At 62.0% G+C, this 114,260-nt stretch carries 106 protein-coding genes and 2 pseudogenes (1 of these 108 running past the window's edge); 66 read left to right on the top strand and 42 right to left on the bottom strand.

Translation table 11 applies throughout. The features are described 5' to 3' along the window. Positions 1–238, top strand: a 238-nt coding sequence (locus DW2_RS20190) for a hypothetical protein (protein WP_238321330.1), incomplete at its 5' end; no start/stop codon positions are given. A 19-nt stretch (positions 239–257) separates the two neighbouring features. On the opposite strand, the gene DW2_RS13165 is transcribed toward DW2_RS20190, so the two are convergent. From DW2_RS13165 to DW2_RS13180, 4 genes are read right to left on the bottom strand one after another with little or no spacing between them, the layout of a single operon-like run. Continuing rightward, positions 258–1,376 carry an ABC transporter permease gene (locus tag DW2_RS13165; RefSeq protein WP_038147375.1) on the bottom strand — a complete coding sequence of 373 codons (1,119 nt, stop codon included), beginning with the start codon at positions 1,374–1,376 and terminating at the stop codon, positions 258–260. Further along, a complete protein-coding gene (locus DW2_RS13170; RefSeq protein ID WP_038147376.1) occupies positions 1,373–2,554 on the bottom strand; it encodes an ABC transporter permease in 1,182 nt (393 codons plus the stop codon). The genes DW2_RS13165 and DW2_RS13170 overlap by 4 nt, the downstream gene beginning before the upstream one ends. 4 nt (positions 2,555–2,558) lie before the next feature. Continuing rightward, positions 2,559–3,548: an HlyD family secretion protein gene (locus tag DW2_RS13175; protein WP_038147379.1), complete on the bottom strand. Its 990-nt coding sequence runs from the start codon at positions 3,546–3,548 to the stop codon at positions 2,559–2,561. Between the two features lie 9 nt (positions 3,549–3,557). After that, positions 3,558–4,406, bottom strand: coding sequence for a 3-hydroxyacyl-CoA dehydrogenase (locus DW2_RS13180; protein ID WP_038147381.1), 849 nt, complete (start codon positions 4,404–4,406; stop codon positions 3,558–3,560). Positions 4,407–4,523: 117 nt separating this feature from the next. Between DW2_RS13180 and DW2_RS13185 the strand changes: the two genes are divergently transcribed. Next, positions 4,524–6,509, top strand: coding sequence for an oleate hydratase (locus DW2_RS13185; protein ID WP_038147383.1), 1,986 nt, complete (start codon positions 4,524–4,526; stop codon positions 6,507–6,509). A gap of 4 nt (positions 6,510–6,513) precedes the next feature. Then, positions 6,514–7,119: a TetR/AcrR family transcriptional regulator gene (locus DW2_RS13190; RefSeq protein WP_038147385.1), complete on the top strand. Its 606-nt coding sequence runs from the start codon at positions 6,514–6,516 to the stop codon at positions 7,117–7,119. Between the two features lie 36 nt (positions 7,120–7,155). On the opposite strand, the gene DW2_RS13195 is transcribed toward DW2_RS13190, so the two are convergent. Further along, positions 7,156–8,058: a LysR family transcriptional regulator gene (locus DW2_RS13195; RefSeq protein ID WP_038147387.1), complete on the bottom strand. Its 903-nt coding sequence runs from the start codon at positions 8,056–8,058 to the stop codon at positions 7,156–7,158. 132 nt (positions 8,059–8,190) lie between these two features. On the opposite strand from DW2_RS13195, the gene DW2_RS13200 reads away from it, so the two are divergent. From DW2_RS13200 to DW2_RS13235, 8 genes and pseudogenes are all read left to right on the top strand, one after another. Beyond that, a complete protein-coding gene (locus DW2_RS13200; RefSeq protein ID WP_038147390.1) occupies positions 8,191–9,858 on the top strand; it encodes an AMP-binding protein in 1,668 nt (555 codons plus the stop codon). Between the two features lie 17 nt (positions 9,859–9,875). Beyond that, positions 9,876–11,108: an acyl-CoA dehydrogenase family protein gene (locus DW2_RS13205; RefSeq protein ID WP_038147392.1), complete on the top strand. Its 1,233-nt coding sequence runs from the start codon at positions 9,876–9,878 to the stop codon at positions 11,106–11,108. Then, positions 11,105–12,169, top strand: coding sequence for a phosphotransferase family protein (locus DW2_RS13210; RefSeq protein WP_038147394.1), 1,065 nt, complete (start codon positions 11,105–11,107; stop codon positions 12,167–12,169). The genes DW2_RS13205 and DW2_RS13210 overlap by 4 nt, the downstream gene beginning before the upstream one ends. Beyond that, positions 12,169–12,813 carry a histidine phosphatase family protein gene (locus tag DW2_RS13215; RefSeq protein ID WP_038147396.1) on the top strand — a complete coding sequence of 215 codons (645 nt, stop codon included), beginning with the start codon at positions 12,169–12,171 and terminating at the stop codon, positions 12,811–12,813. The genes DW2_RS13210 and DW2_RS13215 overlap by 1 nt, the downstream gene beginning before the upstream one ends. Beyond that, positions 12,797–13,567, top strand: coding sequence for an SDR family oxidoreductase (locus DW2_RS13220; RefSeq protein ID WP_038147399.1), 771 nt, complete (start codon positions 12,797–12,799; stop codon positions 13,565–13,567). Before DW2_RS13215 ends, DW2_RS13220 begins: the two co-directional genes overlap by 17 nt. A gap of 23 nt (positions 13,568–13,590) precedes the next feature. Then, on the top strand, positions 13,591–13,887 hold the full coding sequence (locus DW2_RS13225; protein WP_038147400.1) for an SMP-30/gluconolactonase/LRE family protein: 297 nt from the start codon (positions 13,591–13,593) through the stop codon (positions 13,885–13,887). 9 nt (positions 13,888–13,896) lie between these two features. Then, a pseudogene (locus DW2_RS13230) lies at positions 13,897–14,828 on the top strand (IS5 family transposase). Positions 14,829–14,988: 160 nt separating this feature from the next. Next, a complete protein-coding gene (locus tag DW2_RS13235) occupies positions 14,989–17,613 on the top strand; it encodes a PD-(D/E)XK nuclease family protein (RefSeq protein ID WP_238321331.1) in 2,625 nt (874 codons plus the stop codon). 82 nt (positions 17,614–17,695) lie between these two features. On the opposite strand, the gene DW2_RS19415 is transcribed toward DW2_RS13235, so the two are convergent. From DW2_RS19415 to DW2_RS13245, 3 genes are read right to left on the bottom strand one after another with little or no spacing between them, the layout of a single operon-like run. Beyond that, complete coding sequence (locus tag DW2_RS19415) at positions 17,696–18,487, bottom strand: TniQ family protein (RefSeq protein WP_081874989.1); 792 nt, start codon at positions 18,485–18,487, stop codon at positions 17,696–17,698. After that, on the bottom strand, positions 18,484–19,482 hold the full coding sequence (locus DW2_RS13240) for a TniB family NTP-binding protein (protein ID WP_337588244.1): 999 nt from the start codon (positions 19,480–19,482) through the stop codon (positions 18,484–18,486). Before DW2_RS13240 ends, DW2_RS19415 begins: the two co-directional genes overlap by 4 nt. Further along, complete coding sequence (locus DW2_RS13245) at positions 19,367–21,001, bottom strand: Mu transposase C-terminal domain-containing protein (protein WP_156102975.1); 1,635 nt, start codon at positions 20,999–21,001, stop codon at positions 19,367–19,369. The genes DW2_RS13240 and DW2_RS13245 overlap by 116 nt, the downstream gene beginning before the upstream one ends. A gap of 363 nt (positions 21,002–21,364) precedes the next feature. On the opposite strand from DW2_RS13245, the gene DW2_RS20195 reads away from it, so the two are divergent. Beyond that, positions 21,365–21,820 (top strand): IS5/IS1182 family transposase, encoded by a 456-nt coding sequence (locus DW2_RS20195; protein ID WP_009573552.1) that lies wholly within the window; start codon positions 21,365–21,367, stop codon positions 21,818–21,820. Positions 21,821–22,377: 557 nt separating this feature from the next. On the opposite strand, the gene phnE is transcribed toward DW2_RS20195, so the two are convergent. Genes phnE through phnC form a run of 3 tightly spaced genes read right to left on the bottom strand, consistent with a single transcriptional unit; the run spans position 22,378 to position 24,893 of the window. Further along, complete coding sequence (phnE, locus tag DW2_RS13255) at positions 22,378–23,202, bottom strand: phosphonate ABC transporter, permease protein PhnE (RefSeq protein ID WP_009573551.1); 825 nt, start codon at positions 23,200–23,202, stop codon at positions 22,378–22,380. 24 nt (positions 23,203–23,226) lie between these two features. After that, entirely contained in the window at positions 23,227–24,102 is an 876-nt protein-coding gene (phnD, locus tag DW2_RS13260; protein ID WP_009573550.1) for a phosphate/phosphite/phosphonate ABC transporter substrate-binding protein, read from the bottom strand. A 23-nt stretch (positions 24,103–24,125) separates the two neighbouring features. Then, positions 24,126–24,893, bottom strand: coding sequence for a phosphonate ABC transporter ATP-binding protein (gene phnC / locus DW2_RS13265; RefSeq protein ID WP_231886304.1), 768 nt, complete (start codon positions 24,891–24,893; stop codon positions 24,126–24,128). 133 nt (positions 24,894–25,026) lie between these two features. Between phnC and DW2_RS13270 the strand changes: the two genes are divergently transcribed. Together DW2_RS13270 and DW2_RS13275 are read left to right on the top strand one after the other, a co-directional pair. Further along, positions 25,027–26,022 carry an NAD(P)-dependent oxidoreductase gene (locus tag DW2_RS13270; RefSeq protein ID WP_038147407.1) on the top strand — a complete coding sequence of 332 codons (996 nt, stop codon included), beginning with the start codon at positions 25,027–25,029 and terminating at the stop codon, positions 26,020–26,022. Next, positions 26,019–26,885 (top strand): LysR family transcriptional regulator, encoded by an 867-nt coding sequence (locus DW2_RS13275; protein ID WP_009573532.1) that lies wholly within the window; start codon positions 26,019–26,021, stop codon positions 26,883–26,885. The genes DW2_RS13270 and DW2_RS13275 overlap by 4 nt, the downstream gene beginning before the upstream one ends. Positions 26,886–26,983: 98 nt before the next feature. Here the strand turns inward: DW2_RS13275 and DW2_RS19420 are convergent. Continuing rightward, positions 26,984–27,163, bottom strand: a pseudogene (locus DW2_RS19420) (DDE-type integrase/transposase/recombinase); the annotation flags it as partial. A 249-nt stretch (positions 27,164–27,412) separates the two neighbouring features. On the opposite strand from DW2_RS19420, the gene DW2_RS13280 reads away from it, so the two are divergent. Genes DW2_RS13280 through DW2_RS13290 form a run of 3 tightly spaced genes read left to right on the top strand, consistent with a single transcriptional unit; the run spans position 27,413 to position 29,545 of the window. Continuing rightward, positions 27,413–27,646 carry a hypothetical protein gene (locus tag DW2_RS13280; protein WP_009573530.1) on the top strand — a complete coding sequence of 78 codons (234 nt, stop codon included), beginning with the start codon at positions 27,413–27,415 and terminating at the stop codon, positions 27,644–27,646. A gap of 17 nt (positions 27,647–27,663) precedes the next feature. Next, complete coding sequence (locus DW2_RS13285; protein ID WP_238321333.1) at positions 27,664–29,013, top strand: Mu transposase C-terminal domain-containing protein; 1,350 nt, start codon at positions 27,664–27,666, stop codon at positions 29,011–29,013. A 16-nt stretch (positions 29,014–29,029) separates the two neighbouring features. Continuing rightward, on the top strand, positions 29,030–29,545 hold the full coding sequence (locus DW2_RS13290) for a TniB family NTP-binding protein (RefSeq protein ID WP_238321334.1): 516 nt from the start codon (positions 29,030–29,032) through the stop codon (positions 29,543–29,545). Here the strand turns inward: DW2_RS13290 and DW2_RS13295 are convergent. From DW2_RS13295 to DW2_RS13330, 8 genes are all read right to left on the bottom strand, one after another. Continuing rightward, positions 29,542–30,333 carry a TniQ family protein gene (locus DW2_RS13295; protein ID WP_038147409.1) on the bottom strand — a complete coding sequence of 264 codons (792 nt, stop codon included), beginning with the start codon at positions 30,331–30,333 and terminating at the stop codon, positions 29,542–29,544. The two genes, DW2_RS13290 and DW2_RS13295, sit on opposite strands and share 4 nt — an antisense overlap. Next, positions 30,330–31,211 carry a TniB family NTP-binding protein gene (locus DW2_RS13300; protein ID WP_038147410.1) on the bottom strand — a complete coding sequence of 294 codons (882 nt, stop codon included), beginning with the start codon at positions 31,209–31,211 and terminating at the stop codon, positions 30,330–30,332. The genes DW2_RS13295 and DW2_RS13300 overlap by 4 nt, the downstream gene beginning before the upstream one ends. A gap of 1 nt (position 31,212) precedes the next feature. Further along, positions 31,213–32,847, bottom strand: a complete 1,635-nt coding sequence (locus DW2_RS13305; protein ID WP_156102976.1) for a Mu transposase C-terminal domain-containing protein — start codon at positions 32,845–32,847, stop codon at positions 31,213–31,215. Positions 32,848–33,257: 410 nt separating this feature from the next. After that, a complete protein-coding gene (locus DW2_RS13310; RefSeq protein ID WP_234988885.1) occupies positions 33,258–33,536 on the bottom strand; it encodes a SpoIIAA family protein in 279 nt (92 codons plus the stop codon). Positions 33,537–33,591: 55 nt separating this feature from the next. Further along, positions 33,592–34,557: a cation diffusion facilitator family transporter gene (locus tag DW2_RS13315; RefSeq protein ID WP_010138164.1), complete on the bottom strand. Its 966-nt coding sequence runs from the start codon at positions 34,555–34,557 to the stop codon at positions 33,592–33,594. Continuing rightward, entirely contained in the window at positions 34,547–35,302 is a 756-nt protein-coding gene (locus tag DW2_RS13320) for a transglutaminase-like domain-containing protein (protein WP_026155634.1), read from the bottom strand. Before DW2_RS13320 ends, DW2_RS13315 begins: the two co-directional genes overlap by 11 nt. A gap of 95 nt (positions 35,303–35,397) precedes the next feature. Further along, positions 35,398–35,976 carry a cation efflux transmembrane domain-containing protein gene (locus DW2_RS13325; protein ID WP_009573601.1) on the bottom strand — a complete coding sequence of 193 codons (579 nt, stop codon included), beginning with the start codon at positions 35,974–35,976 and terminating at the stop codon, positions 35,398–35,400. Positions 35,977–36,079: 103 nt separating this feature from the next. After that, entirely contained in the window at positions 36,080–36,508 is a 429-nt protein-coding gene (locus DW2_RS13330) for a MerR family transcriptional regulator (RefSeq protein WP_013959865.1), read from the bottom strand. A gap of 171 nt (positions 36,509–36,679) precedes the next feature. On the opposite strand from DW2_RS13330, the gene DW2_RS13335 reads away from it, so the two are divergent. From DW2_RS13335 to lnt, 10 genes are read left to right on the top strand one after another with little or no spacing between them, the layout of a single operon-like run. Further along, entirely contained in the window at positions 36,680–37,282 is a 603-nt protein-coding gene (locus tag DW2_RS13335; protein WP_018001723.1) for an SCO family protein, read from the top strand. Positions 37,283–37,287: 5 nt separating this feature from the next. After that, entirely contained in the window at positions 37,288–37,710 is a 423-nt protein-coding gene (locus DW2_RS13340) for a disulfide bond formation protein B (RefSeq protein WP_018001722.1), read from the top strand. Next, on the top strand, positions 37,707–38,366 hold the full coding sequence (locus DW2_RS13345; protein WP_018001721.1) for a DsbA family protein: 660 nt from the start codon (positions 37,707–37,709) through the stop codon (positions 38,364–38,366). Before DW2_RS13340 ends, DW2_RS13345 begins: the two co-directional genes overlap by 4 nt. 23 nt (positions 38,367–38,389) lie before the next feature. Next, positions 38,390–38,857 (top strand): copper chaperone PCu(A)C, encoded by a 468-nt coding sequence (locus tag DW2_RS13350; RefSeq protein ID WP_018001720.1) that lies wholly within the window; start codon positions 38,390–38,392, stop codon positions 38,855–38,857. After that, positions 38,857–39,483: an SCO family protein gene (locus DW2_RS13355; RefSeq protein WP_026155632.1), complete on the top strand. Its 627-nt coding sequence runs from the start codon at positions 38,857–38,859 to the stop codon at positions 39,481–39,483. Before DW2_RS13350 ends, DW2_RS13355 begins: the two co-directional genes overlap by 1 nt. Beyond that, positions 39,480–40,853 carry a M23 family metallopeptidase gene (locus DW2_RS13360; protein WP_026155631.1) on the top strand — a complete coding sequence of 458 codons (1,374 nt, stop codon included), beginning with the start codon at positions 39,480–39,482 and terminating at the stop codon, positions 40,851–40,853. Before DW2_RS13355 ends, DW2_RS13360 begins: the two co-directional genes overlap by 4 nt. A 3-nt stretch (positions 40,854–40,856) precedes the next feature. Then, on the top strand, positions 40,857–41,312 hold the full coding sequence (locus DW2_RS13365) for a DUF411 domain-containing protein (protein ID WP_018001717.1): 456 nt from the start codon (positions 40,857–40,859) through the stop codon (positions 41,310–41,312). A gap of 12 nt (positions 41,313–41,324) precedes the next feature. Next, the gene (locus DW2_RS13370; protein WP_026155630.1) at positions 41,325–42,107 is read left to right on the top strand and encodes a ZIP family metal transporter; all 783 of its coding nucleotides are present in this window, start codon (positions 41,325–41,327) and stop codon (positions 42,105–42,107) included. 28 nt (positions 42,108–42,135) lie between these two features. After that, positions 42,136–42,594: a signal peptidase II gene (lspA, locus tag DW2_RS13375; protein WP_018001715.1), complete on the top strand. Its 459-nt coding sequence runs from the start codon at positions 42,136–42,138 to the stop codon at positions 42,592–42,594. Continuing rightward, the gene (gene lnt / locus DW2_RS13380) at positions 42,561–44,138 is read left to right on the top strand and encodes an apolipoprotein N-acyltransferase (RefSeq protein WP_018001714.1); all 1,578 of its coding nucleotides are present in this window, start codon (positions 42,561–42,563) and stop codon (positions 44,136–44,138) included. Before lspA ends, lnt begins: the two co-directional genes overlap by 34 nt. A 9-nt stretch (positions 44,139–44,147) precedes the next feature. Here the strand turns inward: lnt and DW2_RS13385 are convergent, their stop codons facing one another. Further along, the gene (locus DW2_RS13385; RefSeq protein WP_018001713.1) at positions 44,148–44,660 is read right to left on the bottom strand and encodes a L,D-transpeptidase family protein; all 513 of its coding nucleotides are present in this window, start codon (positions 44,658–44,660) and stop codon (positions 44,148–44,150) included. A gap of 63 nt (positions 44,661–44,723) precedes the next feature. Further along, complete coding sequence (locus DW2_RS13390; protein WP_018001712.1) at positions 44,724–47,078, bottom strand: heavy metal translocating P-type ATPase; 2,355 nt, start codon at positions 47,076–47,078, stop codon at positions 44,724–44,726. Positions 47,079–47,260: 182 nt separating this feature from the next. Between DW2_RS13390 and DW2_RS13395 the strand changes: the two genes are divergently transcribed. Further along, positions 47,261–47,545: a hypothetical protein gene (locus DW2_RS13395; protein ID WP_038068706.1), complete on the top strand. Its 285-nt coding sequence runs from the start codon at positions 47,261–47,263 to the stop codon at positions 47,543–47,545. 25 nt (positions 47,546–47,570) lie between these two features. Here the strand turns inward: DW2_RS13395 and DW2_RS13400 are convergent, their stop codons facing one another. Then, the gene (locus DW2_RS13400) at positions 47,571–48,236 is read right to left on the bottom strand and encodes a L,D-transpeptidase (RefSeq protein WP_026155629.1); all 666 of its coding nucleotides are present in this window, start codon (positions 48,234–48,236) and stop codon (positions 47,571–47,573) included. A 531-nt stretch (positions 48,237–48,767) separates the two neighbouring features. Beyond that, the gene (locus DW2_RS13405) at positions 48,768–49,838 is read right to left on the bottom strand and encodes a hypothetical protein (RefSeq protein WP_038068700.1); all 1,071 of its coding nucleotides are present in this window, start codon (positions 49,836–49,838) and stop codon (positions 48,768–48,770) included. A 226-nt stretch (positions 49,839–50,064) separates the two neighbouring features. Here DW2_RS13405 and DW2_RS13410 point away from each other — a divergent pair, with 226 nt between their 5' ends. From DW2_RS13410 to DW2_RS20085, 7 genes are all read left to right on the top strand, one after another. Further along, positions 50,065–50,946 (top strand): recombinase family protein, encoded by an 882-nt coding sequence (locus tag DW2_RS13410; protein WP_038147529.1) that lies wholly within the window; start codon positions 50,065–50,067, stop codon positions 50,944–50,946. A gap of 134 nt (positions 50,947–51,080) precedes the next feature. Continuing rightward, complete coding sequence (gene repA, locus DW2_RS13415) at positions 51,081–52,274, top strand: plasmid partitioning protein RepA (protein WP_038147418.1); 1,194 nt, start codon at positions 51,081–51,083, stop codon at positions 52,272–52,274. Continuing rightward, the gene (repB, locus tag DW2_RS19425) at positions 52,258–53,187 is read left to right on the top strand and encodes a plasmid partitioning protein RepB (RefSeq protein ID WP_078542900.1); all 930 of its coding nucleotides are present in this window, start codon (positions 52,258–52,260) and stop codon (positions 53,185–53,187) included. Before repA ends, repB begins: the two co-directional genes overlap by 17 nt. A 214-nt stretch (positions 53,188–53,401) precedes the next feature. Further along, a complete protein-coding gene (gene repC, locus DW2_RS13425) occupies positions 53,402–54,613 on the top strand; it encodes a plasmid replication protein RepC (protein ID WP_038147420.1) in 1,212 nt (403 codons plus the stop codon). Between the two features lie 180 nt (positions 54,614–54,793). Next, a complete protein-coding gene (locus DW2_RS13430; protein ID WP_038147423.1) occupies positions 54,794–56,962 on the top strand; it encodes a ParB/RepB/Spo0J family partition protein in 2,169 nt (722 codons plus the stop codon). Between the two features lie 99 nt (positions 56,963–57,061). Beyond that, positions 57,062–57,535 (top strand): hypothetical protein, encoded by a 474-nt coding sequence (locus DW2_RS13435; protein WP_038147424.1) that lies wholly within the window; start codon positions 57,062–57,064, stop codon positions 57,533–57,535. Between the two features lie 403 nt (positions 57,536–57,938). Beyond that, the gene (locus tag DW2_RS20085) at positions 57,939–58,103 is read left to right on the top strand and encodes a hypothetical protein (protein ID WP_009574204.1); all 165 of its coding nucleotides are present in this window, start codon (positions 57,939–57,941) and stop codon (positions 58,101–58,103) included. A gap of 366 nt (positions 58,104–58,469) precedes the next feature. Here DW2_RS20085 and DW2_RS13440 read toward each other — a convergent pair whose 3' ends face one another. Both DW2_RS13440 and DW2_RS13445 read right to left on the bottom strand, forming a co-directional pair. Further along, on the bottom strand, positions 58,470–59,807 hold the full coding sequence (locus tag DW2_RS13440; RefSeq protein WP_038147426.1) for an ATP-binding protein: 1,338 nt from the start codon (positions 59,805–59,807) through the stop codon (positions 58,470–58,472). Next, on the bottom strand, positions 59,804–60,463 hold the full coding sequence (locus tag DW2_RS13445) for a response regulator transcription factor (protein WP_038147429.1): 660 nt from the start codon (positions 60,461–60,463) through the stop codon (positions 59,804–59,806). Before DW2_RS13445 ends, DW2_RS13440 begins: the two co-directional genes overlap by 4 nt. Before the next feature lie 145 nt (positions 60,464–60,608). On the opposite strand from DW2_RS13445, the gene DW2_RS13450 reads away from it, so the two are divergent. From DW2_RS13450 to DW2_RS13490, 9 genes are all read left to right on the top strand, one after another. Beyond that, positions 60,609–60,926 (top strand): PepSY domain-containing protein, encoded by a 318-nt coding sequence (locus DW2_RS13450; protein WP_038068680.1) that lies wholly within the window; start codon positions 60,609–60,611, stop codon positions 60,924–60,926. Next, the gene (locus tag DW2_RS13455) at positions 60,883–62,268 is read left to right on the top strand and encodes a ferredoxin reductase family protein (protein WP_038147432.1); all 1,386 of its coding nucleotides are present in this window, start codon (positions 60,883–60,885) and stop codon (positions 62,266–62,268) included. The genes DW2_RS13450 and DW2_RS13455 overlap by 44 nt, the downstream gene beginning before the upstream one ends. A 183-nt stretch (positions 62,269–62,451) precedes the next feature. Beyond that, positions 62,452–62,808 carry a hypothetical protein gene (locus tag DW2_RS13460; RefSeq protein ID WP_038147435.1) on the top strand — a complete coding sequence of 119 codons (357 nt, stop codon included), beginning with the start codon at positions 62,452–62,454 and terminating at the stop codon, positions 62,806–62,808. Between the two features lie 38 nt (positions 62,809–62,846). Next, positions 62,847–63,317, top strand: coding sequence for a DUF2271 domain-containing protein (locus DW2_RS13465; protein WP_038147438.1), 471 nt, complete (start codon positions 62,847–62,849; stop codon positions 63,315–63,317). An 11-nt stretch (positions 63,318–63,328) separates the two neighbouring features. Further along, on the top strand, positions 63,329–65,536 hold the full coding sequence (locus DW2_RS13470; protein WP_038147440.1) for a PepSY domain-containing protein: 2,208 nt from the start codon (positions 63,329–63,331) through the stop codon (positions 65,534–65,536). After that, positions 65,517–66,497 carry an FAD:protein FMN transferase gene (locus DW2_RS13475; protein WP_038147442.1) on the top strand — a complete coding sequence of 327 codons (981 nt, stop codon included), beginning with the start codon at positions 65,517–65,519 and terminating at the stop codon, positions 66,495–66,497. Before DW2_RS13470 ends, DW2_RS13475 begins: the two co-directional genes overlap by 20 nt. Positions 66,498–66,502: 5 nt before the next feature. Then, positions 66,503–68,410 carry a heavy metal translocating P-type ATPase gene (locus tag DW2_RS13480; RefSeq protein WP_038147445.1) on the top strand — a complete coding sequence of 636 codons (1,908 nt, stop codon included), beginning with the start codon at positions 66,503–66,505 and terminating at the stop codon, positions 68,408–68,410. Next, a complete protein-coding gene (locus DW2_RS13485; protein ID WP_038070015.1) occupies positions 68,407–69,108 on the top strand; it encodes a VIT1/CCC1 transporter family protein in 702 nt (233 codons plus the stop codon). The genes DW2_RS13480 and DW2_RS13485 overlap by 4 nt, the downstream gene beginning before the upstream one ends. 578 nt (positions 69,109–69,686) lie before the next feature. Continuing rightward, on the top strand, positions 69,687–70,091 hold the full coding sequence (locus DW2_RS13490) for a single-stranded DNA-binding protein (RefSeq protein WP_008335991.1): 405 nt from the start codon (positions 69,687–69,689) through the stop codon (positions 70,089–70,091). A gap of 139 nt (positions 70,092–70,230) precedes the next feature. Here DW2_RS13490 and DW2_RS13495 read toward each other — a convergent pair whose 3' ends face one another. Beyond that, on the bottom strand, positions 70,231–71,370 hold the full coding sequence (locus DW2_RS13495) for a hypothetical protein (protein ID WP_038147450.1): 1,140 nt from the start codon (positions 71,368–71,370) through the stop codon (positions 70,231–70,233). 303 nt (positions 71,371–71,673) lie between these two features. Here DW2_RS13495 and DW2_RS13500 point away from each other — a divergent pair, with 303 nt between their 5' ends. The 10 genes from DW2_RS13500 to DW2_RS19815 all read left to right on the top strand — a co-directional run bounded on the left by DW2_RS13500 (position 71,674) and on the right by DW2_RS19815 (position 77,768). Then, positions 71,674–72,873, top strand: a complete 1,200-nt coding sequence (locus DW2_RS13500; protein WP_038147531.1) for a hypothetical protein — start codon at positions 71,674–71,676, stop codon at positions 72,871–72,873. 93 nt (positions 72,874–72,966) lie between these two features. After that, positions 72,967–73,467, top strand: coding sequence for a hypothetical protein (locus tag DW2_RS13505; RefSeq protein ID WP_038147453.1), 501 nt, complete (start codon positions 72,967–72,969; stop codon positions 73,465–73,467). 96 nt (positions 73,468–73,563) lie between these two features. Then, positions 73,564–74,082, top strand: a complete 519-nt coding sequence (locus DW2_RS13510; protein ID WP_038147455.1) for a hypothetical protein — start codon at positions 73,564–73,566, stop codon at positions 74,080–74,082. A 97-nt stretch (positions 74,083–74,179) separates the two neighbouring features. Continuing rightward, a complete protein-coding gene (locus DW2_RS13515; RefSeq protein WP_038147456.1) occupies positions 74,180–74,671 on the top strand; it encodes a DUF6878 family protein in 492 nt (163 codons plus the stop codon). 10 nt (positions 74,672–74,681) lie between these two features. Beyond that, complete coding sequence (locus DW2_RS13520) at positions 74,682–75,059, top strand: DUF6915 family protein (protein WP_038147458.1); 378 nt, start codon at positions 74,682–74,684, stop codon at positions 75,057–75,059. 274 nt (positions 75,060–75,333) lie between these two features. Continuing rightward, positions 75,334–75,753 (top strand): hypothetical protein, encoded by a 420-nt coding sequence (locus tag DW2_RS13525; RefSeq protein WP_038147460.1) that lies wholly within the window; start codon positions 75,334–75,336, stop codon positions 75,751–75,753. Next, positions 75,746–76,390 carry a hypothetical protein gene (locus DW2_RS13530; protein ID WP_038147462.1) on the top strand — a complete coding sequence of 215 codons (645 nt, stop codon included), beginning with the start codon at positions 75,746–75,748 and terminating at the stop codon, positions 76,388–76,390. Before DW2_RS13525 ends, DW2_RS13530 begins: the two co-directional genes overlap by 8 nt. A 65-nt stretch (positions 76,391–76,455) precedes the next feature. After that, the gene (locus tag DW2_RS13535) at positions 76,456–76,857 is read left to right on the top strand and encodes an MbcA/ParS/Xre antitoxin family protein (protein WP_038147464.1); all 402 of its coding nucleotides are present in this window, start codon (positions 76,456–76,458) and stop codon (positions 76,855–76,857) included. After that, complete coding sequence (locus tag DW2_RS13540; RefSeq protein WP_018065914.1) at positions 76,854–77,555, top strand: RES family NAD+ phosphorylase; 702 nt, start codon at positions 76,854–76,856, stop codon at positions 77,553–77,555. The genes DW2_RS13535 and DW2_RS13540 overlap by 4 nt, the downstream gene beginning before the upstream one ends. Positions 77,556–77,591: 36 nt before the next feature. Beyond that, on the top strand, positions 77,592–77,768 hold the full coding sequence (locus tag DW2_RS19815; RefSeq protein ID WP_156102977.1) for a type II toxin-antitoxin system TacA family antitoxin: 177 nt from the start codon (positions 77,592–77,594) through the stop codon (positions 77,766–77,768). A gap of 82 nt (positions 77,769–77,850) precedes the next feature. Here the strand turns inward: DW2_RS19815 and DW2_RS13545 are convergent, their stop codons facing one another. The 3 genes from DW2_RS13545 to DW2_RS13555 form a co-directional block, all read right to left on the bottom strand. Beyond that, positions 77,851–78,768 carry a nucleotidyl transferase AbiEii/AbiGii toxin family protein gene (locus tag DW2_RS13545; RefSeq protein WP_038147466.1) on the bottom strand — a complete coding sequence of 306 codons (918 nt, stop codon included), beginning with the start codon at positions 78,766–78,768 and terminating at the stop codon, positions 77,851–77,853. Continuing rightward, a complete protein-coding gene (locus DW2_RS13550) occupies positions 78,758–79,570 on the bottom strand; it encodes a type IV toxin-antitoxin system AbiEi family antitoxin domain-containing protein (RefSeq protein WP_038147469.1) in 813 nt (270 codons plus the stop codon). The genes DW2_RS13545 and DW2_RS13550 overlap by 11 nt, the downstream gene beginning before the upstream one ends. Positions 79,571–79,935: 365 nt before the next feature. Next, positions 79,936–80,232: a hypothetical protein gene (locus DW2_RS13555; RefSeq protein ID WP_038147533.1), complete on the bottom strand. Its 297-nt coding sequence runs from the start codon at positions 80,230–80,232 to the stop codon at positions 79,936–79,938. A 176-nt stretch (positions 80,233–80,408) separates the two neighbouring features. Between DW2_RS13555 and DW2_RS13560 the strand changes: the two genes are divergently transcribed. From DW2_RS13560 to DW2_RS19125, 7 genes are all read left to right on the top strand, one after another. Next, a complete protein-coding gene (locus DW2_RS13560) occupies positions 80,409–84,803 on the top strand; it encodes a strawberry notch family protein (RefSeq protein WP_038147472.1) in 4,395 nt (1,464 codons plus the stop codon). 3 nt (positions 84,804–84,806) lie between these two features. Then, positions 84,807–85,838 (top strand): DUF7146 domain-containing protein, encoded by a 1,032-nt coding sequence (locus DW2_RS13565; protein ID WP_038147475.1) that lies wholly within the window; start codon positions 84,807–84,809, stop codon positions 85,836–85,838. A 365-nt stretch (positions 85,839–86,203) separates the two neighbouring features. After that, on the top strand, positions 86,204–87,136 hold the full coding sequence (locus DW2_RS13570; protein WP_038147477.1) for a DUF2493 domain-containing protein: 933 nt from the start codon (positions 86,204–86,206) through the stop codon (positions 87,134–87,136). 124 nt (positions 87,137–87,260) lie between these two features. Further along, a complete protein-coding gene (locus DW2_RS19990) occupies positions 87,261–87,890 on the top strand; it encodes a hypothetical protein (RefSeq protein ID WP_038147478.1) in 630 nt (209 codons plus the stop codon). Continuing rightward, positions 87,829–88,383, top strand: a complete 555-nt coding sequence (locus DW2_RS19440) for a very short patch repair endonuclease (RefSeq protein ID WP_081874992.1) — start codon at positions 87,829–87,831, stop codon at positions 88,381–88,383. The genes DW2_RS19990 and DW2_RS19440 overlap by 62 nt, the downstream gene beginning before the upstream one ends. Positions 88,384–88,470: 87 nt before the next feature. Next, on the top strand, positions 88,471–89,688 hold the full coding sequence (locus DW2_RS13580; protein ID WP_051856066.1) for a DNA cytosine methyltransferase: 1,218 nt from the start codon (positions 88,471–88,473) through the stop codon (positions 89,686–89,688). A gap of 2 nt (positions 89,689–89,690) precedes the next feature. After that, positions 89,691–90,566 carry an Eco29kI family restriction endonuclease gene (locus tag DW2_RS19125; protein WP_081874993.1) on the top strand — a complete coding sequence of 292 codons (876 nt, stop codon included), beginning with the start codon at positions 89,691–89,693 and terminating at the stop codon, positions 90,564–90,566. Positions 90,567–90,629: 63 nt separating this feature from the next. On the opposite strand, the gene DW2_RS13590 is transcribed toward DW2_RS19125, so the two are convergent. The 4 genes from DW2_RS13590 to DW2_RS13605 all read right to left on the bottom strand — a co-directional run bounded on the left by DW2_RS13590 (position 90,630) and on the right by DW2_RS13605 (position 93,635). Beyond that, positions 90,630–91,751 carry a Fic family protein gene (locus tag DW2_RS13590; protein WP_038147480.1) on the bottom strand — a complete coding sequence of 374 codons (1,122 nt, stop codon included), beginning with the start codon at positions 91,749–91,751 and terminating at the stop codon, positions 90,630–90,632. 120 nt (positions 91,752–91,871) lie between these two features. After that, positions 91,872–92,111 carry a hypothetical protein gene (locus DW2_RS13595; RefSeq protein ID WP_038147482.1) on the bottom strand — a complete coding sequence of 80 codons (240 nt, stop codon included), beginning with the start codon at positions 92,109–92,111 and terminating at the stop codon, positions 91,872–91,874. Positions 92,112–92,272: 161 nt separating this feature from the next. Beyond that, positions 92,273–92,905: a hypothetical protein gene (locus DW2_RS13600; RefSeq protein ID WP_038147540.1), complete on the bottom strand. Its 633-nt coding sequence runs from the start codon at positions 92,903–92,905 to the stop codon at positions 92,273–92,275. Between the two features lie 10 nt (positions 92,906–92,915). Continuing rightward, positions 92,916–93,635 (bottom strand): nucleotide-binding protein, encoded by a 720-nt coding sequence (locus DW2_RS13605; protein WP_009574174.1) that lies wholly within the window; start codon positions 93,633–93,635, stop codon positions 92,916–92,918. A gap of 588 nt (positions 93,636–94,223) precedes the next feature. On the opposite strand from DW2_RS13605, the gene mobC reads away from it, so the two are divergent. Genes mobC through DW2_RS13620 form a run of 3 tightly spaced genes read left to right on the top strand, consistent with a single transcriptional unit; the run spans position 94,224 to position 99,103 of the window. Then, positions 94,224–94,775 carry a plasmid mobilization relaxosome protein MobC gene (gene mobC, locus DW2_RS13610; protein WP_232616951.1) on the top strand — a complete coding sequence of 184 codons (552 nt, stop codon included), beginning with the start codon at positions 94,224–94,226 and terminating at the stop codon, positions 94,773–94,775. Beyond that, positions 94,762–97,110, top strand: coding sequence for a relaxase/mobilization nuclease domain-containing protein (locus DW2_RS13615; protein WP_038147486.1), 2,349 nt, complete (start codon positions 94,762–94,764; stop codon positions 97,108–97,110). Before mobC ends, DW2_RS13615 begins: the two co-directional genes overlap by 14 nt. Then, on the top strand, positions 97,103–99,103 hold the full coding sequence (locus DW2_RS13620; RefSeq protein ID WP_051856068.1) for a type IV secretory system conjugative DNA transfer family protein: 2,001 nt from the start codon (positions 97,103–97,105) through the stop codon (positions 99,101–99,103). Before DW2_RS13615 ends, DW2_RS13620 begins: the two co-directional genes overlap by 8 nt. Here the strand turns inward: DW2_RS13620 and DW2_RS13625 are convergent. Further along, positions 99,081–99,407: a helix-turn-helix domain-containing protein gene (locus DW2_RS13625; protein ID WP_038147489.1), complete on the bottom strand. Its 327-nt coding sequence runs from the start codon at positions 99,405–99,407 to the stop codon at positions 99,081–99,083. The genes DW2_RS13620 and DW2_RS13625 overlap by 23 nt on opposite strands. 292 nt (positions 99,408–99,699) lie before the next feature. Between DW2_RS13625 and DW2_RS19825 the strand changes: the two genes are divergently transcribed. Next, a complete protein-coding gene (locus DW2_RS19825; protein WP_156102980.1) occupies positions 99,700–102,819 on the top strand; it encodes a hypothetical protein in 3,120 nt (1,039 codons plus the stop codon). Next, positions 102,816–108,752 (top strand): DEAD/DEAH box helicase, encoded by a 5,937-nt coding sequence (locus DW2_RS13635; RefSeq protein WP_038147495.1) that lies wholly within the window; start codon positions 102,816–102,818, stop codon positions 108,750–108,752. Before DW2_RS19825 ends, DW2_RS13635 begins: the two co-directional genes overlap by 4 nt. Positions 108,753–108,926: 174 nt before the next feature. Here DW2_RS13635 and DW2_RS13640 read toward each other — a convergent pair whose 3' ends face one another. The 7 genes in view from DW2_RS13640 to DW2_RS13670 are tightly spaced (at most 16 nt apart) and all read right to left on the bottom strand, a layout consistent with a single transcriptional unit that may run on beyond the window. Beyond that, complete coding sequence (locus tag DW2_RS13640) at positions 108,927–109,952, bottom strand: TrbL/VirB6 family protein (protein ID WP_038147497.1); 1,026 nt, start codon at positions 109,950–109,952, stop codon at positions 108,927–108,929. Further along, complete coding sequence (locus tag DW2_RS13645) at positions 109,952–110,371, bottom strand: hypothetical protein (RefSeq protein ID WP_038147500.1); 420 nt, start codon at positions 110,369–110,371, stop codon at positions 109,952–109,954. Before DW2_RS13645 ends, DW2_RS13640 begins: the two co-directional genes overlap by 1 nt. A gap of 16 nt (positions 110,372–110,387) precedes the next feature. Next, positions 110,388–111,422 (bottom strand): ATPase, T2SS/T4P/T4SS family, encoded by a 1,035-nt coding sequence (locus DW2_RS13650; RefSeq protein ID WP_009574167.1) that lies wholly within the window; start codon positions 111,420–111,422, stop codon positions 110,388–110,390. A 1-nt stretch (position 111,423) separates the two neighbouring features. Beyond that, positions 111,424–112,749 carry a TraB/TrbI/VirB10 family type IV secretion system protein gene (locus tag DW2_RS13655; RefSeq protein ID WP_009574165.1) on the bottom strand — a complete coding sequence of 442 codons (1,326 nt, stop codon included), beginning with the start codon at positions 112,747–112,749 and terminating at the stop codon, positions 111,424–111,426. Next, the gene (locus DW2_RS13660; RefSeq protein ID WP_009574160.1) at positions 112,746–113,447 is read right to left on the bottom strand and encodes a TrbG/VirB9 family P-type conjugative transfer protein; all 702 of its coding nucleotides are present in this window, start codon (positions 113,445–113,447) and stop codon (positions 112,746–112,748) included. Before DW2_RS13660 ends, DW2_RS13655 begins: the two co-directional genes overlap by 4 nt. Beyond that, positions 113,444–114,091: a VirB8 family type IV secretion system protein gene (locus tag DW2_RS13665; protein WP_038147503.1), complete on the bottom strand. Its 648-nt coding sequence runs from the start codon at positions 114,089–114,091 to the stop codon at positions 113,444–113,446. Before DW2_RS13665 ends, DW2_RS13660 begins: the two co-directional genes overlap by 4 nt. A 14-nt stretch (positions 114,092–114,105) precedes the next feature. Next, positions 114,106–114,260, bottom strand: the end of a protein-coding gene (locus tag DW2_RS13670) for a type IV secretion system protein (protein WP_038147504.1). The gene runs 643 nt beyond the window's last position; only the last 155 of its 798 coding nucleotides appear in the window; its start codon lies off the right edge, out of view — the gene reads right to left on this strand; it ends in the stop codon at positions 114,106–114,108.

The following is a 114,260-nucleotide window of genomic DNA, read 5'->3' on the forward strand; positions in this document are numbered from 1 at the left end:
ATGCTGCCCAGCTAGCATGCCGGATTCACAACATGAATCCTCCCGGATTTGCGCAACAACGCCGTCGAACGCCGCCAAGGTGAAATCCGTGGTCGCACCTCCGAAGGCCAGCACTTCCCAGGCGCAGGAATTAGCGCCCTCGGAAACGCTGTTCCGCACACCGCAGGCCGAATATACCCGCAAGCTGATCGCCGCGATGCCGCGCATGGATCGTCTTGGCGACGGGATGCCGGGATAAGACGCGCTGGCAGTGCGGCTCAGCCCTGTGAGGGCCGGGCCGACCGCGCGGCCAGCGCCGCGCCCAGTCCGAACAGCGCCGCTAGAATCCACAAATGCCGGATCGCGGTCGCCAGCTCTGGCCCGGTGGCGCCCATGCTGGCCAGCTGGGTATAGGCGTCGATCATCGGCGTGGCGGGAATGGCCGCCGCGATCGCTTGCAGCGCCGGGGGGATCGCCTCGATCGGCCAGGAAAAGCCCGAAAGGAAGAAAAGCGGCAGGCCCATGGCCAGCAGCACGGGCTGGATCACCTCGGTCCGTTTCAGCAGCGCGGCGATCAGTTGCGCCATCAGCCCCGTGGCCAGCACAAAGGGCAGGCCAAGTGCCGCCACCAGCCGCAGATCGCCCAGCCATGGCAGGCCGTAGGCGCGCGGCAGCGCCACGAGGAACAGCGGCAGCAGCGCCGCGTAGATCACCAGCCAGGCCAGCCCGCGCCCGGCCAGTTGCCGCGCGACCGGTGCAGGCGAGGGGCGGCGGCGCACCGCCACCAGCGCCAGCCCCATCGCCATGGTCTGGTGCAGGATCAGCACGAAGGCAGCGGGCAGGACATAGGTCGCGTAACCACCCGAAGGGTTGAACAGCGGCACCTCGACCAGTTGCGCCGGGCTGGCCAGCGCCGTGGCGGTTTCGGCGTCAAGCTGCTGGCCCGCCATCAGACGCCCGGCGGCGATGGTCGCACCCATCTGCCGGACGGGAATGGCCATGCCGGACAGCACCTTTTGATAGACCAGAAAATAGCTGGCATCGCCATAGACAGCGATGGGACTGGGCCGGCCCGACAGCAGGTCCCGCTCGAACCCCTGCGGGATCAGCACGATGCCGTAGGCGTCGCGCGATTGCACCGCGCGGTCGGCGGCGGCCATGTCGGTCAGCCGGGCGGCCAGCGTCACGCTTTCGCTGGCGTCGATCCTGCGCAGCACCTCGCGCGCGCTTTCTCCGCCATCCAGATCGACGGCCACGACCGGCACGACGCGCAGCAATTCGGGGCGGTAGGGCGCGGGGTAGATCAGCCCATAGATCGCCAGCGCCAGCACCACGATCATCAGCACCTGACGATCACGGAAGATGCCGGCCATCTCGGCCCGAAAGGCACGGATCATGGCGCACCCCCGTCCAGTGCGCGGCGCTGCATCAGCGCCAGCCGCACCAGCACCAGCACGGCCAGCCCGGCGGTGATCGCCAGCAGCGCCAGCAGCGGCGGCAGCGACAGGTCGCGCGGCGTGGCGCGCAGGGTCTGGTCGATGCGCAATTGCAGATACCATGTGCCGGGCAGCAGATCGCTCCACCACCTGGCCAGCGCGGGCATCGCCTCGCGCGGGAAGCCGATGCCCATATAGCCAAAGGCCGGGGCCAGCATTATCGCAACCCCGCTGATGGCCAGCCCGAAATCGCGCATCAGCAGATAGGCCAGCCCGCCGATCAGCGCCGCCGCGACGACGAACAGCACCGCGCCAATCAGCAGCAGCGCGACCGACCCGCGCAGCGGCACCTCCAGCACGCCGAACAGCACCAGATCGGCCAGCCCGATCACCGCCAGAAAGATCAGCGTATAAGGGATCAGTTTGCCCAGCATCGCGGGCAGTACACCCCCCGCCTGCCGCGACAGGGCCAGCATCGGCGGCGCGCCGCCGGTGGCCGGGCGGGCGAAATCCAGCGCCAGCGCATAGGTGACGGCGGCGGCGGCCATGATCTGCACCACCGCGGGCACCACCGCCGACAGCAGAAAGTCGATATAGCTGAAGGCCGGGTTGAACAGCGCATGGATCTGCATCGGGATCGGCTGCACCAGCGCGGCAACGGCGGTCGCATCGGTGCCCTGCGCGCGCAGCATCCCCATCTGCGCGCCGGCGATGAAGCTGTTGATCGCGCCCCGCGCGCCCCGCGCGGCGATGGCCCCGGCGGTCATGTGCTGATTGTCATAGAACAGCACGATTTCCGGCCGACGGCGATCCAGCAAGTCACGCTCGAAGCCCTGCGCGATCAGCACCGCCCCGCGCGCCCGCCCGGCGCGGATATCGTCGCTGGCCGCGGGCAGGCTCAGCGCCGGGTGGGTGGTCAGTTCGGGCGTTGCCTCCAGCATCCGCGACAGCGAGCGGCTGGTCTCGGTCCGGTCCAGATCGACGACGGCAAAGGGCAGGTCGGTCGGGATACCGCGCAGAAACACCGCCGCCAGCACCGCCAGCAGCAGCAGGGGCAGGATCAGCGTCAGCCAGATCAGCGCCGGATGCCCGGCGATCAGCGACAGCTCGCGCCGTGCGACATGGGCGATGCCGCGCATGGCGTCACAGACCGTCCGGCAGCAGCGCCGACATGCCGGGGCGCAGGCCCTCGACCGGGGCGTCGGGGGTCGCGCGCAGCTCGAAGCTGCGCAGGTCGAAATCGCCGGTCGCCCGCCAGCTTGCGAAATCGCCCTGTATGTTCAGCAGGGTGACGGTGGCGGCCACATCGCGATCCAGCGCCGGGACGCGCACGGTCAGGGTGCCGCCGACCTCGACACCATGCAGCAGGTCTTCACGAATGTTGAAGGTGAACCACGCATCCGCCGGCTGCACGAGCGTGAACAGCGGCGCGCCGGGGCCGATGTTTTCGCCCATCTCGATCATTCGGCCGGTGATCTGGCCATCCATCGGGGCATAGACCTGCAAGTCGTCCAGATTGGCCTGTTGCTGGGCCAGCGCGGCGCGCGCCTGTTCGGCCTGTGCCTTGGCCGCCGCGCGCTGTTCGGGCGTGGCACCTGCGCGCACCAGATCAAGCTGTGCCTGCGCGGCATCGACCTGTCGTTCGGCGGCTTCGAGGTTGCGGATGCCCTGTTCGACCACCGCCTGCGACCGCACACCACGCGATTCCAGCGCGATGTTGCGCTGCTGGGCATCGCGGGCCAGCGCCAGATCGGCCTGCGCGGCCGCCAGTTGCGCCTCGGCGGCGCGGACGTTTTCGGGGCGGATGACAGCGACGGCGGCGGCGTTGCTGTCGGCGGCGGCCAGCGCGGCCTCGGCCTGACCATAGGCGGTCAGAAGCTGGGGGTTTTCCAGCCGCACCAGCAATTGCCCCTGCGTTACGCTATCGCCGGTATCCGCCCCGATTTCGGCCACGCGCCCCGAAATCCGGGCACTGACATCGACGCGCGGCGCGGCGACCTCGCCCTGAATGACCACCGGGCCGGGGCGTGTCAGCGCCCAGATCGCCACGGCCACCGCCGCGACGATGACCAGCAGCACGGCATAGGCCAGCCGCGCCTTGCGCGGAGCAGTGGTGGGGGGAATGTCCGTCATCGCAATACCCTAGCTATACGTGTAAAAGCCTTCGCCCGAGGCGACGCCAAGCTTGCCCTTGTCCAGAAAGTCGCGCTTCAGAAGCCGCGCAAACTCCTGCGCCTTGGGGCCGCCCGCGGACGAAATATGCCAGGCCGTGTTCAGCCCCACGATATCATATATCTGGAAGGGGCCAAGCGGCGCGCCCGTGGCGATGCGCCAGACCTTGTCCACGTCCTGCGGGGCGGCCACGCCATCGACCAGCAGCGCGGCGGCGGCTTGCAAAAACGGCACCAGTAGCGAATTCAGCACATAGCCGGGCTGCTCTTTCTCCAGCACGATCGGCACCATGCCGATGGCTTTGGCAAAGGCCTGAACCTCATCGCGCACGGCCGGATCTGTGCCGGGATGGCCCATGATCTCGGCAATGTTGTGGCGCCAGATATGGTTAGCGAAATGCAGCGCCAGAAAGCGGTCGGGTTGGGCGGTCGCACCAGCCAGTTCCGAGGGCAGCAGCGTCGAGGAATTGGTGGCAAGGATTGCGCCGTCTTCCATCAGCGGGGCAAGCCGCGCGTAAAGACCGCGCTTGATCTGCGGGTTTTCGGGCACCGCTTCGATGACCAGATCGGCATCGGCCACAGCCTGCGCCAGATCGGTGGTCAGCGACAGCCGCGCGCGGGCGCCGGCAATGTCATCGTCGCCCAGCTTCAGATCGGCCTGCATCTGCGCGGAGATCGCATCCAACGCCTCGCGCGCCTTGGCCAGCGCCTCGTCCGAGACGTCTTGCGCGATCACCTCAAACCCGTGGCGGGCGGTTTGCAGCGCGATCTGGATGCCCAGAACCCCCGCGCCAATGACTGTAACCCTGCTGATGGCCATGGGGACCTCCTGCTATAGATTTCTTTCGTTATTCAGATAACACTTGAAATCCGCAATGCAAGGGGCCATCTGTGCCAGCAGGCAAGACGTGCCACTACTCTTGAACAGGAGATCCCCATGGCCCCGAAAAACCGCCCCTTCCCGCCCAGCCTGCCAATGTCGCATGAACCCGATGCGACGGCTGCTTTCTGGCGCAATGACGCCACCAACACGCTGCCACCGCCCGACATGACCGGCACCTATCGGCGCCACCGCCCGCTGGCACCCGAAGGCATCGCCAAGCGCCGCGCCACCATCGTCGGCGGCGGTATCGCCGGGCTGGCGGCGGCGTTTTACCTGATCCGCGACGCCCAGATGCCGGGCGAGAACATCACCGTGATCGAGGGGCTGTCGGTTCCCGGCGGGTCGATGGACGGCGCCGGCAACGCGCAGGACGGCTATATCGTGCGCGGCGGGCGCGAGATGAACTGGAATTATGACAATCTGTGGGACCTGTTTCAGGACATCCCCGCCGTCGAGATGCCCGAGGGCCATTCGGTGCTGGACGAATACCGCGCGCTGAATGACGCCGATGCCAACGTCTCGAAGGCGCGGCTGATGCACAAGCAGGGCCAGATCCGCAATTTTTCGACCCTGGGCCTGACCAAGCCCCAGCAATGGGAACTGGTGCGCCTGCTGCTGGCCCGCAAGGAGGATCTGGACGACAAGACCATCACCGACTGGTTCTCGCCCGGTTTCCTGCAAAGCAATTTCTGGTTCTTCTGGCGGTCGATGTTCGCCTTCAAGAACTGTCACAGCCTGCTGGAAATGAAGCTGTACATGCACCGTTTCCTCGATGCGCTGGACGGGCTGAACGACATGTCGGCGCTGGTGTTCCCGCGCTATAACCAATACGAGACCTTCATCCTGCCGCTGGTGAACTGGCTGAAAGCGCGCGGCGTGAATTTCCGCTATGACACCCGCGTCACCGATCTGGAGATGACCGAGCGCGGCGGCCAGCGCACCGTCACGGCGATCCATGCCGAGGTTGACGGCACGGCGCAGGTGATCCCGGTCGGCGACGGCGATCTGGTCTTTGCCCTGCCGGGGTCGATGACCGAAGGCACGGCTTACGGCGACATGGACACGGTGCCGGTGCTGGCGCGCGGCAATGCCGAGCCGGGGCCGGACAGCGACTGGCTGCTGTGGAAGAACCTCGCCGCGAAATCGCCGGTTTTTGGCAAGCCGCAGAAATTCTATGGCGACGTGAACCGCTCGATCTGGGAATCGGTGACGCTGACCTGCAAGCCCTCGCCCCTGACCGAGAAGATCGCCGAATTGTCGGTCAACGACCCCTATTCGGGCCGCACCGCGACCGGCGGGGTCATCACATTCACCGATTCCGGCTGGGTGATGAGCGTGACCGCCAACCGCCAGCCGCATTTTCGCGACCAGCCCGATGATGTGCTGGTGCTGTGGGCCTACGGGCTGGACATGGACGGCGTGGGCGATGTGACCGGCAAGACCATGGCCGACTGCACCGGGCGCGAGATTCTGGCCGAGCTGTGCCACCATTTGGGGCTGTCCGAACACCTCGACCAGATCGCGGCGGCGACCAAGGTGCGGCTGGCGCTGATGCCCTATATCACCGCCGAATTCATGCCGCGCGCGGCGGGCGACCGGCCGCATGTCGTGCCCGAAGGCTGCACCAACCTTGCCCTGTTGGGGCAGTTCGTGGAGACCGCGAACGATGTGGTCTTCACCATGGAAAGCAGCGTGCGCACCGCCCGGATCGGGGTCTATAGCCTGCTGAACCTGCCCAAGCAGGTGCCGGATATCGCGCCCACGCAATACGACATCCGCAACCTGCTGAAGGCCGCGCGGGCGATCAATAACGGCGAGCCCTTCCCCGGCGAGCGGCTGCTGCACAGGGTCTTGGACAAGACCTATTTTGCCCATATCCTGCCGCCGCTGCCCGAGGATGAGCCCGGCACGATGCGCCGCATCGAGGAAGAGCTTGGCGGGCTGTTCGGCAAGGGCGAGCGCGCCGTGCAGTCGCTGATCGACCAGATCGCCGGGCTGCGCGACAAGCTGTCCGGCGGGCACGACACGAAAGAAGGATGACCCGATGGCCGCACCGAAACGCCTGACCCGGCAACAGGCCCAGCAGGAAACGCGCGCGCGTCTGATCGACGCGGCGCTGAACCTGATTGCCGAGGCGGGCGTCGGTGCGGCCTCGATCCGGGGGATCTGCGAACGCGCCGGGTTCAGCCAGGGCGCGTTCTATTCGAACTTTGCCAGCAAGGACGACCTGTTGCTGGCGCTGGTTGCCACCCACATGACCCGCATCGCCCGCGATCTGGTCGATCTGGTGCAGGCGACCGAGGGCATGGGTCTGGACGACAGCCTGATCCGTCTGGGCGCGCGGCTGGGTGAATTGTCGCGCAACCCGGTGCTGTCGCGGCTGATTATCGAGATGAACCTGCACGCACAGCGCGATGCGGATTTTGCCGCGCAGTTTGCCGAGGTAACGGCCAGCTATCGGCGGGAATTCACCGCTATTACCGAGGCCCTGATCGCCCGTCATCACCTGACCCCGCGCCAGCCCGCCGCCGAGATCGCGGAAACGATGCTGGCGCTTTGGTTCGGCGAGATCGTCCAGAACCGCGAAGCCGGGACAGCCAGCGTTGCCGATCTGCAAATGGCCTATTTCCGGGCTGTGACCCATGGTTAGGGGGCAAATCTGCGGCCATGGATGTGGCGGGTCGGTTCAGGGCCGCAACAACCCGCGCAGCCATTGGCTTGCGGGGTCGGTATGCTGATCGGCGTGCCAGTAAAGATGCAGTTTGACCGGGCTTAGCGCGGCGGGCGGATCAGTCAGGACCAGCGCCCGGCCCGGTTGCAGGCGCGCGGCAATGCGACGTGGAATCGTGGCCAGCAGGTCGGACCCCTCGGCCACGGTCATCGCGGTGCCATAGCTTTGACAGCGCAGCCGCACCCGGCGGCTGATTCCAAGCGCCAGCAGCGACACATCCTCGATCACCGCGCCATCGTGACGCGTGGACACGGCGATATGATCCGTCGCAGCGTAGGCGGCAAAGGTGGGGGTGGCGGCAAAGCCATGCCCGGCGCGGCTGACAACGCAGAAATCATCGCTGAACAATGGCGCATGGCGCAGCGTCTCGGGCACCGGGTGCGGCACATCGACGGCCAGATCAATGCTGCGCGCAGCCAGCGATTTAGCCATCATCGCCCGTGCCACGCGCACCGAATGCACCGTCACCGCCGGTGCCTCAGCCGCCAGCCGCGACATCAGCACCGGCAGCAGGATCGTCTCGGTCGCCTCGGGCAGGGCGATGCGAAAGCTGCTCTGGCTGGCCTGCGGATCAAAGGCACCCCATCGGTTGATCAGCGCATCCAGCCGCGTCAGTTGATCCAGCAATTCCGGGGCCATGCGGGCGCAGGCCGCCGTCGGCTGCATCCGGTGGCCCTGCCGCTGGAACAGAGGCTCGCCGAAATGATCGCGCAGCCGCCGCATCGCGTGGCTGACAGCCGATGGCGTCAGCGACAACGCATCGGCCGCGCGCGTCAGGTGCCGTTCCTGCCAGACCATCGCAAAGACGCGCAGCAGGTTCAGGTCCAGCCTGTCGTACCGTGAATGAATTTTGTTCATTGGGATCGTTTAATATTCATCATTTGTATTCATTCCCATGCCGAGGCAGTTTTGTCGAGGTCCGGCAGGGTGGGGGCCGGCCCACACATGGACCGGGGAGGGTTCACAGATGATTGACAGGGAAACGCGTGCATGACCGCCGCACCGATCTGGGCGGCCAGCTATCCGCAGGGGGTGTCGCCCGACCTGACGCTGGGCGAGGATGAAACCTTTCTCAGCGCGGTCGAGGACAGCATGGAGCGTTTCGCCGGTCGCGTGGCCGTGCGCTGTCTGGGCACGGACATGACCTATGCCCGTCTTGACGTGGAGTCGCGCGCAATGGCGGCGGGGTTGCAGGCACTGGGGCTGGCACCGGGCGCGCGGGTGGCGCTGATGATGCCGTCACTGCCGCAATATCTGGTGGCGTTGATCGGGGTCTTGCGCGCCGGCTTTGTCGCCACCGGCGTAAACCCGCTTTATACCCCGCGCGAGTTGCACCATCAGTTGGTCGACAGCGGTGCCGAGGCGATCATCCTGCTGGAACAATTCGCGGCAGGTTTTGAATCGATCCGGGCCGGGACTCCGGTGCGCCATGTCATTCTGACTTCGGTCGGGGATGTGTTCGGGGGGCTGAAAGCCGCGGTTGCGAATTTCAAGTTGCGCCACATTGACAAGGCGGTTCCGCCCTATCGCCTGCCCGGTTCCTTGCGGCTGAGGGCGCTGCTGGCGCGGGGCAAATCCGCGCCATGGCAGCGCCCTGACCCTGCGCCCGGCGATACCGCGGTTCTGCAATATACCGGCGGCACGACCGGGATCGTCAAGGCGGCGATGCTATCGCAGCGCAATGTGCTGGCCGCGATGCGGATGTCGCAGGCCTGGCTGACCCCGGCGCTGGAGGCCGCGCCAAAAGTCGCCGCCCCGGTCGGCATCATGCCGCTGCCGCTGTATCACGTCTATACGCTCTATACGACGGCGATGCTGCTGGCAAAGGGCGGATGCTCGGTTCAAGTGCCGAACCCGCGCGATCTGGGATCGCTGATCGCGGCGATGAAGGCGCAGCCGTTTGACCTGATGACCGGGTTGAACACGCTGTATGCCGGGCTGATGGTGCATCCCGATATCGGCAGTGTCGACTGGTCGTCGGCGCGCACCTTTATCGCCGGCGGCACCTCGACCCACCGTCACACCGCCGAGGCGTGGCACAAGCTGACCGGCCATTGGATCGCCGAGGGTTGGGGCATGTCGGAAACCTGCGGCGCGGGAACCTGCAACCCGTTTCCGGTGCCGGGCTTCAATGCCTCGATCGGGCTGCCGTTGCCTTCAGCCATCATCGAGATCCGCGATGAGGACGGCACCGCGCTGCCAACCGATATCCCCGGCGAAATCTGGATCAAAAGCGAAAGCGTGATGAAGGGTTACTGGAACAAGCCCGAAGAAGACCCGTTTGACGACCGTGGATTCATGGCGACCGGCGACATTGCCACCATGGATGCACAAGGTTTCGTGCATATCGTGGATCGCAAGAAGGACATGATCCTCGTGTCGGGCTTCAACGTCTATCCCAACGAGATCGAAGAGGTGCTGTCCGACCTGCCCGGTGTGCTTGAGGCCGCCGCCGTCGGCATCCCCAGCGACAAGACGGGCGAGGCCGTGCGCGTGGCCGTGGTGCGCACCGATCCCGCCTTGACCGAACAGCAGGTGCGCGATCACTGCGCCCAGAACCTGACCAATTACAAACGCCCCGCCGAAGTGATCTTTGTCGATGAATTGCCAAAGACCCCGGTGGGCAAGATCCTGCGCCGCAAACTGCGCGACGCCTGACGCCAAGGAGACCCGAGATGGATTTCGAGCCAAGCCCCAAGGGGCAAGAGATGCTGGACAAGCTGCGCGATTTTATGGCGCAGCAGGTGATCCCGCGTGAACAGGACTATCTGGCCGAAATCCGCCGCCTCTGCCCCGGCGCGGACTGGACGCAATGGCAGGTCAGCCCGCTGATGGAGGGCTGGAAGGCGCAGGCGAAATCCGCGGGGCTGTGGAACCTGTTCCTGCCGGATGCCGAACACGGCGCCGGCCTCGGCTTGCAGGATTACGCCCGTCTGGCCGAGGAAATGGGCCGCATCCCCTTTGCCGCCGAGATCTTCAACTGCAACGCCCCCGACACCGGCAACATGGAGGTGCTGCATTACTTCGGCACTGACGCGCAAAAGGACCGCTGGCTGAAGCCGCTGCTCGAGGGCAGCATCCGTTCTGTCTTCTGCATGACGGAGCCCGAGGTCGCCTCGTCCGACGCCACCACGATGCAGGCCACGATCACCGAGGACGGGGGCGAGCTGATCCTGAACGGGCGCAAGTGGTGGTCGACCGGGATCGGCCACCCCCATGCGCGGATCGCCATCTTCATGGGCCTGTCGAACCCCGAGGCCCCGCGCCACGCGCAACACTCCATGGTGCTGGTGCCGCTGGATACGCCCAGCGTGACCATCGACCGGATGTTGCCGACCTTCGGCGAATACGACCCGCCGCTGGGTCATGGCGAGGTCACCTTCACCGATGTCCGCGTGCCCAGGGACAACCTGATCCTCGGTCTGGGGCGCGGTTTCGAGATCGCGCAGGGCCGTCTGGGGCCGGGGCGCATCCACCATTGTATGCGCGCCATCGGGGCGGCTGAGCGGGCGCTGGAACTGATGATCCGGCGTGGCAGTTCGCGGCAGGCCTTTGGCCGCAAGCTCATTGATCTGGGCGCCAACCGCGACCACATCGCCCGCGCCCGCATCGCCATCGACCAAGCGCGGCTGCTGACGCTTTATGCCGCGTGGAAGATCGACACTCAGGGCGTGCGCGCCGCCATGACCGAGATTTCCGCAATCAAGGTCGTCGCGCCCTCGATGCTGCAAGAGGTCGTGGACCGCGCCATGCAAATCCACGGCGGCATGGGCCTGACCCATGATGTGCCGCTGTCCGAGCTGTTCATCGTCGCCCGCGCGCTGCGCTATGCCGATGGCCCGGACGAGGTGCATTTGGCGCAGGTCGCAAGGCGCGAGATGAAAAAATACGCCGAGGCCCGGCCATGAGCGGCGATTTTCTGGACCGCGCCGCGAAGGTGCGCGCTGACGAGGCGCTGCCGCTGGATCGGCTGGTGCCGTGGATTGCCAACCATCTCGGTGTGACCGGCCAGCCCGAGGTGACGCAGTTCACCGGCGGGGCCTCGAACTGGACCTATCGGCTGGCCTACAAGGATGCCGACCTGATCCTGCGCCGCCCGCCCGCCGGGACGCGGGCGAAATCGGCGCATGACATGGGCCGCGAATACCGGCTGCAAAAGGCGCTGAAGCCGCATTTCCCACTGGTGCCGAACATGCGCGCCTATTGTCAGGATGAGGCGGTGATCGGCGCCGAATTCTACCTGATGGACCGGATCGTGGGCATCATCCCGCGCAAGAACCTGCCGCGCGGCATGGTCTTGCCGCCCAATCAGGTGCGGCATTTGTGCGAAAATGTGCTGGAGGTGCTGATCGCGCTGCACCGCGTCGATATCGGCGCACCGGGGCTGACCGATCTGGGCGCGGGCACCGGCTATGCGCGGCGCCAGATCGACGGCTGGTCGCGGCGCTATACCGATGCGCGCACATGGAACGTGCCGCGCGGGCGGGGGATCATGCGCTGGCTGGACAAGAACCTGCCGGCCGAGGGTCCCTTGTGCCTGACCCATAACGATTTCCGCTTTGACAACGTGGTGCTGTCCCCCGACGATCCGACCCGCGTCATCGGCGTGCTGGATTGGGAACTGGCCACCATTGGCGACCCGCTGATGGATCTGGGCAACCTGCTGGCCTATTGGGTCGAGGCCGGCGACGACCGCATCGGGCGGGCCACGCGGCGACAGCCGACCACGCTGCCGGGCATGATGACCCGCGCCGAGGTGATCGATTACTATTGCACGGCCACCGGGCGCGACCCGCGCGAGATGATCTATTATCAGGTCTACGGGTTGTTCCGGCTGTCGGCGATCGCGCAGCAGATTTATTATCGCTATCACAAGGGCCAGACCCGCAACCCGGCGTTCCGCAATTTCTGGGCCATCGTGCATTACCTTCACTGGCGTTGCCACCGGCTGATGCGGCAGGCACGCTGATGGGGCGGGTGCATCTGGTCCGGCACGGGCAGGCGTCCTTTGGGGCGGATGATTATGACGTTCTCAGCGATCTGGGGGCGCGTCAGGCGGCGCGGGCGGGCGCGGTGCTGCCCCGCGATGCCTATGCGATCAGCGGCACCCTGCGCCGACACCGCGACAGTGCGGCGGCGGCCGGGTTCGCCGGGGCCGAGGCCGACCCGGCGTGGAACGAGTTCGACTATCTCGACATCATCGCCGTTGCCCATCCGGGCCTGGGCAACATGCCCGCCCTGCGCGCCCATCTGGCGCATGAGCCCGCCCCCATGCAGGCGTTTCAGGCGCTGTATGAAGAGGCCGTCGCGCGCTGGATGGAGGCCGACGGAAACAGCTACCGCGAATCCCGCCGCGATTTCGTGACCCGCGTCGAGGGCGCGCTGGAGCGCGCGTCGGGCAAGGGCGATGCGGTGGTGTTCACCTCGGGCGGGGTGATCTCGGCGCTTGTCGCGGGGCTGCTGGACCTGACCCCTGCGGCGGCGCGCCGCATCGACCGCGTGCTGGTCAATGCGGGCATCACCACGATCACGACCGGGCGGCGCGGCCCGCAGCTTCTGGCGCTGAACGCCCAGACCCATTTGCAGGAGGACGGGTTTGTCACATTCCGTTAAGGACGAAATCACCCTCATCACCGGCGCCAGTTCCGGCCTCGGCGCCGGCATGGCGCGCGAGATCGCGGCGCGCGGCGGGCATCTGGCGCTGTGCGCGCGGCGCATCGAACAGCTTGAGGCTCTGAAGGCCGAGATCACCGCCGCCCGTCCCGCCTGCCGGGTCGAGATCGCCGCGCTCGATGTGACCGATGCCGACGCCGTAGCCGCCACCTTCGCCGATTTCCGCGCCCGCATGGGGCGGCTGGATCGCGTCGTCATCAACGCCGGGATCGGGCGCGGGGCGCCGGTCGGCAAGGGCGGCTGGGCCGAGAACCGCGCCACGCTGGAAACCAACCTGATCGCCGCCTTCGCGCAGGCCGAGGCCGCGATGGCCGCCTTCCGCGACCAGAACAAGGGCCACCTCGTCGTCATGTCCTCGATGAGCGCAATCCGCGGGATGCGCGGGGCGATGACCGCCTATGCGACCTCCAAGGCCGGCGTCGCGGCGATGGCCGAGGGGCTGCGCGCTGAGTGCCTGAACAAGCCCGGCATCGACGTCACCACGATCTTCGCGGGCTATATCCGCACCGAACTGAACGCCCATGTCCCGGCCTCGAAAACCCCGTGGATCATCGGTGCCGACAAGGGCGCGCGGCTCCTCGTCGATGCCATTGCGCGCCGCCCCGCCACCGCCTTCGTGCCGCGCTGGCCCTGGGCGCCGCTCGGCGCGCTGATGCGCGTGCTGCCGCTGCCGCTGGTCAGCAAGATCACATGATAGGGGCGAGAGGAGCGCATAAGATGAACGATATCATTGCCAGCCGCCGCCTGATCCCGACCCCCGGCCCCGCGCCCGAGGACATCATCGCCGGTCCCGACGGGATGTTGTATTGCGGGCTGCAAGATGGCCGTATCCTGCAACTGGACCCTGACACCGAGGCGGTGAAAACGGTGGCGACCGTGCCGGGCCGCCCGCTCGGGCTGGAGCCGCTGCCCGATGGGCGGTTGCTGGTCTGCAACAGCCCCAACGGGCTGATGCGGGTGGGCTTGTTGCACATATCGGTGAGAGGGATTCATCTCGGGAATCCTGATGGTTAGATCGATGGCATGCCCAAGCCTGCCAACACCCGCTACCGCACGACGAACTGGTCCGACTATAACGCCGCCCTGAAACGGCGAGGATCGCTGGCCATCTGGTTCGATCCGGCAATGCCCTGGAAGGCAGGCCGAAGCGGCAAGCGTGGCCATCCCGAGACCTTCTCCGACAGCGCCATTCAGACCTGTCTCACGCTGAAAGTCCTGTTCGGCCTGCCGCTTCGGCAGACCGTCGGCCTCGTTGCGAGCTTGATCGAGATGGCCGGTCTCGACTGGCCTGTGCCCGACTATTCGACGCTATGCCGGCGTCAGGCACGGATCCAGGTGCAGATCCCGTATCGGCGCTTGGGCCAGCCACTGAACCTCCTAATCGACAGCACAGGCATCCGTTTTCGCGGCGACGGCGAATGGCTGTCGCGCAAGCATGGCGCGACGCGCAGACGCGAATGGCGCAAGGTCCATCTGGCGATGGACACGGCCACAGGCGACATCCGTGCGGTCGAATTCACCTCGAGCAGGCAGGGTGACAGCCGATCCTTCCGGAGCTGCTGGCGCAGATCCCGGCGGGCGAAGAAATCGACACTGTCACCGCCGACGGCGCCTATGACACGCGCCGCTGCCATGCCGCGATCCTCGAGCATGGAGCCGACCCGATCATACCGATCCGCCGCAATGGACGCGCCTGGAAACCCGATTGTCCCGCCGCGATATCTCGAAACGAGATCCTGCAAGCGACACAATGTCTGGGTCGGTCCATCTGGAAGAAATGGGCCGGCTATCACGCCCGAAGTCGTGTCGAAGCCCAAATGAACCGCCTCAAGCTTTTCGGCGACCGGATCATGTCACGAGATCCCGACCGCCAGACCGCCGAAATCCAGATCCGTATCGCCATCATGAACCGCTGCTCGGCCCTGGGACGGGCCGAGATCGAAGCCATCGCCTGAAACAGGCGGGGAAAGGGGCTGATCATCCTGGCGTCCGATTAGTGCAACAAGGTCGCTTTCATCTGACAGTGGTGCGGCAGAGGATCTCTTCGAGGTCTATCCGGGCGGTTAGACACATGGGGATATATCCGAAATGCATCGATTGAGAGTTCGAAAGAGAATGGCAATAGCCACACAAACCATTGATTCAAAATACTATCCCAATACAGTATCAATTTGCGCAGTGAGCCCGAAACCCATGTTCTACCCTTTTCTCGTCGCCGATCCCCGCTCCGGCCTGCAGTATCGTCTGACCGATACCGGTCTCGCAGAGCTATCCCTCGCCCCCAAAGCCCAAGAGTGGGCGCCGGGACGAGTGATTGCGGAAGACCCTCACCCGGTCTGGCAAGAGAGCTTGGCCAATGCACCGGTCGAGACAATGTCGGCCGTCAGCGCGGCGTTGGATGGTCTGGTGCTGGCCACTGCCGATCTGCGCATTCCATCAGCGGGCGCTATGGGCGAAAGCCGTGCAGGGCGACATCTGGATGCTCTGATCGCACTTTGGCGCAAGCTGGGTGACGCTTTGCCCGATGGGCTGGCTGCGGTCCGCCATGTTCTGGACCTGCCGCATGGGCGGTTTCTTGACCCATTGCCGGTTGTTGAAGGGTCCCTTGACCCGCATGCACCAGCCGCGATGAAGGCGCTTTATGGAAGACTCAAGGATGAATTCGGGGCTGTGGCTGCGCCCGCCAAGGCGCGCGCGGCGCGTGAAGGATCGCGGCTGTACGCTTTGCAGGGTGGGGTAGCCGAGGGCGCAATCAAGGCCGCGCCAAAGGATGACAGCCTCGCCTTTTATGGGTTGCGCGATGTGGCTGCCTGCGCTGATTTTGCGGCGGCCCGTGCGCGTGCCCTGATCGAAAGTGGTATCCCGGCGCGCGAGATTGCCGTACTGGCCGCTGGTGATACGCGCCAGATCGCGCGCGCCTTTACCGATCAAGGCGTGCCGATTTCAGGACTTCCTGGCAGCCTGCCAGAGCGCGACCTCGTTGGTGAAGCAGCACTTCAACTGGGGTTAGCCAAGCGCACACCCACACCGGCGATGGTCCTTGCGAGTCTGGCTTTGTCACCGCTGATGCCATGGTCAGCCCAAACCGGGCGCGACCTTGCCGAAAGCATTATGAGTGGTGACTTTCGCGGTGATATCCTCTCACCCACCCCCGCATACAAAGACCTCTGGACGGATATTCGGGCATCCGCCGGCAGCCTTGCGCAACTGCGTTTCCTGCTCGACCGGATCTGTGAGCGCATAGCGCAAGGGAACGAGGTTCGAGCCCGTCTGTCGATCCCGCCCGGCGAGGGTAGCCCAGATTGGGAAGCTATCCTGCGCGGTATTCAGATTGCGTCGCCGCCGCGCGCCGATGCAGACCGCAACCTTGAAGGCGTCAGCCTGTGGGCTTCGCACGAAACTCCGTGGCGGCAGTGCCGACATCTGATTATCGCGGATTTCAACGACGGTCAGTATCCGACCCGGCCCCGCGCAAACCCGCTGTTTCTGGACAGCGAAATCACTGCAATTCGAACCTCCACCGGTTTGCGGCTTCGCGGCCGGGCTGAGGGATTGGCCGAAAGCCTCTCCCTCTTTGACCAGCAGCTTCAGGCGGTCGCGGAGTCTGTGACGTTTCTGATCCCTTGGCGCGATCTGTCGGGCGCGCGGCAGCAACCTTCAGCTGGGCTATCGCTGGTCGCACGCGCACTATCGGATATAGAAGAAGCTCATGATCTGATCCTCGACCTGTCGCGCCTGCCGCCCGGCGACTGGCCTTTGGCACATCACCGTCTTCCCCCCTTGCCGGAACCGGACGACCTCCCCGAGGCTCTTTCGTTCCCCGGCCTCGATCTGTTGGCGCTCCGTCGTAAGGATGACGGGACGAGCAAACCCCAATCACCCTCACGGCTGGAAACGCTTCTGGTCAGCCCATTGGCATGGCTGCTGGACGAGGTTGGGGCTGGCGACATGTCCTGGTCGGCAGAGGACCTCGATGTCATGGCCAAAGGCAACATTGCCCATGACGTGTTTGAACATGTATTCCTCAAAGATCAGCCCGTGCCAGAACCTGCGGAACTAACCGACGCTGTGGCGCAAGCCTATGATCGTGCGCTCACCCGCCACGCGGGGTTTCTGCGCAGCGCATCCTGGGAAATGGAGCGTAGCGGGCTGGAGCGTGAGATACTTCAAGCGGCACTGCGCTGGCGCGAACATCTGCTGGCGCTTGGCGCAAAGATCATCGGCAACGAAATCTGGCTGGCAGGTGACGCGCATGGCATCAACCTGCACGGCAAGGCCGATGCGATCCTTGAGTTGCCTGACGGTGCACTGCTTGTCGTCGATCACAAGAAAAGCAGCACATCGGCCCGCCGCAGGCGCATGGAGGCCGGGTGGGATCTGCAAGCAGGGCTATACCGTGACATGCTCGCCCGTCCTTTTCGGAGGGACGGCGACGGGATGGACCCTCTGATCGGCCGAAAGGTGGGGATTGCTTATCACCTGATGAATGATGGTGGGCTCTTGACCTCCGGGTTTGTACCTGCAGAAGGATCGCCCGCCCGCGACATGGGCGACACGGTCAATGATGCGGCTGTTGCAATGCTTGCTGAACGGCTGGCGCAGCTAGGGGCCGGCCGGGTGGTGCTGAATACCTCAGCCGATGAGGGCTTTTTCAAGAAAGAAGCAGGGTTCACGCCCTATGCGCTGACCGATGGCTCGACCCTGGTTACCGCGTTCATCCGCCAGATCGAGGAGGTATGACCATGGACGGAGCAGATTCAGACCGAGGTGTCGCGTTGCCCTTAATTCTGAGACGCGGCGCGTTTGACGACAATTTTTGCCCTTAATTGCGAGATTCGGCTTTCGTCGGGCCTGTGCTTCTTGCGCGCCTTTGCGCAATATGATCAACCGCAACAAGCAGACGTGGCTCTTTCTCGAAGGCGCGCAATAGAGCAACCCTTGCATAGTCGTCGATGCCGGAGCTTGAGATGGCCGCTTTGACCAGCGGACGTGATCGGGCGGCATCAATGGCAGCAAGGCCGAACAGCCTCACTTCTGGTTTGTGGCTCTGAAGAGCGTATGCCGGATCTCCGCGGAAGGCCTTTAATGATATGGCAAAGGTGACCGCGCGCATTGCGCGCCGAAGTTGCCTGAGACTGCGTAATCGCGCGGCGTATTCAAGCCGCGCTGCGCCGTGGCGCGCACGATTTATCAGCTTTTCGGGCATCTGTTCACCACCGTCCTTGCCAAGGGTCTGCACAAGTCTCGTCCCGCAAACTTGGCAGTCAAATGCCCAGGCCCGCCTCCAATGCCTGAGCGAAAGACCCTCTCTGGCGCATTGCATGCAATGCTGGAATGGCATCTGAGCCGTCAGCGAGGCTTCTCGTGGCGTCATTGCCGGAAAGGTCAAAGATCGAACAACATCTGGGTTAACCCGTGCGGCGTTGGCAATCTTCGCCGCCGCAGCCGCGTCGACGTTGAAGTCCAAGGCGGTGCCATGCGCGGTATCGATTCTGAGATGAGCCAGTAGTTCCGCATCATCACAGTAGTTGGCCGCCGCCAGCCGAGACAACCAACCTGACAACAACTCGTCTGGCAGCGGCGCGACAGTCTTGGGCAGCGGGTGCGGCTTCACACCCGGGACTTCTGGAGCCGCCGATGGGGGTTCGCATGGCGCGACCAAACCGGCGTCCATTTTGCGATTGCGTCATCGGTGATGCATTCCTCGCCTGTGATAATGGCGTCGATGGAAAGATCCTTGACCAGAGCGAAGATGCGCGAGGTCACCCCACCGGTCAGTGCCAAGACCTGCTTGAGAGATTTGACCTTCAGGTTGGACTTCTTTTCCAGTGGCATGGCAGCAATAAGGGTCTGGATCATGTCCGAGAACTCGGCATCGTCGCGCCAGTTTGGCAGATGATGTTCGTCCAGCCGTCGGGCAAGCTGGATATCACCACGGATGGCGTCGACGGCCTCGCTGACCCCAAGACAGACCAGTGACACCTCGAGCTCATTGCTGAGATAACGAAGAACATTGAGAAAGCGTCGCTGTTCGCGGTGGGTCCCGGCCAAGAGGTTGTGGACCTCGTCGATCATGATCATCCGCAGGCCAAGGTCGCGCAAAAGCGCAACAACACGGACTTCGAGGGAGGCCACATTTTGAGCGCGCGCGCCCAGTGCCGTGGCCGGTGCCCCGACGGACGCCAGGATGTGCAGATAGAACCGCCGTTCGTCGGGAGCTGGCGGTGCTTGTAACAGCAAGAGCGGCGTTCGCGTAATTCCCGATGCTGGGTCATATTCCGGTGCATATCTGCGCGACAGGTTGCGGGCGATCATCGTCTTTCCGATCCCGGATGCGCCATGCACAAGAAGGCCAGGCATACGGGTTTGCCTTGGCGCTTCGATCATACACTGCAAACGGTCCAGAACTTGTTCGGCCCGCGGAAAGCCGATCCAGATATCCGATTGAATGAGGGCGATCCGACCGTCTTCCTCTGTTGTCCCTGCCCTCAATTCACCATCTCTCCACTTTGAACAATGGGCGCGATGTATCACCCGTGTCGATCGGGCGCAGCCCTTCGGTTTTCGAGACAGCCGAGTTGGTGCCCTCCAATGTCCCTTTTCTTTCACGGGATCGGCGTTCGGCCTTCGTTAGGCCCCGGCTTTCAAACTCGATCTGGCGTTGCTGTCGGATCAGCTCAGCCAAGACCAACTCATTGGACCCGGATTTGCCAAGGGCACGGGCCTTCCTCATGGCTTCGCGATATTCCCAGAGCGGCACGGGCGGAATTTCCAAGTTTCTGTAACGCGCCTCAACATATCGGCCATCGTCCAATTCGACCCAGATCATTGAGATATCGCGAGGGTCGTAGCGAACGACCACCTTCCCATCGCCGCGCCCAATGTGGCCTGCAAGAGCATCCGACCAGTACCGTATCTGGAACAGATGGATGCCGTCACGCCTGACCTTACGCAGTTCGCTCGGCAAGAAGCTCACCCGAAAAGCTTCCATCTCGAAGGGGATGTCGCCCATCATTTCCGCTGAGAGTGCCTCCCATTTGGCGACGGGCGTACAGCCAAGACTTGAATGAATGCTGTTGTTGTAGCGGCAGATTTCCAGAGCAAACCAGCGATCGAAGTCGCTTAAGGTCATCGTGGCCATGCCCTCGGCGTCATAGTCGCCCTTGGCCACGACCGAGGATTGCGTTGTTCCAGGCAACAGGTGCACGGCCCCCATCATCGTGCCGATCAATCGTTCGATGTGCCCTCCGAAATGAGGACTGCCTGGCGGCCGATAGACCAGATCGATCCCCCATTCCGCACATGCCGACCGAAAGGCTTGCGACCGGAAATCGCGCCCGTTATCGACGTGGATCCTATGCGGTTTACCCTGCGCGGGCCAAGGAACATTGCACACCAATTCCGCCAGAAGTTCCGCCTTGGGGGCCACAGCCTGTGTCAGGCAAAGCGCCACCGACAGACGCGAAGGTGCCTCGAGAGAGGTGTAATATCCGGTCACCATCCGCGTTGCGACGTCGATCGCCAGCGTGACCCAAGGCCGCCCAATTGGTTGGCGTTCAAAACTGTCGACGAGAATGATGTCCGCAGGCGTATGGTCGATTTGCACGACCTCCAGTGGCTGGTTTGCCTTGTTGTCGCCTACGACCGGCGCAAACTTCTGGCGGGCCGCCTTTGCGCCTTCGCGTGCCTTGGCAATTTCGCGGGCATCTATTGCATCCAGCCTGCGCTGAACCGTCCGACGTGTCGGCGGTTGCAAGCCCTGCTGCCAGCACGCGCTGCGAATTTCTGTCACGACGCGCGACAGGCTTGGACGTTCCCGCCTTAAGAAATAACGGCGAAGATGTTCTTCAATCACCGCTTCCACCTTGCCGGATATCAAGGTTGTACCAGTCGGGCGGCCCCGTTTCCGCGGTACCAGAGCGCTGGTGCGCCCACCCTCTTCGGCCAGACGCTTTATCCAGCGCCAGACAGTCGCCCTGCTGACACCAAGCTCCCAAACAGCATCATTGATGCCACTTTCCAGACTGCCAGTTCCTTTGAGATATGCATGAACAAGCGGACGCAGAACGGCCGCCCTGCGCGCCTCCTCAGCACCAGCGGCAACGGAGTCTTCGCGATCATCATCCATCAATATTTGCCATACGAAGCTGCGAACCCTGTCTCAGGTTTAAGGGCAAAAATATCGGAATTAAAGGCAAAATCTCATATTTAAGGGCAAAGCACAGCCGTTGATTTCGTTGGATTTTTCATCCCACAATTAAGGGCTACGCGACAGCCCCGGGGGAAGGGGAAATCGAATGGACAGCTGTCTTCCGTGCCTTGGCTGCTTGCGAAAGCGACCCGCACCTCGTGCTGGAACTGCGTGATAATGCGGACATTCCGAAGGGATTTCGCGCGCTGAGTGATCTTGGTGTGGTGATTTGACAGCTTGTTGCATGGGTCGCGGATTTTGGCGAAGACGCCGGTTCTGATATCCTCAAGGTAGCGCCCTATGCCGCATATATTCAACGCTGGTCGACGCGATAAGTTTTCCAAGGCGAAATACACGGTGACGAATTGGTCGGATTTCAACGAGGCTCTGCGCCGTCGCGGAGACGTTACGATCTGGCTTGAGGCCGGGGCTGCCGGGCGATGGTCAGCGCCGAAGCGAAAGGGTCGCGGTGGTCAGCCAAAATATTCGGACTTCGCGATTGAGACGTGTCTGACGCGGGGGCTGATCTTTCACCAGCCGTTGCATCAGACCCAAGAGTTCGTCCGGTCGCTACTTGGACTGATGGGCGTGGAGTTGCCGGTTCCAGACTTCTCGACCTTATCGCGGCGGGCGATTGACCTCTCGGTCGTGGACGAAAGGCCACAATCCAGTGGCCCCACCACGCTGATCGTGGATAGCACAGGCCTGAAGATCCATCGCGGTTCGGGCTGGCAGGACGAAAAGCATGGCACGTGAAAGACCCGCAAATCCTGGCGTCAACTGCACATCGGGTATGACCCGGACAGCGGTGAGATCGTCGCCTCACTGTTGACCACAGACCAGATCGGCGACGAAACCGCCTTGCCCGACCTCATCGTGGGGATCGCAAGCTAGGTGACCCGCGTTCTGGCGGACGCCGCTTATGATGGCACCGTAGTTTCCGATTGCTTGACCCAAAAGTTCTGACCCGATGTCGAGATCACCATCCCGCCACTAATTACCGCTGTTCCCGGCCTACGCGATGGGCGCAACGCTCACATAGAGCATATCGCCGAGCATGGCCGAATGGCAGGGTAGTCAGCAACGGGATACAATCGCAGAGCCCTCGTCGAAGCCCAGATCGGGCGCCACAAAGACCCTCAACCGCATGACCCGCCTCGGTCATGCGGTCTTCAAACGTGCCGCATAGTCGTTCGGGGAAAGGGGCGCCTGCACCCATATTTTGACCCATGCAACAAGCTGGCATGAAAGAAAACTGAACCGTTGAGGTGATGGCTCATTGTTCGAGCAAATCACCTTGGCATCTGCTTAAATCACCGGAACTTCGCACGGAGCATATTGCTGAGTATATCCACAACGGTCACACAGGCGAGGATGACCAGCAAAACCGCTGACACCTGTGGGTAGTCCAGAAGGCGGAGCGAGCCGACGAGCTCAGTGCCGATACCGCCTGCACCAACCATACCCATGACGGTCGAGGCTCGAAAATTATATTCCCAGCGATACATGCTCACATCTGCGAATTGCGGAAAGACTTGAGGCAGGACGCCATGCAGGATGACTTGCATTGACGTGGCTCCTGACGCCTCGGTCGCTTCAATCGGTGCAGGATGCGCGTGCTCGATGGCCTCCGCAAAGAATTTTCCGACCATTCCAACCGAATGGAGGCCAAGGGCCAAAACACCAGGCAACATGCCAAACCCTACAGCTGCAACGAAAATTATACCCATGATCAATTCTGGGATCGAGCGAAGCGTATTCAGGACGACCCGCGAGACTTGGTAGATAACCTTGTTGGGCGATGTGTTCCGTGCGGCCAAGAAGCCCAGTGGCAAAGAGAGAGCGACCGCCAGCGCCGTGCCGGCGATAGACATAGCCAGCGTCTCGACAAGGGGTCCTACCCAGTCGCGCCAACGGCCGAAATCCGGCGGGAACATCTCAGTGCCGAGGATACCGATAGCCGGCAAGCCGCTGGTCAACCGGCTCCGATCTAGCATCCCGGTCATCCATAGCGATACAATGACGATCGCGGCGACTACGGCGATTTGAAGGAGCAGCTTTCGCCGCCCCTTGCTGTCCTCGGCCAGCACATCTTCAGCGTTGGTCAGCGCAGGCTGGGCAGTCAAGAGGCGGGTCATGGCGGTCTCCTAGTTCGGGCATTCTCAGTCGGCTTGCAGGTTCTTGCGGATGTCACGGATGATGTCGTAGTCGGCATCCGTGATTGCTGCGAACCCGTCGGCCTTGAACGGCGTCAGGACTGCATCGCCCGCGTCGGTCCCTGGCTCCAGCGTCAGGAAGGCGTCCTTGATTGAGTCTTCAAGCGCCTCGGTCATGTCGGTGCGCATAACCCAAGGATATTGTGGGATATCGGCGGAGTAACCGATGACAATCAGCTTCGATGCATCAACCGACCCCTTGGCCAGCAGGCTCTCGTAGATCGGACGGCTCAGACCGCCGACAGCGGCATTGCCCAGCTCGACGTTGCGCGCCACCGCGTCGTGCGCGCCCGTGAAGTTCTGGGTATAGTCATCGCCCTCCGTCACGCCTTCGAGCATCATCGTGTATTTCGGCGCGAAGTGGCTCGAGGTGGATGCCTGATCGCCAAAAGCCACATCGATGCCCGACCCTTCGATATCGTCGATCGAGTCGATACCGCTTTCGACATTGGCAATGAGGACAGACTGGTAGGTGGTGCTTCCATCCGTCACGCGCGCGGCGAACGGCTCGATGTCCAGATCGCCATCCGCCATCTTGGCCTTGGCGATGGTGTAGGAGGCCGGCCCAAAATACGCGACATCCACGCGGCCAAAGCGCATCGCCTCGATCATCGAAGAGTAATCGGTCGTGACGATCAGTTCGATATCCTTGCCGAGCTTCTCTTCAAGATACGCGGCCAGCGGCTTGTTATCCTGGATCACGGTCGAGGCGTTTTCATCAGGAAGCAGCGCGACGCGCAAAGTGTCCGGATCATAATCGCCTGCTGCGAATGCGGCTGTTGAGGCCAGCAGCATGGCGGTGAGAGTTGCGATATTCTTCATGGCAGTCTCCAAGAGTTGAAAGATCAGTTGGTCGTATCGGCCGGCGCGCCGTAGATGCGCGACAGCGCGGCGTTATCCAGTGCCGAGGGCGGTCCGTCAAAAACGATGTCACCATCACAGAGGCCGATGATGCGATCGGCATAGGCCTTGGCAAAATCGAGTTGGTGAAGGCTGACAATGACGGGAATTCGGTCTTCGCGGCATACGTCGCGGAGGATTTTCATCACCCGGTCCGAAGATGCTGGATCGAGCGATGCGATAGGCTCGTCCGCGAGGATCAGCTTTGGCTCCTGCGTGAGCGCGCGCGCAATGCCGACGCGCTGCTGCTGGCCACCCGAAAGGCTGTCACAGCGTGTCAGCGCCTTGTCAAAGAGGCCCACGCGGCTGAGAGATTCCAGCGCAAGGTGTTTCTCGGCGCGCGAAAAGCCTGCCAAACTGCTCCAGACAGAATGGCGACCGAGACGCGCCATGAGGACATTGCGCAGAGTGCTCAGGCGGCCGATCAGTTGGTGCTGCTGAAAGATCATGGCGGTGTCGCGCCGATGAAACCGGATATCGCGGCGCGACTTCAACTGCTGGCCCGCCGATGTCACGATATGTCCTGCGCTTGGCTGGGTCAGCAGGTTGAGAGTGCGAAGAAGCGTAGACTTACCGGCGCCCGACGGACCAAGAAGGACGGTCACTTCCCCGTCCATGAATTGGCAGGTGGTCTTATTGAGTGCGCGTGTGCCGTTCGGGTACACGACTTCGACATCGTCGACGCTCAGAATATCACGTCCCATAATACTCATTGACCCATCCATCGCACCGATTCTCCTTCTGTTAGTTCTTTGATACGCAATATATATGACAGTTTTATTACATATTGCGATATATGTTCCTTGCTGTTAGTGATTGGAAAATCGCAGCTAAGGATGTTGGATAATGGTCAAAATTGTAGTGCCCAACTGGATCGAAGATGAGACGCTGGCACGCCTTTCAGCGCACGGGGATGTCGTGACCAGCGAGGGGCGCGATCCACTCGCCGACGACGAATTGCGTGCGGCTTGCGCGGATGCATCGGCGTTGATGGCCTTCATGACCGAGTGCGTCGACCGCCCATTTCTGGACGCCTGCCCCAAATTGAAGATTATTGCCGGCGCATTGAAAGGCTTCGATAATCTTGATCAGCGGGCCTGCACAGATGCCAGGGTGCTGTTGACCTATGTTCCGAACCTTTTGACCGAGCCGACGGCCGAGTTGGCCATTGGCCTCAGCATTGCGCTCGCACGGAACATGCGTGCGGGAGACGCGCATCTACGGTCAGGAACGTTCGCCGGGTGGCGGCCCAATTTTTATGGTGGCAGCCTGCAAGGCGCGACCGTGGGCATCATCGGCGGCGGTGCAGTGGGCCGCGAGACAATGCGGCTCCTTTCGGGTTTTCGAGGCCGGCGCATCTACTTCGACGAAAATCGCCTCGACCCCACGACGGAAAAAGCTCTCGATGCGCAGTACGCTCCGCTCGATGATCTCACCCGCCTGTCTGACTTCATCATCCTTGCGCTGCCATTGACGGACCAGACCAAGCACATCGTGAATGTATCTTTTCTAGCAGCGATGAAACAAGGGGCTTATCTGGTCAATCCCGCGCGCGGATCGTTGGTGGATGAGGCCGCCGTCGTGGAGGCGCTGAACACAGGCCGCCTTGCCGGCTATGCCGCGGACACGTTCGAGATGGAGGATTGGCATCGCCCGGATCGGCCAAGGCAAGTTCATCCAGCGCTCCTCGCCTGTGACCAAACGGTTCTGACACCGCATATCGGATCGGCAGTCAGCGAGGTGCGCCGCCAGATTGCAGCCGAGGCCGCCGATGAGATCATCGCCTTTCTTTCTGGCAAGCGGCCGCGCCACGCCGTCAATCCCGAGGTGCTCGAGACGTGAACCCGACTGTTCTCAAAAGCTTCGTCGCGCTGGCCGAACTCGGCAGCTTCCAGACTGCCGCCGTCCGGATCGGCATCGCGCAGCCTACCCTGTCGCAACATATCAAGAAATTGGAGGAGGACTTAGGCGCGCCCTTGATCCAGCGCAGCCATAGCGGCAGCCGCCTGACCGACGCCGGGCTGCGACTCCTGCCACATGCACAGCAGATTCTTACATCCACTCAAAGGGCACAGGCCGCCGTTTTATCCGAGTCGCTCAAGATCGGGTGCAGCGGCAACATCGCATCATACTTCATGCCGGATGCGCTGGCATCCTTTCTCAAACAGACATCATCGCAGATGCGATGGGAGGTCATCTCAGCCCCAAACCCTCGCGTTGCGCAGATGTTGCTGGCCGAAGAGATCGACATCGCCGCGATGGAGTGGCCAATTTCCCACCCCGCCGTAACGGTGGCTCCTTGGCTCAGCGATGAAATGATCGTCATCCTGCCAAGCGATCATCCACTTGCCACGCGCGAAGAGATCAGCTTTGCCGAACTCAAGACGCTCAAGATGCTGGGCGGCGAGCGCGGCAGCGGGACCGGCACCCTTCTGACAGAAGCACTAGGGCCCCAAGCAGAAGATGTCGACACCATCGGCAATGTGGGCTCGACCGAGGCAGTTAAGCGCAGCGTGGCCGCCGGTCTGGGCGCGTCCATCGTGCTGGAGACGGCGGTGCGAGGCGAAATTGCTTCGGGCTCGCTGGCACGAGCAAGGCTCGAAGGAATGCCTTTGAGAAAGCAGTTTTTCATCGCGCAAATCACATCAAGCGCCGAGACCGGCCCAGCGGCCCGGCTTTTCAAGTTTCTACTTGAGTCCGACTGACGACCCTACCCGGATAGATTGGATCGACGCGCTAGTCACAGAGGGGGTTCCGTCGCAAAGTTCAGTGTGGCCAAGAAAGACGCTTCCTCGGTTGCGCGTCACGCGGCAAGACTGGCATAGATCTCGAAGGGGCAACCACTTCCCAACTCTCCTTTCCTGATCATGTGTGCCGTTTCTATACCGTCCAAAGTTGCAGTTGCTGATCTGAATGACTTGAAGCCCAACATCGGCCTGATCCGCCGTTTTACGCCTCGGTGATCCTGCTCAACGATGTTGTTATCCGGCATGAATGATCTCGGCACCCCAATCGGAGGTTTATAATACCTCGATGTGGGTTAGAATTGACCCACCGGGATTGGGGTGTTGGGAGCACGAATGGCGGGCAGGCCGAAGTATCTCATGAGCTGAGAGCTCGAGTTGTTATCTGGCCGCCCCTTCGACTTGCCCGGTTGCGCTGCGAGCGCGGATCCGTAGTTGTCGTGTGGCCCGCTGGCTCCCTTGTTTTTGAACATTGAAAGGAGCCAATCATGAAGATCATTGCCCTCGATGTGCATCGTACCTTCGCACAAGTGGCGATCCTGGAGAACGGCAAGATCAGGGATGCCGGTCGCCTGGAGCTTGAGCGCGAGCATATCCTGAAATTTGCAAAGCGGCTAAATGTGGAGGACGAGATCGTTCTGGAAGCGACGGTCAACACAAAAGCCATCGTGCGACTGCTAAACCGAGGATCAACCCCGCAGTCGAGAACATCATCGCGGTGACCCTGCGGGAGATGTGGTTGCGCCCGGAGCAGCCGGACCTTGCACCGATCGTTGAAGAGATCCGCACCCGCTGCGCAGAGGAAGGGCACACTCCGCCCGCCTATGTCACTGTCGCCCGGCGCATTCCCATCCTGTTCACCCCGGAAGAAATTGCCCGCCGCCGCCTGTCGGATAGTAAACACCTGCACCGGCTGAAGCCGCGACCGGGCTACATCCGGGCTAACCACGCGCTCGACGTTGTCCAGATCGATCACACGCCGGCAGACATCCAGTTTGTCGAGGTTATTGATGACCACGGTGTCTTAGTCGGGCGGCCATACCTGACCATCGCTGCCGATGTGGCGACGAGCGCGATCATCGGCTTCTGCCTGACCCTCGAGCGGCCGTCGCGACTGTCTGTGGCACTTTGTCTGGCGCACGCGATGTGCTGCAAGATTGACTGGCTGGCAGAACGCAGTATCGATCATGCTTGGCCGATGCACGGTCGCCCAAAGCAGATCGTCGTCGATTCCGCCAAGGAATTCCAAAGCAGCACCTTCAGCAGAGGATGCGCGGACTATGGCATTTCCATTCGCATGCGGAACAAGGGCACCGTGCATCGGGGCGGAGTCGTCGAACGCCTGCTGGGGAAAGTGAACACGGCGCTGCGGGCTTTGCCGGGCAAGACGGGGCGTTCCATCGCGGATCGGGGCGACTATGCCTCGGAAGCGCGGGCACGGCTCAGCTTCGCGGATCTTGAACGCTGCATCGCGCTCGCGATCATCGACCACAACCTGAGCCAGAATGCGCGCAAGCTGACCGTTCCGGAGAAGGAGTGGGAAGATCGGTTCCAGCCGAAAGACCAGCCGATCGATGCACCTGTCGATGTGCTGCTGAATTTCCTGCCGCGCAAGACGCGAAAAATTTCACCTCAAGGCATCACTCTCTTCGCCATCGACTATTTCGAGCCCTGGCTGGGCCCGCTGGTCGCGCGTCGTGACCGGCTGGAGCCGCTGGATCTGTGCTATGATCCTCGCGACATCAGCCATGTCTACGTCAAGGATCCGGATACCCATGCCTGGCGGCCGGTCAGGCGACGGGACGGACTGGCCGAGCCGATCACGCTCTGGCAGCACCAGGCGGATCGACAGAGGCGGCGCGAAATCCAGCGGCGCCCTGTGCAGGAGGCATCAGCGATCCGACGCGAAATCGCCGCAACTGTTGCCGCCGCCAAAACCCCCAAAAGCCGTTTGAAGGAGATGACCCGCGCCCGGCATGCCACCGAGGCAAAGAAGCCTTATGCCGACTTCGCTGCGCCTTCCGCCTCGGCCCAGGCAAAGCTCGACCCGGATCGTCCGCGGCGCGTCTTCCCGGTCGAGGATTGGTAAGGTGCCGGACCACCTCATGTCCGCCACCGTCCCACTCTTGCAGGCCGATGACGCAGTGCGGATCGCCCATGTGCGCGCGCCGCGCTGGATCAGCCATCCGGCGGCCGGCGCGGCGCATGACGCGATGCGACTGCTGCTCGAGCGACCGCGATCCCTGCGCCCACGCGGTTTGCTGCTTGCCGGTCCCTACCACAACGGCAAGACCATGATCGCCGAACGCTTCGCCGTCGAACATCTGCGTGCCGCCGACCAACAAAAGGTGTGGGTGATCCAGACCCGGGAAGGTGCAGGGCTGTCGCATTTCTATGCCAGCATCCTGTCCGGATTGCGCGCACCACAAGCCGCTGGCTGGCGCAGCCTGTCCCGCGCCGGCGATCAGGTCGATCATCTTCTCGAGCGCCTGAAGCCGCGCCTTTTGATATTCGACGAGTTCCACAGCGCGTTGCGCGGGCGGCGCCAGGATGTGAAGGCCATTGTCGCGTTGCCCTTTAATCTGAGACGCGACGCGTTTGGCGACAATTTTTGCCCTTAATTGTGAGATACGGCTGTCATGGGGCCCCTGTTTCTCGCGCACCTTTGCGCGATGTGATCAACCGCGGCAAGCAATCGAGGCTCCTTCTCGAAGGCGCGCAAGAGAGCAACCCTTGCATAGTCGTCGATGCTTTTGCTGACGATGGCTGCCTTAGCCAAGGGATGAGATCGAGCGGCGGCGATTGCGGCGAGGCAGAACAGCCTAACTTCCGATCTGGGGTTCTGGACAGCGAACGACGGATCCCCGCGGAAGGTTTTGAGTGACATGGCAAAGGTGACTGCGCGCATTGCGCGCCGAAGTTGCTTGGGGCCGCGCGAGCGCGCGGCGCACTCAAGCATCTCTGCCCCGCGGCGCGCTCGGTATATCAGTTTTCCAGATATTTGTTCCTCACGGAGTTTGCCAAGGGTCTGCACAAGTCTCGTCCCGCAAACTTGGCAGTCAAATGCCCAGGCCCGCCTCCAATGCCTGAGCGAAAGACCCTCTCTGGCGCATTGCATGCAATGCTGGAATGGCATCTGAGCCGTCAGCGAGGCTTCTCGTGGCGTCATTGCCGGAAAGGTCAAAGATCGAACAACATCTGGGTTAACCCGTGCGGCGTTGGCAATCTTCGCCGCCGCAGCCGCGTCGACGTTGAAGTCCAAGGCGGTGCCATGCGCGGTATCGATTCTGAGATGAGCCAGTAGTTCCGCATCATCACAGTAGTTGGCCGCCGCCAGCCGAGACAACCAACCTGACAACAACTCGTCTGGCAGCGGCGCGACAGTCTTGGGCAGCGGGTGCGGCTTCACACCCGGGACTTCTGGAGCCGCCGATGGGGGTTCGCATGGCGCGACCAAACCGGCGTCCATTTTGCGATTGCGTCATCGGTGATGCATTCCTCGCCTGTGATAATGGCGTCGATGGAAAGATCCTTGACCAGAGCGAAGATGCGCGAGGTCACCCCACCGGTCAGTGCCAAGACCTGCTTGAGAGATTTGACCTTCAGGTTGGACTTCTTTTCCAGTGGCATGGCAGCAATAAGGGTCTGGATCATGTCCGAGAACTCGGCATCGTCGCGCCAGTTTGGCAGATGATGTTCGTCCAGCCGTCGGGCAAGCTGGATATCACCGCGAATAGCATCGACGGCCTCGCTGACCCCAAGGCAGACCAGTGACACCTCGAGTTCATTGCTGAGATACCGCAGGACATTGAGAAATCGGCGCTGTTCGCGGTGGGTCCCGGCCAAGAGATTGTGGACCTCGTCGATCATGATCATCCGCAGGCCAAGGTCGCGTAAGAGCGCGATGACACGGACTTCGAGGGAAGCCACATTTTGAGCGCGGGCGCTAAGAGCCGTCGCCGGGGCGCCGACGGCGGCCAGGATGTGCAGGTAAAACCGCCGTTCATCAGGTGCGGGCGGCGCTTGCAACAGCAGAAGCGGTGTGCGGGTGATGCCCGACGCCGGATCGTATTCTGGTGCGTACTTGCGCGACAGGTTTCGGGCAATCATCGTCTTTCCGATCCCGGAGGCGCCATGCACAAGAAGCCCAGGCATACGGGTTTGTCGTGGCGCTTCGATCATGCCCTGCAAGCGGTCCAACACCTGTTCCGCCCGAGGAAAGCCGATCCAGATATCCGATTGAATGAGGGCGATCCGGCCGTCTTCTTCAGTTGTCCCTGCCCTCAATTCACCATCTCTCCACCTTGAACAATGGGCGCGATGTATCACCCGTATCGATCGGGCGCAGCCCTTCGGTTGTCGAGACGGCCGAGTTCGTGCCCTTCAATGTCCCTTTTCTTTCACGGGTTCTGCGTTCGGCCTTCGTCAGGCCCCGGCTTTCAGCTTCGATCTGGCGTTGCTGTCGGATCAGCTCAGCCAGCACCAGCTCATTAGACCCGGACTTGCCAAGGGCACGGGCCTTCCTCATCGCTTCGCGATATTCCCAGAGCGAGACGGGCGGAATTTCCAGGTTTCTGTACCGCGCCTCAACATACCGGCCATCGTCCAGTTCGACCCAGATCATTGAGATATCGCGAGGATCGTAGCGAACGACCACCTTTCCATCCCCGCGCCCAATGTGGCCTGCAAGGGCATCGGACCAGTACCTTATCTGGAACAGATGGATGCCGTCACGCCTGATCTTGCGCAGTTCACTCGGCAGGAAGCTCACCTGAAAGGCTTCCATCTCGAAGGGGATGTCGCCTGTCATTTGCTCTGAGAGCGCCTCCCATTTGGCAACGGGCGTGCAGCCAAGACTTGAATGAATGCTGTTGTTGTAACGGCAGATTTCCAGAGCAAACCAGCGATCGAATTCGCTCAACGTCATCGTGGCCTTGCTTTCGGCGTCATAGTCGCCCTTTGCCGCGATCGAGGATTGCGTTGTTCCCGGCAACAGGTGAACGGCCCCCATCATGGTGCCGATCAACCGTTCGATGTGACCACCGAAGTGAGGACTTGCTGGCGGTCGATAGACCAGATCGATCCCCCAATCCGCACAGGCCGACCGAAAGGCGCGCGACCGGAAATCGCGACCGTTATCGACGTGGATGCTGTGCGGTTTGCCCTGTGCCGGCCAAGGAACATCGCACGCCAATTCCGCAAGAAGTTCCTCCTTGAGGGCCACCGCCTGTGTCAGGCAAAGCGCCACTGACAGACGCGAAGGTGCCTCGAGAGAGGTGTAATATCCGGTCACCATCCGCGTTGCGACGTCGATCGCCAGCGTGACCCAAGGCCGCCCAATTGGTTTGCGTTCAAAGCCGTCGACAAGAATGATGTCCGCCGGTGTATGATCAATTTGGACGATCTCCAGTGGCATACTGGCCTTGTTCTCACCTGTGACCGGCGCAAATTTCTGGCGGGCCGCCTTTGCGCCCTCTCGTGCCTTCGCAACTTCGCGGGCATCCATCGCATCCAGACGACGCTGAACCGTTCGCCGTGTCGGCGGTTGCAAGCCCTCCTGCCAGCAAGCGCTGCGGATTTCTGTCACGACGCGCGACAAGCTCGAACGCTCCCGGCGCAAGAAATAGCGGCGAAGGTGCTCCTCGATTACCGCTTCGACTTTGCTGGATATTAACATCGTCCCGGTCGGGCGGCCCCGTTTCCGCGGAGCCAGAGCGCTGGTGCGCCCACCCTCTTCCGCCAACCGTTTTATCCAACGCCAGACCGTCGCCCTGCTGACACCAAGCTCCCAAACGGCGTCATTGATGCCACGTTCCAGGCTGCCAGTCCCATTGAGATATGCCTGAACAAGAGGGCGCAGCACCGCGGCCCTGCGCGCCTCTTCAGCACCAACAGCAACGCAGTCTTCGCCATCACCATCCATCGATATTTGCCGCAAATGTCTGTGAACCCTGTCTCAGGTTTAAGGGCAAAAATATCAGAATTAAAGGCAAAATCTCATATTTAAGGGCAAAGCTCAGCCGTTGATTTCGTTGGATTTCCCATCTCACAATTAAGGGCTACGCGACAGGAGTCCAGCATACATACGATATTATACTATCGCAACACCAAGTATAAAGACGCATAATGAAGTTTATGTTAAATTTCGAAGAATTCAGCGCGTAGGGACTTATTATGCAGCCTAAAGTCGACATCAAACTGCATCGGATTGTTTCATCCGAGCAGACAAATGTTGCTGACTACATTTAGATCGTTCCGTTCCTCCATTAATCGTGAAGCATCTGATGTGATGTCAATTTCCAGGCCAGAGTCCTTTTCTTGCAGAATCGCTGGCTACCCGTCACGCGCCCACGCAATTGCGGACTCGGTATCGCTGGATTCGAACCACTGCATCTCGGAGCCCGTCAATAGGTTGACCACCCGTGCGCCCCATTCCATCCATCTGCGTTCTCCGACAACCGCTATGCGACCGAAATCGTTCGCGTGGGCGGTGTCGACCTTCAGATCTTCTAGCATCGCCGAAGGCTCTTCGTAGCCCTCGAAACTTGTAAGGTCGAGAACCAGACCCGGATTATCGGTTGTTCCAAGACGCTCATGAAGCAGCGCGTGCATTTACTTGAATTCTGTCTCCGTCAACTTGCCTTCGCAGACGAGCCCGATGACATCATCACGCTCGGTCAGCGTTTCCTTGAACATTGGTCTTCTCCTTTTCACTTGCGTTGCCGTGACCGTAGAGATCGGCGTTCTGATGAGCGCGATCCTCGTGCTCGAATTCGAGGCTGGAATGGCTGATGCCGAATTCTTCCTTCAGCCGCTCCTTGATCGCGCTCTTGATCTCTTCGATCTTCGACCATCCCTCGGCTGCCACGACGACATGACAGTCGAGCGCAGCCTCGTGCTCTTGCATTTGCCAGAGATGGACGTGGTGGACGTCGGCGACGCCTTCGACTTTCCGCATCGCTTCGACGACGGCCTCGTTGTCGATGTCCGGCGGGCTCCCGAGCATCAGGGTTCGGATTGGGCCGCCTATTTCAGTGAAAGACAGATACAGGATGTAGGTCGCGATGCCGATGGTGATGGCAGGATCGACCCAACGCATGTCGTAAAGGATGATCAGCGACCCAGCGACGATAACCGCGACCGAAGCAAGCGCATCCGAAAGGTTGTGGAGAAAAAGCGCACGGATGTTCACGCTCCCCTTCTGCATCGAATAGGTCAGCATTGCGGTCAGCGTGTCGACCACAAGCGCGATTCCACCGAGAATGACGACGGTCCACCCCATGACTTCGGGTGGATCAATCATGCGCATGCCACCTTCGTAGATCAGATAGAAGCCGATCACGATGAGGGTGGTGTAGTTGATCAGGGCCGCGACGATTTCGACCCGGCCATAGCCGAAGGTCATGCGCTCATCGGCCGGGCGGCGCGCGATCTTGCGTGCGGCAAAGGCAATGACAAGCGAGGCCATATCGGAAAAGTTGTGCAGCGCATCGGCGATCAGTGCCAGGCTGCCCGACAATATGCCCCCGACGATTTGCGCAACGGTAAGAAGCCCGTTCGCCCAGATCGCGATGGCAACCCGCCGATCGCCAGAATCCGGATCGATATGCGCGTGCCCGTGGTCATGTGGCATTGGCAGGCTCCTCATGCGCGTGTGTCGCGCGTCGGTCAGTCTTGAGGCGGTCGCTGCGGAAACCACGAACGCGCGCATTCATCCAGTGGCGTATGATATGACGGTAAAGGGCACCACGCAGCCATCCAAAGGATTGCTCATGGGAAAAATAGAAGGCGTCCGGCGTATCAAACACGCCGAAATCCTGCACGATGCCGGTTTTCTGAATGTAGGTATCTTCTCCGTTCCAGGCGACGGGAGGCGCGCCAAGGCAATCCGTGCCCGCGCCATAACCGCAGAGACTTTCTGTGTCCGAGAATGACGTTTGCAGGACATCGAGGAAAGCGTCATCCAGGATGAAGCCTTCAAGGTTGATCCAGGCACCTTGAAATTCGATCTCGACCCATGAGTGGAGAATTTCCTGCGGAGCAAGCGGATACACCAGCTCAGGGACAACACCGCGCTGCAAGCCTTTGTGGATCGTAAACCCATGCAACCGGCAACGAATGCCGACACCACGCAGCAGCGCCATCAAGAGCGTGCTTTTGGTATTGCACTGCCCATAGCCGTCGGAAAGCACTTCGGATGCGGGGATGTCGTCAGCTCGATTGTATCCGAACGCGATTTCATTCCGAACGAAATCATAGGCAGCTCCGATCCGATCGTATTCGGATAAGCCGCGCCAGCTGCGGTTCTCAATTAGACGCGCAAGAGGCGCGGCATCAAAATCCAGTAGTTTGGTGGGTACAAGTAGGGGGTCGATCATCTGCAACGGGTCGCTCCTCGAATCGTCTTGGAACAAGACTAATTGCTATAGTCACTATAGCTTCAATCCTTTCTTTCAGAAAGAATCTCCCGCAACTATTTGTCCGTGTGAACCGCTTTGTGGTGTTCGCCGTGTGCGTCGCGCAGGATGTCGATACCGCCCCAGGCCGCGATCCCGGCGACGATCACACCGACGACAAGGTCCGGCCAGTTGGTTCCTAGCCAAGCGACGAGGCCACCGGCCACGACGATCCCGAGGTTCGCGGCGAAATCGTTGTAACTGAAGGTGTTGGCCGCGCGGATATTGACGTTTGGATTTTTGAGCTTAGCGAGCAGCCAAACGCAGACTGCGTTGATAGCCGCCGCGATCAGGGCCATTGCAATCATGATCGTCCCGAGCGGATCTGACCCACCGATGTAGCGGCGCCACGCATCGTAGAGGATGCCTGCAGCGAACAGGATCAGCAGCCCGCCGGAAACGTTCGCCGCCCCGCGTTTCCATTTGGCGGATCGGGACAAAGCGAAAAGGCTGATCGCGTAGACGAAGCTGTCGGAGAGGTTATCGAGCCCGTTGGCGATCAGGGCACTTGAGTCGCCGAAGGCGCCTGTTGCGAAAAAAGCCACGGCCAAACCGATATTGAGCGCCAGAACGATCCAAAGCGTCCGTCTCTCCATTGAATCTTGTCTAGCGGCCATTTTGTGGTTCCAGCTTGTGTTGTACGACACATTAACTTCTGCGGCAGATCTGCGTTCCAGCCGGAATGTTGGCTGAATTCCTTCAGGCCCCGATTTCCTCGTGTTCGGTCAAGCATTCCGAATGGTCCCGCAACACCTCAAGCACCTTGCAATCTCCCGTCCGCCCGCCGCTGCATTCGTGAACCATGCGTTTCAGTTCCGTGCGCAGCGCCTTCAGGCGGGCCATGCGCTGCTCCACCTGTTTGAGCTGGCGACGCGCGATGGCATCAGCCTCATCACAGGGCCGGTTGGGATGGTCGCTGAGGTCGAGCAGCTCGCGGATCGCATCGAGCGAGAAACCGAGTTGTCGCGAATGGCGGATGAAGGACAGCCGGTCGAGCTGTGCATTGTCGTAGCGCCTCTGCCCGCCTTCGGTCCTGCCAGGTTCGGGCATGAGCCCAATCTGTTCGTAGTACCGGATGGTCTGCACCTTCGTGCCAGTCTTCTTTGACAGAGTACCGATCGTGAGCATTTTCGCCTCCATGAAAAAGATACAGTTTGTGTAGGTTTTGCCGTCGGAATAAACAAGTGTCGGTTTCACAGACGCGTGAGTTCAAGCTATACCATGATTTCGTGCTTGAACCTCTAGCGGCTAGAGGATGTATCCGCACTTGCAATAAGAATCAAAAACAGGCGAACAGGATTGTCCCTTACATCGGCACAGAAGTTTCTTTGGGTTTTGGCAGGCGTGGCAGCGCTTGCCTTCGTATGGCTCTTGCTATGGTCCGATTATCGTGCCGATAGCGCCCGAACTGACGCCGAGCCGCCTTTTTTCGCTGAGTTCGAACTGACGGACCACCAGGGTATGGTTCAAACCGAGGAGGACTTTGCGGGGCGCTGGATGCTGGTTTTTTTCGGCTTTACCAACTGCCCCGACGTCTGCCCGACGACCCTATCTGAGGTCGCGGCGGTGATGGACGGTCTGGGCGACGATGCCGCCAAGGTCCAGCCGATTTTCATCACCATCGACCCCGAACGGGACACGCCCGCCGCACTCGCCGAATACGTCCCGCTGTTCGATGCGGGCATCATCGGTCTGACCGGCACGCCGGAACAGATCGCCGCCACATCCGAGACGTTTCCGATCTTCTTTGAACGCGTCGAAGAGGCTGCGGCGCCGGATGGTTACACGATGGGCCACACGTCGCATTTGTTCCTCTTCGATCCCGACGCGGGCTTCGCCGACTCGTGGCCCTACGGCACCTCCGCCGAAGAGATACTCGCCGATCTGGAAGAGAGGTTCTGACCGACATGAACCGTATGTCCGGAGAAACAGCCCTCGGGCTGGCGTGGATCATCGCGCTCGTCGCCTCGCTTGCCGTGCTTTTTGTCGGCGAGGTGCTGGGGCAGACGCCCTGTGTGCTGTGCTGGTTCCAGCGCGCCTTCATGTTCCCCTTGGCCATTGTCCTCGGGCTCGGCCTTTGGTGGCGGGACGGCCGCGTGGGGCGCTACGGCATCGCATTGGCGCTTGGCGGCGGCGCAATCGCCCTCTGGCACATGGGGCTGTACGTCGGTCTTGTTCCCGAACGCGTCCAGCCCTGCACGGCCACCGGCCCCTCTTGCACCGATGACAACCAACTGGTCTTCGGCATCCCTATCCCGCTGATGGCGCTCGCCGCCTTCGCGCTGATCGGGGCGCTGTCGGCCCTTTCATTGAAGGACACACGAACATGAATCGACGCGGCCTGATCCTGTCCGTTCTTGCCCTCGGCGCCGCCGGTTTCGGCGGAGCCACCTGGTTTGCAATCCGCCCCGGCCCAGTGGCCGAAGCGGAGCCCGTTGCTCCGGAACTTGCGGAGGCGATGATCCGCCCCTACTCGCCCATCCTCGGGCCTGCGGATGCGCCCGTCACGATCGTCGAATTCTTCGATCCGGCCTGCGAGGCCTGTCGCGCCTTTCATCCCATCGTGAAGGACATCATGGCCGAGCATGGGGAAGCTGTCCGCGTCGTGATCCGCTACACGCCCTTCCACGGCGCGGCATCCGAGGAAGCCATCCGCGTGCTCGAAGCGGCGCGCATGCAGGACGTTTACGTGCCGGTGCTCGAGGCCGTTCTGCGGGAACAGCCGAGATGGGCGTCGCACGGTGCCCCGGCGCCTGGCCTGATCCTTCAGATCGCCGCCACGGCCGGACTCGATGCCGAAGCCGCGCGCACGCAAATGCTGGCACCCGGTGTCGTGGCGATCCTTAACCAGGATCGTGCTGACGTCGAGGCCGTGGGAATTCGCCAGACGCCCACATTCTTTGTGAACGGCAAGCCGCTCGATCCATTCGGGGAGGCAGAGTTGCGTCGTCTGGTGGCCGCCGAAGTCGCTGCCGCGCAAAGCTGAATGGAAAGGGCAGGATCAGAACGATGAAAAAGTATATTTTGACTGGCACACTGGCCGCGCTTTTGACCCTTGGAGGGCTCTCGGTGCCCGCGCTGGCCGGACCCGAGGATGTTGTCGTCGAGAACGCGTGGTCCCGCGCCTCCATCGGGATGAACCGTCCCGGGGCCGCTTACATGACGATCCGCAACACTGGCGACGAGCCGGTGACGCTGATCGGCCTTACAACACCGCTCGCGATGATGCCCGAAATCCACGAGACGAAGACCAATGCCGAAGGTGTGAGCTCCATGAGCCCGGCGGGGGAGATCGCGATCGCCCCGGGCGAGAGCGTCGCGCTCGAACCGGGGGGCCTGCACGCAATGCTGATGCGGCTACAAGAACCGATGACGGAAGGGGACACCTTTCCGCTGACCCTGCTTTTCGACGACGGAGGCGAAGTGACGGTCAAGGTGCCGATCCTCGGAATCGCCGCGCGGGGGCCAGAGGACTGATGCGGCGACGGGCGGTCCTGGGGTACGGCGCGGCTGGTGTCGGGGCGGTCGCCCTGATGCTCTTCGTCGGTTGGTGGCAGGTCGATGGACCCGGTGGACCCGAACCTGTCGGGCAGCGGCCTGTGGCCCTGACCGAGATGGATTTCCGTCTGACGGATCATGAGGGCAACGCGGTCGGGCCGGAAACCCTGATCGGTCGCCCGACGATGGCGTTCTTCGGCTTCACCTACTGTCCCGATGTCTGCCCGACCACGCTTTCTGACATTTCGGGATGGCTCGACGATCTGGGAGACGAGGCCGACGAGATGAACGTGGTTTTCATCACGGTCGATCCCGAGCGCGACACTGTCGAAACGATGGCCGAATATGTCGGCTACTTCCATCCGGCGATCCGCGGCTGGACGGGACCGGAAGAGCAGATAGCGCGCGTCGCGGACGGCTTCCGCGCCACCTACGAGCGAGTACCGGCGGAGAGCGGCGATTACACGATGAACCACACCGCGAGCGTCTTCCTGTTCGCAGCCTCTGGGCGATTCGTCACCATGATCGACTATCACGAGCCCAAAGAATTCGCGGTGCCGAAGATCCGCCGCGCGCTGGAAGAAGAAATGGAGGGGGCGACATGAGGCTCAGAACTTTGGCGGCTTGTGTCGCAATTGCGGGGACGGTTTCGGGAGCGGCTATCGCCATCTCTGATTCCATGTCGAAAGAACCCGTGCCGCCGGAACTTGCCCAGGCAGGTAGCTGGATGCCCCAAGGTCCTGAAGCCCCCCAGAACGTTGACATCCCCGTGACGCTGCCCGCGGCGGCATGGGCAGACGATGCACCCGACCTCAGCCCGCTGCCCCTTCTGCAGGCCGCGTTTGCCGACAGGCCGGTGCAAGCGATCGAGCCACCCCTGTCGACGTGGTCGCGCGACATTGCTCCGGGCGAAACGCTCGATTTCTTGCTGTCAGAGGCCGGTCTTGCGGCACCTGACAGAGCCGAAGTTGCCCTCGCGCTTGGTGCGGAATACGATCTGCGACGGCTGCGGCCGGGGCACTCGGTCACTGTCGCTTCGACCGTGGACGGCAGCCCCCGCACCGTCTCACTCGCCGTCGAGGACGGGGTTCGGATCGAGGTGGTTTTCGGCGAGCAGATGTCCACGCAGGTCGTGGCTCCGGATCCGGAAATCGTAACCCTTGCCGGCGAAGCCATGATCGACAGCTCGATCTTCGCGGCACTCGACGAAGCCGGCATACCCGCCCGTTTTTCCGTGGACCTTGCGCAGATGCTGGGTGGGACCGTGGATTTCCGCCGCGAGATGGCCGGTGGCGAAACACTAAGGCTTCTCTGGCGTGAGGCGCGGGTCGGAGAGGACAGGATCGGACAGCCCGAACTCGCCTTCGCCGCACTGGAGATCGGCGGTTCGCTTTACGAGATCGTATGGCCGGACGACGGCAGCGGTCAGGCGACGATCTACGTCGATGGCGAGGTGCTGCGCGTCTTCGCACAGCCGGTAGAGGGTGCGCGCCTCAGCTCGGTGTTCGGACGCCGCACGCATCCGGTCTTTGGCAACGTCCGGATGCACACCGGCGTCGATTTTGCAGCGGCACGTGGGACACCGGTTCAAGCGACGGCACCGGGGCGGGTCAATTTCATCGGCTGGCGCGGCGGATATGGTCGCGTGGTCGAAATCTTGCACGGCTCCGACACCATGACGCGCTACGCGCATCTGAGCGCCGTGCCGGAAGACTTGGCACAAGGCCAACGCGTTGCGGCGGGAGACGTGATCGGCCGCGTCGGCGCGACTGGCACGGCGACAGGTCCGAACCTGCACTATGAGGTGCTCGTGGATGGGCGCCCGACTGACCCCCTCTCTGACGACCGGCTCGCCGAAGCGGCCGAGAGCGATGCGGATGATACCGCCGCGCTCTCGCGTCTGGCCGAGGCGCGGGCGCTTCTGAATGAAAACCTCGGCAGCGAGATTGCCAAAACGACAACCGAAAGGCTCTGACCCATGAAACGCATGACACAAGTTCTTGCCATCACGCTCGCCCTGTTCCCAGCGGCCCAGGCCCTCGCAGAGGCAACGGCGATCGACGTCCGCAAGACCAACGGATGCGGCTGCTGCCTCTCGTGGATGAAACATCTCGAAGAGAACGGGTTTGTGCCGACCGGCCAGGACATGTTCGGCGGGCTTCTCGTGCGCTTCAAGCTAGACAACGGCGTGCCGCAGCGCATGGTCTCCTGCCACACCGCGCTCATTGACGGCTACGTGATCGAGGGCCATGTACCGGCCGCTGACATCCGCCGCCTTCTCGAGGAGCGCCCGGACGCCGTCGGCCTCGCTGTTCCGGGGATGCCCTATGGCTCGCCCGGCATGGGGCCAGAAGACGACCGCGAGGCCTATGATGTCTTCCTCATCCGCAAGGACGGGTCGACGGAAGTCTTTTCGAGCTACGCCGAAGGATAATCTGGCCCGCCCATGGAAAATCTGTCTCCGATAATGCTCGGCTTTCTCGGAAGTCTTGCCGCCGGATCGCTCACAGCAGTCGGAGCAGTTCCCGTGCTGTTCGGGCGCATCCCGTCTCGGGCCACACGCGATCTGTCGCTCGGCTTCGCTGCCGGTGTGATGCTCGCCGCTTCTTTCTTTTCGCTGATCATCCCGGCATTGGATGCGGCGGAGCCGATGTTCGAAAACGGCGCGATGCCTGCGGCCATCGTATGCGTTTCGATTCTTCTGGGCATGGGGGCTGTCGCCCTGATGAACGAAAAGCTGCCGCACGAGCACTTCAAGACGGGACGCGAAGGGCCCGAAGCGGCGTCTTTGCGGCGGGTCTGGCTGTTCATCATCGCAATCACGATCCACAACTTCCCCGAAGGCCTTGCGGTTGGGGTCGGCTTCGGATCCGGAGGTATGGAGGGCGGTCTGCCGCTCGCCATCGGCATCGGGCTTCAGAATGCGCCCGAAGGATTGGCCGTCGCTGTATCTCTGCTGGGCGAGGGATATCCGAAGCTGCGCGCCTGGGGCATCGCGGCGCTGACGGGCATGATCGAGCCGATTGGCGGTTTGCTCGGGGCCGGCATCATCACACTGTCGGAACCGCTGCTTCCATGGGGTCTGGCCTTTGCCGCGGGCGCAATGCTCTACGTCATTAGCCACGAAATCATCCCCGAAACCCATCGCAGCGGCCATCAGAACAGGGCGACGCTCGGTCTCGCAGTCGGGCTCGTTCTGATGCTGTTCCTTGATGTCTGGTTGGGATGAGGCAATGTCACTAAACAAGGTATCTCCGATGATCGGCGTCTTCGCAGCACTTGCTGCGTTCGCGATCGATCAGATCACCAAAGCCATTGTCGTTGCGAATGCCGTCACTTTAAGCGCCGGAATTCCCGTGTTTCCGGGATTCAACCTCGTCTTTTATCGTAATGACGGCGTGACTTTCGGGATGTTGGGCGGCGCGCCGTGGTGGAGCCTCATCGCTTTCGCTCTTGCCATCTGTGTTTGGCTGGGGGTTATGCTGTTTCGCGCCGACAATGCGGTGGAAACGCTTGCCTACGGTGCGATCATTGGCGGAGCCCTGGGCAATGTCATCGATCGTGTGCGGTATCGGGCTGTAACAGACTTTCTCGATTTCTACATTGGCACAACACATTGGCCTGCCTTCAACTTGGCCGATGTATTTGTCGTCAGTGGCGTGGGGCTCTTGCTCGCCGCGCCATGGATCAGCGCGCGGCGTTCGATCAAGTCGTGAAGCCGGAAATTCTGAACCGCATCGCTCTGCGCCACCGTTTGCTTTCGCGGATGACGCTTGGTTTCGCCGCCGGGGCGATGACCGTTCTGACTTTCCCGCCTCTTTCGATTCTCCTGCTCGTTCCCGTTGCCTATTCCGCGTTGTTTGTCGGGCTTCGCGATCTCTCCTTCGGGCGCGCTTTCCTCGTCGGCTGGGCGTTTGGTCTCGGCCAGTTCGGTTTCGGGATTTGGTGGATCGCGGAAAGTTTCTACGTCGAGGCCGAGCGGTTTGGGACGATGGCGATTCCGGCGGTCGCGGGATTGTCCGCAGGTCTCGCGATTTTCCCAGCCATTGCCGCTGCGCTTTTTGCCGAAATCGCGCGGCGCGGAGCCATGGGCAGTCTCTTGGCCTGCCTCCTGTTCGCGACCTCCTGGACCGTGGCCGAGTGGTTGCGTGGTCACGTTCTGACAGGGTTTCCCTGGAACCTGGCCGGTTACGCACTTGTAGACTACGCCGCCCTTCGCCAGACCGCCGCCTGGGTCGGAAGCTATGGGCTAAGCTTTCTCACCGTGTTCGTCGCGGTACTCCCTGGCGCGGCTGCTATGGCGTCCGGGCGGCAACGATTGACCATCTCGCTCATGGCGCTGGCCGGAATCGCGACGATGTGGGCTGTCGGCACGCTGCGCCTCCAGTCGGATGCACAACAGCCACCCGGTGTCGACCTGCGCATCGTCCAGGGCAACATTCCACAAGAGGAGAAATGGGCTCCCGAGAACCGCGAGGCGACCTTCGCGCGCTATCTTGAGCTTTCAACCCGGCCCGGCGATTTCGACGTGCTTCTCTGGCCGGAAACCGCCTTTCCGGGTTTCCTCGATGAGGATACGGAGGCACGGGCCCGCATTGCCGCAGCGCTACCAGACGGCAGAGTGCTGCTTACCGGTGTGCCGGACCGTGTACCGAGCGAGGATGGCACCCGATATTTCAACACGGTCCAGGCATTTGACGAGACCGGCGAGATCCTGACCGGATACGCGAAACACCATCTCGTGCCCTTCGGCGAATATGTGCCATTCCGCGGCTGGTTGCCCATCGAGCGGCTCACGGCGGGTCTGGGCGATTTTACGCCCGGACCGGGCCCGAGAACGCTTGCGCTTCCGGGTGTGCCGCTGGTCGCCGTGGCGATCTGCTATGAGATCATCTTCCCAGGGCATGTGGTCGACGACCTGTTCCGGCCGGACTGGATTTTCAACGCGACAAACGATGCCTGGTTTGGCACCAGCATCGGACCCGAGCAGCATCTGGCTTCCGCACGTATGCGCGCCGTAGAGGAAGGCCTTCCAGTCATCCGAGCCGCGAATACGGGCATCTCTGCGGTCATCGACGCGAGCGGAGAGATCGTTGCGCGGCTCGATACCGGCGAAACGGGCATCATCGACGCTAGCCTGCCCTCCGCGCGACCGCCGACACTCTACGCGAGCTTCGGGGACTGGATGCTGTTGGCGCTCATCTTGGCTTCGTGGAGCTGGGCAATGGCGCCAATGCGACGGCTCACTACCGCCGCATGAGAAAGACCGTCATGCAAAGATGTGGATAGGTGTCCCGTCCTTCACCATTGCATAGATGTCCTCGATCTCCCGATCCGTGACCGCGATGCAGCCAGCTGTCCAGTCGCGGACATTTGTCGGGTCGATGCCGGGGCGTGGGCCACCATGGATGAAGATGTCGCCGCCGGGGGAAAGGCCCTGCGCTTCGGCAAAGGCGATGTCGGCCTCGTTCGGATAAGAGATGCCAATCGAAAGATGGTAGGTGCTGTTGGGGTTTCGCCTGTCGATTGTGTAAACTCCTTCCGGAGTCCGGCCATCCCCCTCGAATTGTTTGTGACCCTCAGGAGCGAAACCCAGCCCGACCGGATAGGTTTGCAAGACGCGATCGGCTCCGTCGAGAACAAGCAAGCGCTGTCCCTTGTAAAGCCGAACACGGGTGACTTCGGGTCCGTCATAGCTGCGGAACTTGCTGGCACACCCGGACAGAAACGCTACCAGCCCGCCCAACAGGACGGCGCGGCGGGGAAATCGGATGGTTTTCACTGCTCGATGCCTCTTTCGTGAGGTCTGTTATGGACATTACGTTACCTTGCAAATGCTGCGTGATCAATGTCCGTGGGCAAGCGCGGCCTTTGCCATCTGTGGGCCAACCTGCTCACCGCCGGACGGCGGCGCCTTGGCCTCTTGGCTGTTCAGCAGGCGCAGGGCATTGGCCACCACCAGCAATGACACTCCTACGTCGGCTGCAATCGCGCCCCACATCGATGCCAGTCCGAACGCGGTAGCGACAACGAAAACGCCCTTGGTCGCCAAGGAAATACCGATGTTCTGATGAATGATCGACATTGTCCGGCGCGAATGACCGATCAGCCAAGGCACCTTGCCGAGATCGTCGGTCATCAGGGCTATATCCGCCGTCTCGATTGCCGCGTCCGAACCAACGGCACCCATTGCGATGGCGTAATGCGCGCGCGCCATGGCCGGGGCGTCGTTGACCCCGTCGCCGATCATGGCCACCATGTCATGCGTTTCGACCAGTTCTTCGATGGCAGTCACCTTGTCTTCGGGCAGAAGCTCGGCACGGACCTCGTCGATGCCGACCTCGGCTGCAACAGCGCGCGCTGTCCGCTCGTTATCACCGGTCAGCATGACGATGGTCTTCACACCCTGCGCGTGAAGCTGCGCCACGATGCCTTTGGCATCCGGGCGGATACGGTCGCGCAATTCCAAGATGCCGGTGACACCGGTGTCGTCGCCCACGGCAACAAGGGTGCTGCCAGCCCCTTCGATGCGGTCGCGCAAATCCTTCGGAATGGCGTCGCCGAAACCCTTCTCCTCGGCAAACCGGTCCGACCCCAGCCAGATCGACCGGCCGTCTGTGCGTCCTTCAAGTCCCCTGCCCGGAACGGTTCGGGTATCTTCCGCGGCGGATACCTTGATGCCGTCGGCTTCTGCCCGCGCAAGAATGGCGCGCGCCAAGGGATGCGAGGAACGTGCCTCCAGCCCAGCGGCGAGGGTCATCAGATCTTGCGCCGATGCTTTGCCCAGCGGATGCACCGCCGCCACCTCGGGCTCGCCCATGGTGATCGTGCCGGTCTTGTCCATGGCCAGTGCAGTGGTCTTGCCCGGTGCCTCAACATATGCACCGCCCTTGATCAGCACCCCGGCCCGCGCTGAGGCGGTGAGTGCAGCGACGATGGAGACCGGTGTCGAGATGACCAGAGCGCATGGGCAAGCGATCACCAGCAGCACGAGTGCATTGTAGAACCAATAATCCCAGGCCCCCCCGAAAATGAGCGGCGGCAGCAGGGCAATTGCAATGGCGAGAGCCATGACGATAGGCGTATAGATGCGGGCGAATTTCGCCACCCACTGCTCCACCGGCGCGCGGCGGGCATGGGCGTCGCCGACCATGCGGATAATCTTGGCCAACACGGTGTCCGAGGCGGCCTTCGTGGCGCGCACCGTCAGTGTGCCTTCGCCGTTGATCGTACCGGCATAGACTTCGTCGCCCCGTTCCTTTGGGACCAGCGCACTCTCTCCGGTGATCGGCGCCTGATCGACGGCCCCTGCCCCATCGACAACCTCACCATCCAATGGGATGCGGTCTCCGCCGCGCACGATGAAACGTGCGTTGATAGCAACCGCAGAAGCCGGAACGTCCGCTTCCGAGCCGTCATCATGAAGAACTCTTGCCGTCGGCGGCGCGAGGTCGAGCAGAGCTGAAACCGCATTCCTCGCACGCCCGACGCTCCAGCTTTCGAGGTAGAGCGAGAGCGAAAAGAAGAACGCGACTGTCGCCGCCTCGAAAAATTCGCCAAGCCCGATGGCACCGGCCACGGCGACCACCATGAGCAGGTTCATGTCGGGCGACAGCCGCCGAGCGGACGACCATGCCTTGGGTGCCACGAGCCAGACACCGAACAGGATCGCAACCGCGAACAGCCCTGCCTCGACCAGTGGCATCGGCGCTTCGCCGTGACCCGCGAAGAGGCCGAGCGCCCCGCCCATGCCGGTCTCGATGATGTGCCACAGAAATCCCGCGGCCCAGAAGCCTCCACTGAGCGCCGTAAACAGCCGCTGTCTTGCAAGATGGGCCGCCTGGTCGACCGACGCGTTCTCGGCATCCCAAGGCTTGGCGGTCATGCCGGTGCTTGCGACCAGTTCTGCAATTTCGCCGTCCGATAAACTCTTGGCGCTGTCGAGAATAGTCATCCGCCCATTGATCACGTCGAACGCGAGATGCTCGGCCCCGCCGATCTTCGGGCCGACCACCTTGTTCAGGATTGCTACCTCCTCGGCGCAATCGAGGCCGGACACCTGAAAACTGCGCCCGCCCGCTGGCGCGGGGGTCGCCGGAACGATGTCGCCGCACGTTCCGGCGCTCCCGCAGCAGCTGCCGCCGCTTGTCTGGGCATCTTCGGCGTGATCGTGGTCGTGACGATGGGTGTCGGGCGGCATGAATGGACCTCTGGATTCGGGTGCTTTACCATGACATAGCCCCTACAGTAGCTAGAGCTTCAAGAGCAAAATACGGTGGTATTTCAGTTTGTTTTATTGCTAGAGGATGCGGCGACCGGCTCCATCACGCCTTGAGGCATGAAAAGCCGATGCAAAGAAAAACAGACACGAAAGGAAGCTTGATGCGGGTTTTGATGCTGAAGCAAAAAATAATTGTTGCAGTGGCGCTGTCTCTTACGGCCGGGTGCGCAATCCAGCCGACTGGACCGGGCGACTCGGCAGACCGGCGGGGCAAAGTTCCCGAAGCCGTGATTGCAATGGCTGCCCCGGATCAGGATGTTGCAACCGCGCGCTTGGTGCCCGAGGACGGGTGCTACTGGTACAAACACAGCGGCCCCGTAGAAACAACCTTGCTGCCGCTGCGCACGGCGAACGGCAATCGTATCTGCACCCCTCGCGAAACTTAATTGCGTTTGCCGTCCGCTGCTTGGCTTAGCTGCGGGCAGTCACGCTGTCCTCCGCCGAGTAAAGATAGGCGGTAGAGCCGGTCTCGACGTTCGGGTAAAGATCATTGATATGAGCCATGACCATCCGTACGCAGCCCGAACTTGCGCGGCCACCGATACTCCGTGGGCTCGGAGTGCCATGGATGCGCAAAAGGGTATCGCGATCCCCGACGTAGAGATACAGCGCCCTCGATCCAAGCGCGTTTTCCGGTCCCGGTTCCATGCCATCGGCAATGTCAGCATAAAGTTCGGGGTCGCGATTGATCATGCTCTGTGTCGGTTGCCAGTGCGGCCACCTGACCTTGCGCTTGATGGTATAGACACCCGGCTCGTAGAGGTTCCCCCGCGCGATGGCCACGCCGTAGCGCATCGCGGTTCCACCCTCTTCAATGTGGTAAAGATATCGTGCGACCGCGTCGACATGGATATCTCCCGGCACGAGACCGGCCTTCGCGACCACACGTTGCGGTAGGAACCGCGGGTGCAATCCCCATGGGTTGGAAGTCTCGGCAACATAACCCTGAGGCGTCACCTGTGCGTCCCATTCAGCCTTCTGAGCCTCGGTGGGCCAAGTGTCGGCAAAAGCCATACCGGGACCGGTCACCGAAAAAAGCGCCGTTGTTGTCTGAATGAAGTGTCGTCTTGTCAGCATTTCGTACCCTTTCGGTTCTCACCGGCGATTGATGGCAAGAACGGTATGTGTTCTCCTTGAACAGATAGGACTTCTAGTGGCTAGAGGTTCAAGGGCAAATTTTCGTAAGTAGACATGCGATCCTTGCAGTTTCCAGTTTGCTAGGGAGGAGAAAACTGCTCGCACAATACCTGGTCCGAAGTTGCGCAGCGACAATTCGTTAAGTCGCAGATTGTCTGGAAATTTAGGCACAGCGGCTTCGATATCGCGACCATGAGATCGGGAACGTCACGGCACAGGGAACTTGCGCCACTCGCAAATGCTACGATGCCATCTCTGGCTCCGGCTCTCATTCCGTTATTTCGCCCCGTTACAACCTTCACCCACTGGAGCTTCAAGCGATCAATTGTCACAAAAACGTGAGACGAATGGCTAACGAACGCTTTGGGCTGGAAAAGCCTTGTCGCATTCGAACGGAAAGTGGCTTAAACGATCATCTGGGGCGGCACTAAAGCGTGCCAGGTCAAGCCGGTGTCAGCCTCGACAAATGACCTATATTAGGTCAGCTTTCCACATGCGATACCTCCCGTTCCCCGTCACCTCGCGGATCAAACCGCTTGCCTCCATCCATGCGAGATTGCGCTGAACGGCGGCGCGGCTGGCTCCGGTCATGGCCTCAGCCATCGGGGCGGAGACCAAGGGCCATTCCGTGAAAACCTTTCGCAAGGCAACCGGCGTGCGGCCAGATAATTGCGCCATGACGTTTTCTGCCCGCCCGATCCACACTTCAATATCATCAAGTGTTCGCATCGCCGTTAGAATTGCGCTGTTCATCCCATCCAACCAGCGGGCCAAACGCTCGGGTGGCAAGCCCGAAACGCGCAGCCCCCCGGCCCCGGCCATAGCGAGCGGCGCGAAGATGGCACCGCTTCCATCGCTGGTCGCGATCCTAGACGCGGTGACGGCAGCTTCGATCTGGTCGCCGTGGCGTCCGAGGCCCGCCAAGCTCCACAGGTGATACCCCATGCACGCCCGCGTGATCGGGTGGAGACCCTTTGCGGCTGCCATGACGTCCAGCCACCCACCCGCGCGATCCTCGAAACGCTCAGCGCTGTCTTCAATGTTCTCGGGGTCGCGGCGATCCAGAAAAGCGGCCAGGTCAGCCATCGGTCCGGGACCGCCTGTCAAGCGCCGAACAGCCCATCCAACGCGTGCCAAGGCATTTGGGTCATCCTGTGCACCTGACAGCCGCATGGATACCCAGAGCGCCAGACGATCAGTACTCACCCGATCTCCTGCGACCCAGCTGAGGGCCGCTGCCTCGACAAGAGCGAGGCGATGCCGCCAGCCTTCCGGGCCGCGCAGCAGCCGGTCATCCAGAGCTCCCAGGCGTCCAGCCACCTTTGCTAGCCGCGCAGCGTGAACGCCTTCTGCCTTTGCCCAGTCTTCGATGACGGCAGTGTCCGGCGGTTCTGCACGCGGCCCGGGAGGCAAATCATCTGGTTCTTCTTCGAATGGTCCCGGCAGAAACCAGAGATCCTTTTCGTGAGCCTCTGCATCCTCCTCGGTAGTGATGAGGGGGTCGTCGTAACCATCAGTCAAAATAGAGGCTCTCGTATTCATATGTGCAAAATACTTATTTTTTGCACATTACCCAAGTGATTTTGTGGCGGTTGCCTACGCCCTTTATATAGCACGCTCGCGCGACTGCCGGCGGAACCTCTCAGATCGCGCTCAGCGCTAGGGAACCAAGGGTCTTAGGATGAACGCGACGAGAGAGCACCTACTTGCATTCGTTTACAAACGGTCGTTTATTGGCGATATATTAAATTGCAAACGGCCCAGTTTCATGCCCCTGATTGGCTATGCGCGCGTCTCCACCGAGGATCAGACCCCCCTGCCCCAGTCTGAAGCACTGCAGTCTGCGGGATGCACCGAGATCTTTGAAGAGCACGCCTCGGGCGGCAATCGCGCGCGGCCCGTGCTTGCACGTGTGCTGGAGCGGATTGGCAAGGGCGACACGCTGGTCGTCGTGCGGATCGACCGGCTTGCGCGGTCTTTGTCGCACCTACTTGAGGTGATCGAAAAACTGGAGGGCAAGGGGGCGTTCTTCCGCTCGCTCCAGGACCCGATCGACACTGCCTCGCCCCAGGGCAAGTTCACGTTGCAGGTTCTGGGCGCTGCGGCTGAGTTCGAACGCGCTCTGATCCGCGAGCGTACCAAAGCCGGACTTGCCTCGGCACGCTCAAAGGGCCGCGTCGGCGGCAACCCAGGTCTTCGCGCCAAGGACCCTGAAGCGCTGCGCAAGGTGCGGCTGGCGCGACAGGACGGCTACATGGAGCGCTTGAACGAAACTGCGCAGGATTGGGTGCCCCATGTGCGCCGTTTGCGCCCCGATCTGGCTTGGGAAGACGTCCTGCGGATCATCAATGGCCCCCTGCCCCATGATCGGCGCTGGACGCAAAGCCGCTTGCTTCGCGCCGTGAAGGCATACGTGGCGGACGGATTCCTGCCTGCTGAAGTGCTTGGACGCGCTGGACGTCGCGAAACCGACGATCGCCTGCCTGCGATTGTCGCCGCAATCAAAGGTGCTGACCCCGAGATCACCTTGCAGGCAATCTGCGACCGACTGGAATCCATGCGTGAGCGCACCCCTCGCGGTCGCACCAGCTGGCAGCCTTCCTCAGTCAGAATGCTGCTGGAGCGTGCTGAAAAGCTGGGGCTCCTCTGAGGATCACACTTGTGTTGGCCTAACCGATTTCCACTAAATCTAGAAAGTGCTTGCACGAATCTGGTTGGTCGGGCAATAGTCTCGAAAAATAACGCGCGGTCACATAAAAAACGCGCCCACGGATCGGGGTAGACATGAGCGAAGTAGAGCAGGATCTAGACATCGCCATCGGGCACTACGCGGAACTTCTCGCGTCGAACCTGCATGCTCAGCGCGCCGCACACTTCCCTCCGGATGCAAAGAAGGTGATGCGCACTTTGACTAGCGGCGAAGCTGCTGAGCTCCTTGGCGTCGACCATACCTATCTTCGGAAGCTTCATCGAGAAGGAAAGATCGTTGACGTTGAGACGACGGCTGGAAGTCATCGTCGCTATACGCTCGACGATATCTGGGAAATCCGGCAGACGCTTGAAGGAAACGCAAAAAAGTCTGGAACTTACGTGCCTGGGCGTCGCGACGGTGACGAGCTTCAAGTCGTTTCAGTGGTGAACTTCAAGGGCGGGTCCGGCAAAACGACGACGTCTGCTCACCTCGCTCAACGCTTGGCGCTTAAGGGGTACAGGGTTCTTGCGATCGATCTCGACCCTCAAGCATCCCTTTCAGCTCTTCATGGAATCCAGCCGGAACTCGACCTTATGGAGGGCGGAACCCTCTATGATGCAGTTCGCTATGACGATCCGGTTCCGATCGGCGAAGTGATCCGCAAGACCTACATCCGCGGCCTTGATCTCATCCCGGGCAACCTTGAACTCATGGAGTTCGAGCACGAGACGCCTGCTGCTATCCAGCGAGGAGGAGCGAAGGCGTTCTTTGCGAGAGTTCATGATGCTCTCGATAGTGTTGAAGCAAACTACGACGTTGTTGTGATCGACTGCCCGCCGCAGCTTGGTTTCTTGACGATGTCAGCACTTTCCGCGTCCTCGGGTGTACTCGTGACGGTTCACCCGCAGATGCTTGACCTCATGTCGATGTCCCAATTCCTGCGAATGACTGCGGATCTCCTGGGAGTGATCAGGGATGCAGGCGCAAATCTGCGCTTCGATTGGCTGCGCTTTTTGCCAACGCGATACAAAGTCGGCGACGCGCCACAAACCGAAGTCATCGCTTTCATTCGCGGGCTGTTCGGGAGGTCGGTCCTGACCAATCACATGGTTGAATCGACCGCAATTTCTGATGCCGGCTTGACCAAGCAAACGCTCTACGAAGCTGACAAGAAGGACTTCACGCGTCAGACGTTTGATCGTGCGATCGAATCCATGAACGCAGTGAACGATGAGATCGCTGAAATCATCCAGAACACATGGGGGCGGAATGGCAAGAAAGCCTAAACTTGGCCTGCCGCTGCAGACCCTTCGCAACGCTCCTGACGCTCTTGAAGGACGCCGACTGCGTGGCGGTGTATTTGAGATCGATCCGGCGCAGATTGTTACCGAAGGACGGTTGGATGACAGGCTTCAGATTGAAGTTGAGGGCCTGAAGAACTCTATCTCCAAGAACGGTCAGCGTGTGCCTGTCTTGGTCCGCCCACTGGAAGGCGATCGCTACAACCTGATCTATGGCCGCAGGCGCCTAGAAGCATGTCGCGAACTCGGTATCAAAGTTCGAGCCATCGTCACGGAAGTTGAGGGTGATCAAGCGCTTCGAGATCAGCTTCTCGAGAACCAAGAGCGTCGTGATCTGAGCTTTATTGAACGCGCGCTTGTTGCAACGGCGCTTCTGGACGGTGACCATTTGGAAGGGGCTGAGCGCACCAATCGAGGTGTCGCCGAAGTCCTTAACCTCCACGAAGCTGGGGTTTCACAACTCTTGAGTGTCGTTCGGACAGTCGGCGAGGAACTCATCCAGGCAATTGGTGCAGCTCCTGGGATTGGTCGCCCAAGATGGGAAGAACTCAAAAAGGCCTTGGGTGCCTACGACGGTGATCGAGACCAACTGCAAGCCGCAGCTCATACAGCTAAGTCCGAAAGTTCCGGCTCGGTCGATGAGGTTTCTGATCGTGCGTTTCTCGCAGTTCTGGAAGCTGCGAAGAGCGCGGAGAGGAAAGCAAGTCCGTCTCGCAAGGGCGCGCCTGCTTTGGCGATCCCCGGTGTCGGAGCTGCGACAGTCAGGACCGGTCGCCAAGGCAAGCAGCTAAAACTCGATCTGACTACGGATGAACCTGAATTTGTCAGCTGGTTGGAGGGCAATGCCTCAAAGCTGATTACCGAGCTTCATGAGCGCTGGAAGCGTTCAGAAGACTGAGGAAGAGCAACCAACAAGAAGGAGGCACGATACAGGCAAAAAAGAAAAAGGCCCCGAGAAGCTAGCTTCACGAGACCTTTGTAAGGTTTCGCACCGGGATCAGCCCGCTACAAAATCTCAGTTTTCGCACTTCTGAATGTAGCGTTCTGGCCCCTACCCCGCAAGCGCAAAGCGATTCGCGGGCCGCAGAAATTTTGCCTTCGTGAATGTTTTCATGGAGTACACACCGATTTCGCCGTTTATGCGGCCGATCTCGCACGCCCATCTGCGCGTGATCGAGCGCCCCGAGGCATCTGTTCCGGGCAGACCCGTCAACAAGTGGGAACTCCTGCGCGAGCTCTCCAAGGCGCAAGCGGCCTTTGGCGTGTCAGAACGTGATTTGACTGTTTTGCAGGGGCTCCTCAGCTTCTTTCCAGACGATGCACTTGGCGGGAACGCCGAGATGGTAGTCTTCCCCTCGAACAAGGCGATCTGTGAGCGCCTGAATGGTATGCCCTGCTCCACGATGCGTCGTCACCTCGCGCGTCTTGTCGATGCTGGTTTGCTCCAGCGGCGTGATAGCCCCAATGGAAAGCGCTACGTCCGCAAGCACGGCGAAGAGCGCGTCGCCTTTGGCTTCGATCTTTCCCCGCTCTACTGCCAGTCCGAGGAGATAGCACGGGCCGCAGAGGCCGTACGTGAGGCTGAGGAGCGCGTCAGGCGTCTGAGAGAGGTTGTAAGCCTCATGCGGCGTGATCTCGCGGCTCTCGCGGAGTTCGGAGGCGAGATGCAGCCAGGCCTCGGCATCTGGGACCAGCTTCGTGACAAGGCTATCCTCACAGCGCGCGCGCTTCGCCGCAAGCTTTCAATTGAGGACCTCGTGGCCTATCGAGCCGATCTTGAAGCTCTCCTCGACCAGGCACGCAACATCATTGATGGCTCTGAAACAGAAGGAATGAACACCAATGATGCCCGATCTGAGCGCCACCATCAGAGTTCAAATATAGAATCTATAGATCTTGAACCTGCTTTAGAAAAAAGCGGGGCGGCGGCCGGCGTGCCAGATGTGGACAGGGATGAGCCCGTGGCTGACGTCGATGAACAGGACACAAGACACCTGCCAAAGATCCCGCTGCACCTGGTGATCGCGGCATGTCCCTCGCTCAATACCTTCTACCAAGGCGAAATCCGACATTGGCATCAGCTTTTTGACGCGGCATGCCATGTGCGGCCAGCTATGGGGATCAGTGCGTCTGCATGGGAAGAAGCTCAGCGGTTCATGGGTCCGGAGCAAGCGTCGATCGTCGTTGCTGCCATGCTGGAACGCTTTGAGGACATCAGATCGCCTGGTGGATACTTGCGAGCTCTAACTGCCAAAGCTGCGGCCGGTGAGTTTTCCTGTGGGCCGATGGTCATGGCATTGATTGGGCGACGATCTGCAGCTTAACAGCTGTTAAGGTTGAGAGACTGCGTACTGTTCCGCGACATCGGAACTGACGACTTAACAGCTGTTAAGGTCCTGTCTCGGGAGCGTCAGAATAAGAGAGGGAAAGGTTTGTTGGTTTGAGGGGTGACGGGAAGTGAGATCGGAAGAGTGGCTTCCGGCGCCCGTCGTGGAGAAGATTTGATGGCGAAATCTGCCCAGAAAGTCACCCTGTCCCCGTCCCGGGACATTCCCTTCGACAAGCTCGTGCTGAGCCAGTCCAACGTCCGGCGCATCAAGGCCGGCATCTCGGTCGAGGAACTGGCCGAAGACATCGCCCGCCGCGGATTGCTGCAGAGCCTGAGCGTTCGACCCGTTCTGGCGGATGACGGGTCCGAGACCGGCAAGTTCGAAATCCCCGCTGGCGGTCGGCGCTTCCAGGCCCTGTCTCTCCTGGTGAAGCAGAAACGCTTGGCCAAGACGACGCCCATTCCCTGCATCGTGCGAGATGCCACTTCCGCGATCCTCGCCGAAGACGATTCGCTCGCTGAGAACATGCAGCGTGCAGCCTTGCATCCGCTCGATCAGTTCCGCGCCTTCGTGGCGCTTCGGGATAAGGGTCAGGGCGATGAAGAGATCGCTGCCGCTTTCTTCGTCACGCCGCAGGTGGTCAAACAGCGCCTGAAACTCGCCGCCGTGGCCCCTGCCCTGCTCGATCTCTACGCCGAGGATCTGATGACGTTGGAGCAGCTGATGGCCTTCACGGTCAATCCGGATCACGAGCGTCAGGTTCAGGTCTGGGAGGCGATCAAGTCGTCCTGGAACAAGGAGCCTTATCAGATCAGACGCATGCTGACCGAAACCTCGGTGCGGGCCTCCGATCGTCGTGCCGTCTTTGTCGGCGTCGATGCCTATGAGGCTGCTGGCGGCACCATGTTGCACGACCTCTTCCAGGGCGATGACGGCGGCTGGCTGGAAGACCCGGCCCTGCTGGATCGTCTGGTTAGCGAGAAGCTTCAGGCTGAAGCCGAAGCGATCGCGACCGAGGGCTGGAAGTGGATCGAGGTCTCTCTCGACTTGCCCTATGGCTACAGCCACGGCTTCCGCCGGCTGAGCGGAGACCCGGCGCCGATGACAGATGACGAAGGCACGGCCCATGCCAAGCTGCTTGCCGAGTACCGGGCGCTCGAGGAGGAATACGAGGGCCAGGATGAATTCCCCGAAGAGATCGACGCGCGTCTTGGCGAGTTGGAAGTCGCGATGGAGAAGCTGGAGGCTAGGCCGCTGATCTTCGACGCGGAGGAGATCGTACGGGCAGGGGCTTTCGTGACGCTTGACCGCTATGGCGAGCTTTCCGTCTATCGGGGCTTTGTCCGGCCCGAGGATGAACCTCGGCAAGATGCCGACGTCCACAGCGGTGAACAGGCGGCAGACGGGCAGGGCGTTGAGCTTTCAGCGGGGCGCAGCGCGGACGGTGTCGGCCATGGCACGGTGATCACCTCTGCCGGTCAGGCGCTTGGCGGAATTATGCCCGACGACGAGGACGATGGTGCGTTGAAGCCCTTGCCTGAGCGGCTGATCATGGAGTTGACGGCGCACCGGACATTGGCACTGCGGGAAGCTGTCGGGCGCTCACCTGACGTCGCGTTGACACTGCTGCTCCTGAAGCTCGTCAATGACACCTTCCGGACGTCCAGTTCGGCCGGCAGCTGCCTCGAGGCCTCGGTGCGTCACGTCTATATGTCGGCGCAGGCGAGCGATCTGAAGGACAGCGTGGTAGCCAAGCTGGTTGACGATCGTCATGCGGAGTGGGAGGCCGACCTGCCGCTCGGCGACGATGCCGCTCTCTGGGATTACCTGGCTTCCCTCGATCAAGGGAGCCGGCTTTCGCTGCTCGCGCATTGCCTCAGCTTCGGGATCAACGCGCTCCATGAGAAGGTGAACCCCTATGGTGCCGGTATCTCCGCCAGCGGCTTGACCAAGCGGATGACCCAGTCCGACTTGGTTGCACAGGCGGTCGAACTCGACATGGTCGAGGCGGGTTGGGAGCCGACGGCCGATACCTACCTGAACCGCGTGCCCAAGGCACGGATACTCGAGGCTGTGCGCGAGGCGAAAGGGGAAGGGACGGCGCAACTCCTCGATCACCTGAAGAAGGGCGAGATGGCGACCGAAGCCGAGCGTCTGCTGAAAGGCAGCGGCTGGTTGCCGGAGGTTCTTCGCCGTCACGATCTGGCAGCACTCGATGGCGCGGAAGGGCAGGGGGCGCCTGAGCTCGTTTCCGACGCTGAGCAGGCCGAAGATGTCGACCTTCCCGCCTTCCTCGCCGCTGACCTGCCGGGTGATGATGCGTCGATGATGGCTGCGGAGTGATCCGCGCCATCCGAGGGCGGGGAAACCCGCCCTCAATCACATAAAACCAAATAATATCAACATGATGAATGCAAAGTGACGCATTCAGGATGAGGAATCATGTCTGCAACCACTATTCTCGATGACGCGCCCCTGGGCGCGCTCATTCGCTACACCGACAACAGTCCGAAACCGCCTGCGCGGTTCACCAAGAAGCTCGCGGCCTGGGAGCGCTCGAACGGCGTCGGCCGTCTCGTCAAGAAGGAGCCGCCGCGACCCTATCCAACCTGGACGGCGCCGGCTTCGTTCACGCTGCACGAGGGGAACTTCTCCTCGGACGGGGTCATTCTCGTGACGATCATGCGGACCCATTCGGCAGATAGCGCCTTGACCTTCGAGGTCGCTGAGGAACCACAGCCTGGGCAGGTGCGTGTCCTGCTGGATTTCGGCGGTTGCACGGAGCTGCTCCACCTGGCCGAGTCTGTCACGGCTGCCGAACTCTGGATCGCCAGAGAAGGCTATCGCAACGCGCGGCTGGAGATCGTCGGCAGCGAGGACGGCGACAGGGCAGGGGACGCGGATTTTGCCGCCTGAGCCGATGTAGAACCCAAGGGGCCCGCCAGAGCGCGGGCCTCTCACCCATCACGATCCTGTCCTGCGAGATCGCGGGGCACCATAGGATCCATTCCAACACGGAATGACGTATTCCTTGAAAAGCCTGCCCGGGAGGCTGGCACCGATGGCATCAGCGGGACACCCGGCTCCAGTCAGCGGTCGCACAATCCCCCGCTCGCCATTCCCTTCCTTGCCCCGAATCCCGTCTTCGAGATCAACCCGCGAGGGGTCGGACTACGGGCGAGCCCGTGCCGCCGGGTGGATTCGGCCCCGTTTCACTTTTTCGGGCCGAACGCACCCGGTGATGTCAGGCAGTCTTCGGGCCTGCGAGGTCCTGTCGCGCGGGGGATGGTCCTCCGCCTCCAAGACAGGAGCCAAACAGATGTCCCGCAAAGATGCTCACGCCTTCGCCGCCTCTCTCGCCGCCACGCTCATGGTCTCGATCGTCGTCTTCCAGGCCGGTGATGGAACCTATGGCGCCGTCCCCGCTGATGAAATCGACGGAGACGAGGTCGTGATCGTCTCGGAATACGATCCCTTCGGGTGAGGCTTCGGCCTCACTTCCCGAGGGCCCAGGCGTGGCACAGGTGTGCACTTGGGCCTAGTAATGTCCCCGTGACCGGGGATAGTCAGTCGGCTAACAATCGCTTCCGACAGTCTGCTTCTACCATGTTCGGGAAGCCTTTTCGTCGATCATCCCTATATGCTGGAAACAGCGGTCACCCCCATGGTGAGCGCTGGTTACATGACGTTCATCAGCGCGGGGTCCATTCCGAACAGGCTGCTGGCGCTGTGCGCTGCCTTTCCGAGCGTCACGCTGCATAGCACGGTAACCGACGCGCCAGGCCAGGCCCTGATGATCTTGATCCCAAGGCTGCATTTGACCCTTTGGGAACCAAAGTGGATGTCGCTGTCACTCGCTGTCGTCTATCGGCAACCTGAGCGATACTTGAAAACCTGTGGTCCGGCCCGGCCGCGGCGATTGAAGGACAAGGCGGCTGCTGATCCGCTCTGCGATTGCGGCGACGATGGCAAGACCCAGGCCGCTGCCGTCGGAGGTGGCAGAGGCCCGCTCGAAACGCGCTGTCAGCCGGTCGAGCGTTTCGCCTGGCACGACAGGGCCGTCATTTGCCACGGTGAACTGGCCAGATGCGGTCAGCGTGACGTCGACCGGGGTAGTCTGTCCCCCATGACGAAGAGCGTTTTCCACGAGGTTCCGGCACAGAATGGCGAAGGCGTCGGGATCAAGATCTGACATGACAGCCATGTCGGGAAGATTTAGCCTGATACGATCTGGCGTGCCCGTGCGGCCAATATCGTCCACCACAATTCTCGCAACGCCCCTCAGATCCGAGCTTTTGTCCATCCTCAATCGCCCGCCTTCTGCCCGCGCGAGTTGCATCATGCGTTCTGTGCGTCGCGTCAGCCTTTTCAGCGTCTCCTCGATGTCGGTCGCACGTTGTGCAGCCGCTCGGTCCTTGGTTTCTGACCTAAGCCTCTGCGCCTGCGCGATCGCTCCCGCGAGTGGTGTGCGTAGCTCGTGAGCGGCATTCGCAGCAAAGCTTCGCTCGGCCTCGAACGCTTCGCGCAATCTGGCCAGCAGGCTGTTCAGGGTGTCAGCCAGCGGGCCGATTTCAGTTGGAAGCCCCTCGTGAGGAACCTGCGAAAGGTCGCGAGCGCCACGTGCTTCCAGCCGCGCGCGGAACCGGCGCAGAGGATCAAGGCTGAAGCGAACTGCCAGGATGATCGCGATCAAGGCCACTGGAAGCACGATCAGCAAGGGCAGGCCGAGACCCATCTGGATTTCGCGAGCCACCGACATGCGGTGGGCCAGCGGCTCGGCCACTGTGATGCGGATCGTGTCCTGAAGCGCCGCGTCGCTGTAGAGACGGTGCGTCGCGGTCTGGCGAAACCCGGGCCCGTCATAGGAGGGGAACACGGTGGGGTCCGCCGCATGCGATTGCAACAGGACGCGGCCTTCGGCATCGCGCACGAGATAGGTGAAGAACTCGTCGTGCTCACGGATCGGGGCGAGCCGCTGGGTCACACCCTGATCTTCCCGCCCGACGATGTCGGTTGCTGCCAGCGGCAGGATCCGCTCCGCTGTCTCACGGAGCGCGCTGTCGAAGACCTCGTCCATTTCGGCCCGGACGATTACGGCCGTCACCGTCGCTGCGAGAAGCCACAGCACCGTCAGCACCAGCCCCACCGACAGGCCGAGCCGTGCCTCTAGGCTGACGGGCCACTTCATGGCCTGCCCAGGCGGTAGCCCATGCCGCGCTCGGTCTCGATGATTGCGCTCCCCAGTTTCTTCCGCAGGCGGCTGACATGGACCTCGATGGTGTTGCTCTCGACCTCGGCGTCGAAAGCGTAGAGCTTCTCCTCCAACTGCGCCTTGGACAGGAGCTGCCCGGGACGCGCGAGGAAGGCTTCGAAGAGCGCCCATTCCCGCGCCGTCAGCGGCACATGTCTGCCATCCCGATGGACGCTGCGCGCGGCAAGGTCGATGTCGAGCGGTCCGTGGGTCAGGATCGGGTTGGGGTTGCCGCTGTAGCGCCGCGCGACCGATCCGATCCGCGCCGACAGTTCCGACAGGTCGAAAGGCTTCACAAGATAGTCGTCAGCGCCTGCATTAAGCCCGTCGATCCGATCGGACACCTGGTCGAGTGCGGTAAGAATGATGACCGGTGTCACGTCGCCCCGCGTGCGCAAGCCCTTGAGAAACCCTATACCGCGCCCGTCCGGCAGCATCAGGTCGAGCAGGATTAAGTCGTAGGACGTAGCAGCCATGGCATCGCTTGCCGCATCCAACCGCGTAACCCAATCCACTGACTGGCCATCGGCTGCGATCTGGTCGCGCACGGCAGCGCCGAGGGTCGTGTCGTCTTCGATCAGCAATATGCGCATGGTCGTACCCGTTCTTGTCTGATGTCCCTGCATGATCCGTCTGGCTGACACGAAGCTGAAGCCTGTGGGTCGCGCCCGTTCAGGCTGTCGTCAGTTTCGCAGCGCATGAAGTGCATCAAGAGGCGAGCCACTAGGAGTGTGCCCCATGAAGAAGACATTGACAATTATCGGCTTTCTCGCGGTCTTCCCGGCCGGCGCGGCGCTGGCTGACGACGACTGCTTCGTTCCGATGGCTGATTGGCAGCCGCGCGACGCGGTTGCCCGTCTTGCCGAGGAAAATGGCTGGGCGGTGCGCCGCATCAAGATCGACGATGGCTGCTACGAAATTGACGGCCGGGATGCCCAAGGGCGTGCGATCGAGGTGACGGTCCACCCGGCGACGTTGGAAGTAATCGAGTTCGAGTTTGAGGACGACGATGATGATCGTCGCGACCGCGATCACGAGAGACGCGACGATGACTGATACGGCGCATCGTGATGGTAATGTCTCTGCGCCGGGCCTTCCCACACTCCCTCGGCTTTCCCTCAACTCTCCTCTGGCCCTGACGGGCCCGGTGCTGGTGGCGCTGCCATGCCTGCTGGCGGCTCTGTTCGGGATGAACACCTATGCGCCTTATGGTGCGGATGCAGCATTTGGTATTGCCGTCGGGGCCGCGGCAGTTGTCGCGATGGCACAGACCTTGATCCTCGCCGCACGGCCGCCACTGGTGGAACCATTGTTCGGCGGTCTCGATCGAATGTACCGGGTCCACAAATGGCTCGGCATTTCCGCGATGGTCCTGATGATACTGCACCAGCAGATAGAGCCGGATTTCGAGCGTTTGGTGCGTGAAACCTCCCTTGGGGACCTAGGTGAAGAGGCGGGCGAACTTGCCTTCAACGCACTTCTCGCCCTAGTCGCTGTCAGCTGGTTCCGGAGATTGCCCTTCATCGGGCTCGAGATTCCCTATCAGCTCTGGCGGTTCAGCCATCGTTTCATGGGAGCCCTTTTTGCAATCGTGGTGTTTCACCAGTTTTTTGTCGACATGCCTGCTGGGGTGGACCCGACATTCATGTTGGTGCTGAATGCTTTCGGAATCGCCGGAGTTGTCGCCTGGATCTTCACCGAGTTGCTCGCTCCGCATCTACGGCGTAGAGACTTCACTGTCAGCCAGATCAGCCAGACCGGTGACACGACCACCTTGATGCTCACTCCCAAAGGCCGTGCCATGCGGTGGCGGCCCGGGCAATTCGCTTTCGTTCGAGCGCCGGAAGCTGGACTGTCCGAGCCGCACCCTTTCACGATCGCCAGTGCCCCGCGCCCTGATGGCTCCCTGACGTTTTCCATCCGGGCTCTGGGTGGGTGGACACGGAGCCTTCCGGCGACGTTGCGGACCGGAACGCGCGTGCAGGTCGAAGGCCCCTATGGGCGGTTCGATTTTCGCAAGGGCGGTGCGCGCCAGATCTGGCTGGCCGGCGGTATAGGTATCACGCCGTTCCTCGCCTGGGCGGAAAGCCTGACGGAGGCGGAAAGGCGCGACATTCACCTCGTCCACTGTGTTCGAACGCAAGACGAGGCGATCGGGTTGGAGACGCTGCGCGCTGCGGCCGCCCGCAATCCGAGTTTCAGTTTCGAGGTGGTCGTCACGGCGCGCGATGGCAGGCTCACGGCCGAGCGCCTGATCGGCGCGGTCCCTTTCGCGATCCGGCAAGCCGATTTGTGGTTCTGCGGCCCAACCGGTCTGAAGGACGGGATTCTCAAGGGCTTGAAAGCACAAGGCCAAACGCCTCGCCGTGTCCGCTTCGAGCAGTTCGAATTCGCCTGAACGCGGGGCAGGGCGCATAGCCATGCCAGCCCTGTAGCCTGCGCTCGCATCTTTTTGGCCCCGCCATCATCGGCGGGGCCATTTTTTTCCTGACGGCAAGCTGAAGGAGGAATCGCTGGGGCGTCAGGAAGCCCTCAGGTCGACGCGCCAGATTTGTCTCATCAGACGAAAGGAGACCTTGCCATGAAAAAGACCCTGACCCTTCTCGCAGCGACAACGGCGCTGACCGCCGCCATCGGCGTTCCTGCCTGGAGCGCGATGCAGGCCCCGGCCGACAGCATGCTTCGGCCCGTGGCCGCGCTCTTTGACGACGCCTCACAAGACATGCCTCTCATTCTCGCAAGCGACGATGACGACCGCTGGCGGGACGGTTCGCGTCGCGGACACGACAATGACGATGATGATGATGACTGTGACGACGATGATGACGACGACGATTGTCGGGGCGGCGCCCGCAATCCCGCGCCCGCTGGAACGGTCGCTCCTCCTCAGAACGGCCTCTTCGGAAATGGCGCCCCTCCGCAGGTTCAGGTGAACTGAACAGCTCCGAAGCCCCTCTCCGAATAAGGATACATCCGATGAAATCGCTTCTCGCAACGCTCGCTCTCACCACCGCGCTAACGCTCCCCAGCCTCGCCATGGCGCGGCCGGTGACACTGACCGCAACGCTCAATAATTACGGCGGCGACGGCGCCTATCTTGCGCTCTACGTCACAGATACCTCTGGAGCCTATGTCGGCAGTCTCTGGATGGCTGGTGGCAAGTCCAAATACTACGAGCATCTGAGCGACTGGTACCGTGCCACGGGCGGCGATACTGCGCAGGTCAACGGCATTACCGGGGCCAGCGTCGGCGCGGGCCGCAGTCTTGAGATCACGCTTGATCTGGCTGATGCGCTGTTCGATGCGGGCTACACGCTCCACATCGACGCGGCCGTCGAGGACATGCGCGACAGTCCGAACGAGGTGGCGGTGCCGCTCACGACCGACGGCGCGGGCACGCCGGTGCGCGGGCGCCGGTACGTCGCCAGCTTCGCCTACGACATGTGAGGATCGGGGCCATGATCCGTGCACTCCATCGCTGGCCGGGTCTTCTGGCCCTCGCGCTCGTCACGATTCTCGCGCTGAGTGGCGCGGCACTGTCGGTCTTCCCTGCGGCCGAACGGCTTGCCGCCCTGCAGCCGGAGACCGGGCTCACGGTCGCCGCCCTCGCGGACCGCATTCGGGCGGTCCATCCGGGCGTGGAGCAGATCCGCCGGTCGCCCTCGGGCCGGATCACTGCCTACTGGTTCGATCAGGGCGCGCCGGGGGCCGCCGTGATCGACCCGGCGACGGGTGAGGGCGTGGCCTCGGCCGACCCGAACCAGGCCGAACGCTGGCTCACCAACCTGCACCGCTCGCTGTTCCTCGGGGACGGCGGCCGCATCGCCATGGCCGCAGGGGCGGCCGCGATGCTGATCCTCTCGCTCTCCGGCGCGGCGCTGGTCGCGCGGCGGGCGGGAGGCTGGCGACACTGGTTCGCGCGCTTGCGCGGACCGCTTGCCGGGCGGCTGCACGTCGAGATCGCCCGGATCGCCGTCGTCGGCTTCGTTCTGTCTTCCACGACCGCCCTCTGGATGACGGCGTCGACCTTCGATCTCCTGCCGGATGGCGGCGCCATCCCGGCCATGCCGACCGAGGTCAGTGGAGCGACGGGGTTTGCGCTGGACCGGATGGCCACGCTGCAGCAGACGCCCGTCGCCGAGTTGCGCGAACTGAGCTTTCCCTATCCCGGCGACGCTACGGACGTCTTCACGCTGAAGACCGACCGTGGGACCGGGTATCTCGATCAGGGCACCGGGGCGCTGCTGGCCTGGACTGACCTGACCGGGTGGGAACGCGTTTCGGAAACCATCTACATGCTGCACACCGGACAGGGCGCGGCGACGCTTGGCCTCGTTTTGGGCCTGATGGCGCTCGGCGTCCCGGCCATGGGCGTGACTGGCGTTGTCGTCTGGCTCGCGGGACGGAGGGGGCGGCCGCGCATCCGAGGCAATCAGCCCGCGGGACGTGCCGAGACGATCCTGCTCGTCGGCAGCGAGGGCGGCAGCACCTGGGGATTTGCGGCCACGCTCCACACCGCACTGACGCAAGCCGGGCAGAAGGTACACACAACACCGATGTCGGCCTTCGCGCCAGAACGCTACGCTATGGCCCAGCGGATCATCCTGCTCGCCGCAACCTATGGCGACGGCGCGGCGCCCGCCTCGGCGAAGGGCTTTCTCGACCGGCTGAACGCGTGCGACCGGGCGGCGGACATCCCTCTTGCGGTGCTCGGCTTCGGCGATAGAAGCTTTCCGGCCTATTGCGCCTACGCGGAGTCCGTCGCAACTGCGGCAGAGGCGAAGGGCTGGCCCGAACTGCTGGCTTTCGACACAATCGACCGCCAGTCGCCGCAGGATTTCGCCCGCTGGGGCCGCGCACTGGGCGACGCTCTCAGGGTCGACCTCGAGCTGTCGCACCAGCCCGTCTTGCCGAAAACTGAAACGTTGACCCTCGTCTCGCGCCGCGACTACGGCGCCGAGGTGCAGGCCCCGACCGCGATCCTCCGCTTCGCGCTTCCGCGCGTCACGCTCTGGCAGCGGCTGGTCGGGGCGGGCTTCGCGCGGTTCGAGGCCGGTGACCTGATCGGCGTCCTGCCGGAAGGAAGCGCCGTCCCGCGGCTCTATTCGCTCGCCTCCGCGCGCTGCGACGGCTTCATCGAGATCGTCGTGAAAAAGCACCCCGGCGGTCTCTGCTCGGGTCAGCTCACGGCCCTGGAGCCGGGCGATACGGTCACCGCCTTCCTCCGCCGCAACCCTGGCTTCCGTCCGGGGCCGAGCCGGGCACCGCTGATCCTGATCGGCGCGGGGACCGGCATCGGGCCGCTCGCGGGTTTTGTGCGCGGCAACACGCGCCGCAGGCCCATCCACCTCTTCTTCGGGATGCGGCATCCCAAAAGCGATTTCTTCTACGGCGAGGAACTGCCCGCCTGGCAGGATGAGGAACGCCTGGTGCGTCTGGTCATGGCGGTCTCGCGGGTGGAGCATCCGCACTACGTGCAGGACGCGTTGCGGGACGACGCGGCCCAGGTCACCAGACTGATCCGTGACGGGGCGCGCGTGATGGTCTGCGGCGGTCGTGAAATGGCGGCGGGCGTGGCCGATACGCTGGCCGAGATCCTCGCGCCGGCCGGGCTCACGCCGGCAGTCCTGAAGGCGGAGGGGCGGTATGTCGAAGATGTCTACTGAGCTGGTGAAGGTCGCGCTGAACGGACCGACCATGGGCACACGCTGGTCCACGCTGTTCTTCGCGGAACCGGACTTCGACCCGGCCACGGTCCGCGTGGCGCTTCAGGCGGCTGTCGATGAGGTGGACGCACAGATGTCCACCTGGAAACCCGATAGCCACCTGATGCGGCTCAATGCGGCGCCGGTCGGCGAATGGATCGCTGTTCCCGCGCGATTGCGCGAGGTGATACGCCTCGGCCTGGAGATCGGGCGCGCCTCCGGCGGGGCCTTCGATATCGGCATGGGCGACGCGGTTAAAGCTTGGGGCTTCGGGCCAGGAGACGTCACGCCGGATGGCATCCGCGCAGCGATGAAAAACCCTCGTTGCCCGGCGCATGAAGTCCTGGAGTTCGACGGCGACCACGTTCGCAAGACCGCGCCCGTCGCGCTCGACCTCAACGGTATCGCCAAGGGTTATGGCGTCGACCGCCTGGCCGAGACCCTGCGCGATCATGGGATTTCCGCCGGACTCATAGGGATTGACGGCGAGATGCGGGCGATGGGTGTGCGGCCAGACGGCGAGGCCTGGACCATCGCGGTCGAGGCGCCGGACTCCGAGCGCCGAAGGCCGCATTCAATCCTCGCGCTGCAGGACGCGGCCGTCGCGACCTCGGGCGACTACCGCCACTGGGTCGAGGTGCAGGGTCGCCGTCTCTCGCACACAATGGATCCGAGACGCGGCGCGCCGCTGATCGCGTCGCCTGCCTCCGTCACCGTCGTTGCCCGCAGCTGTGCCGAGGCCGATGCCTGGGCAACGGTGCTTATGGTGCTCGGTCTCGACAAAGGAGCGAAACTCGCAAGAAAACAAGGGCTTGACGCCCTGTTCCTCCTGCGCGATGATGCAGGGAGCGCGAGGGGCGTAGGAGTCGGACGACTTTTTTCCGAAGAGCCAGCGGCGATGACCCCAGCAGAGGGGAGATAAGCCGAATGGACCAGACCCGCACCGATCGCTTCAAGACCGCAATTCTGCTTCTGGCCGTGATTGGTCTGATCGCGGGTCTTGCATTCTATTTCGCTGGCAGGCGCGACATCGCGAACATCGTCTGGTTCGCCGGGGTTGTTCCAGCCCTTGCCGCGCTCACAGTCGAGATCCTGCGCAGCATTGGACGCGGCGAGGTGGGCCTCGATATCGTCGCAGCGCTGTCGATGACTGCCGCGCTCGTCTTCGGTGAGACTCTCGCCGCGGCGGTCGTCGCGGTGATGTATTCCGGTGGCACCTTCCTCGAAAGCTTCGCAGAAGGCCGCGCCCGGCACGAGATGCACGACCTGTTGTCCCGAGTTCCGCGGACAGCGACACGGCATCGCAATGGCGGCCTCGAAGATATACCGCTTGAGGAAATCGCTCCCGGCGATCGGCTGCTGATCCGTCAGGGCGACGTGGTGCCGGTGGACGGCACGGTGGCCTCTGACGCGGCCTTTGTCGATACTTCGGCGCTGACCGGCGAGTCGCTACCGGTGCGGCTTGCACGCGGGGCCGAGGCCATGAGCGGCTCTACCAATGCAGGCGAGGCTTTCGACGTCACGGCGACCCGCGAGGCCAAGGACAGCACCTATGCCGGAATCGTCAGACTGGTCGAGGAGGCGCAGGCGTCCAAGGCACCGATGTCACGGCTGGCCGACCGATGGTCTCTGGGATTCCTGGCCGTCACCGTGACCATAGCCTTCGCTGCCTGGTGGTTCACCGGCGACCCCATCCGGGCCGTCGCCGTTCTGGTCGTGGCGACGCCCTGTCCGCTGATCCTCGCCGTTCCTGTGGCGCTGGTCGCGGGCCTGTCGCGAGCCGCGCATTTCGGCGTGCTGATCAAGGGCGCGGGGCCACTCGAAACGATGGCGCGGATCCGCACGCTCATCCTCGACAAAACCGGAACGCTGACGGATGGCCGCCCGAAGATCGTGTCGATAAATAGTGCGGATGGCATGGACGAGGACGACATCCTGCTCTTTGCGGCATCCCTCGATCAGGCCTCCAAGCACCCAGTGGCACAGGCCGTCGTCGCCGCCGCGAAGGAGCGGGGCTTCTCTCTACCCGTTCCGTCAGACGTGGCGGAGATTCCGGGCGAAGGCGTCGTCGGCTATGTCGAAGGCCGGAAGATCATCGTCGGCGGGGATGCCTTCGTCGCATCCCGCGTCGGACGGCGGCCCGGCGATCATTCCGCCATCGCCGCTGGTTCGGTCCTCGTTGCTGTCGCGGTCGACGGGCACATGGTAGGGCATCTCGTCATGTCCGATCCCCTGCGCGACGGCGCGGGCCAGATGCTGGACGGGCTGCGGCGCGAGGGGATCGCGCGTATCCTGCTCGCGACCGGAGACCGCGCTGACGTGGCCGAGCGTGTCACCGAAGGGCTTGGGCTCGACGGTCTGCGGGCCGGGCTGACACCGGACCAGAAAGTGTTGCTCGTTCTCACCGAGCGCAAGAACGGCCCGGTGATGATGGTGGGCGACGGGGTCAACGACGCGCCCGCGCTCGCAGCGGCAGACGTGGGCGTCGCCATGGGCGCACGGGGCGCGGCGGCCTCGGCGGAGGCGGCGGATGTCGTGCTGCTTGTCGACCGTATCGACCGCCTCGGGCCAGGGATCGAGATCGCGCGCGGCGCGCGCCGCATCGCTGTCGAAAGCGTTGTCGCCGGGATCGGCCTTTCGGTCATGGGCATGATCGCGGCGGCTTTCGGCTATCTCACTCCGGTGCAGGGGGCGCTCCTGCAGGAGGTCATCGACGTTGCAGTGATCCTGAACGCCCTCCGCGCGCTGCGCATCGCGCCCCATGAACCCACTATTCCGAAACCAAAGGCTGTCTCCTCCGGGCAGGATGACATCGCGCAAGGAGCCACGCCATGAGCCGCCTCTCGCATTCCGAAATCCACATGGTGCATCGCATCGGCTGGCTGCGGGCCGCCGTTCTCGGCGCGAACGACGGGCTGGTGTCGACGGCAAGCCTCGTGGTCGGCGTCGCCGCAGCAGGATCGGGAAAGCCGGAGGTCCTTATAGCGGGGCTGGCTGGCCTCGTGGCCGGCGCGATGTCCATGGCGGCAGGCGAGTACGTCTCAGTCAGTTCTCAGACTGACGCGGAAAACGCTGACCTTGCGCGCGAGACCCGCGAACTGGCGGAAACACCCGAGGCCGAACTCGAAGAACTTACCCAAATCTATGTCGAGCGAGGGCTGGACCGAGACCTTGCCGAAAAGGTGGCCGTGCAACTGACCGAACGTGACGCGCTCGGATCGCATGCCCGCGACGAGCTTGGCATCTCCGAGACCGTGACAGCCCGCCCGATCCAGGCCGCCTTGGTGTCGGCGCTGACCTTCGCCGTGGGTGCGGTGCTGCCCTTGATCGTCGTACTGGTCGTCCCGGATGCACGGATCGTTTTCTTGGTCGCCGTGTCGACGATCCTCGGCCTCGCGGTTCTTGGTGGATTAGGCGCTTCTGCTGGCGGTGCTGGTGTTATTCGAGGTGCTGCAAGGGTCACGCTCTGGGGTGCACTCGCCATGGCGGCGACCGCTGGAGTCGGTGCGCTGTTCGGGGTCGCCGTAGGCTAGGGAGTAGCCGAGGTCTCGGGCGGAAGCTTCCACGTTGGCGCGGGCTTCCACCTTGTGCCGATCTTCGAATGTGGCAATCGCTTTGGCGACGTCATTCTGCATTTTCTTCAGCTCGCTGAGCGACAGTACGTCGAGATCGAAAGCAGCCGTTGGTGCGGTCCGTGTCCTGAATATTCCGGTATCGATAGCCCGTCGCGGCAAGGCCCTGCATTCCGCAGCACGGAAGGGCAGGGGGGCGAGAGCCGGTGATAGCCACTTGGGCCGCTAGCGGCGTGCTGGGCTTTGGGTCAAACAGTCCCGATGGGCAAGGGGACATGGTCTGGCATGGGCTCCCCGTATCTCTCTGTCTCCTGGGCCATCCCTTCGACTGACAATCCCCTAATCCCGTTCGATCTCCTGCGCGCAACCCCGCGTCAGTCCGGGCCGTGTTGGCCGCCTTTGGCGTCCTGCCCGCTCCACCCCGGTCCTCTGGGGGTGTCCGGTGTCCATGCTGTCCACCGTGCACGCGTCACCCGACGGGCTTTTTCAGGGTCTTGTCGAAGGGACGGTCCCGAAGACAGGAAACACAGGAGCTTATCATGCAGAACATCGTCATCCTCGCCGGCAACATCGGTCAGACCCCCGAAGTCCGCACCACCCAGAGCGGCACCAAGATCACCAACTTCAGCCTCGCCACCTCGCGCCCCCGCCTCTCGGAAGGCCGTGTGATGCGCGACGAGAACGGCTACCGTGTCATGGACACCGAATGGCACCGCATCACCTGCTTCAACGGTCTCGGCAAGACGGTCGCGGAGCATTGCGAAAAGGGCATGAAGGTCCTCGTCCACGGTCGCATTCACTACACCAAGTGGATCGACAGCATGGGGAACGACCGCTACGGCTGCGAGATCATCGCCGAGAAGGTCGACTTCCTGAGCCGTCCGAAGTCGGCCGAGAACGAAAACCCCGAGCTGGTCGACCGCGACGACGAGATCCCGTTCTGAGGAACGGGGTCTCCCCCTCGGGCCCGGCGGGTTAAACCGCCGGGCTAAAAGTCTCTTCGGGCCACTGGAAAAGGCACCCACGCTTGCCTTCCGGTGCTGAGCGCCTTGAATGCGCCTAATTGTTCAACATGCGCACGAGCTAGATTTCGTCTTTGGTTCTGGTCGCGCCGTGACTGCGATACGCGTCGAGCATCAACCGCGTATATTCGGCCGTGCTCTGGGTCACGGTGCCCAAACCGGGCCATGCGAACAACGGATCCGACCAAGTAACTTCCAACTCAATCTCGATCCCAAGCAGTGCGGCCACTTTGATCGCAGCGGTCGGCTCCTTGTCCTCGGGCCAGTAGTGATCCTCGAAGGAAACAACCACGTCGAGATCGTCATCAACCCAGATTTCGGCCAGACTCGCTCCCATGCGCTCGCTGGCATTGGTCGCATCCTCGAACAGGGCAGCCCGGATCAAATGGGTCACCTGGTCACTGTTGAGGTCAAGCCTTGGCCGCGGATCTATAATTGACACGATGGGTTCAATCTCTTGCCTTTCGGCGCGGGATTGGACTGGCACTGGTTTTTCATCGGTCGGTTCCAGCCAGAAGGCTTCTGGAAAAATGTTGATTGGTGATGCGCCGCAGCTGGGGCAGTGCCATTGGTTTCCAGCGATCTGTGGGCCGGTGATCTCTGAGTTGCAGTGAAGGCAGTACCAGAGGTTCGATTCCTCCATCTCCAAGAACGGGTGCCGCACATTTCCTTCCGCATCCGGCTTTGTGGCGCGCCGTGGCCAATCGGCAAATCGCCGCGCCTTGACGCTCTGCATCAATTCCCTCGCAATCCCGATGGCTTCTTCACGTAGCACGCGATCGTTCATCGGGCTGGTCTGGGCATGCTTGATGTCGATCTCGACACGAGGGGCGGCCAAAGGGTTTTCTGGCAGCACGATCTGCCAACCCTCACCATCCATGCGGACGTCACCAAGCATTGTTTTCAGTTCGTATGGATGCCCCCGTACTTCTCCTCGAGTGACGGCATCGGGGCTTCCGAAGATATGGTCGAAGGTCGCACCCTCGTAGGAAGTGATCCGTTCCACGAAGGCCTTGATCGTGGCAACTTGTGCTTCGGAGGGAACCCACTCTCCTTTGGCGCTGCCTGTCAACGCATTCCAATGAGCAAAGCCCATTCGACTGGCAACAAAGTCGAGCGCTACGTGCTGTGGTTGACCCGTCGCCCTAGCGTAACGCTTCGCCAGTAGTTTCAAAGTCTTGAGCTTAGTGTTCTCTGTCATGATCCATGTCCAAGCCGGATCTGACTAGGTGCCCGCTGCTAATCAGACCCGCCGATGGCATGAGGTCTGCTGTTCGAAATTAAGATCGCTGCAAAGCTTCGCGTGGCGGGCACACCGGCCTGCGAGAAAGGCCTTGTTTAACCTCTGCCATTTTTGAACGCAGGTCAACACCAGCGAGTTGCGGGCGTGCGGCGCCTCCGACTTAGCGCCGTTTGCCCGAGAGAGTTTGAGGTTGGCCGGTTTCCCGGTGACGGGTTGAGGGCTGGGAGAGTGGCTCCCGGCGCCTGTCGCGGAGGAATGCCGATGGGCGTTGTGGAAGTTCTGGATGCGGTACAGCCGACGCGGGCTGGTGGCTGGAAAGTGGATGTGAGCCGGGGTGACCGGAATGGGCGGGTGTCGTCCGAATGGTTCAACAGGCCGGATGACGAGCGGTACCTGTCGCTCGACGATCTCTGGGCCAATGTGAAGGGTCGCTCTGAGCGCAGCCGCAGCCGGGTGGTGCAAACCGCCGACATCCGTGTCGAGGCAGCGCGCGACAGTGCAGAGCGGCTGCACTTGGTCCTGCCGAAAGCGCATGAGCCGATCGCACCCACGCACTGGGCCTTCGGCCAGCTTGCCAGCATCGTCGGTGCCCCGGCATCCTACCTGCGGCAGCTTCCCGCGCCTCTGGCGGGGATCAACCTGCAATACGGTTTGACCAACCACCGCGCCGAGCAGGTGAAGACCTTCGAGACCGAGGATGGCCGCACGGAACTGCGCGCCGTGACCGGTCCCGACTACGGCCGCATCCATGACTTCGAGCTTGTCGAGGCGGTTCAGCGCATCGCGGGCAATGGCACGGGCGATACGCGCTGGAAGGTACCGGGTGTGCTGGATTGGTCGACCGGGGTCTACAACCCCGATGTCGAAATCAGCCGCGACACGACCACGCTCTACGCCTCGGACCGCGATGTCTTCCTGTTCCTGGTCGATGATCGCAACCCGATCGAGGCGGGCAAGCTGGCGGACGGCTCCCCCGATCTCTATTTCCGGGGCTTCTATTGCTGGAATTCCGAGGTGGGCGCGAAGACCCTCGGCATGGCGAGCTTCTATCTGCGGGCGGTGTGCCAGAACCGCAACCTCTGGGGCGTCGAGGATTTCCAGGAGATCAAGATCCGTCACTCGAAATACGCCGCTTCGCGCTTCGCACATGAGGCCGCGCCCGCGTTGACGCGGTTTGCCAATTCCTCGCCGCAGGGGTTCGTGAACGGCATCAAGGCGGCGCGCCAGCAGATCGTGGCGCGCAGCGACGCGGACCGCGCGGATTTCCTGCGCAAGCGCGGTTTCTCGAAGGCCGAATCCGGCAAGATCATCGAGAAGGTGCTGATGGAGGAAGGCCGCCCGCCCGAGAGCATCTTCGATTTCGTGCAGGGCATCACGCGGCTCGCTCGCGACAAGACTCAGCAGGATGCACGCCTCGACATGGAAGGGCGCGCCAAGAAGCTCCTCGACCGCGTTGGCTAATGTGGCGACCGGAGGCGATATCGCCTCCGGTCTCGTTCCTGTTTCATCGATCTGCTACCGTGCCCGAAATGTTTAGGTGTTGGAAGTACGCGCATGGAAGAAATCGATTGGTCAGATCGTGCATTTTATGATGACGGCGAATGGGTTACCTGGTCGGAAATCGACGAGCAGCTTCGCTACAAGGAGTGGGGCGCAAAATACCCGAACGCGATTAGGTCTATGATCCCATATTTTGAGGATCTCCTGTCCCTCGCGGAAAGCTACCACCTCGAGACCGGCCTTCACCTCTCTGTCTACGGCGATATCGGTGAGCTGTTTGGTGCTATCACGTATGGTATCAAGCTGAACAAGACCTATGCCCAGGGTGCTGACGGAAGACTTGGCAATGATCATGTCGAGGTCAAAACCATTACGCCATTCAAGACAAAGGATGTGGTTGTGGTCGATACAAATGGGCATTTCAACAAGCTCTTGGTTGTAAAGATCAACGAGGATTTTCAGGTCTCGGGTCGGATGATCGACCGAAAAGATCTCCCAAAGCGCGAAGGGCGCTACTTGCGGGTTCGATGGAGCGATTTACCAACGCCGAAATGATCGACCCGTTCAGCGACAGAGAGTCCGAGGGGGTGGTTTGGTCTTTGACGGTTTGAAGCGGGGAGAGAGGCTCTCCGCACCGTCGGAGATATGCCCATGTTCGACCTTCCTCTCCAAACTCAGCCGGAAACGCAGAAAACAGGTTTGCCGCCGAGCCTCCTGACCGTTTTTGCAGATCAAGACTTGCCGTTCGCACTCACGACGGCTTGCCATGCGCCCGCAGCTCTCATGTCCGGGCAGGCACACCCCAAGGTACTGGAGCGGTTTGCCACGCTGGCCGAGGCCATGCAGGGGGCAATCGTTCACGCCGAAGATATCACACCTGAAGACGCTCCGCGCATCCTGGCAATCCTCGATCGGGAGGGCCGTCTCGTTCTGGCCGGAGCTACCTGTGATGGCGGGGTCGCATGGTGCCACCCGGTCTCGGATGCCGCCGAAGCCCGCGCCGTCGTGTCCGAGGCCAGCCAGACCCGCGCGCAGGCCATGCGGGCGGCCGAGTGGCATGAACATAGCCTCGCGCGACGGCTGCGGCACCACGCCGACGTTCTCGATGCCCGTCTTGTCGATCCGCTCTGGCGTGTCTTCGCGTCTCGCGCCCTGCAGATCGCGGCGTGACGCCCGAGAGTCAGAGAAGGGCAGGGGAGGATGTGAGCCTAGGAGGACGAGAGAGAGCCTCGGGGTTCAGATCCTTTCCCTCATTTCGGAGTTTCCAATGTCCAAGATCGAACCCACCTTGGCCGCGCCGATGGCGCCGTCCAGGATTGATTTCGCCGCCGTGCTGGCTCGGCAGGCCGAGCGCGACGCGCGGATCGCAGCTTTGCGTCCGGCCAACAAGGAGCGCCTCTTCGATGGCCTGACTGCCGCGGGCATCACCCATGTGACCGTGAGCTTCGACGGTTATGGCGATAGCGGCCAGGTTGAAAGCATCGAATTCTACGCTGGCGAGACCGAGGTTGCTTTCCCCAAGACCGAGATCGCCTATGCCGCATTGACCTGGGACGACCCGGAGGTCGAGATGCGGGCGCTCTCGCTCGAGGATGCCGTGGAGCAACTGGCCTACGACTTGCTCTCCGACACCCATGGCGGTTGGGAAAAAAACGACGGGGCTTACGGCGAATTCTGCTTCGACGCGCTCGCTCGCACCATCCACCTCGAGTTCAACGAGCGCTTCACCTCGTCCGAACTCTACACACACGATTTCTGAGGGGGCGGCGATGGCACATCCGTACCACCACGCCCTGTCCTCGGTGAAGAAATGGGGCGGCACGGTCGAGGATTACCTCGCCGTGCATTCCTGGTTCGACCAGAGCAAGGAGATCACAGCCGATTTTCGGCACCGGGCGTTGCGCCACCATGCTGAGGGCATCTTCATGGCCGAGACAATCTTTGGTCCGACGCTTACGCTCTCCACCGGACGCATCATCCCGACCCGGTGGGTCGGCGAGCAGCATGTTAAGGAGGACCTCGGCTTCATCCCGAGCTTCGCCGATTGGGTGAAGGCCATTCGGCCCGAGCCTTGGATGGGTCGGACCGAACGGATCGAGGCAAAGGTCGATCCGCATCTCGCTTCGCCCGTGGTCGAGGTCATGTGACATGACCGATCCCACTTATCGACGTCTTGGCTTGCCGCCGACCGCTTCGCGACTGGCAGTGGTTCGCGCGGCGGTCCGGGCGCTACACCCCGACACGCGCGCTGTTTGCAGTCTCCGGCTGGCGCGCAAGCGCTTCTACCGGCAGATGCTCTGCGCTCATGCCGCACGGCAGGCGGCGGGCGACACGCCGACCGGCTGATCGTTCCCAACTACCCCTTCATCCCAATCGATCGCCCGGCCTCCTGGCCGGGTCTTCCCCATTAAGGAGGTCCCCATGGCGGATTGCTTCACCCATTTCTCATGCCTGATCGACGTCGGCAGCCCCGACAAGGCCGCCCGCGCGCTCGTGCTGTTTCAGGAACTTCGCGCTGCGGATCAGGACGCTGACGACCCAGATGTCGCTGGCTTCGATCTCGTGCACCAGGATGCCCCCGAGGGCAGCAGCCTCTGGATCCATGACGACGAACACGGCGATGTCGAAGCCGTCATCCGCTTCGTCTTGCGGCTCGCCGAAGACCTCGACCTCACCGGCCTTTGGGGGTTCCAGTATGCTCTGACCTGCTCCCGGCCGCGGCTCGACGCCTTTGGCGGCGGTGCGCATGCCATCGATCTTGGCGCTCGTAAATCCATCGGCTGGTCCAGCACGCAAGAATGGTTGGTCGCGGCGCTGAACGGGGAGGACGTCGATGCCTGAGATCATCTGCACCACTGTCTACCAGTTCTCCGAGCTCTCGGATGCAGCCAAAGAGAAGGCACGATGCTGGTATCGCGACCTCGGGCCCCACGACGACTGGTGGGACGCGGTCTATGAAGATTTCGAGCGGGTCTGCGAGATACTCGGCATCAGCCTGAAGACCACGCCCGTCCGCCTGATGAGCGGCGGGACGCGCCAAAAGCCCTGCATCTGGTTCTCCGGGTTCTGGAGTCAGGGCGACGGGGCCTGTTTCGAAGGATACTGGTCCCACGCCAAGGGCGCGGCCGCGCGCATTCGGGACTACGCGCCCAAGGACGCGACGTTGCACGGCATCGCCGACCGCCTGCAGGCCATCCAGCGGCGAAACTTCTACAAACTCGCCGCCGAGGCCAGCCACCGCGGCCGCTACTACCACGAATACTGCATGTCCGTGGACGTGACGCGCGACAGTCCGACGTGGCAGCCGCCGACCGAGGACGCGGAAAAAGTCGTGACCGAGGCCCTGCGCGATCTGGCCCGCTGGCTCTACAGCCAGCTTGAAGCCGAATTCGACCACCTCACCTCGGACGAGGCCATCGAGGAGGGGATCATCGTCAACGCGTATACGTTCACGGAAGGAGGGCGGCGGTTCGGATAACAGTGATCAAAGCGTAAGGTTCATTTGATCTTTACAGTAAGTCCATATGGACTATATTGAGGCCAATGGAGGACGCCATGTACGTTGCAGAGAAAATCCGGGAACCCGCACAGATCAACGCCGTCGCGTTGAAAGCTTATGCACGCGTAGCCGATGCTTGGGGTCTCAGTCTCAAGGAAGCAGCTGGCCTTGCCGACATGTCAGAGAGCACGTGGAAGCGCGCCAAGAAGCCGGATTTCGCCGGAGAGCTCACCAAGGACCAACTGCTGCGGCTCAGTGCGGTGATCGGCATCTACAAGTCGCTCGAACTCTACTTCTCCGAGCCGCTCGCGCGAAGCTGGTTCACCCGACCGAACACCGGCCCGCTGTTCGGGGGCAGCCGTCCGGTTGACACCGCCATCGAAGGTGGCTTGCCGCAGATCCTCGCGGTGCGGACCTATCTCGATGCGTTGCGTGGTGGGGCATGAAGCAGACCGAGGTTTCAGATCGCGGTCTCGTTCGTCTCCTGCCTGCCACCTACCACAAGCCGCCATCCCTGCGCGGTCTCGTCGATACCGATGACGAGATGGAGATCTTGGCAGAGATCGAGGGCCTGACCAGTGGACGTCTACAGGCCGAACGCGGGCGCAACCCACATCTGGACCCGCGCGAACTCGCTTGGCAACGCCGTAGCCGCGATCTGCGCATCTATGGGGACAGTCACGTCAACGCAGCCTTCACTTACACCCGCGCCGGCGGAAACCGCTTCAACGCCGAGGAGCGCGGCGCTTGGTACTGCGCATGGGATGTGATGGTTTCTGTCAGCGAAGTGGCCTGGCACCGCACACGCGAACTCGGCTTTACCGGCAGCTTCCACGACAGCGCCCGCTATGTGGAATTGCTGGCCGACTTCATCGGCGTCTTCAACGACATGACCGATGAGGCAGGTCATCCGGCGCTGCATCCGGATCCGGCTGTCGGGTATCCCGAGGGCCAAAGCCTGGCACAGCATCTGCGTCGGGGCGGATCCAAGGGCCTGATTTACCCTTCGGTCCGGGCTCCTGCACCGGGCGGGAATTGCCTGGTCTGCTTCGAGCCCCACGCAATTCAGAACGTTCGTCCGGGCGCGTCTTGGGATCTTGTTTGGGATGGGACACCGCACTACTCGATTGCGGCTGTCAGCTAATCCGCAAAACCGTAATTGCCCCGGAGGCCTATAAGGATGGCAACGCCTGATATTGAAAGCCCTGACCGCACCGATCTCAAGCAGATCGACCATGCGCACTTCTTTGAAGCGATGGACTCGCCGCCTTTGCCGACCGAAGCACTGCGCTCTGCCTTTCGTCGGGCGAAAACGCGGTCATTTCAGCGAAACGCAGGGCTTGGAAGCGCCGACTGAGTTCACCCGTCTTCGGCGCCTTCCATCGACGCGATGAGGATGGCCAACGCAAAGCGCCCCTCGCGACGGTGCTGGGCGTGGCTCAGCCCAGGAGCTTCAACAAGGCGTCGCGATGCGTGGCATGTTTTTCGGGGTTGTCGCGCTTCAGTTTGTTCAGGTTGAGGACTTTCCACTTCACGGCCGGTAGCTCAGCGGCTTGCGAGCGGTTGATCGCCGCAAAGTCAGGCTCGCCGTCCTGAAGCGTCAGGAGGAACTGCCTCGCCTTGTCATCGAGCCTCGATTGCAGATCGGCGACCAACTTCAGGCGTGTCGCCAAAAGTGTAGTGAGAGGGACGGGTGTTCTGGTCATGCCCTCGAATTCCCGTGCGTAGGGTTGCTCGAGATCGATCAGGTTCGGATCGAGAAGCTCATGCGCCGGTCGTGGCGAACTGGCGACATAGATCAGGAAGGTGTGGAAGAGGTCGTGCGTCACACCCTCGTTTTCGTAAAGGAGCGTGACGTCGTAGAGATCCCGTGGATGCTGCCTGTCGAGGGCAGCGTGCAGTTTGCCAGCGAACAGGTCCTCGAACGAGACGATCTGCATTTCGGCATAGCCATAGGCATCTTCCACGGCTGCAGAGACGGTCCGGATCTCCGGGTCGTGGACGACGCCACGGGTCACAGGCGAGGTTTCGATCTTGATCTCGGCATTCCCAAAGCGTGCCAGCAGCCGCGTGGCCCCGCCGCCGCCCCCTTGGATGCGCTGAGATTTCGCGCCGCGAATGCCGGTCTCGATGGCGGCCGCGATGCGATCCATCGCGGCATTGATCTCGTCCAGGCTCTCGGCGCGGTCCTTGATCGGAAGATAGGTCAGGTCGATGTCGACCGACAACCGTGGCAGATCTCGGTAAAATAGGTTAATGGCCGTCCCGCCCTTGAGCGCGAAGACGTTCTCGTCCGCGACATGTGGCAGAACGCGCACCAGCAGTGCAACCTGGGCTTCATAGGTCTCACGCGCCACTGTCGACCTCCGGTTTCACGAAATCTTCCGGCACCATGATCCGATAGCGCGGGTGGATTTTGCCACCTCGGACTAGGGCTCGGTCACCGCTTCCGAGATCGAAGGCCTGCGGGTCGATCCGTTTGCGCCAGGGATGATCGTGGCGGTCGGCGAAGACGAAGAACAGACGCTTTACCTTGATCTTCTGGCACGCTTGTAGGAGGTCGGAAATCAGCCTTGGGCGCAGGGTTGTCAGGCTCTCGAAGACCATGTCGAGCGTGTGGAAACTCTCATGGTGGGGCAACTCGTCCATGGCTTCCAGGATTGCGCGCTCCGGCGTCGACATTGTCAGACCCCAGTCCCATGGCTGGCCTGTCGTTTTGCCCTCGATCACACCCAGCTTCTGATCGGTGAACAAGGAACGGGGGCGGATATTGATCGGGGCATCCGTCGGCAGTTTGATCAGCCAGTTCGGGACCTTGTCCCCGTAGACCCAGACTGGAGCGCTTTCCCCCAGGCGGAGGTAATGGGCATGTCCTTGTTCACCGAGTGCCGTCGTGCTCCCGACATGCAAATCATGACCCATGATATGTTGCATCGAAAGGATGCAGGTCTTCCAGTCGATGCTGTTGGACGCCTGCATATTCGGGACTGGCCGGCGGAAGACGCCGCGTGCGATGCGCTCCAGCCAGCCGCGTTTCACATAGTCACGGAAGCTCTCATAGGCGATGCCTTGCGAGACGAGCCATGCCGCATCGACCAGATACCCGGCGGGTACGGCATCGAGCAGTTTCTTCAGATTCTGTGACCTTGCGGTGTCCATGATGCCTAAAGTGACAGATTTTCAAAGAGACATCTACAGGTTTCTTTGATGAGAATGTTTTTCCAGCGTTATGGACGCTTCTATCTCACCATTTCCAAAGAACTGAGGGACTAGCCCCAAGGGGTGTGAGATCTGAAGACGCTGGGTTGAGAGACGGCTACGACTTGCGGTGGTTACCGAAGGTCGCAGCGGTGCACCTCCCGGCGTGCCGCCGGAACCAGACCTTGGTCCTTCGGACAGGAGCTTGACCGAGGCTGATGTCCCGAAGGTCCAGTCTGCCAACCTACAGCTTGGCAGCTGCGCTCGGTTTGCCAAACCGCGGTATGGCAGAATCTCCGGCAGGTCGGAGCCAGCCGGTGCCGTTCTCACCTGTTCCCGTCGATCCACTTCGACATGAGCCCCCTGTCGCGGAAGCATTCGTCCGGAACGGCGCGCCTTTTGATCCGGGCGAGTTTTTCAGCGAAGGCCACCTGCTTGGACGTGGGCAGCCGGTCCATGTCCGATACCGGTTTCAGCTGGGCCTGAGCCTCGATCCAAGCGCTCAAAGATCGCCGGTCTTGCTGAACCTCCCAGGGCAGGAGCGTCCGGTTGCGCAGGGCGAGCGACCGCGCATAGGCGATCTGCTTGGGCGTCGCGGGCAGGGCGTGCGTGGTGCTTTCCATTGGGAAACTCCCTTTCTGGCTGGTTCTGAAAATAGAACATAACAAGAACATAATCAAGCCAAGCGTCGGGAACAACTTGGTGCGAGAGGGAGAGAGGGGCCGGGAAAGATCAGGTCCGAGGCTGCCCGAGAGAGGGTGTACGGGCCTGATCCTGTCCTTCATTCCGGAGTTTCCCGATGACCCATCTTGCCCCTGTTGCGCAGGCGTCCTTGCCTGCGCCCATTGTCCCGTTGGCAGCAAATCCTGCCCCTGCGATCGTTGCTGTTGCCGAAGCGCTGCAGCCCGATCTGGCGCAAGGGCTTCAGATCGACGCGCTGCGCCTGCGCCGCGAGATGGAACATGCCTTTGGCGGTTCCGATGCGACCGGTACCTGGGACTGGAAGCTCGCCTATGAGGCGGGCGAGGTGGCGCTGATCCTCTTTCTGCGAAAGTTCGGTCGGGCGCTGCTTGCGCGTGCCGGCTCGCCTGCGGCGCTCTTGCCGATCCTCGCCAAGGTGGCAGGCCTCTTGCCCACGCACACCCGGCGGTCGGAAGAGATGGAGCGCTTTCAGCAATTCTCGACGCCGCTGCCCATGGGGCTCGCGGCTGTGGCGGCAGCACAGATCACGCCCCGTGATCTTGTCCTAGAGCCGTCTGCCGGGACCGGGCTTCTGGCGATCCTCGCCGAGATCGCCGGCGGCACTCTGGCTCTGAACGAGTTGGCGGACACCCGCGCCGATCTTCTGCGCCTGCTGTACCCGGCCCGACCGGTCACCCGGTTCGATGCCGCGCAGATCGACGATCATCTCGATGCCTGCTCAAGCCCGAGCGTCATCCTGATGAACCCGCCCTTCTCGGCGGTTGCACATGTCGATGGTCGGACGACCGAGGCGACGGCGCGGCATCTGCGCTCGGCCCTCGCGCGTCTGGCCCCCGGCGGACGGCTCGTCGCCATCACCGGAGCCGGTTTCGCGCCGGATGCGCCGGCCTGGGCCGAGACCTTCGGCCGTCTGACCGAGACGGCCCATCTCATTTTCACCGGCGCGGTGTCGGGCGCAGCTTTCGCCAAGCACGGCACCAGCTTCGAGACGCGGATTTCTGTCTTCGATAAATGCCGCGGCGGCGAGCCGGGAGGCATCACCGCAGACCTGCGCCAACCCAGATCCCCGGACGTGGCACATCTGATGTCCCGGGTCACTGCCGAGGTTCCGCCGCGCCTCGAACTGGATCCAGCTCCTGCTGCGGGGCAGGGCCATTCTTCCCCCTTTCCGGGAAATTCTCACCTCACCACCCGCAAACCCGCCAGCCGATCGCACGCGATCTCTGCAGTCAATCCGGCGAAGCCTGAAACCCAGATTGAGGCCGAGGACCTGGACTACGCTCTCCGCGACGCCGCCGAACACGAAGATGCCGCACGGCTGTCCGACGCGATCTACGAGACCTTCCGACTGCAGGCCATCGACATCCCCGGCGCGGCCCAACACCCGACCAAGCTTGTGCAATCGGCGGCCATGGCCTCGGTCGCACCGCCGAAACCCACGTACCGGCCCAAGCTGCCAGCGGCCATCCTGCGCGACGGCACGCTGTCCGACGCGCAGCTTGAGACCGTCATCTACGCGGGAGACGCGCATGGCGCATACCTCGCCGGGTCTTGGACGGTCGATGAGACCGGCGAGATGGTCTCGGCCGCACCTGAGGATGCCGCGGATGCCGTCCGCTTCCGTCGGGGTTTCTTCCTTGGCGATGGCACCGGAGCGGGCAAGGGCCGCCAGTCGGCCGGGATCCTGCTCGACAACTGGGCTCGAGGAAGACGCAAGGCGCTCTGGATCTCGAAGAGCGACAAGCTTCTCGAGGACGCACAGCGCGACTGGTCAGCGCTTGGCCAGGAGCGGCTTCTGGTGACGCCGCTGTCGCGTTTCGCGCAGGGGCGCGAAATCCCGCTTGCCGAGGGCATTCTCTTCACCACCTATGCGACGCTGCGCTCCGAAGAGCGGGGTGCCAAGAAATCCCGCGTCGACCAGATCGTCGACTGGCTCGGGGCGGATTTCGACGGGGTGATCCTCTTCGACGAAAGCCATGCCATGGCGAATGCTGCCGGGGGCAAAGGCGAGCGGGGCGATACAATGGCCTCGCAGCAGGGCAGGGCGGGTCTTCGCCTGCAGCACAAGCTTCCGCATGCCCGCGTGGTCTATGTCTCGGCCACGGGCGCGACGACCGTCCACAACCTGGCCTACGCGCAGCGTCTTGGTCTTTGGGGCGGGGAGGATTTCCCGTTCGCGACCCGGTCGGAATTCGTCGAAGCCATCGAGGCGGGCGGTGTCGCGGCGATGGAGGTTCTGGCCCGCGACCTCCGGGCGCTCGGCCTCTACACTGCGCGCTCGCTGTCCTATGACGGGGTCGAGTACGAGATGCTGGAACACGCGCTGACCCCGGAGCAGCGAGGCATTTATGATTCCTATGCCGAGGCCTTCGCTATCATCCACAACAACCTGACTGCTGCGTTGGAGGCGGCGAACATTTCCGGCGCGGTCGACGGGCCGAGCGGGTCGGGCACGCTGAACCGCCAGGCCAAGTCCGCTGCGCGGTCAGCCTTCGAGAGCGCGAAACAGCGCTTCTTCGGCCATTTGCTCACCTCGATGAAGACCCCCACGCTAATCGCATCCATCGATGCAGATCTGGCTGCGGGTCACGCGGCGGTCATCCAGATCGTCTCGACGGGTGAGGCGCTGATGGAACGCCGCCTGTCGGAGATCCCAACCGACGAATGGAAGGATATCCGTTGTGACATCACACCCAGGGAATACGTTCTGGACTACCTCGCCCATTCCTTCCCGGTGCAGCTCTACGAGCCTTTCACCGACAGCGAAGGTAATCTTTCGTCGCGCCCCGTCACGCGCGACGGCCAACCGGTGGAGTGCCGCGAAGCCGTCCGGCGTCGTGACGCGCTGATCGAGAAGCTGGCCTCGCTGCCGCCCGTGCCGGGCGCGCTCGACCAGATCGTGCAGCGCTTTGGCACTGATCTCGTGGCCGAAGTCACAGGGCGTTCACGACGCATCGTGCGCAAGGGCGAAGGGCATTCGGCACGGCTCGTGGTGGAGAACCGGGCTGGAGCCGCGAACCTCGCGGAAACCCAAGCCTTCATGGATGACGAAAAGCGTATCCTGATCTTCTCGGATGCCGGTGGCACCGGCCGCAGCTATCACGCTGATCTTGGCGCGAAGAACCAGCGCCTTCGGGTCCACTACCTCCTGGAGCCCGGCTGGAAGGCAGATGCGGCGATCCAGGGCCTCGGGCGCACCAATCGCACCAATCAGGCGCAGCCGCCGCTCTTCCGTCCGGTGGCCACCGATGTGAAGGCGGAGAAGCGGTTCCTGTCGACCATCGCGCGTCGTCTCGACACGCTTGGCGCGATCACCCGCGGCCAGCGCCAGACTGGCGGGCAAGGGTTGTTCCGCCCGGAGGACAACCTCGAGTCGCCTTACGCCCGCGACGCCCTCCGCCAGCTTTACCGCCGCATCTATCGCGGCGATCTGGCGGGATGCTCGCTTGGGGCTTTCGAGGATGCCACTGGCCTCAGCCTGACCGACGACAACGGGCTGAAGGACGACCTTCCTCCGATCACGACCTTCCTCAATCGCCTGCTGGCGCTGACGATCGACATGCAGGCCGTGCTCTTCTCGGCATTCGAGGAGCTGCTCGACCAGCGGATCGAGGGCGCCATCGCCGCCGGGGTCTACGACCTCGGGCTCGAGACACTCCGTGCCGAGAGCTTTCGGGTGACCGACGCACGCGTCATCCATACCCATCCGGGCTCCGGCGCGGAAACCCAGCTGCTGACCATCGCCGAAAAGCGCCGCAATACACCGCTGTCTCTGGCCGATGCGCTCGACTGGCTGGATGACCCTAAAGCGCGGCTTCTGGTCAATAGCCGCTCGGGCCGGGCTGCTGTGCAGGTGCCCGCCACCAGCCTGATGCTGGACGATGGCACCATCGAGCCGCGCCTGCGGCTGATCCGGCCGCTTGATGCTAGCACGGTCCCGGCGAAAATCATGGAAGATACGCATTGGCTGGAAGCCGACCGCGCGGCCTTCGCTGCCGCGTGGACCGCGGAACTGGCTGAGGTGCCGGAGTTCTCCGAAGCCACGCTGCACATCGTGGCAGGTCTGCTGCTGCCGATCTGGAAGCAGCTTCCCCAAGATGAAACCCGCGTCTACCGGCTGCAGACCGACGACGGTCAGCGCATCATCGGCCGCCGGGTTCCGCCGTCTTGGGTTACAACCACGCTGGCAAATGACGCACCAAAACTGACAGCCGCGCAGGTCCATGCCCTCGTTCTGGAGGGCAAGACCGTTGTTCGGCTCGCCGAGGGGATGGAGCTTCACCGCTCCCGTGTCATGGGCGCGAACCGGATCGAACTCTCGGGCTTCTCGGAAGCGGCGAAGGACCGGCTCAAGGCCGATGGCTTCTTCTCGGAGATCATCAGCTGGAAGCTGCGCCTCTTCTGCCCGACCGATCCTACCGGTATCGCCGTGCTGGATCGTCTGCTTGCACGTTGTCCTGTGACGGGACTACATGCACGCGGAGGTTGCTAAGCCATGTATTCCGAGACCGAAGATGTGATCCGCGCACTGGCGGAGAATGCTGAAGGCGTCTGTCGCGCTTACCTTCCCGCCGGACGGCGGGAAGGATCCTACTGGATCGTGGGCGATTTGCAGAACAACCCTGGCCGGTCGCTCTTTGTACGGTTGACTGGGCCCACGTCGGGACCGGGCGCGGCCGGCAAGTTCACCGACGGCGCCACGGGCGAGCATGGCGATCTTCTCGACATCATCCGCGAGCGAACCGGGATCTCCCGCTTTCCCAATCTTCTGGCCGAGGCCAGGGCGCATCTTGGCCGTCCGCAGCCGGTCCTCCCGGATAAACCAGTTCAAAGGAAGGCCAAAGCCCCCGGTGGCACACCAGCGGCAGCGGCGCGTCTGTTCGCAGCCTCGGTGCCGGTCGCAGGCACGCTTGCCGACACCTACCTCCGCTCCCGCGGCCTGACCCAAGGCGGGGAGATGAGCGCCCTTCGCTTTCATCCGAAATGCTGGCATCGGGAGGAGGGTCAGACCCGGAGCATCCCCAGACCGGCACTGATCGCCGCGGTCACCGATGGGGTGGGGGCCGTGCAGGGCGTGCATCGCACCTGGCTGGCGCCTGACGGACAGGGAAAGGCGGCGCTCAAAGCGCAGCGGCGTGCCATGGGTCACCTTCTGGGCAATGCTGTCAGGCTGATCCCGCATGACGACATCCTCGTCGTCGGCGAGGGCATCGAGACCATGCTGTCCCTTGTCGAGGCTGTGCCCGGCCTTCCCGTCTGGGCTGCGCTCTCGTCCGGTCACCTCGGGGCGGTCCTGCTGCCGGAGGGGCTGCAGCGCCTCTACATCGCCATTGACCGCGATCCGGCCGGGCAACGCGCCGCAGAGAGGTTGAGCGCAAGAGCAACCGAGTTCGGGGTGACAGTGCGGGTGCTGGAACCGCGGCTCGGGGATTTCAACGATGATCTTCGGGCGAACGGCAAGGACGCGCTGCGCCAGCATCTGGCAGGTCAGATCGGGCTAGAGGATCGGCATCGCCTGCTGGGCTGAGCTGCATCGCGCAGGGGGGTCTGGGAGTGCGGGGCAGGGGGCTGCATCCAAGTCGTGGCTCTGGATCGTCGTCCTCACCCCATCCCGGGCCTTGCGCATCCACCCGTCAGCCCTGCGCGGCCTTCAAGAGATGGGCAGGCCGTCAAAGCGGTTGCCCCTGCAAGGTCGGAAGGGAAGCTATTTCCGCCGGCGGCAAAGCCGCCTTTGCATCGCGAGACAAATAGCTTCCCTGACGACCTCCTCCACGCTGTTCCGGCCCCGGTGAAGCCGGGGTGAAGGGGCAACCGCCCCGACGGCTCGGGTCTGCCCATGAAGGCCGCGCGGGATGACGCACGGACGAGACAGGCCCGGAGGCAAGAAAACCGATGACGATCCACACCAACGACGACGCGTATGAACCCGCTCACACCGCATCCCATACCGCTCACGCGCTCGACGAGTTGCAGCTCTATGGCTACCGCCCCTTTGACGAGCCCGATCCGCGCCCGATGCCCGATGGGCAGCGCCTCGCGGTCGCCGTCGCCGACATCTTCGACGCCCTCGTCGCGACGCTGGAAGACACCCGCATGGAACCGGACCTCGAAGAGGTGCTCTGGGGCCAGGTCAACCTCTTCCACCGCGCCACGGCCCGGATCGAGCGGTCGCTCGATGAGAACGAGCAGGCGCAGCGCCGCCTCCAGCGTGAGCAGGACGGCTCCGAGGTGAAATCCACCGAACTCGAGCGTCTGACGGCCGAAGGCCTGACGCTGATCGAACGGCGCAACTGCATGGACATGATGCGCGATCACGCCGCGACCGAGTTCGTCCATCACACGGGATCGACCTGGCGGCCTCGCACCGGTTCGATGGTGAACTGCCAGCACATGACCGCTGCGCTGATCGACAGCCGCGACTTCCTGGCCGCGAAGCGCCGCGCGGAAACCGAGGTGATGTTGCCCGCAGGCCCCAAGGTCGCCCTCACCGGCGGGACCGACTTCAACGATCACCGCCTGATCTGGGGCAAGCTCGACCAGGTCCGGACCAAGTATCCCGACATGGTCCTGTTACACGGTGGCAGCCCCAAAGGCGCAGAACTCATCGCCGCCAAATGGGCCGAAGCCCGGGGCGTGACGCAGGTTGCCTTCAAGCCTGACTGGACCAAACACGCCAAGGCCGCGCCCTTCAAACGAAACGATGCGATGCTGGATGTGCTCCCGGTCGGAGTCCTCGTCTTCCCCGGGACCGGTATCCAGGAAAACCTAGCCGACAAGGCCACGAAGCTGGGTATCCCAGTCATGAAGTTCGAGAAGGGGGCGTGAGCCCCCTTTTCTGTTGCTTAGGGGTGCATAGAGTGAAAGCGCCAGGAAATACCGGTAATTCCAACGCTTGCGCGTGGGGTCTCGTAGTCTGGTGGTAGGGTGAAAAGCAAAAGGAGATCGTTCGATGAAGACCGATTTGGTTGAGAAACGCTGTATACACTGCGCTCGAGCAATTACGCGCTCGACCAGCTCCCGTGATCATATTCCATCCAAGTTCCTCCTTGTTCACCCTTACCCTGACAACATTGAAACGATCCGGGTTTGCACCGAATGCAACAGATCGTTCGCGCAGGACGAGGAGTATATGGCGGCGTTCCTTGGGACGCTGCTCTGGAACGGGGACGAACCGAAGTCACAGCTGGAGCGAATTCTCGAGAGTAATTGGGTTCTTCAGGACGATCTTGACGATAGCCTTTTCATCGTTACGTCGGATGCCAAGCAACGCATTGCGCTCGAGCCAGATGAACAGCGTCTCCGGCGTGTCGTGTCCAAGAATGCGGTTGGCCACATGTTTCTCGCTCTCGGGGTTGCTCCGCGACCGTCTAAGATCTCCATTTGCGTGCTTGAGAATTTGCCCTACGCGGTGAGGGAAGGACTCTACGGACTATCGACAGGATGGATCACGGTTCAGGAGGGGGCATACCGCTATCAGCTTGTCGATCAGGGCGCGCTTGTTGTGCGTTCAGTCATCCATGAGTTCTTGGCGACGGAGGCGATTTGGCCGTCTCCAATCGGTCACTCGGCGGGCTATTGACGTGAAGCGACGGGGAACGCTGTTGACGCGATCGGAGCAGATGTCGCGGATTCGATCCAAGAACACGAAACCCGAGATGCTTATACGGCGCGGGCTCCATGCTCGAGGCTATCGCTATCGACTGCACCAGAAAAACCTGCCCGGAACTCCCGATGTAGTGCTTAAAAAGCACGGGGCCGTAATAGAGGTCAGAGGGTGCTTTTGGCATGGGCATGACGGCTGCGGTCGACGGCCCAACACGCACCAGGATTTCTGGAATACAAAGATCGACCGAAATCGCGAGAGGGATCGGGAAAACGAGCGCCTTCTTGTTCAGGCCGGTTGGCGAGTTCTGATTGTTTGGGAGTGTTGCATGGTGGGCAAGGGTCGATGGAAACCGGAAGCCTTGCTTGACGCAGTCGGCGCTTGGTTGGTCTCGGGTAAGAATTTCGAAGAATTTGAAGGGCAGAACGGCGATCGAAGTGGAGACCAATCTGTGGGGGATGCTTGTTAGGGGTTTAACCAGATGTTGTCAATCTTTTCTTGATACTTGACACGGACTTTGGTCTAAGTCGGTGAAAACACCTGCAGGAGGAACGGCATGTCGAGCGAGCAGCCTGTCAAGCCCTTGATACGGAAATCGGTGGAGCTTTTCGCTGGTGCGGGCGGTCTTGGCATTGGGCTTGCGCAGTCGGGTTTCGTTCCACAGATGGTGGTCGAGTACAACAAATGGTGCTGCGACACACTCCGCGACAATCACGGAATCCTTGGCGATGACGGTCGGTCAGATGGTAAGAGCCCGTGGCGGGTTTTTGAGGGCGATGTCCGCAAGGTCGACTTCAGACCGTTGGCGGGAAAACTCGATCTGATCTCAGGTGGTCCACCATGCCAACCCTTCAGCCTTGGTGGGCGTCACCGCGCATACGATGACGCTCGCGACATGTTTCCACAAGCGGTTCGGGCGGTTCGGGAGGCACGGCCTCGGGCATTTGTCTTCGAGAACGTAAAAGGACTGACCCGGGCGTCATTTCTCAGTTACTTTGAATATGTGAAGCTCCAGATGGAACACCCCGAGCTAGTCGCTCGTCCTGACGAGGAGTGGCAGGACCACCTTCGCCGTCTCGAGCAACATCATACCTCCACAAGACGCCCCGGACTGCATTATCAGGTGGTCACAAAGCTTCTGAACTCGGCGAACTATGGAGTGCCGCAAAAGCGCGAGCGTGTGCTCTTCGTTGGTTTTCGAGACGACGTGGACGCGAGGTGGTCATTCGGGCCGGGCGATTTCACACAAGAGGCACTCGTTTGGGACCAGATGTTCGGTGACTACTGGGAGCGTCATAGCGTTGCCAAGAAAGACCGAGTTCTCGAAGGACGGGCACTGCAGTTGTCAAAGCGCCTATCGGTCGAAGAGAAGCCGGAGAGCCTGCCGTGGCGCACGACGCGGGACGCGATTGGAGACCTGCCGGACCCGGAGGGAGCTAAGAGTTCGCACCAGGTCCTGGATCATCGCTTCCAACCCAACGCGAAGGTCTATCCAGGCCATACCGGCAGCTATCTCGATGAGCCATCCAAAACCCTTAAGGCCGGAGTTCACGGTGTGCCCGGCGGAGAGAACATGCTGCGCCGGGCAGATGGCTCTGTCCGATATTTCACGGTTCGCGAAGGTGCCAGGATCCAAACATTCCCCGATGGGTACAAATTTCACGGCGCATGGACTGAATGCATGCGACAACTGGGGAACGCCGTTCCCGCAGAGCTTGCGAGAGTTGTCGGCGACAGCGTTGCCGCGAGGCTGAACGAGTCCGAGGCCGCTTAGCGATGGCACGCCGACCTGAGCTCGAGAAAGCGGATGAGACATCGGCTGCTTTGGAGCAGTTCGCAGAAATGGTGCGGGTAGCGGAGATGACCGCACCTTCGCGCAAGCGCGTTCTGGCGGCCATCTCCGATATGAAGGAGGCTTTACTCCAACTGGAGCGGAACATTGATCCGATACGATTGCCGGATGCGTTTTTTGATCCCTCGGAACCGCGTTTGATTGGGCATTTTGTGGCCTTGGCCCTGCTATCGCAAGAACGCTTGCCGCTCGGAGCGATCACGCCTTTCTATGGGTCCGGTGTGTATGCGATTTACTACAGGGGGCCTGCCGATATTTACGCGCCGATTTCCGGCACCGAGACTCCCATCTATGTTGGGAAGGCCGATCCCCCGACCGGTGCGAAAACTGTTGTGGAGCAGGAGACAAGACTCTTTAGTCGATTGAACGAGCATCGTAAAAACATCGAGAAAGTGGCGGGGATCGATCTCAAGGACTTCGAGTGCCGAGCCTTGGCCGTGCAAAGTGGTTACCAAGCCGCCGCCGAGAACCATCTAATCCGTCTGTTCTGGCCGATATGGAACAACGAAACCAAGATACTTTTCGGGATCGGCAAACATGGTGACGCCGCGTCCACCCGTGCGAACAACAAATCGCCGTGGGATACGATACATCCAGGTCGAGCGTGGGCAGCGGGGAATCCAGAGGCCAAGTCCACAGAGAGTATTCGCTCGGAGGTCGCCGAGCATTTCCGAACCAAGCCAATCTTCAGGACGACGGAGGATATTTTCAACGCGTTTGCCGAAGGCATTCGTCAAGCTGACCGGTTCGACCCGGACAGGGAGAAAGAAATGGAAGAAAAGCCTGGTGATCCCGAGTAACTATTGAACTATCTGATCTTACATAAATTGGATTATCGGATTTTTGGTAAGCCACGGTTTTAATTACAATTTTGAAGCATCTTGGTTGAGGTTCAACCAGTACCTCGTATGGCGTCGCTCACCGGTCCGGCTGAGCGCACCTTTCTCGACCAGGTCCTGCAGATCGCGGGTCGCGGTTGCGCGTGAAGTTCCGGTGATCTTGAGATAGTTGTCGGCGCTAAGGCCGCCTTTGAAACCGCCAGGGCCTTCCTGAAACATTCGAGCGATGGCCTTGGCCTGGCGTTCGTTCAAGTGGTCTCTGTGACGATCGTAGAAGTGTGCCTTGCTGATGAAGAAGCCGACGCGGTCGAGTGTTGCCTGTTGGGCCTTCAAGACAACTTCTGCGAACCAGACGAGCCAATCGGTCACGTCGAGCGTTTTTTGATGCTGCTCGAGCTGGTCGTAGTATGCCTTGCGCTCCTTCTCGATGGTGAAGGCGAGCGAGATGAGGGTCGGCTGGTCAATGTTCTGCGCCAGCGACTTTTCAGCGAGGGCGCGACCCAAGCGACCGTTGCCGTCTTCGAATGGGTGGATGCTCTCGAAATAGAGGTGGCTTAGCCCTGCGCGCGTCAGCGCTGGACGCGGCTCTGCTCCCCCCGGCCCGGTCTTGTTGAACCAATCCGCGTATCGCTCCATCTCAGGCATGACCCGCTCCGAGGGTGGCGCTTCGAAATGTATCGTGGGCCGGTCAAGGCGGCCGGAAACGATTTGCATCGCCTCGGCGTGTTGTCGGTAGGCCCCGATGGTTTCCAACCGACGATCATGGGACAGGAGCATCCGATGCCAGCGGTACAGTGTCTCATGGGTCAGCGGCTCTGCAAAATTGGAATAGACGTCGACCATCATTTCCGCGACGCCCTGTTCGCGCGGTTTGGCAGGGTAGCTGTCCGGATCGAGGCCCAGATGGCGGCGCAGCGAAGACTGGACACTGAGCCGATCGAGGATTTCACCCTCGATGGCGCTCGTCTGCATCGCTTCCTCGCTGAGAAGTTCGATGCGGAGTTGCTCGCGCTCCGGCTGGCTGACATGATGGACCGCGCCGAGGATTTCTCCGGACGACAGCAGAAACTTCTGCTCGAACGCCTCCAGAGCGGAGGCGTCATACCGGAAATCCGGCCAATCGGGCAGCGTCCAGTTCCAAGCCATGAGTTATAGACATCCTTTCTATAACTCATATCTAGATCACCTCTGAGGCATAGAAGTCAACTCTATCGCTCAAAGGACCTGCGGGATGGTATGACCCACAAACCGACGCGAGGCCTTGAGCTAGGCCTTTTCAAGGTGCGTCAGATCTTGCTGACGCGGTCTGGGGATCTTTGGATCGACAGGGTTCTGTTCCGGCGCTGGAATGAATGGCTCATAGCGAACGTCCGCCATGGCACCGTCGAACCAGGCAGGCTGCACGTCACCATTGTTCCATTGGTAAAGGTAGCCAACCAGATTTTCAGATGTCTTGCAGAGGATGCGCATGATCGGTTCGCCAGTCAGGCGGGGCTTCGTGTTCATAATGCGTTCCTCCAAAATGGACCTCGTAACTCGTCACCACTGAGGTCTGAAATTCCCTATGACGCTCATTAGCGCCACGCTTTCCGCAACTGCAAGGCGAGCTTCCGCCGGTGGGCGAAAATCCACCGGCGAAACGCAAGTTATCTTTTCAGATAGGTATCTTACGGTTCATGCGGCGATGCAGCGCGAACCGCAATTTCTTCCAAGATTTTGTCGATCTCGCCCCATATGCGTGGTTCCACTTGGCCGCGGATCAGAGCCCATTTACTCAAGACGTCGAGGGGGTCGTGGTCCCGGAGGAGGACACCCAGGCTGGCCGCATCTACTGCCAGAGATGTACGGGCCTGCCACTGCGTGTTTCGAGTGCGCCGCTCCTCAGCAATTGGCGCAAAGACCGGCGACAGTTGCCAGCCTTTGACTGCACGGCGCAGGGCGGCACGCACCACATGGGCGGGTTCAACACCACAAGCCTCCAGCGCCCCTTCCTGTCGCTCGAGTGCGTTGACCCTGATGTCGATCTTCCGGGTCGGGCTCAAAGCGCGTGCCGAAACGGGAGCTCTCAGGCTGGTATGCGGGTCAGAGCTTTCCGCGGTGACATGGTGCGGCGCCACGGCACTTTTCGGCGCACGCTCCGACTCGTGCCGATCAGCGCCAACGTCAGCGACTGGGGTGCCTGTCTTTGTTGCTGTGACCTGTGCCTCATCTTCCTTCCCGGGAATCTCGCGGTCACCTTGTTGCAGGGTGGCGGCGTAGGCTGGGTCGGGCCTGGTGATGGTCGGGATCTTCTTGCGCAATCGACTGTCCTCACGCAGCAAGAATGTTGTTGAGAATGTCCGTCGCCTCCTCAAGCGCCTCGACGACATGACGTACATGTGGACGCATAAGGGGGTTCGGATCGGATTGCTTTTCCAGCGCCAAGGCGTGGAGAAGCCCCTTCTGGTCCATCTCCTTGTAAGTGTTCCGTCGCATCATGACGGTCTCAATCACCGGAAAACGGGTGAGCGCTTCTTCAATCAGGGCGGCGTCAGCACGGGTCGTTTTCGGGTCGACCATGTTGAGGACAACGTGGTGGCGCGGAAGGCTGGAGGGGTCGTCAACACGGGATTTCAGCTTCTCATACCAATCGGCAGTCTGCGCGCCGACATCGAAATCAGACGTCGACAGCATGACGGGCGTCACAATGTGGTCCGCAAGCACCGCGATGCCGTCTGACCATTCGGCACCGACCCCTGCGGTATCGATGAAGATGAAGTCTGCCGTGCCTGCCATGTAGACCTGATCGATCTGATCCTCGACACCCGCCACGCTTTCGACGGTGGCCGAGCAGAGAAGCGGCGAACTCAGCCCACCGGCTTCCGCCCGAGCATGCCAGGCACCGAGTACTCTCGTGCTGTCCGTGTCGATCAACATCACTCTGCGTCCGGCGGCGATCGCGGCGCTGATCAAGGCGCGCGAAAGCGTCGTTTTGCCACTGCCCCCTTTCCGGGCCATCGCTGCGATCACCACAAGATTTTCGTTCGGCATTCTGACCCTCGGCAAAAATAGTGAATCGCAACGATAATGCTAAAGTGTCGCTAAACGCATGAGGCGGAGGGGTCAAGCAGAAGTCGGGATGCGACCCGCGTTTGGCATGCAGCGGGCGGCGTTGTGCGATGACCGTGCGACGTCTGCCGTGGCGCCTTCAGCATTCGTCGCGGGGCACGACACACCCTCCAAATGTCGGGATGCGCTCGGCGATGTACTGCGGACGGAATGCAGGTGACGGATAGCGCGCGCCAGACGACGGGAGGCAGTCTCGCGTATGTCGTTACGCGGGTGACGCGAGACGGTCAGCACGCGGCAAAACCCGTCTTGCGGGGTGCAAGGGACGGGGCGCCAAAGACGCGATACGCGATGCGGGGACCGCATCGCGTGGTGCCATGAGCGCGAAGCGCGATCCATTTGACAAAGGACGGGAAATCGCCCCTGCAGGGCGATTTTCTACATTGAGTACAAGCCCTTATAGCCGACTCCACTTGCGTTGGGAGTCGGCGGGCTTGTACGAAGTTGGCAAGAAATAGGAACGTTAACTTCAAAATGCCCCGCCGCCGCAGACTGTCAGAGATCGAGCGATTGACCATCGCCCAGGAGCGCCGGAACGGCGTCTCCGCGGCGTCATTGGCCGCGCGCTACGATGTCAGCCTGAAGACGATCTACAACGTGGTGAACCACCGGGACGAGCGTCAGACAGCGAACGGCAGCCGATCGCGGGTTGTGGGGATCCGGGTCTCGGACGACGACCTGCGCCGGTTCGACGCGGCGCTGTCGCGGCGCGGGATTGCGCACCGCTCGAATGCGATGCGCCGCCTGATGCTGGCGGCCGAAGGTGTCTTCCTGCCCGACGACGAGATGTGCGACGAGTTGCGCAGCCTCGGCGCCGCGCTCAACCGGGTCGGCAACAACGTGAACCAGATCGCGCGACGTCTGAACGAGGCCAAGGTGCGGGGCGAGAGACTGTCCTACCCGGCCTCAAGTCACCGTGACGTCCGCGCCCTTGCGGGTCTGGTCTTCGATCTGGCCGACCAGGTCCAGGAGATGTCGCGTGCTCGGCGCAGCGTGCTGGACCTTGAGATCAGTTCTGCTCTGGCGGGCTTCGCCGGTAGGGATGAGAATGGCGCGGAGTGACCGGGTCCGTGGCATCGACCCGGCGCTCTTTGACCGCGGCTGGAGCCGGGTTTCGGGATCCTGGCAGGGGCTTTCCAAGGGCGCGCAGATGGTTCGGGCCGCGCGCGGCCATTCGCCAGCGATCTTCAAGGCTATCTCGAAAGGGGGCTGTCACACCGGGGCGCAGCTACGGGCGCAGCTCACCTATCTTACGACGAAGTCGACCCATATCCTCGACAGCCGCGGCACCCATGACGGGAAGAAGCAACTCTCGGAAGCCGAGATCAACCGAGTGGCGCGGCGGTTCGAGAACCAGTGGAAAGAGCGCTACAGCCCCAAGCTTGGCCATACGTCGCATCTGCTGATGGCATTCCCGGTTGGGACCAGTGGTGAAGAGGTGCGCGATATCACCCAGGCCGTCTGCGAGAAGTTCTTTCAAGGTGAGGGCTCGCAATTCGACTATATTGCTGCAATACACCAAGATCGCGCGCATCCACATGCGCATATCGTTCTGAACCGCCGCAGCAAGGATGGCGAAATGTTCTTTCTCGGGAAGGATCATCACTTCAACTACGACGCCTTTCGCGAGGCGATGGTCGAGGCGGCCCGGGTTCATGGGATCCGCCTTGAGGCGACGCGTCGTCTGGATCGCGGCGTCACGACCTACCGCGCCGAGATCGATGAAATCTACAAGGCTCGCGACGAAGGTCGTCCCCCTGTCGAGCGCCAGAGAACCGGCGCTGACCTGGCGGCTGCGCTGGAAACTGTCCGAAGCAACGCTTTGATCTACCACGGGCTCGCGGCGGAGGCGTCACGTTCGAATTTCGACGACGTGGCCGATGCGCTTGAGAGGGCCAGCACCATCCTTGCCAGTGGCGGTCAGATTCAATCTGACGGAGCCATCTACATGTCCCAAGTTGAGCCAGCGTTCGACACGCTGATCACCGAGTTTTCTCAGAACATTCGCCAGATCGAGGCGGCAATCGACAGGGCGCCGGCGGCCGAGAGGCCGGTGATCGAGCGCAAGCTGACCGACGTGCTGGCCTCGGTCGCGCATTTGAACCCGCTCGGGGATCGCTCCGCCGCCCTGGTCGATGCCCCGTCCCGGGACGGCATCTATGCAAGGCCGAACTTAAGTGAAGATCACCTCGCGCGTCTTGACGATGGAGAGGTGGCACCAAAGCTGGCCGAGGCGTTGCAAGGCACAGGCATCGATGCCGAGGCTGTGGCCGCGCGGCTGCGGGAGGGGGCAGGCAATGCCACATTGGAACGCCAGTGGCTGGCACAGGATCTTCAGGCGATTGCCAAAGAAGGTGGCCTTGATCTGGAGAAATCTGCGGACCGGGAAGAAGCGCTCGACCGGCTGGAAGCCACGCATGTTCGGTTGGGCGATGTTCTGACCGATGTACGCGTCCTGCGTGCGCCAACCGAGGTCGACGAGGTGGATAACGCTGAGGCAGCGCTTGATGAGCGGTTGACGACACCTGGGAGTGATCTCGCGCAAGATGGGTCCGACATCTTTGCCCCATCGGAGCGGCAGGCGTTCAGAGCGCTGGTGGCGCAGTTCCGCCGGACGGATTTCGATCATCCGTTCTCCGACGACCCGTCTGTAAGGCGGGCCGGCGCCGTGGAGGTTGAAGAGGCCCGCGTCGCGTTCGACGCCTATGCGCAGAGATCTCCGCAACATGCCGAATTGGCCTCGATGGCTTGGGAACAGATGACTGACAGTCGAATGCCGCCGCAATATGCGGTATCGGAGCAGGACCGCACGCTTCATGCTGGCGACATGGACCTCTCCTTGCGGGATCCTTCGGATCATCTCGGTCCGATCACCGAAGAGCTCCGCACCCTCGCCCGCTATCGCACGGAGATGCCGGATGACGAGTTCGGGCAGGCCGTCCAGGACGAAATCAACCACCTTCGTTCGCTCGGCGCGTCGCGTGCCTATATCAGCGAGCGCAGCCTCATTATCGAGGACCAGGCGCGACAAGACTACGCCGAGCGCCGTTATCTGGAAGAGACCGCGCCAACGGTCATGGCCTTTGTGCAAAACGCCGACGTCGAGGGCCCGCTCTCCGAGTCAGAGCAGCAGGACATCGTCCGGCAGGTCAACGAACGGCTAAGCCCCGACGCAATCGACGCACTGCGGGCCGGTAACGCGGACGTCCTGGACACATTCACCGAGGATCCGCTGCGCCAGCTGGAACTCGCCAAGACCTATCTTCAAGGCAGCGAGGTCACCGCGCATGGCCCGGCCATGGAGCGCGTTCTCGATGCTCTGGCCGAAGAGCAGATCGAGGCGCAGCGCGCGCGCCACGCCGCGGCACATGGTGAGAAGGGGATCACCCATGGATAAAGGCAAGATTGCCCTCGGTGTGTTGAGCCTCGTGCTGGTCGGTCTCGCCATGGGCTATGTCGTGGCGACCGGCTTTGTCATGTTCCGCTATGGGCTTTCACCCACGCGTTTCGACGTCACCCTACTCGCCCGCGAATATCGGGGTCTGTCTCAGTCTGCGCCGAAGGACTTCCTCTGGGTGAACCTCATCCTTGGCGGCTTCGGCCTGGCATCGCTGATGCTGAGCGTCACGCTTCTGGGGGATGCATTGACCCGCTTCGGGACGACGCATTGGCAGACCCGCAGCGAGATGAAGAGGAACGGTTTCTTTGCCAAGCCCGGTGGCGGCTTCCTTCTGGGCAAGCTTGGCTCCCCGAAGTCCAAGCGCCCGTTCCTTGTCTCAAAAACCTTCCCCCACGCACTGATCGTGGCGCCCACGGGCCGCGGCAAGGGCGTGGGATTTGTGATCCCGAATCTGCTCACCTACAAAGGCTCTGCCGTGGTACTCGACGTGAAAGGCGAGAACTTCCGCGAGACCTCGCGCTTCCGCGCCAGCATGGGTGACAAGGTCTTCCGCTTCGCGCCGACCGACTGGGATCGACCGACCCACCGTTACAACCCGCTGGCGCGCATCGCGGCCATGACCAACCCTGACCGGCAGCAGATGGAGCTAAAACTCACCGCGAAGCTCTTCCTGCAGACCGACAACGAAAAGCTGAGCGGGCTTTTGGCCGGGGGTATCGACCTCTTCGTGGCGGCCGGTATGCTGGCCTTCGAGCGCGGCGTGCCGACCATCGGCGAGATCTATCGCATCACAGCCTCGGGGGGCGACAAGCAGAAGGAATACCTGAAGCGTTCGCAGGAGGTGAAGAACAAGTCGGCCAAACTGATCTTCGAGCGTATGGCATCGACCAACAACGACACCCTCACTTCCTACCTCTCCCTCCTGATGACATCGGGTCTCGACACCTGGGACAACCGCGCGATCGACGCGGCCACCGCGACCTCTGACTTCTCATTCCGGGATATCCGCCGCCGCCCACATGCGATCTATCTTGTGGTCGAATCCGAGATGATCCGCCCGCTTGCCCCGCTGATCCGCCTCTTCTTTTCGGACCTGATTGCCTCGCTGCAAGCACAGGAACCCGGCGATGACGAGCCCTGGCCGGTCATGATCATGCTCGACGAGTTTGACCGGCTCGGGAAAATGCCGATCGTGGCCGAGAGCATCAAGACGCTGCGCTCCTTCGGCGGCAACCTCGCCATCGTGACCCAGACGATTCCCGCGCTGGACGAGATCTATGGCGAGAATACCCGCAGGTCGCTTCAAGGCGGCGCCGGCGTGAAGCTCTACCTCACCCCGTCCGAGCAGAAGACCATCGAGGAGCTGAGCCAAGCCGTTGGCAAGACCACCAAGCGCGTGGTGACCCGCTCCCGCGCTGTTGGACGCAATCCGTTCGAAGGGCGCAGCGTTTCCGAGCGAACCGAGGATACCCCGCTCCTGACCGAGGATGAGGCCCGACGAATGGACCTCGACGAGGTTATCCTCGTGATCGACGCGCAGATGCCGATCCGGGCAAGAAGGGTGAAGTATTTCGAGGACCCAGTGTTGAAGGTTCTGCACGCCGGTCAATCGGGGAGTTTCCCGTATCCGGACGAGGACGGCCTGCGGCGGGATCGGCAGATGTCTGAGACCCGGGAAACGGTGGAGAGGTTGAAGCAAGAACTGCAGGAAGTGCGGGCGGCTGCGGGACCGCGGGAAGTCGGCCACAATGCGCCTAACGCATCGAAAACTGACCCTGTCAGCGCAGCGAAGGCCCGCGGCCGCGCGGCTCGTGCTGCTGCAAGCGGAGGTGGCCAAGGTCAACTGGCGCTGAATTTTGAAGGATTGGGGATCAGAGGTGCAAACCGGACGGCGCTGGAATCCGCCGTTCAGACGACTAGATCGCTTCTTGCGGAGTATGCAGATGACCTGCACAAAGCCAACTCCCCTACTCCTTCAACGTCTTCCTGAAATTTGCGAAGGCCTCGACGACCTTGTCCTGGTCGACCGTATCTGGCCGCACGTCGTCCGGCAGCCTGCCTGCAAGGGCGAAAAGGTAATCATCAGGTATGTTCAGGATGCAGGCGAACTGGCGGATCAGGTGCCCCGAGCTGGGGCTGCGTCGGTCGTGCTCGATGTCGTTGAGGTATTGCGGGGATATCGACCCACCGCCCTCTTCCTTCATCACGCGCGCTGCGAGCTCCTTCTGGCTAAGACCGAGTGCCTTGCGGGCCTTCGAAATCGCCTGGCCGAAAGTCACACCGTCCGCCGACATGGCCGGTTCATCGCTTCATCTCCCTGTCAATCCGCTTGTTCGCGGATTTGCGAGTTGTTACTCCTTATCCACAAGGGGATCAACCATGAAGCGGGCTCGCGGCCAGCGGGCAAGGAAGAGGGAAAGGTGTGCTGTGGGTTGCAGGACCGCGGACTTCTTGATCAGCAGACGTCGCCAAGAAGCTGGTGCACCGCCCTTCATTGGGCTCATTCCGCTAGATGAGACAGCGCAAGAGCGAGCCGTTGAGCGCACGCGACAGTTCTTGGGCGGTCGGCCCGACAGGCTGAAAGCTTTGTTCCGCGATTTTCCAAACCTCGCGGGATGGCTTGTCACCCATTCGCTAAGCGAAGGATATGGAGACGCCGGTCATGCGGTATACCCACACATCGCCGACATTCTCCAAATTCCGCTGGATTACCAGCCGCATCGCAAGGAGTTGTTCCGCTCTTTCTGCGCGGTTTGCGACCGGTTCGGGTTACCTACCCGAGGCTTTGATCGCGATGTCGACGTCTACCTTCTTCATGCCGGCGTAAGCCAAGCGCAGCTTCCACACCTGATCGACGCGTTTCTGAGACAGGAAGCAGCTTTTGGCCCGCCCCCTGTCGAAACGACCGTTCTGCTAAACCGCTGGGAAGACGATGCACTGTATTTTCTCCCTCCTGCGGTCAACGTGCTTCGCCGTGCAATCCTCTGGGACGAGACTGCGTGGCATGCAGCCCTGTTTGCACGGATACGCCAAGACCCGGAGGCCTTCGTTCCTGCAATCGAGTTCGAGAGATCTTTCAAGGAAGTCTTTGACCAAAGACTGAAAGAAACACGGCCAACATCGAGCAGAGGAGGAAGCGAGGCGCTGGCACCGAGGCCGCGGCTCCAATGGCAATCTGGTGGGCTTGTATTGAGATTGCCTCGAAGCGAGGGGCGAATTCGCCTCTGGCTCGATGGCGCGCAACGACCGCTCCGTTTGCGCGGAGGTGAGGACTGGACACTACCTCAGCCCTGGCCCCGCGAGCTCCGTTGGGAAATCTCTGGCCAGACCGGGCAACTCGAGCTCCTCACTCAAGGGGGATGTGCCGCGTTCGACAGGATCACCGGTCACTATCTGCGCGAGATCCCACGGGGTTCGGTCGATATCGAACTAGACTCAACGGACATCGTTCTCCTGGCGCGGACGCCATTCTCGATAGCAGGCGAACCCGCTCTTGAACCGGAAGCCGATAGTTTCGTCGGCTTCGCAGTACTCGGACCGCGCCCCCTAGTGCTCGAACTTGACGGCCTGCAAACGGGTCTCAAGGCCCGTCCGAGAAGACGCCTTTCCTTGGCAGGAGACGAAATCGCAAGCGGACCACGGGGCGCACTTCATGGGCGTTCTGCACGCCTTCGGATCGAAACTGGATTGGGTCGCTCCGAGACACGAGCGGTAAGGGTCACACTCGGCTTGCAGTCGCGCCTCATCGAGGTACCGATTTCAGATGACGGTTTTGGTGATGTCGGGATGGAAGAGGTGCTCGCTGGCTTTGCAGAGGCTGAGGCAGCAGACCCGGTGCGCCTCCGGATGGAACTGATGGCGCCAAGCGCCGATGGTGCCGCCGCTCATGGGTCCGGGATCGCGCTTGCCGCATGGGTGTGGCCTGGCTTCTGCGGCTCCGATGGCATCGTGTTCCACAGCGAACGCCAAGTCCGCAACCTCGTCGAGGATGAATGCCTCCACGTCGGTCGTGACGACCAAGGGCGTCTATGCCTTGAGCCCGGCGGCGGATACAGCGTCGCACGGGTCGTATTCGAGATCGAAGGCGTACATGTTCCTTTCGATCTGCCTTGGCCCGATGTCACCGTATCAAGGCGCCGTGCTGAGGGAAGTGTCGCCCCGCTTCCGCTTGGCACGCGCCTCTCGGTTGGTGAAGACGACCGCTTCGATACGATCAGCATCCGATGCCCTGACCAGAAGGCACAGCTGATCATTCGTGGAAGACGCGAAGAACGGCCATTCTATGGGGGGCTGACACGCAGCCTTGCTGTTCGGGACCTTCTGGCTCCCGCCTCCGATGAACGGGTGCTTCTTCAGCGCGAAAACGGTTCGGAAGTCCTGCTATTCGAACTGGTCGCGGCACTGGCCCCCCAGGCAATCAACCTCCTGCCCGCTCGCAACGCGATCCGACTCCAGCTGAAATTCGGAGAGCCGGTCGATGCAGTGGCTGTTGAGGTCGAGGACGAAACGGGCGCAGTCGTTTTCGCCGAAGCCGCCCTTCGGCATCGGCCGGTGGCAACGCGTCGGCCAGACTGGTTCCATGCCGAGGTGAGCGACAACGACGCACACGGCCTCGAACTGACCCTCGATGCCGATTGGATTGATGACGGCCCCTGTCTGGCACGGCTCCTGATCCGGCCCGAAGGACGCGATGGATGGCGACCGCTGCGCAATTCGCGAGGCGACAGTTTCGCCGTCGCCATTGCCAACTCGGCGGCAGACGGATTCGTGCTGGACGGAGAGCTTCAGCGTCGGTTCGAGGCTCTCAGCCGCTGGCTGTCGGATTGCTACGCAGCAGAGTGCTGGCCGACGCTGGAGCGCACACTGGTGCCACGCTGGCAGGAACTCGGATGTCGGCTGCGAGAACTTCGTGGTGGCGATGGAGCAGTTATGCGAGCGGCGTGCTTGCCGCCTCCCGACCATGCGGCACCTGGCTGGGTGCCGACCCTCCACCCTCTGCAGTTCGCTCCGGATCTATACACTGCAGCGCCGCAGGCATTCGCGGCTCTGGCGGCGTCCGTTGATCCTGGTGTCGCCGAGATGGCTGCGCTCGCCACACTCAATACAGCGCGCCTGCGCGAGCTGTCTCATCTCCATCCCACAGTCTACCTCGCCTTCCGAAACCTGCAGGCGGCGCGCGACAAGGGCTCGAGGCTGGAGGGATTCGATCCAGCACGCTTCTTCAGAAATCTGCCATTGGTCGACGGTGACCCATCGGCGGGATGGTTCTGGCGTGGGACGCCTTTGCTCGGGCCAGACCATTGGCGCGCTGCGCATCTCCGGCTAGTCGAGCGGCTCGACGCAGCCGGCCTCTTCCTCGATGACACGGCCGAAGAGGGACCGAACAGCCGGCGCCAAGGATCCCTGCAACGGTTGATGCATGCAGCCTGGACCCTGGCACCCGAAAAGCTTCGTCCACCTGCTCCGCGCCGCAGTCAGGACTCTGAGGAGCCGGCTCAGGTGGATCTATGGGGCTCGGCATTGCTTTCTGGCTTTGCACGTGCAAGCCGCCTCAATGAGGTGACAGAGTATGTTGATACCGTCTCCACTCGGGCGGGCATGCCGCCAGCACAAGCTCTCACCAGCATCGCCTTCATGTTGCGCCTCGCCCCTGAGCTTTTCGCCTTCCACTTATTGCTCTGGCAAATCGCCAAGGAACGTCCATGACCGAACTCGACCCAATCCGTTTCAAGGACAACCTCGGTGCGACGCTGGCGCGGTACATCACAACTGCCGCTGCAGTGTCATCAGCGCGGGCGCCCCGTCTGTCACGCGCCGTGGCAGACGCATGCGCACGCGCGGCATTGGTGCGCGGCCCATTCGTCGAGAGCCTGCCAGACTTCGAGAAGGGCGGCAGCATTGAAGAACTGGTGAGCAATGGGGCACTGCACGGTGCTTGGTCGGCACTCTCCGAAAGCGAAGAGGGGCAATCCCTCTGGCGTCGGCGGCTTCACCTACACCAGTCCGCAGCAATAGGTCGCGACGAGAATTACCTGGTCGCAACGGGCACCGGCTCGGGCAAGACAGAGTCTTTTCTCTTCCCATTGATCGATGATCTCCTGCGTCAGGGAGAGCTGGAGCGGCCCGGTGTCCGCGCAATTCTGGTCTATCCTCTCAACGCCCTCGCAAACGACCAGATGCATCGTATCGCCCGACTACTGTTTCGGGATCTTGGAGACCCCGGAGTCACGCTCGGGCGTTTTACCGGACAGGTGCGCTCTGATGCCACGAGATCAGACGAAGAAGGACGGCTGACCGCCACGCCCACCTTTCAGGCCGATTTTCCCGATGCGCGCCACGCTCCGCGCAACTGGCTTCTCGCTAGGGGTGAGATGCTTCAGACCCCGCCGCACATCCTCGTCACCAACTACGCCATGCTCGAGCACATCCTGCTCTTGCCGCGAAACCGAGCATTGCTTGCCGGGGCGGACGTCCGTTGGCTCGTCCTCGACGAGGTCCATACCTATACGGGGGCTCAAGCCATCGAAGTCGCCTTCCTTCTGCGAAAGCTGAAGGCGCGGCTCGGCATACCCCAAGGGCAAATCCGTTGTGTCGGGACATCCGCAAGCCTCGATCCAGCGAAGCGCGAAGAGCTCGCACGCTTCGCAGAAGACCTTTTTGGGGAACCGTTCCCAAGCGGAGACGGCGCGGTCATCACCGCCGAACGACGACTGCATCCAGCCCTTACCGACGGCGTGGAACCACAAGAACTCTCCGCGCCCGATTGGGTTAGAGCGGGGCAAATACTCTCGGAGCTACGAGAGCAAGGGTGCCTTGCAGCTGAAAATGTCGACTATTTGACCGAGGATTGGAACGAGGCGATGCAGGAAGCTGGCCTCGATGCGCTACTCCTCGACCCTGCGCAACCGTTCGGCGAAGCGCTTATTGCGCGGCTAGCCGAAATCAAACAGGTTCGCGACGTAGCCAGTGCGCTCAAGGAGCGAGCTTTGCCATTCGCCGATCTCGCGGCGCGGGTTTTTGCGTCAGAGTCTGGAGAGACGGCGCGGACAGCTCTTACCGCTCTGATCTCACTGGGCGTTCTGGCTCGACCTTCCGTCCCAGGCGCGTTTCCACTTCTCCCGGCACGCTTTCATCTCGCCGCCTCAGGCGTGGAGGGTGTCGCGTTGAAGCTTTCCGCAAGCGACGCAGAGAATTGGTCAGACTTTCGGCTTTCGCGCAATGGAATGCATATCACTAGTGCCCCGGCCTATCCCCTTCTCGTCTGCCGCAACTGCGGCGAGCCCTACGTCGAGGGCTGGGACGATGGAACAATGCTTCACCCGCGTCCCGAGATCAGTCCCGGAGCGAGGCGCCGGGTCTTGAGGTTGATCAGGGCGGGAGAGGCCGCGACAGAGATAGACCCTGACGAACTGGACGAGGAACCCGAGGAGGAGCCTCCTTTCGAATTCTTCGCCGACACTGGCGAGTTGGCCGACGGCCCTGAGGAGGGCGTCCTCTCCCTTGCCGAAGCACCGATGCGCGACGATGCCGAGGAACGCCGCAGCTACGTCCGGAAATGCCTCTCTTGCGGAGCGACCGGCGGCCGCTTCGCTGAGCCTGTTACTCCGATCCATCCAGGTGATGATGCGCTCGCGTCGGTAACGGCGCAGTCGCTGCTTGAGGCCTTGCCTCCGCCGCAGGGGCGGTCATCGGAAGCACCGATGCAAGGGCGGAACCTTCTCGTCTTTGCGGACAACCGGCAGGACGCGGCGTTCTTCGCCCCTTTCTTCGAGCGTACGGCTCGCGATCAAGCACTTCGTGCAGCCATGGTCCAGGCGTTGCGCCGAGAGACCTACGAAGCTTTGGACCTCATGGGGCTGCGCGATGGTGTCTGGACGCAGCTCAGGCGATCCGGCTTCAAGCTATATGATCGCCGCAATCCAGAACCTTTGAGCAGCAGCGCCGCGAAAGACCGCCTGATGGCCCTGATCGCAGCTGAACTCTGTGGTGGGCCTTTGCGGCTATCACTCGAATCCCTCGGCCTAATCACCGTGCAATATGAGGGAGATGCGAGGATTGCTCAGCGACTCACAGAAAGGGTTCCGCCTGAGTATCGAGGCCTAGTCCCGGCCTTGGTCCGCTTTCTGCTCGACCTCATTCGGCAATCGCGTGCGATCAACACGCTGGAGAACATTGACCTAACAGACGAGTCCATTTGGGGCGAGGGGTTGGCGAGCGCGGACATTTCGTGGTCGTTGTCGCGGACGCACCAGAGCCGCCGACTGCGAACGTTGCTCTCAGAACCTGGACGGCCCAATCGGCCACTGTGGGTGCTGATCGACAGGCTTGGAATCCCAGACGGCCAAGCGAGAGACATTCTCTCGGCTTTCTGGGAAGAGGCGACGCGGCCCCGTCACCGTCTCCTTCTACCCGGGGGACACGGTCATGTGCTGAACTTGGCGGCCATGCGTTTCGCTGCGACTCCGGAAGGAGAACTGCGCCGCTGTGAAAGTTGCGGTGCGTCCAGCCAGATCGATCTCGGGGGTGTGTGTACCGCCTGGCGCTGCACTGGACGCACAGTTCCTGTTTCAGCCGAAGAACGGGACGAGATGCGCAGGCGCAACCATTACCTCGTTCGATATGAAGGGCAGCCGCTGAGCGGGATCGCTCGGGAGCACACCGCCGCCATATCGACGACGGAACGATCCGAGATCGAGGAGCGGTTCCGGCAGGGTGAAATCAACTTGCTCAGCTGCACCACGACAATGGAAATGGGTGTCGATCTGGGCGAGCTGGAAGCGGTTTTCTGCCGGAACGTCCCGCCAGGCATTGCGAACTATCAGCAGCGCGCCGGTCGCGCTGGCCGCCGCGCGCAGGCTGCGCCCGTTGCATTGATGATGGCGAGGTCCGGCCGATACGACCAAGCACAATTCAACGATCTGCGTGGCTATCTCGAGGCGCTCCCCCCCGCGCCATATCTGACATTGGATAACCCGAGCTTCTTCCGACGGCACCAGGTCTCATGCCTGTTGGCAGGTTGGCTGGATCATCGCTTGGCAGGCCACGAGCGCACCGGAGCTCCACGTCTGCGTGATGTGCTGGGCGAGCGCTTGGACGAGGCTGCCGAGACAACTCTTCTGGCAGACCTTTCAGCATGGCTCGCTTCGGAGGCCGGTGTTGCCGCACGCACGGTTGCCGAGCGAATGGCGTCCACTCTCCCGGCAAGACTTGATCATGTCGGCCTTGTCGCGGGCGAACTGTCTGAGCACGCGCGCGCAGAGATAACGCGCTGGATCCGGGCTACTTGCGCTCGCTGGCGCGAGCTCAATGACGCCTACGAAAATGCACGTGCCGCGCTCGATGATCCGGATGCGAACGAGCAGGCCCGCTCCCGCGCTGCCGGTCGCATGAATGGCCGTTTGGGCGACATGCGTCGGTATCTTGATCGATTCCTGGTTGAGGCACTGTCGCGTGCTGCCGTCATACCGACTTACAGCTTCCCAGTTCACTCGATTCACCTAGAGATTGTCACGGAACGAGGCGCTCGCACCGCCTCGGATGATCGAGCGTTGCAGCTCGATCGAGACGCGGCAATGGCGATCGCTGAGTATGCGCCGGGGGCCGAAGTCGTGGCCGGTGGCCGAATTTGGACGTCCGCAGGCATTGCACGGAGAGCCACGGTAGGCACCGGCGATGCTTGGATGGAACGTGGTTTCCATCGCGTTTGTCCGACGTGCCAGCATGCAGAAACACATCACGAGCGGGATGATTTTGGGGAGAACTGCCCTCAGTGCGGCGCACGGGCCAGTGGCCCGCGCCGTGCCTTCGTTGAACCCGTCGGGTTCCTGACATCATATGCCGACCGGCAGGGTAGAGACCCCGGCGCAACACGCTTGAGAGTTCGACCCGTCGACGAAGCGCGCCTCCTAACGCGAGCCCGCCCTGAAGACTTCCAGGTTTCAGACCTAGCACGCGTCACGCATTTCTTCGCGCCGGCTATCGCACCAGAGGGGAGTCAGCCTGGACGAATGCTCGTCTTGAATCGCGGGCCGCTGGGGGCGGGCTATCTTTGGTGCCCGTCGTGCGAGCACGCGAGACCTGCGCCCCAAGAGGCGCTTGGCGGGGCCGAGATTCGGGCAGTGCATGAGAACCCGCGGACCGGAGATCGGTGCCGGGTTGAATCCCTCCGCTGGCCCGTGGACCTCGCACATGTTTTCGAGACCGATCTTCGGGGGATTCGTATCGATCAGCCGGTCCCAGACTTTTCTGATCGCCCTACGGAGACTGAACGGCGGGCGGCTCGGGATGGCTTCCTTAGAACGCTGGCAGAGGCACTGAGACTTGCGGCAGCGGATATTCTTGAAACCGACCCAAGAGACCTTCGCGCGACCGTTGAGCTTCTCGGTGCGGCCCCACTGGTCATCCTATCGGACTCAGTCCCAGGCGGTGCCGGCTACTGCCGTCGATTGCTCGACGATTCTCGCTTCTCGGCCCGCGTGCTGCTGGGTCGAGCGATCGCGGTCCTGGATTGCCCTCGTGGCGCAGCCTGCGAGACGAGCTGCTCGCGGTGCCTGAATGACTACTCCAACCAGGTCTATTGGGATCAGTTCGATCGTCATCCTGTGTTTGGCTGGTTGCGCGGCCTACTTGCGGAGTCGACACCGCGGCCCGCTCATGCCCCCGACGCTGCGGTCCCGGTAGCGCAGACTTCGGCGGCGACGCTGCGGGTGCGTCTCGAGGGAGCGGGGCTGGTGGCCGTTTCCTCGCCAGATCTCTGGGGAGCCGAAGATCGGTCCGAGGCCCTCACAAGTGCGCGGGCATTGCGAAACTGGCTCGATGAAGCCTCGAACAGGCATGCCCTCTATCTACTTCCACCGGGTGCGGTTGATGCGGGTACACCGACCGGCCTCGATCGTGAGATTGCCTATGCGTTGGCGCCATACGAGCGATCCGGTCAACTTCGCTTTGGCACGCTTGACGGTTCGGCCGTGGCGAATGCGCCTCGCCTGTCTGTTTTGAAGGGTTTCGGGGCAGAGGCCTCTGTGGATGCGTTCTACGCATCGCAGGACGCGGCGGCGGCTCTTGCCGGGCCACTAGAGGGGGTCAGTCACCTTTTTTCATGCTCAGCAGGCGACAGCTGGCTTGCGTCGGTGCAGGACAGCGTCCGAACGCTGCCGGGTCCGTTGGCCGGGCTCACAGAACGCTTGCGCGTCTTCCGCTTCCGACCGGGCACCGCCCGAGCGCTCACACCACTTTTCCAAGGCGTAGCAGGGCGCCATGTCGCGCTCGAAATCGAGGATCCCTGGTGCGGCGTTCGCCCACACAACCGTCGCCGCCTAGCGAGCTTTGTCGCTGCCGCTGGGTCAGCGGGCGTCGACATCGAGCGACTCGCAGTCGTGTGGAATCCTGATCATGGCGAGCCGGATACGCCGCAATCGCAATCGAACGCGTTGCGCGCCGAGCTGCGTTCTGCTGGCGTAACGGTTACGCCCGAGCTTCATCACCGTTCTGCACGCAACCGCCATTTCCATGACCGCGTTGTGACGATCCAGACCGTCGATGACGGGCCGAGGGTCAACCTGAGATGGGACGTGACCGCCGGGATCGACAATCTGATGTCCCACTCGAAGGAGTGCAGTGTCTTCATCGAGGAGCGCTGAGTTCAGCAACTCATGCGGAAGCACGAAGGACTTCGGCCCCTTTCGCTTCCACAGGTGACTCAAGCCCAAACGCCGCCCCGGAGGGCGGCGTTCAAGCATTTGACAATTTGCGAAAATATGCGCGGCGGGATTTGAACCTGCATCTACAGGTTCATCACCTGATGATGCATAAGCTTACCGCGCCAACCGCTTCGCCCTCTCCGCCATCCTGACCACCTGCGCGCTCGCCGTCGCCGCGGCGCTCTTTACCGCAGCAGGAGCCTGCACAGCTCCACGTCCAATCGCCTCACCCGTCGTGAGCGCTCCGATCCGCGACCTGCCCTGCACACCAGACGTGTTAGCCAGCCCTCTCAGCACCCCGGCGGACCCACTGACGATCGCCGGTGCCGCCGCCACCATTAGGTTTCCCGAGATGCCGCGAACGATCAGGGGTGTTGCTGCTACAAATCCTTTGGCGAGGAAAACCATGACGAAGAACGGCACAAGCGATCCGATGTTGGTTGCCGAGTTCGGATCACCGAGCTGGGCCAGCAGCGAATTCGCCATGCCGACGACGGTCGAAAACATGGCTGCGATGACGATGGGGTAGAAGGCGTAGCTGATCGTCGTCGAGACCCATCTGTGGAAGAAATCCTTGGTCGCGTCGAAGAGCGACAGAGCGATCATGATCGGAGCGAGACCAAGCATGAGGGTCAGCATCATCTTGGCGAAGATGAGAACGATGCCGGTCATGAAGCCAAGGAGGCTCAGCAGCACCAGGCCAATGCCTCCGAGGATCGCGCCGGTCATCCAGTTCAGGTTGTTGCCGATCGCGTTCAGGTATTGGCTGAACTTTGTGATGAGATCATCAAATTCAGAGGCAAAATAGGTAGCGCCCGCTCCGCCGCCACCGACTGATGAGATGAGAGCGCCCGCAACATAGTCAAGCCCACCAATGACGGCATTCGCAACCGCGTTGAAGTTGGCCCAGTTGAAGGCGAACAGGCCAATCAAAGTCAGCTTTATCAGGTACCAGAAGAAGCTGGCCCCATCCATGCTGCGGAATTGGAAGGCCATGTTGATGCAGACGCCGATCAACGAAAGCGTAACCATCAGCAGGACGATCGTGCCGGTATTGCTGGCCACTGCCCCGAACTGGGACTCGGCCGCATCGACAAGGAACGCGTCTGCGGTTCCGACCATCCAACTGACGACACTCATTACCAGTTATCTTGCGCTTCGCAGAGGTCCTGAACCTCTCTTGAAATATTATCTCGCTGTTCAGCGATTGAACGGCGGGCTTGGGTTTGTTCAGCCTGGGACATCGCTTGGAACCGTTCTTCGTATTCAGCTGACGCGGCGTCCCAAGCCGGGAAGCGAACGTCACAGTTGCAATCACCAGTTTCCTTGATTGCCTGCCATGACCTCAGTTCATAGAGATCCATCAAGGTCCGCGCCTTGTAGGCCTCCCTCGGATTGATTTCGTCCATCCAGGTCGGTCGCGCCGGACGATCGTTGCAGATCCGGTATTGTTGAGGCGACATATCCACTGTGAGATCGTTTGAAACCTGAGGCGAAGTCTGCGCCACAAGGGGGCCCGCCAAGGCGGCAAACATGAGTGCGAGAATTGGTTTTCGCATCTGGGAGATTCCTTTTTTACTCAGCGGCAACGGAGGGGCTCTTGTTGCCTCTGCCGTCGACCGTGTCGAGGTTCAAATCTGTGGTTTGACCCGGCAGGAAGAACTCGGTGATCCCGCGCGCGCCTTCATGGCGGCCTGCCTGAATGATCACGTCGATCGAGCCCTCAATGTAATCGATCATGTCGGCATAGGTCATCGGCACATCGGTTTTCAGGGCGGCGATGGCGAGGCGGCGAACAGCAAGTTGTGGGGTCTCGGCATGCAGCGTAGTCAGCGATCCACCGTGGCCGGTGTTGATTGCCTCGAGAAACGTCATCGCCTCGCGACCGCGGACTTCGCCTAGGACAATCCGGTCGGGTCGCATGCGAAGCGTTGAGGCCAAGAGCACATCGGCACTGCGGGCATCCGTGTCCCGGTCCGCGATCAACGTCACGGCATTGGGCTGCTCGGGGCGCAGCTCGGCCGCCTCCTCGATGGTGATGATCCGCTCTTCGGGCGGAATCAGCGAAAGGATCTTGCGCGCCGCAACCGTCTTGCCGGTCGACGTGCCGCCCGAGACGATCATGTTGAGCTTGTTCTCGACGCAAAACCGCAGCGCGGCGCCGATGTCGCCGGATGTCACCACATCGCGCAGTGCGGCGTTACGTTCGCGGCGCAGGCCTTCGAGGCTGCGCTCCTTGCCATAGAGAAATCCGAGCCGGATCGCCTCTAGCGGCAGGGAGGAGAAAAACCGCAGTGATATTGAAAACCCGCCCTCGACTGCCGGCGGCTGGATCACCTGCGCGCGGATCGGGCGATCTCGATATAGGATCGAGACCGAGACGATAGGCTTCTTGGTGCTTAGCGTGGTCGAGGCGGCGGAGGCGATCTGGTTGCCGAGGTCCTTGATCTCGGTCTGGCTCAGCGGGCTGCCGAGACCTCGCATGAAGTGATCGCCCTGGAATTCGCCCCAGACTTGTCCGTCGGGATTGATGCAGATCTCGATCGTGTCGTCGCGCAGGACCTCGGGGCCGAAACGGTCGAGCGACGCTTCCAGATAACTTGCAGCCATGTCAGAAAATCTCGAGGTCACGATCAACCATGACCGTGATCCGTGTACCCTGATCGACATGTATCACTGGCCGGATCGCCAGATAGTCCTGCATCACGCTTTGCGTGCTATCGCGCAGGTCGGTGCCGACATCACTCGCAACATCGGCCGCCGCCTCGCTGTCGATTTGACCCGCTGCAGCCGCAGGCAGGGCGCCGATCAAGGAGATCAGCGCGGCGGAGCTGAAGCGTTGCGCGAAACGGGTGTCGACAAACCCGGTGGTGCCAGTACGGCCGAGTTCGTCTCCACCGAAGGCGCTGATCTGCACGGTCTGATTATCGGGCAAGATGATCCGGTCCCATGCCACCATGACGCGCGATTGGGCGAGTGCGACATCGGAGCGGTAGCGCCCGATCAGCCGCGCGCCGCGCGGGATCAGGATACGCGTTCCATCGAAAGAATGGACGTCTTCCGAGACGATGGCGCGGATCGCGCCGGGCAGTGTGCTGTCGAGGGCCGTCTCTGTCACAGCCTGAATCATGGTGCCCTGAACAACCGTGTTCGATGGGTTCGCGATCACTTCGGCACGTGTCACCTGCGCAGGTTGTGCGCCCGAACGAACAAAGGCTTCATCTGCATTCAGGCGTGCGGCTTCCAGCGTGTTCTCCCTATCCGCACCCGCGCCCATCCCGGAGAAGGCGATCATAGGAGACGCGATACGCTCTGCGCGGGCCTCAGCTTCAGCAGCGCGCCGCCTTTCGAGTTCGGCCAGCCGCAATTCTTCTTCACTTGGTCCCAATGAGGTCGGCTCTGGTGGTGCAAGCCGTGCAAGTTCCAAGTCCATGCGGAGCTGATCCAATTCGCGATCCCGCTCGGTCAGTTGCCGCTCGAGGGCCCGCTGCGCCTCGGCGGATGCCTCCTGTAAGGTGGCAATTTGCGCCGTCAGGTCCGCAATAGCCTGCTCCGCCGCGCTATCCGCGGCCTCGGCCGGTCTTGCGCGCAGGTCCTCGAGTTCCGCTCTCAATGTCGCAAGACTTTCCATCAGCGCGAGTTCCGACTCGCTCGGACCTGTGTCCGCAGCCGGGGCTTGGCTGGGCTCCGGGGCAGAAATCGGCGCCAGATCTCCGAATCCGGGGCCGCTGCTCTGGAACTCTTCCGGCGCGGCGGTCGCCATTGGTGCTTCTGCCGACGGCTGTAGGGCAGCCCACGCCAGACCACCTGCTGCCGCGATACCGACGACTCCAAGGATCGCGGCAAGCGGCGCAGGCCGCTTGTCGGCCTTCGCTTTGCCCGTCGAACCTTCGAGAGCCGCGAGGCGCGCGGCGAGGTCTTCCGTACCTTCGGTCATGATGTGGCCTGTCCTGCGTCCTGGACGCAAATCACCTCTTCGCCAAGGCGAAGGACCCATTGTCGGTTGACGCCGGACACGCGGATGACGCCGTCACTCAAGGCCTGGCTGTTCACCGCGCGTTCCCTGCCGTTCGAATATCGGAAGATGGCGGGCACCGGCGCATTCCGTGCGAACCGGAAATACGTGAAGGTACCATCATCCCAGATGGCCGTCGGCGTGAACTCTTCTCGGGCACTGACCGCATAGTTCGCGTTCGGCGCATCGGCCGCAACCGCCCTGGTGGGTTGCACGCGGTTTTCAGGATAGCGGAACTGCACGACATAATGCGGCGTCTCCCGGGCTTCGACGACATGGAAGTAGTAGGAGCGGCGGTTGGTGTAGACGGTGATGTTGGTGGCGACGCCAGATGCTGTCGGCTTGATGGCGAAGGCACGGCCACCCGGGACACCGTCGAATTGAAACCCGACCGTATCGCCGGCGATGATCGAGCGGATGGTTTCACCCTCACCGAATTCGACCGTGGTGACGCGGGTCAGAGTCGTGACGACACGGTAAACTTGGCCTTCAGTCCAGGTCGCGACGCGCACGCGATTGTCATGAGAACCTGGACGGGGCGTAGTTTCGGCCAAAGCAGTCGTTCCCGCGAACGCGAGAATACTGGCGGCCAGCAGCGCAGAGATTGGAGTGCGGGTCATTCAGAACGGTCCGATCGGATGGCATATTGGGTGACGGTGAAACCGAAAGGGTTTTGCCAGACATCGTCGATCGCGCGGGTCCGCTCGGGCCGGAATTCGAACATCAACGTGGCAGTGAACGATCCAGCCTGTACCCCCTGCGGGCTTGTCAGGCGCTTTCTGAGCCGCACCTGGGCGCGGTTCTCGCCAATAAGGGTGATCGATGCGATCTCAACGGCCATCTCGGCCGCAGCCCCGTATCGCGTCGGCGGATAGTTCTCCTGACCCGATGTCCACATCGCGCGCATGCTGGCCTCGGCCGACCCGGAAGACTGTGCCAGGACACGGCGGACACGAAGATCGTTGTCGAGCTGGTTGTAGGTTTCGCGGTCGAGAATGTAGCGGTAGATTTGCGCTTCGATCACGGCAGGGCGTTCGGCGAGCGACACGGTTTCAACCGTGGCATTGGGGAGCGCCACCCCGGTCGCGGGATCGTAGGGGACAACCACGGGAGGCGGCGTCTCGACCATCAGCGCGACAGCCGCAGCCGTCAAACAACCAAATACGCCGAAGCCTGCCCCGGAAAGGCCGATCATCCGCCAAAGCTGTTCCCGGCGCAGGGCACCGTAGACAAGTTCCTCTTCCACGAGCTCGCGCGCAGTCATCACCCCTGCCCCACTCATGGCTCGAGATCCGGCAAGGTGAAGTCCATGTAGCGGCGTTCTTCGGCGACGGTGGCGGCATCAACCACGCCTGCATTGCCTGCGCCGAGGGTTTGGATCGCTTCCAGCTCCCACATCCGGGTCATGGCGATGGCGAGTTCCGCCGTGACGC

Source organism: Thioclava atlantica, assembly GCF_000737065.1.
In the GTDB taxonomy this organism is placed as follows: domain Bacteria; phylum Pseudomonadota; class Alphaproteobacteria; order Rhodobacterales; family Rhodobacteraceae; genus Thioclava; species Thioclava atlantica.

What these genes read in the sequence shown, in the direction of transcription:
- DW2_RS13165 (WP_038147375.1), bottom strand. Translation starts at nt 1,376, where the DNA reads ATGATCCGTGCCTTTCGGGCCGAGATGGCCGGCATCTTCCGTGATCGT.
- DW2_RS13170 (WP_038147376.1), bottom strand. Translation starts at nt 2,554, where the DNA reads ATGCGCGGCATCGCCCATGTCGCACGGCGCGAGCTGTCGCTGATCGCC.
- DW2_RS13175 (WP_038147379.1), bottom strand. Translation starts at nt 3,548, where the DNA reads ATGACGGACATTCCCCCCACCACTGCTCCGCGCAAGGCGCGGCTGGCC.
- DW2_RS13180 (WP_038147381.1), bottom strand. Translation starts at nt 4,406, where the DNA reads ATGGCCATCAGCAGGGTTACAGTCATTGGCGCGGGGGTTCTGGGCATC.
- DW2_RS13185 (WP_038147383.1), top strand. Translation starts at nt 4,524, where the DNA reads ATGGCCCCGAAAAACCGCCCCTTCCCGCCCAGCCTGCCAATGTCGCAT.
- DW2_RS13190 (WP_038147385.1), top strand. Translation starts at nt 6,514, where the DNA reads ATGGCCGCACCGAAACGCCTGACCCGGCAACAGGCCCAGCAGGAAACG.
- DW2_RS13195 (WP_038147387.1), bottom strand. Translation starts at nt 8,058, where the DNA reads ATGAACAAAATTCATTCACGGTACGACAGGCTGGACCTGAACCTGCTG.
- DW2_RS13200 (WP_038147390.1), top strand. Translation starts at nt 8,191, where the DNA reads ATGACCGCCGCACCGATCTGGGCGGCCAGCTATCCGCAGGGGGTGTCG.
- DW2_RS13205 (WP_038147392.1), top strand. Translation starts at nt 9,876, where the DNA reads ATGGATTTCGAGCCAAGCCCCAAGGGGCAAGAGATGCTGGACAAGCTG.
- DW2_RS13210 (WP_038147394.1), top strand. Translation starts at nt 11,105, where the DNA reads ATGAGCGGCGATTTTCTGGACCGCGCCGCGAAGGTGCGCGCTGACGAG.
- DW2_RS13215 (WP_038147396.1), top strand. Translation starts at nt 12,169, where the DNA reads ATGGGGCGGGTGCATCTGGTCCGGCACGGGCAGGCGTCCTTTGGGGCG.
- DW2_RS13225 (WP_038147400.1), top strand. Translation starts at nt 13,591, where the DNA reads ATGAACGATATCATTGCCAGCCGCCGCCTGATCCCGACCCCCGGCCCC.
- DW2_RS13235 (WP_238321331.1), top strand. Translation starts at nt 14,989, where the DNA reads ATGGCAATAGCCACACAAACCATTGATTCAAAATACTATCCCAATACA.
- DW2_RS13245 (WP_156102975.1), bottom strand. Translation starts at nt 21,001, where the DNA reads ATGGATGATGATCGCGAAGACTCCGTTGCCGCTGGTGCTGAGGAGGCG.
- DW2_RS20195 (WP_009573552.1), top strand. Translation starts at nt 21,365, where the DNA reads ATGCCGCATATATTCAACGCTGGTCGACGCGATAAGTTTTCCAAGGCG.
- phnE (WP_009573551.1), bottom strand. Translation starts at nt 23,202, where the DNA reads ATGACCCGCCTCTTGACTGCCCAGCCTGCGCTGACCAACGCTGAAGAT.
- phnD (WP_009573550.1), bottom strand. Translation starts at nt 24,102, where the DNA reads ATGAAGAATATCGCAACTCTCACCGCCATGCTGCTGGCCTCAACAGCC.
- phnC (WP_231886304.1), bottom strand. Translation starts at nt 24,893, where the DNA reads ATGAGTATTATGGGACGTGATATTCTGAGCGTCGACGATGTCGAAGTC.
- DW2_RS13270 (WP_038147407.1), top strand. Translation starts at nt 25,027, where the DNA reads ATGGTCAAAATTGTAGTGCCCAACTGGATCGAAGATGAGACGCTGGCA.
- DW2_RS13280 (WP_009573530.1), top strand. Translation starts at nt 27,413, where the DNA reads ATGAAGATCATTGCCCTCGATGTGCATCGTACCTTCGCACAAGTGGCG.
- DW2_RS13290 (WP_238321334.1), top strand. Translation starts at nt 29,030, where the DNA reads ATGTCCGCCACCGTCCCACTCTTGCAGGCCGATGACGCAGTGCGGATC.
- DW2_RS13305 (WP_156102976.1), bottom strand. Translation starts at nt 32,847, where the DNA reads ATGGATGGTGATGGCGAAGACTGCGTTGCTGTTGGTGCTGAAGAGGCG.
- DW2_RS13310 (WP_234988885.1), bottom strand. Translation starts at nt 33,536, where the DNA reads ATGCACGCGCTGCTTCATGAGCGTCTTGGAACAACCGATAATCCGGGT.
- DW2_RS13315 (WP_010138164.1), bottom strand. Translation starts at nt 34,557, where the DNA reads ATGCCACATGACCACGGGCACGCGCATATCGATCCGGATTCTGGCGAT.
- DW2_RS13320 (WP_026155634.1), bottom strand. Translation starts at nt 35,302, where the DNA reads ATGATCGACCCCCTACTTGTACCCACCAAACTACTGGATTTTGATGCC.
- DW2_RS13325 (WP_009573601.1), bottom strand. Translation starts at nt 35,976, where the DNA reads ATGGAGAGACGGACGCTTTGGATCGTTCTGGCGCTCAATATCGGTTTG.
- DW2_RS13330 (WP_013959865.1), bottom strand. Translation starts at nt 36,508, where the DNA reads ATGCTCACGATCGGTACTCTGTCAAAGAAGACTGGCACGAAGGTGCAG.
- DW2_RS13340 (WP_018001722.1), top strand. Translation starts at nt 37,288, where the DNA reads ATGAACCGTATGTCCGGAGAAACAGCCCTCGGGCTGGCGTGGATCATC.
- DW2_RS13345 (WP_018001721.1), top strand. Translation starts at nt 37,707, where the DNA reads ATGAATCGACGCGGCCTGATCCTGTCCGTTCTTGCCCTCGGCGCCGCC.
- DW2_RS13350 (WP_018001720.1), top strand. Translation starts at nt 38,390, where the DNA reads ATGAAAAAGTATATTTTGACTGGCACACTGGCCGCGCTTTTGACCCTT.
- DW2_RS13355 (WP_026155632.1), top strand. Translation starts at nt 38,857, where the DNA reads ATGCGGCGACGGGCGGTCCTGGGGTACGGCGCGGCTGGTGTCGGGGCG.
- DW2_RS13360 (WP_026155631.1), top strand. Translation starts at nt 39,480, where the DNA reads ATGAGGCTCAGAACTTTGGCGGCTTGTGTCGCAATTGCGGGGACGGTT.
- DW2_RS13365 (WP_018001717.1), top strand. Translation starts at nt 40,857, where the DNA reads ATGAAACGCATGACACAAGTTCTTGCCATCACGCTCGCCCTGTTCCCA.
- DW2_RS13370 (WP_026155630.1), top strand. Translation starts at nt 41,325, where the DNA reads ATGGAAAATCTGTCTCCGATAATGCTCGGCTTTCTCGGAAGTCTTGCC.
- lspA (WP_018001715.1), top strand. Translation starts at nt 42,136, where the DNA reads ATGATCGGCGTCTTCGCAGCACTTGCTGCGTTCGCGATCGATCAGATC.
- lnt (WP_018001714.1), top strand. Translation starts at nt 42,561, where the DNA reads ATGGATCAGCGCGCGGCGTTCGATCAAGTCGTGAAGCCGGAAATTCTG.
- DW2_RS13390 (WP_018001712.1), bottom strand. Translation starts at nt 47,078, where the DNA reads ATGCCGCCCGACACCCATCGTCACGACCACGATCACGCCGAAGATGCC.
- DW2_RS13395 (WP_038068706.1), top strand. Translation starts at nt 47,261, where the DNA reads ATGCGGGTTTTGATGCTGAAGCAAAAAATAATTGTTGCAGTGGCGCTG.
- DW2_RS13400 (WP_026155629.1), bottom strand. Translation starts at nt 48,236, where the DNA reads ATGCTGACAAGACGACACTTCATTCAGACAACAACGGCGCTTTTTTCG.
- DW2_RS13405 (WP_038068700.1), bottom strand. Translation starts at nt 49,838, where the DNA reads ATGAATACGAGAGCCTCTATTTTGACTGATGGTTACGACGACCCCCTC.
- DW2_RS13410 (WP_038147529.1), top strand. Translation starts at nt 50,065, where the DNA reads ATGCCCCTGATTGGCTATGCGCGCGTCTCCACCGAGGATCAGACCCCC.
- repA (WP_038147418.1), top strand. Translation starts at nt 51,081, where the DNA reads ATGAGCGAAGTAGAGCAGGATCTAGACATCGCCATCGGGCACTACGCG.
- repB (WP_078542900.1), top strand. Translation starts at nt 52,258, where the DNA reads ATGGCAAGAAAGCCTAAACTTGGCCTGCCGCTGCAGACCCTTCGCAAC.
- repC (WP_038147420.1), top strand. Translation starts at nt 53,402, where the DNA reads ATGGAGTACACACCGATTTCGCCGTTTATGCGGCCGATCTCGCACGCC.
- DW2_RS13430 (WP_038147423.1), top strand. Translation starts at nt 54,794, where the DNA reads ATGGCGAAATCTGCCCAGAAAGTCACCCTGTCCCCGTCCCGGGACATT.
- DW2_RS13435 (WP_038147424.1), top strand. Translation starts at nt 57,062, where the DNA reads ATGTCTGCAACCACTATTCTCGATGACGCGCCCCTGGGCGCGCTCATT.
- DW2_RS20085 (WP_009574204.1), top strand. Translation starts at nt 57,939, where the DNA reads ATGTCCCGCAAAGATGCTCACGCCTTCGCCGCCTCTCTCGCCGCCACG.
- DW2_RS13440 (WP_038147426.1), bottom strand. Translation starts at nt 59,807, where the DNA reads ATGAAGTGGCCCGTCAGCCTAGAGGCACGGCTCGGCCTGTCGGTGGGG.
- DW2_RS13445 (WP_038147429.1), bottom strand. Translation starts at nt 60,463, where the DNA reads ATGCGCATATTGCTGATCGAAGACGACACGACCCTCGGCGCTGCCGTG.
- DW2_RS13450 (WP_038068680.1), top strand. Translation starts at nt 60,609, where the DNA reads ATGAAGAAGACATTGACAATTATCGGCTTTCTCGCGGTCTTCCCGGCC.
- DW2_RS13455 (WP_038147432.1), top strand. Translation starts at nt 60,883, where the DNA reads ATGATCGTCGCGACCGCGATCACGAGAGACGCGACGATGACTGATACG.
- DW2_RS13460 (WP_038147435.1), top strand. Translation starts at nt 62,452, where the DNA reads ATGAAAAAGACCCTGACCCTTCTCGCAGCGACAACGGCGCTGACCGCC.
- DW2_RS13465 (WP_038147438.1), top strand. Translation starts at nt 62,847, where the DNA reads ATGAAATCGCTTCTCGCAACGCTCGCTCTCACCACCGCGCTAACGCTC.
- DW2_RS13470 (WP_038147440.1), top strand. Translation starts at nt 63,329, where the DNA reads ATGATCCGTGCACTCCATCGCTGGCCGGGTCTTCTGGCCCTCGCGCTC.
- DW2_RS13475 (WP_038147442.1), top strand. Translation starts at nt 65,517, where the DNA reads ATGTCGAAGATGTCTACTGAGCTGGTGAAGGTCGCGCTGAACGGACCG.
- DW2_RS13480 (WP_038147445.1), top strand. Translation starts at nt 66,503, where the DNA reads ATGGACCAGACCCGCACCGATCGCTTCAAGACCGCAATTCTGCTTCTG.
- DW2_RS13485 (WP_038070015.1), top strand. Translation starts at nt 68,407, where the DNA reads ATGAGCCGCCTCTCGCATTCCGAAATCCACATGGTGCATCGCATCGGC.
- DW2_RS13490 (WP_008335991.1), top strand. Translation starts at nt 69,687, where the DNA reads ATGCAGAACATCGTCATCCTCGCCGGCAACATCGGTCAGACCCCCGAA.
- DW2_RS13495 (WP_038147450.1), bottom strand. Translation starts at nt 71,370, where the DNA reads ATGACAGAGAACACTAAGCTCAAGACTTTGAAACTACTGGCGAAGCGT.
- DW2_RS13500 (WP_038147531.1), top strand. Translation starts at nt 71,674, where the DNA reads ATGGGCGTTGTGGAAGTTCTGGATGCGGTACAGCCGACGCGGGCTGGT.
- DW2_RS13505 (WP_038147453.1), top strand. Translation starts at nt 72,967, where the DNA reads ATGGAAGAAATCGATTGGTCAGATCGTGCATTTTATGATGACGGCGAA.
- DW2_RS13510 (WP_038147455.1), top strand. Translation starts at nt 73,564, where the DNA reads ATGTTCGACCTTCCTCTCCAAACTCAGCCGGAAACGCAGAAAACAGGT.
- DW2_RS13515 (WP_038147456.1), top strand. Translation starts at nt 74,180, where the DNA reads ATGTCCAAGATCGAACCCACCTTGGCCGCGCCGATGGCGCCGTCCAGG.
- DW2_RS13520 (WP_038147458.1), top strand. Translation starts at nt 74,682, where the DNA reads ATGGCACATCCGTACCACCACGCCCTGTCCTCGGTGAAGAAATGGGGC.
- DW2_RS13525 (WP_038147460.1), top strand. Translation starts at nt 75,334, where the DNA reads ATGGCGGATTGCTTCACCCATTTCTCATGCCTGATCGACGTCGGCAGC.
- DW2_RS13530 (WP_038147462.1), top strand. Translation starts at nt 75,746, where the DNA reads ATGCCTGAGATCATCTGCACCACTGTCTACCAGTTCTCCGAGCTCTCG.
- DW2_RS13535 (WP_038147464.1), top strand. Translation starts at nt 76,456, where the DNA reads ATGGAGGACGCCATGTACGTTGCAGAGAAAATCCGGGAACCCGCACAG.
- DW2_RS13540 (WP_018065914.1), top strand. Translation starts at nt 76,854, where the DNA reads ATGAAGCAGACCGAGGTTTCAGATCGCGGTCTCGTTCGTCTCCTGCCT.
- DW2_RS19815 (WP_156102977.1), top strand. Translation starts at nt 77,592, where the DNA reads ATGGCAACGCCTGATATTGAAAGCCCTGACCGCACCGATCTCAAGCAG.
- DW2_RS13550 (WP_038147469.1), bottom strand. Translation starts at nt 79,570, where the DNA reads ATGGACACCGCAAGGTCACAGAATCTGAAGAAACTGCTCGATGCCGTA.
- DW2_RS13555 (WP_038147533.1), bottom strand. Translation starts at nt 80,232, where the DNA reads ATGGAAAGCACCACGCACGCCCTGCCCGCGACGCCCAAGCAGATCGCC.
- DW2_RS13560 (WP_038147472.1), top strand. Translation starts at nt 80,409, where the DNA reads ATGACCCATCTTGCCCCTGTTGCGCAGGCGTCCTTGCCTGCGCCCATT.
- DW2_RS13565 (WP_038147475.1), top strand. Translation starts at nt 84,807, where the DNA reads ATGTATTCCGAGACCGAAGATGTGATCCGCGCACTGGCGGAGAATGCT.
- DW2_RS13570 (WP_038147477.1), top strand. Translation starts at nt 86,204, where the DNA reads ATGACGATCCACACCAACGACGACGCGTATGAACCCGCTCACACCGCA.
- DW2_RS19990 (WP_038147478.1), top strand. Translation starts at nt 87,261, where the DNA reads ATGAAGACCGATTTGGTTGAGAAACGCTGTATACACTGCGCTCGAGCA.
- DW2_RS19440 (WP_081874992.1), top strand. Translation starts at nt 87,829, where the DNA reads ATGAGTTCTTGGCGACGGAGGCGATTTGGCCGTCTCCAATCGGTCACT.
- DW2_RS13580 (WP_051856066.1), top strand. Translation starts at nt 88,471, where the DNA reads ATGTCGAGCGAGCAGCCTGTCAAGCCCTTGATACGGAAATCGGTGGAG.
- DW2_RS19125 (WP_081874993.1), top strand. Translation starts at nt 89,691, where the DNA reads ATGGCACGCCGACCTGAGCTCGAGAAAGCGGATGAGACATCGGCTGCT.
- DW2_RS13590 (WP_038147480.1), bottom strand. Translation starts at nt 91,751, where the DNA reads ATGGCTTGGAACTGGACGCTGCCCGATTGGCCGGATTTCCGGTATGAC.
- DW2_RS13595 (WP_038147482.1), bottom strand. Translation starts at nt 92,111, where the DNA reads ATGAACACGAAGCCCCGCCTGACTGGCGAACCGATCATGCGCATCCTC.
- DW2_RS13605 (WP_009574174.1), bottom strand. Translation starts at nt 93,635, where the DNA reads ATGCCGAACGAAAATCTTGTGGTGATCGCAGCGATGGCCCGGAAAGGG.
- DW2_RS13615 (WP_038147486.1), top strand. Translation starts at nt 94,762, where the DNA reads ATGGCGCGGAGTGACCGGGTCCGTGGCATCGACCCGGCGCTCTTTGAC.
- DW2_RS13620 (WP_051856068.1), top strand. Translation starts at nt 97,103, where the DNA reads ATGGATAAAGGCAAGATTGCCCTCGGTGTGTTGAGCCTCGTGCTGGTC.
- DW2_RS13625 (WP_038147489.1), bottom strand. Translation starts at nt 99,407, where the DNA reads ATGTCGGCGGACGGTGTGACTTTCGGCCAGGCGATTTCGAAGGCCCGC.
- DW2_RS13635 (WP_038147495.1), top strand. Translation starts at nt 102,816, where the DNA reads ATGACCGAACTCGACCCAATCCGTTTCAAGGACAACCTCGGTGCGACG.
- DW2_RS13640 (WP_038147497.1), bottom strand. Translation starts at nt 109,952, where the DNA reads ATGAGTGTCGTCAGTTGGATGGTCGGAACCGCAGACGCGTTCCTTGTC.
- DW2_RS13645 (WP_038147500.1), bottom strand. Translation starts at nt 110,371, where the DNA reads ATGCGAAAACCAATTCTCGCACTCATGTTTGCCGCCTTGGCGGGCCCC.
- DW2_RS13650 (WP_009574167.1), bottom strand. Translation starts at nt 111,422, where the DNA reads ATGGCTGCAAGTTATCTGGAAGCGTCGCTCGACCGTTTCGGCCCCGAG.
- DW2_RS13655 (WP_009574165.1), bottom strand. Translation starts at nt 112,749, where the DNA reads ATGACCGAAGGTACGGAAGACCTCGCCGCGCGCCTCGCGGCTCTCGAA.
- DW2_RS13660 (WP_009574160.1), bottom strand. Translation starts at nt 113,447, where the DNA reads ATGACCCGCACTCCAATCTCTGCGCTGCTGGCCGCCAGTATTCTCGCG.
- DW2_RS13665 (WP_038147503.1), bottom strand. Translation starts at nt 114,091, where the DNA reads ATGACTGCGCGCGAGCTCGTGGAAGAGGAACTTGTCTACGGTGCCCTG.